The 84,158-nt window shown below is 42.8% G+C and carries 69 protein-coding genes, 3 tRNA genes and 1 pseudogene (1 of these 73 only partly in view); 20 read left to right on the forward strand and 53 right to left on the reverse strand.

Annotated features, from left to right (window positions below; genetic code table 11):
* From BLP85_RS11310 to BLP85_RS11405, 20 genes are all read right to left on the reverse strand, one after another.
* On the reverse strand, positions 1-875 hold the 5' portion of the coding sequence (locus BLP85_RS11310; protein WP_171259707.1) for a glycosyltransferase family 2 protein. 109 nt of this gene lie to the left of the window's left edge; 875 of the gene's 984 nt are visible here — the first part of the coding sequence; the start codon lies at positions 873-875; its stop codon lies beyond the left edge, outside the window.
* 104 nt (positions 876-979) lie between these two features.
* Positions 980-2,185: a glycosyltransferase family 4 protein gene (locus BLP85_RS11315; protein WP_092820190.1), complete on the reverse strand. Its 1,206-nt coding sequence runs from the start codon at positions 2,183-2,185 to the stop codon at positions 980-982.
* A gap of 116 nt (positions 2,186-2,301) precedes the next feature.
* Positions 2,302-4,017: an ABC transporter ATP-binding protein gene (locus BLP85_RS11320; RefSeq protein ID WP_092820191.1), complete on the reverse strand. Its 1,716-nt coding sequence runs from the start codon at positions 4,015-4,017 to the stop codon at positions 2,302-2,304.
* An 8-nt stretch (positions 4,018-4,025) separates the two neighbouring features.
* The gene (locus BLP85_RS11325; protein WP_092820192.1) at positions 4,026-4,874 is read right to left on the reverse strand and encodes a glycosyltransferase family 2 protein; all 849 of its coding nucleotides are present in this window, start codon (positions 4,872-4,874) and stop codon (positions 4,026-4,028) included.
* The gene (locus BLP85_RS11330; protein WP_092820193.1) at positions 4,871-6,793 is read right to left on the reverse strand and encodes a tetratricopeptide repeat protein; all 1,923 of its coding nucleotides are present in this window, start codon (positions 6,791-6,793) and stop codon (positions 4,871-4,873) included. Before BLP85_RS11330 ends, BLP85_RS11325 begins: the two co-directional genes overlap by 4 nt.
* Positions 6,794-6,865: 72 nt before the next feature.
* Complete coding sequence (locus BLP85_RS11335; RefSeq protein WP_409449187.1) at positions 6,866-7,273, reverse strand: pilin; 408 nt, start codon at positions 7,271-7,273, stop codon at positions 6,866-6,868.
* Positions 7,274-7,487: 214 nt separating this feature from the next.
* The gene (locus BLP85_RS11340) at positions 7,488-8,048 is read right to left on the reverse strand and encodes a TPM domain-containing protein (RefSeq protein ID WP_092820195.1); all 561 of its coding nucleotides are present in this window, start codon (positions 8,046-8,048) and stop codon (positions 7,488-7,490) included.
* Positions 8,042-9,094, reverse strand: a complete 1,053-nt coding sequence (locus tag BLP85_RS11345) for a TPM domain-containing protein (protein WP_092820196.1) — start codon at positions 9,092-9,094, stop codon at positions 8,042-8,044. Before BLP85_RS11345 ends, BLP85_RS11340 begins: the two co-directional genes overlap by 7 nt.
* A 30-nt stretch (positions 9,095-9,124) precedes the next feature.
* Positions 9,125-9,715: a LemA family protein gene (locus BLP85_RS11350; protein ID WP_092820197.1), complete on the reverse strand. Its 591-nt coding sequence runs from the start codon at positions 9,713-9,715 to the stop codon at positions 9,125-9,127.
* 166 nt (positions 9,716-9,881) lie between these two features.
* Positions 9,882-10,766 carry a metal-dependent hydrolase gene (locus BLP85_RS11355; protein WP_092820198.1) on the reverse strand — a complete coding sequence of 295 codons (885 nt, stop codon included), beginning with the start codon at positions 10,764-10,766 and terminating at the stop codon, positions 9,882-9,884.
* A 228-nt stretch (positions 10,767-10,994) separates the two neighbouring features.
* Positions 10,995-12,416: an FAD-dependent oxidoreductase gene (locus BLP85_RS11360; RefSeq protein WP_092820199.1), complete on the reverse strand. Its 1,422-nt coding sequence runs from the start codon at positions 12,414-12,416 to the stop codon at positions 10,995-10,997.
* A 72-nt stretch (positions 12,417-12,488) separates the two neighbouring features.
* Entirely contained in the window at positions 12,489-16,964 is a 4,476-nt protein-coding gene (gene gltB, locus BLP85_RS11365; protein ID WP_171259711.1) for a glutamate synthase large subunit, read from the reverse strand.
* 453 nt (positions 16,965-17,417) lie between these two features.
* Positions 17,418-18,269 carry a hypothetical protein gene (locus BLP85_RS11370; RefSeq protein WP_092820200.1) on the reverse strand — a complete coding sequence of 284 codons (852 nt, stop codon included), beginning with the start codon at positions 18,267-18,269 and terminating at the stop codon, positions 17,418-17,420.
* A 3-nt stretch (positions 18,270-18,272) separates the two neighbouring features.
* Positions 18,273-19,358, reverse strand: coding sequence for a 3-dehydroquinate synthase (gene aroB, locus BLP85_RS11375; protein WP_092820201.1), 1,086 nt, complete (start codon positions 19,356-19,358; stop codon positions 18,273-18,275).
* A gap of 17 nt (positions 19,359-19,375) precedes the next feature.
* Complete coding sequence (aroK, locus tag BLP85_RS11380) at positions 19,376-19,924, reverse strand: shikimate kinase AroK (RefSeq protein ID WP_092820202.1); 549 nt, start codon at positions 19,922-19,924, stop codon at positions 19,376-19,378.
* Between the two features lie 36 nt (positions 19,925-19,960).
* Positions 19,961-22,072, reverse strand: coding sequence for a type IV pilus secretin PilQ family protein (gene pilQ, locus BLP85_RS11385; protein ID WP_171259708.1), 2,112 nt, complete (start codon positions 22,070-22,072; stop codon positions 19,961-19,963).
* A 62-nt stretch (positions 22,073-22,134) separates the two neighbouring features.
* Positions 22,135-22,662 carry a pilus assembly protein PilP gene (locus tag BLP85_RS11390; RefSeq protein ID WP_092820204.1) on the reverse strand — a complete coding sequence of 176 codons (528 nt, stop codon included), beginning with the start codon at positions 22,660-22,662 and terminating at the stop codon, positions 22,135-22,137.
* A complete protein-coding gene (locus BLP85_RS11395) occupies positions 22,662-23,399 on the reverse strand; it encodes a type IV pilus inner membrane component PilO (protein ID WP_092820205.1) in 738 nt (245 codons plus the stop codon). The genes BLP85_RS11390 and BLP85_RS11395 overlap by 1 nt, the downstream gene beginning before the upstream one ends.
* A complete protein-coding gene (locus BLP85_RS11400; protein WP_092820206.1) occupies positions 23,396-24,049 on the reverse strand; it encodes a PilN domain-containing protein in 654 nt (217 codons plus the stop codon). The genes BLP85_RS11395 and BLP85_RS11400 overlap by 4 nt, the downstream gene beginning before the upstream one ends.
* On the reverse strand, positions 24,049-25,110 hold the full coding sequence (locus BLP85_RS11405; protein ID WP_092820207.1) for a pilus assembly protein PilM: 1,062 nt from the start codon (positions 25,108-25,110) through the stop codon (positions 24,049-24,051). Before BLP85_RS11405 ends, BLP85_RS11400 begins: the two co-directional genes overlap by 1 nt.
* 165 nt (positions 25,111-25,275) lie before the next feature.
* Between BLP85_RS11405 and ponA the strand changes: the two genes are divergently transcribed.
* Complete coding sequence (gene ponA / locus BLP85_RS11410; protein ID WP_092820208.1) at positions 25,276-27,804, forward strand: penicillin-binding protein PBP1a; 2,529 nt, start codon at positions 25,276-25,278, stop codon at positions 27,802-27,804.
* A 45-nt stretch (positions 27,805-27,849) separates the two neighbouring features.
* On the opposite strand, the gene BLP85_RS11415 is transcribed toward ponA, so the two are convergent.
* The 10 genes from BLP85_RS11415 to BLP85_RS14970 all read right to left on the reverse strand — a co-directional run bounded on the left by BLP85_RS11415 (position 27,850) and on the right by BLP85_RS14970 (position 38,737).
* The gene (locus BLP85_RS11415) at positions 27,850-28,656 is read right to left on the reverse strand and encodes a putative RNA methyltransferase (protein ID WP_092820209.1); all 807 of its coding nucleotides are present in this window, start codon (positions 28,654-28,656) and stop codon (positions 27,850-27,852) included.
* Between the two features lie 83 nt (positions 28,657-28,739).
* Positions 28,740-29,858 (reverse strand): phospho-N-acetylmuramoyl-pentapeptide-transferase, encoded by a 1,119-nt coding sequence (gene mraY / locus BLP85_RS11420; protein WP_092820210.1) that lies wholly within the window; start codon positions 29,856-29,858, stop codon positions 28,740-28,742.
* Complete coding sequence (locus BLP85_RS11425) at positions 29,858-31,267, reverse strand: UDP-N-acetylmuramoyl-tripeptide--D-alanyl-D-alanine ligase (RefSeq protein WP_092820211.1); 1,410 nt, start codon at positions 31,265-31,267, stop codon at positions 29,858-29,860. Before BLP85_RS11425 ends, mraY begins: the two co-directional genes overlap by 1 nt.
* Before the next feature lie 9 nt (positions 31,268-31,276).
* Positions 31,277-32,773: a UDP-N-acetylmuramoyl-L-alanyl-D-glutamate--2,6-diaminopimelate ligase gene (locus BLP85_RS11430; protein ID WP_092820212.1), complete on the reverse strand. Its 1,497-nt coding sequence runs from the start codon at positions 32,771-32,773 to the stop codon at positions 31,277-31,279.
* Between the two features lie 10 nt (positions 32,774-32,783).
* Positions 32,784-34,610, reverse strand: a complete 1,827-nt coding sequence (gene ftsI / locus BLP85_RS11435) for a penicillin-binding protein PBP3 (RefSeq protein WP_092820213.1) — start codon at positions 34,608-34,610, stop codon at positions 32,784-32,786.
* A 14-nt stretch (positions 34,611-34,624) separates the two neighbouring features.
* Positions 34,625-34,957 carry a cell division protein FtsL gene (gene ftsL / locus BLP85_RS11440; RefSeq protein ID WP_092820214.1) on the reverse strand — a complete coding sequence of 111 codons (333 nt, stop codon included), beginning with the start codon at positions 34,955-34,957 and terminating at the stop codon, positions 34,625-34,627.
* Complete coding sequence (gene rsmH / locus BLP85_RS11445) at positions 34,957-35,880, reverse strand: 16S rRNA (cytosine(1402)-N(4))-methyltransferase RsmH (protein ID WP_092820215.1); 924 nt, start codon at positions 35,878-35,880, stop codon at positions 34,957-34,959. Before rsmH ends, ftsL begins: the two co-directional genes overlap by 1 nt.
* A gap of 263 nt (positions 35,881-36,143) precedes the next feature.
* Positions 36,144-37,163: a sulfate ABC transporter substrate-binding protein gene (locus tag BLP85_RS11450; protein WP_092820216.1), complete on the reverse strand. Its 1,020-nt coding sequence runs from the start codon at positions 37,161-37,163 to the stop codon at positions 36,144-36,146.
* Between the two features lie 249 nt (positions 37,164-37,412).
* The gene (locus tag BLP85_RS11455) at positions 37,413-38,414 is read right to left on the reverse strand and encodes a sulfate ABC transporter substrate-binding protein (protein WP_092820217.1); all 1,002 of its coding nucleotides are present in this window, start codon (positions 38,412-38,414) and stop codon (positions 37,413-37,415) included.
* 149 nt (positions 38,415-38,563) lie between these two features.
* A complete protein-coding gene (locus tag BLP85_RS14970; RefSeq protein WP_171259709.1) occupies positions 38,564-38,737 on the reverse strand; it encodes a hypothetical protein in 174 nt (57 codons plus the stop codon).
* A 52-nt stretch (positions 38,738-38,789) separates the two neighbouring features.
* On the opposite strand from BLP85_RS14970, the gene BLP85_RS11460 reads away from it, so the two are divergent.
* The 5 genes from BLP85_RS11460 to BLP85_RS11480 all read left to right on the forward strand — a co-directional run bounded on the left by BLP85_RS11460 (position 38,790) and on the right by BLP85_RS11480 (position 41,477).
* Positions 38,790-39,092, forward strand: coding sequence for a hypothetical protein (locus BLP85_RS11460; RefSeq protein ID WP_092820218.1), 303 nt, complete (start codon positions 38,790-38,792; stop codon positions 39,090-39,092).
* A 130-nt stretch (positions 39,093-39,222) separates the two neighbouring features.
* Positions 39,223-40,731 (forward strand): glutamate--tRNA ligase, encoded by a 1,509-nt coding sequence (gltX, locus tag BLP85_RS11465; protein ID WP_092820219.1) that lies wholly within the window; start codon positions 39,223-39,225, stop codon positions 40,729-40,731.
* A 57-nt stretch (positions 40,732-40,788) separates the two neighbouring features.
* A tRNA-Ala gene (locus BLP85_RS11470) sits at positions 40,789-40,864 on the forward strand.
* Positions 40,865-40,893: 29 nt separating this feature from the next.
* Positions 40,894-40,969: transfer RNA gene (locus BLP85_RS11475), tRNA-Glu, on the forward strand.
* Positions 40,970-41,135: 166 nt separating this feature from the next.
* Complete coding sequence (locus BLP85_RS11480) at positions 41,136-41,477, forward strand: zinc-ribbon domain-containing protein (protein ID WP_086197221.1); 342 nt, start codon at positions 41,136-41,138, stop codon at positions 41,475-41,477.
* A gap of 24 nt (positions 41,478-41,501) precedes the next feature.
* Here BLP85_RS11480 and BLP85_RS11485 read toward each other — a convergent pair whose 3' ends face one another.
* Complete coding sequence (locus BLP85_RS11485; RefSeq protein WP_092820220.1) at positions 41,502-42,458, reverse strand: cation diffusion facilitator family transporter; 957 nt, start codon at positions 42,456-42,458, stop codon at positions 41,502-41,504.
* 333 nt (positions 42,459-42,791) lie between these two features.
* Here BLP85_RS11485 and BLP85_RS11490 point away from each other — a divergent pair, with 333 nt between their 5' ends.
* Entirely contained in the window at positions 42,792-43,211 is a 420-nt protein-coding gene (locus tag BLP85_RS11490) for a tetratricopeptide repeat protein (RefSeq protein ID WP_092820221.1), read from the forward strand.
* Positions 43,212-43,259: 48 nt separating this feature from the next.
* On the opposite strand, the gene ettA is transcribed toward BLP85_RS11490, so the two are convergent.
* Positions 43,260-44,921, reverse strand: a complete 1,662-nt coding sequence (gene ettA / locus BLP85_RS11495; protein WP_092820222.1) for an energy-dependent translational throttle protein EttA — start codon at positions 44,919-44,921, stop codon at positions 43,260-43,262.
* 324 nt (positions 44,922-45,245) lie between these two features.
* On the opposite strand from ettA, the gene BLP85_RS11500 reads away from it, so the two are divergent.
* From BLP85_RS11500 to BLP85_RS11510, 3 genes are all read left to right on the forward strand, one after another.
* Positions 45,246-46,523, forward strand: a complete 1,278-nt coding sequence (locus BLP85_RS11500; protein ID WP_092820223.1) for an O-acetylhomoserine aminocarboxypropyltransferase/cysteine synthase family protein — start codon at positions 45,246-45,248, stop codon at positions 46,521-46,523.
* Between the two features lie 310 nt (positions 46,524-46,833).
* Positions 46,834-47,721: an SDR family NAD(P)-dependent oxidoreductase gene (locus BLP85_RS11505; RefSeq protein ID WP_092820224.1), complete on the forward strand. Its 888-nt coding sequence runs from the start codon at positions 46,834-46,836 to the stop codon at positions 47,719-47,721.
* Between the two features lie 83 nt (positions 47,722-47,804).
* Positions 47,805-48,122, forward strand: a complete 318-nt coding sequence (locus BLP85_RS11510) for a hypothetical protein (RefSeq protein WP_092820225.1) — start codon at positions 47,805-47,807, stop codon at positions 48,120-48,122.
* A 38-nt stretch (positions 48,123-48,160) separates the two neighbouring features.
* Here BLP85_RS11510 and BLP85_RS11515 read toward each other — a convergent pair.
* Positions 48,161-50,131 (reverse strand): annotated as a pseudogene (locus BLP85_RS11515) (DUF2075 domain-containing protein).
* 94 nt (positions 50,132-50,225) lie between these two features.
* Positions 50,226-52,589: a Tex family protein gene (locus BLP85_RS11520; RefSeq protein WP_092820226.1), complete on the reverse strand. Its 2,364-nt coding sequence runs from the start codon at positions 52,587-52,589 to the stop codon at positions 50,226-50,228.
* A gap of 335 nt (positions 52,590-52,924) precedes the next feature.
* Between BLP85_RS11520 and ompR the strand changes: the two genes are divergently transcribed.
* The 3 genes from ompR to BLP85_RS11535 all read left to right on the forward strand — a co-directional run bounded on the left by ompR (position 52,925) and on the right by BLP85_RS11535 (position 57,134).
* On the forward strand, positions 52,925-53,689 hold the full coding sequence (gene ompR / locus BLP85_RS11525; protein WP_092820227.1) for an osmolarity response regulator transcription factor OmpR: 765 nt from the start codon (positions 52,925-52,927) through the stop codon (positions 53,687-53,689).
* A 261-nt stretch (positions 53,690-53,950) separates the two neighbouring features.
* Positions 53,951-55,411 carry an ATP-binding protein gene (locus BLP85_RS11530; protein ID WP_092820228.1) on the forward strand — a complete coding sequence of 487 codons (1,461 nt, stop codon included), beginning with the start codon at positions 53,951-53,953 and terminating at the stop codon, positions 55,409-55,411.
* Between the two features lie 205 nt (positions 55,412-55,616).
* Positions 55,617-57,134 (forward strand): acetyl-CoA hydrolase/transferase family protein, encoded by a 1,518-nt coding sequence (locus BLP85_RS11535; RefSeq protein ID WP_092820229.1) that lies wholly within the window; start codon positions 55,617-55,619, stop codon positions 57,132-57,134.
* A 100-nt stretch (positions 57,135-57,234) separates the two neighbouring features.
* Here BLP85_RS11535 and BLP85_RS11540 read toward each other — a convergent pair whose 3' ends face one another.
* A complete protein-coding gene (locus BLP85_RS11540) occupies positions 57,235-57,984 on the reverse strand; it encodes a hypothetical protein (protein ID WP_092820253.1) in 750 nt (249 codons plus the stop codon).
* A 181-nt stretch (positions 57,985-58,165) separates the two neighbouring features.
* On the opposite strand from BLP85_RS11540, the gene BLP85_RS11545 reads away from it, so the two are divergent.
* Entirely contained in the window at positions 58,166-58,867 is a 702-nt protein-coding gene (locus BLP85_RS11545; protein WP_092820230.1) for a DsbA family oxidoreductase, read from the forward strand.
* Positions 58,868-59,033: 166 nt separating this feature from the next.
* Here the strand turns inward: BLP85_RS11545 and BLP85_RS11550 are convergent, their stop codons facing one another.
* Positions 59,034-59,234 carry a dodecin family protein gene (locus BLP85_RS11550; RefSeq protein ID WP_092820231.1) on the reverse strand — a complete coding sequence of 67 codons (201 nt, stop codon included), beginning with the start codon at positions 59,232-59,234 and terminating at the stop codon, positions 59,034-59,036.
* A gap of 241 nt (positions 59,235-59,475) precedes the next feature.
* Here BLP85_RS11550 and BLP85_RS11555 point away from each other — a divergent pair, with 241 nt between their 5' ends.
* Positions 59,476-59,691: a hypothetical protein gene (locus BLP85_RS11555; RefSeq protein ID WP_165493270.1), complete on the forward strand. Its 216-nt coding sequence runs from the start codon at positions 59,476-59,478 to the stop codon at positions 59,689-59,691.
* Positions 59,692-60,005: 314 nt separating this feature from the next.
* On the opposite strand, the gene BLP85_RS14975 is transcribed toward BLP85_RS11555, so the two are convergent.
* Complete coding sequence (locus tag BLP85_RS14975) at positions 60,006-60,221, reverse strand: hypothetical protein (protein ID WP_165493267.1); 216 nt, start codon at positions 60,219-60,221, stop codon at positions 60,006-60,008.
* 224 nt (positions 60,222-60,445) lie between these two features.
* Here BLP85_RS14975 and BLP85_RS11560 point away from each other — a divergent pair, with 224 nt between their 5' ends.
* The 3 genes from BLP85_RS11560 (at position 60,446) to BLP85_RS11570 (ending at position 63,359) form a co-directional block, all read left to right on the forward strand.
* Positions 60,446-60,625 carry a hypothetical protein gene (locus BLP85_RS11560; protein ID WP_092820233.1) on the forward strand — a complete coding sequence of 60 codons (180 nt, stop codon included), beginning with the start codon at positions 60,446-60,448 and terminating at the stop codon, positions 60,623-60,625.
* A gap of 15 nt (positions 60,626-60,640) precedes the next feature.
* Entirely contained in the window at positions 60,641-62,131 is a 1,491-nt protein-coding gene (locus BLP85_RS11565) for a hypothetical protein (RefSeq protein ID WP_092820234.1), read from the forward strand.
* An 85-nt stretch (positions 62,132-62,216) separates the two neighbouring features.
* Positions 62,217-63,359: a hypothetical protein gene (locus tag BLP85_RS11570; RefSeq protein ID WP_092820235.1), complete on the forward strand. Its 1,143-nt coding sequence runs from the start codon at positions 62,217-62,219 to the stop codon at positions 63,357-63,359.
* Between the two features lie 95 nt (positions 63,360-63,454).
* On the opposite strand, the gene htpG is transcribed toward BLP85_RS11570, so the two are convergent.
* The 5 genes from htpG to BLP85_RS11595 form a co-directional block, all read right to left on the reverse strand.
* Entirely contained in the window at positions 63,455-65,374 is a 1,920-nt protein-coding gene (gene htpG, locus BLP85_RS11575) for a molecular chaperone HtpG (RefSeq protein WP_092820236.1), read from the reverse strand.
* A gap of 94 nt (positions 65,375-65,468) precedes the next feature.
* Positions 65,469-65,813 carry a lysozyme inhibitor LprI family protein gene (locus tag BLP85_RS11580; RefSeq protein ID WP_092820237.1) on the reverse strand — a complete coding sequence of 115 codons (345 nt, stop codon included), beginning with the start codon at positions 65,811-65,813 and terminating at the stop codon, positions 65,469-65,471.
* A gap of 181 nt (positions 65,814-65,994) precedes the next feature.
* Positions 65,995-66,597, reverse strand: a complete 603-nt coding sequence (locus BLP85_RS11585) for an OmpW/AlkL family protein (RefSeq protein WP_092820238.1) — start codon at positions 66,595-66,597, stop codon at positions 65,995-65,997.
* Positions 66,598-66,898: 301 nt separating this feature from the next.
* Positions 66,899-68,311: a Na+/H+ antiporter family protein gene (locus BLP85_RS11590; RefSeq protein WP_092820239.1), complete on the reverse strand. Its 1,413-nt coding sequence runs from the start codon at positions 68,309-68,311 to the stop codon at positions 66,899-66,901.
* A 129-nt stretch (positions 68,312-68,440) separates the two neighbouring features.
* Entirely contained in the window at positions 68,441-69,310 is an 870-nt protein-coding gene (locus BLP85_RS11595) for an alpha/beta fold hydrolase (RefSeq protein ID WP_092820240.1), read from the reverse strand.
* A gap of 119 nt (positions 69,311-69,429) precedes the next feature.
* Here BLP85_RS11595 and BLP85_RS11600 point away from each other — a divergent pair, with 119 nt between their 5' ends.
* Positions 69,430-69,915 (forward strand): PaaI family thioesterase, encoded by a 486-nt coding sequence (locus BLP85_RS11600; RefSeq protein ID WP_092820241.1) that lies wholly within the window; start codon positions 69,430-69,432, stop codon positions 69,913-69,915.
* 51 nt (positions 69,916-69,966) lie between these two features.
* Here BLP85_RS11600 and BLP85_RS11605 read toward each other — a convergent pair whose 3' ends face one another.
* Positions 69,967-70,326, reverse strand: a complete 360-nt coding sequence (locus BLP85_RS11605; RefSeq protein ID WP_092820242.1) for a DNA transfer protein p32 — start codon at positions 70,324-70,326, stop codon at positions 69,967-69,969.
* A 251-nt stretch (positions 70,327-70,577) separates the two neighbouring features.
* Here BLP85_RS11605 and BLP85_RS11610 point away from each other — a divergent pair, with 251 nt between their 5' ends.
* Positions 70,578-71,444: an alpha/beta hydrolase gene (locus tag BLP85_RS11610; RefSeq protein ID WP_092820243.1), complete on the forward strand. Its 867-nt coding sequence runs from the start codon at positions 70,578-70,580 to the stop codon at positions 71,442-71,444.
* Between the two features lie 168 nt (positions 71,445-71,612).
* Here BLP85_RS11610 and rpoC read toward each other — a convergent pair whose 3' ends face one another.
* From rpoC to BLP85_RS11665, 10 genes are all read right to left on the reverse strand, one after another.
* Positions 71,613-75,803: a DNA-directed RNA polymerase subunit beta' gene (rpoC, locus tag BLP85_RS11615; RefSeq protein ID WP_092820244.1), complete on the reverse strand. Its 4,191-nt coding sequence runs from the start codon at positions 75,801-75,803 to the stop codon at positions 71,613-71,615.
* A gap of 157 nt (positions 75,804-75,960) precedes the next feature.
* Positions 75,961-80,049, reverse strand: coding sequence for a DNA-directed RNA polymerase subunit beta (gene rpoB, locus BLP85_RS11620; RefSeq protein ID WP_092820245.1), 4,089 nt, complete (start codon positions 80,047-80,049; stop codon positions 75,961-75,963).
* Between the two features lie 304 nt (positions 80,050-80,353).
* Positions 80,354-80,722 carry a 50S ribosomal protein L7/L12 gene (rplL, locus tag BLP85_RS11630; protein WP_092820247.1) on the reverse strand — a complete coding sequence of 123 codons (369 nt, stop codon included), beginning with the start codon at positions 80,720-80,722 and terminating at the stop codon, positions 80,354-80,356.
* 48 nt (positions 80,723-80,770) lie between these two features.
* Positions 80,771-81,277, reverse strand: coding sequence for a 50S ribosomal protein L10 (rplJ, locus tag BLP85_RS11635; protein ID WP_004813562.1), 507 nt, complete (start codon positions 81,275-81,277; stop codon positions 80,771-80,773).
* A gap of 354 nt (positions 81,278-81,631) precedes the next feature.
* Entirely contained in the window at positions 81,632-82,327 is a 696-nt protein-coding gene (gene rplA, locus BLP85_RS11640; RefSeq protein ID WP_092820248.1) for a 50S ribosomal protein L1, read from the reverse strand.
* A gap of 3 nt (positions 82,328-82,330) precedes the next feature.
* Positions 82,331-82,759 (reverse strand): 50S ribosomal protein L11, encoded by a 429-nt coding sequence (gene rplK, locus BLP85_RS11645; protein WP_034587972.1) that lies wholly within the window; start codon positions 82,757-82,759, stop codon positions 82,331-82,333.
* A gap of 118 nt (positions 82,760-82,877) precedes the next feature.
* The gene (gene nusG, locus BLP85_RS11650) at positions 82,878-83,411 is read right to left on the reverse strand and encodes a transcription termination/antitermination protein NusG (RefSeq protein ID WP_086197255.1); all 534 of its coding nucleotides are present in this window, start codon (positions 83,409-83,411) and stop codon (positions 82,878-82,880) included.
* Between the two features lie 7 nt (positions 83,412-83,418).
* Complete coding sequence (gene secE, locus BLP85_RS11655; RefSeq protein ID WP_092820249.1) at positions 83,419-83,859, reverse strand: preprotein translocase subunit SecE; 441 nt, start codon at positions 83,857-83,859, stop codon at positions 83,419-83,421.
* A gap of 72 nt (positions 83,860-83,931) precedes the next feature.
* A tRNA-Trp gene (locus tag BLP85_RS11660) sits at positions 83,932-84,007 on the reverse strand.
* Between the two features lie 56 nt (positions 84,008-84,063).
* Positions 84,064-84,158, reverse strand: a 95-nt coding sequence (locus BLP85_RS11665; protein WP_005240168.1) for an EF-Tu C-terminal domain-related protein, incomplete at its 5' end; no start/stop codon positions are given.

Here is an 84,158-nt window from a genome sequence, read left to right on the forward strand (position 1 = left end):
TTATCAAATAATAGTTGATAATTTTTACTTGAAAAACAGTTTAATAAGAATTTAGAAGCTGCAATATTTCTTTTATTTCTCATTTTTTTTGAAAGTTTTAAATCAATTTCACAAAAATAATTAGATAAGTCTTCATACATATTTAAATGCATTAATATAATGCTAGCCCTTTTTTCATTTTTATTAGACATTGCAACACAACTTGAATCATGCATTCTAAAAAAATTTAACTTTTCAGCACAAAAATAGATTTCCCCATGTGCCAATATCTTTACCCATACATTCCAATCCCCCACTGTTCTTAATCCAGTCAAAGGCCCTCCCACAGACTGATAAACTGATTTTTTGAAAATTACGCCACTGGCATTTGGAATTGAATTTTGGTCTATCATATATTTTTTAATGAATTCATATCCATTCATTTTAAAATCATACGTATGCTTGTTTTGCCCGTTAATTTCTGTATGATCAAGCCAATCACCATAAATATCCCCAAAACTATTAATTTTATTTGATTGACAATATGCCAGCACGATTTTGTCATGGTTATCAAATATATGAATCATCTTTTCTAAAAAATCTATATTAGCTATATCATCTGACTCGGCCATCCAAATCAATTCTCCTTTTGCTAATTCGATTCCTTTGTTCCACTGTTTAAATACAGATCCAGAATTAATTTCATTTAAAATAAAATGAGTTACCTTTGGATTATATTTATATTTCTCAAGAACACATAGACTATCATCTGTCGAAAAATCATCAAGAATAATAAGCTCATAATCTTGGTATGTTTGATTCAAAATACTATCTATACGTTGTGAAAGATATTTATCGTGATTGTAATTAGGTAATATAATACTGACTTTTACCACAACTCCTCCGAAATAACCGATCCTAATCAATATATTAACAAAAATAAATTAAAAATTTTTTCGAAAAAATTATTGAAATTTCCCTAATTTCATAAAAGATTTTGTTATTCAAAACCTTCAATAATATTTTTCATTCGTTCCACAGAACTTAACCAGTCAAATTTAGTTGACTCTACTAATCCAGTAGAAGCTATATGATTACGTAATTCTCTTTGCTGTACTAGAGCAATAATACCATCAGCGATACTTTGCTCATTATGTGGTTCTACAATATAAGCAGTTTCTAAATGCCGACAATAATCTTCTGTCCCCAATTGAGTAGAAATAACAGCTAATCCGCAAGACATAGCCTCTAGCGGAAAAAGTGGAAAGCTTTCATACCAAGAAGCACTTAACAATATATCTGCATCTCTGTATGCCTCTCCCAATTGAGCCTGTTGTAAAAAGCCTAATGACTCATAGTTAGCGATGTCATTTTTTGAAGGCAGTGAAGCACTCCCGTAAACTCGCCATATAATTTGATAATTTGGACACGCAAGCCTTGCTATAGCAACAGCTCTAGCCATTTCTAAAAAACCTTTCCATTCAACATTACGTCCACCATAACTAATTAATACAACTTCATTATTCTTTCGATGAATAGGAGTGGATAATGGCCAAAAAAATTCTTTATTAATTGCATTACAACATAATTTAGGTTGCAATCCACGATTGACTAATTGCCCACATAACCAACTTGAGTTAGCAATAACTTCAAGTCCTAGATGATAAGAGACTTCTGCATCAACACGTGACAAATCATTATGTGGTAGTTCTTTATAAAACAAGCTCTCTAGATGCTGACAAAAATAAAGCTTTCTCTTAGCGGGATAAAATCGAGCTGCGAGAGCTGTTTCAAAATACGTAGCAATAACTATATCTGCTTCACGTGCCTGTGAACGAATATAAAAAAGTACATTCGCACGATAAAATTCGAATGGTAAAAGATGTGGAACTTTTTTGAGAAACTTCAAAGAAAACGTAGAAACAGCTTCAATAAATTTTCCTCGTCTACGTTTCAACATTGCTTTAGCAATATTGAACAATACAGACCTTCGCCGTATTTTTAATGTATTCTCTTCTTCAGCAATAAAACTTAGCCCTTCTATCTTTGGAATCCACTCTGGATACACACAAGGCAACATTGGTATTACGCGAACATCGTAACCTGCCTTAGCCAATCCAATAGCATATTGTATTACACACCAACTTCCACCTGAAAATTGAATTGGATCTAAAGGAGGAACGAGTATGTCTATTTTTTTTGTCATGAGATATCCATTATCATTGATAAATAACTGATTTATTCTTTGAAATTTAGAATAAAGAATAGAGATTATTTAAAAATAGCTTTCAATCATAAAACTTATTTGAGATGATTGCATGTTTATAAGGACAATATTTGTTCACACTTCTCCACTGCACTTTTTCTATGCGCAATAATTACTAATGTAATTTCCCCATTCAAACATTGAATTGCATCATTTACAGCTTTCTCTGTTTCCACATCTAATGCACTCGTTGCTTCATCCATAAATAATACTTGTGGTTTTTTATACAAAGCCCGTGCAATACCTACACGTTGGCGCTGTCCTCCAGAAAGCATGACACCACGTTCCCCAACAAGAGTATGATAACCTAAAGGTAATTGACTTTTAATAAAATTATCAATTTGCGCTTGTTTGGCAACAAGTTCAACTCGCTTTAAATCTATATCTGCTTTTGCTATACCAAAAGCAATATTTTCAGCTATGCTTTTGTCTGCTAAATAGATACTTTGAGGTACATAACCGACCAAATTTCTCCAGTCGACTATATTGTCAGACTTAAGTTCGATCCCATCAATAAAGAATTTTCCTTGTTGGGGGATAAGTAGACCTAACATGATATCCATGAGGGTGCTTTTGCCACTACCGCTTTTTCCAACAATGCCTAAGCTAGAATTTTTTTTAATTTCCAAGCTAAAGTTGTTCAGAATGGGGGATTCTATTCGATTCGGATAAGCGAAGCTTATATTTTCTAATTTTATTGAATGTTCAAATTTTAGATTCTGAAAGTTAGTTTTTTCTATATTTTGAGGCTCATGTATTTCTAAAGCAAATTCAGATTGAAGCACAGATAAAACTTGTTCAGAAAACTTAATTTGCGAAATAGAGCGATACAAATTTTGTGCGGCGGGTAGCATACGGTAAGCAGCAAAACCGTATAGGCCAAGCACCGGTAAAATATGAGAAGCATCCTTTCCTGAAATCACTAAAAGCATAGCTAAGCCGATTAAACAGCCATAGCCTACAGTTTCAATAATATTCAGTGGCACTTGTCCTAAAGTATCTCGTGTTGCAATATGTCTAGCAAATACTCGTGATGATTGTTCAAATTGTTCAATATAGCCTTGTTTTGCATTATTAATTATCACATCTTTAATACCTGCCAGTGCTTCTTGGCAAGTTTGATAGCGTTCTTTATTAGCTTGGGTAAACTCCTGCCCAATTTGAGTTAGTTTTTTTCGTACCAACATATAAATAATGGTATAAAATAACCCTAACACGAATGCTGTTGCTATCGCCATAACTGGATCATACAGTAGAAGAATCCCAACCATAGATAATAGTACAATGCCATAAGACATGAGAGTTAAAGCAGGTAAGATCATGGTCCAGATGAGTTGATCGACTTCAGACAGAATGTTCTTAACTAAGGTTGCACTATTGCGCTGAATAAAAAATTCATATTTTTGTTGCAGATAAACTTTAAGTAGGCGAGCAGAAAAATAGTGACGCTGTAAGCTGGCAAAACGATTAACCGCATATTGTGTCACAATTTTGAATGCGGTTGAGGATACAACAATAAACAATGAGAGGAAGCCTAAATACAATACAAAATTTTGTTTATTCGCAGCTCCCGTAAAATCATATAGTTGCTTTAAGTAGTAATTCGACTCAACAATATCAGAATTCGATAGCACAGCCAAAAAAGGCATAATGGAAATAACACCTGCCGACTCAATAAAAGCCATACCTATCACTAGAATTAAGACATAAATAACTTTGCGTTTGTCGAGTGGTGAAAGAATTTTCCAGAGCTGTTTTAGACTATTTAACACAGTGGACCCTACTTTTCTTTATACATCAAGGCTGTAATTTGCTCTGATATCAACCCCATTAGAAAAATCATAATACTGCCTGTATAAAGTAAAGCACTCATATTAGTAAAGCGACCAAATTCATATAATGTATAACCGTACCAACTTGTAGCTAATATAAATAATATTACAGCAAACGGTAGAAACATTTTTAGAGGTGAATATAAAGTCGCAATTTTAAAAATAATTAAGAAAAATCGTACACTATCTTTTACTGGATGAATATGACTCTTACCAATTCTTTTAGCTGCATGAATTGGAACATATGTAACGGAATAACCGGCTCTGAAAAAAGCCATCGTACTTGTTGTCGGGTATGAAAAACCATTTGGCAATAAATAGATAAACTCTCTGAATTTATCAGCGCGAACAGCTCTAAAACCTGAAGTTAAATCTTCTACTTTATGATCTGACATATAAGAGGCTAAATTATTATAGAGTTTATTTGCAATTCCACGTCCCATACTAGCTTGCGAACCCTTTTGACGAGCTCCCACTACCAAATCATAGCCATTATGAATTTCTGCTAAAAGTCTTGGTATATCTTCTGGATCATGCTGTCCATCGGCATCCATAAAAACAATAACTTCACCAGTTGCAGAACGTGCACCAGTTTTAATTGCTGCACCATTCCCTTTGGAATAAGGATGAGTAATCACTTTTGCACCAGCATTTTCAGCAACTTGTTTTGTTTGGTCTGTAGAGCCATCATTCACTACTATAATTTCATGAGCAAGTCGCAATTGTTGAATCTGCGCAATTGTTTGGCCAATAGCACCTGATTCATTTTTAGCGGGGAGAACGATACTAATTTTCAATGTTTAATATCCTTTTGTAATTGAGCGAATAGAATTTCTCTTATTCTTTTACTTTCGAAATCATATTCCACTTTACTACGTTTCAAAGTTTTAGGATCTTGTTGATAATATTGTTTTTCCACCTGATCCAATAAAATTAATGCTTCTTTAGTCGCATGGTGTGAACCCAATTCAGCAACCATCATGAGTCCTGCCTCTACATCATTATATATTTTTATCGCCTTTAAATATTCATTTAAAGCTTCTTTTGGCTGATTATTAGCAAGTTCAATTTTAGCAGCCAAATATGGTGCTAATTTTTTGACATTCTCATCATTTTTATAATTGGGATTATCTTGTAAGGCACGTATTAAAAGCAAACTATCATATGTAAAAATACGACTCTTTGCATCTTGAGTCGTATACTCGACCAACGTTCTAAAAGTTAATAAAGCTTGAGCATCATGAGGTTGTGATCTTAATTTATTAGCTGTATGCACAAAATCCTCATGGCTTGCTGTATTTAAATATAACTTATGTAGTAAAGAGCGTAGTGTCAATAAAGTACTATCTGGCATACTTTTAATTGCGCTATTTAAATGTTTATTTGCTTCTACAAACTGTCCATCTGCAAATAAAATTGCAGCCAAAGAATTCTGAGCACGTACAGAATTAGGTGAATTTTTCGCCCAATATATCTGTAATCGATCTGTATTCGACCAAAGTTTCACTCTTTCATAAGTGAAGAAACAGAGAATTACTAAAATAATTAAAACAATTAAATTAAGTAATTTTAAATTCACATACTTTCGTAAACTATATAATCCACTGGCAATTGGTAAGAATAAAAATAATGCTGCTAAATAATTACGATGTTCAAAATACAACTCTAACCCCAGTACTGTAGATTCCATTAAATGAGCAGCAAAAAAGAATAAAATTGCTAAAGCTAATAATGGATATTTTTTTCTTACTACAAATGCCATGAAGAATAATAAGAATAAAAATATAATAGAATATAAAGTGGTTATAGGATGAGTAATCGATCTAGAAACATCATATCCATCTTGATACAAACCTTTTAATTCAATTTGTGGTACAAAAAGATTAAATAAATACTCAACAACAATACGTGCTTCACTATATAATCGCTCAATCATATTAAAATTACGATTTGGCCATGGATTCTCAGCAAAACTTGTATATTTAATCAAGACTGCAATAATAGCTAAGGACGGTAACCATAAAAAAATGGCTCGCCATTGCCAGATTGGTTTATTGATTTGACTTAGATTACAAAATTCAATCACTAAAATAAGCAGAGGTAATAATGCACCATTTTCCTTACTAAACGTTGCTAAAAGTGTACTTACACCAAGAATAAACGTCATAAAAAAATAAGCGAAAATAGGCTTTTCTGTCACATAGCAACGAGCTTTTAAATAACCAATGATCCCAACTAAACTAAATAACGTCGTAAGTTGTGCCATACGTTGCACAACATATAAAGTGGTTGACACAAAATATGGGTGAAATAACCATAAACTAAAAGACACCAAAGCAATCCATGTTGCTTTTTTTTCTTCATATTGATAGTGTTTTAATAAAAGTAAAGTTGCCCAAAATAATAAAGTACCATTGAGTAAATGGATCATTAAATTTGTATATTTAAAAATTGGCGCTTGAGATGGCCATGTATTATCATCAATAAGAAAGCTTGCCAAAGATATTGGGCGACCTGTAGGGCCTGAAAAACCATTAGTTACAAATGCTCTAAACTTATCCCAACTATCTATAGTTCCATAAGTACCCAATTCTTGTAAATTAACAAAATCATCAAAAATAAATCCCCCATTTAGCCCCTGCCAATAAATACTCAGACATACCAACAAAAGAACAAAAAATAAAGAAACTACCAACAATGATTGTTTTTTAAGCATAAAAATTCAACTTTATGTTTTATAATGAAAAAACGCCCACCATTTTGATGAGCGCTTTCTATTTACAAAAAATTAGCGACAGTTAGATGGCACATACTTAGAATCAACAGATCCACCTTTACATTTCCATAGAATTCCAGAAGTACTAGGTGTAGGACTTAATAATAAAGTTGCGCCATTAGTTACTTTATCATTAAAAGTAATAGTAATAAGACCAGTATTCGCTGTTAATGCTACACCCGTAACAGCATTTCCAGTAATGGTAGCAGAGATGCCTGCTGAAGCAGCACTAGGTGGCATTTTTCCATTTGATGAATAGAACTCTGCAACACCAGCCTTAGCCCCGCCAGCCAAGCTTAAACCTTCAGAAACGTGTGAACGCTTCGTGTAGTTTTGGTACGCAGGAATCGCAATTGCAGCCAAAATACCGATAATCGCTACAACGATCATTAATTCAATAAGAGTAAAACCCTTTTGCATAGATTTCATAACATTCTCCACAAATGTTTTTGTTTATTTATAAGCTTTGTAAGCTAATTTAGCTTATTTATAGTTAGCACTAACTGTGCCAAAACTGATTATAATAAAATTGACAGAAAAAACAGCACTTTAAAAAAATAAAATTATTACAACGTAGTTTTAATGTTTTTTTTAGTAAAAAAGTGACACTTTGTGTCACTAATCCACCTGTTTTCTAGCCCAAAATAATGGGATTATTCCCTAATTCATTATTTTGCTCTTGCATGGATTGAGCATAAAATTGACTAAGCACTTCACCGATGTTCATCACCCCTGTTATGACAGCCAACTTAAACTGTTCCTGAGCCAACTGAGCAATCATATTTTTACAGATTTCATCCCAGATTATTTGCTGAGTGGCGGTTTTTAGCCCCCGATCAATTACAATTTCAACTTTTCTTTCACATAAATTGATGTAAAGAAGTACACCACTATTATATTCAGTATCCCACACTCCAAGTTCTGCAAACAACTGACGCGCACGCATGCGTGTATTTTGAAAATAGGCCTGATTTACAGGAAGATGACCTTCTATCACGATCTGGATTTCGCCCACATGATCATGCTCGGCCTCAGCGACCGCCTGGGCAATCGCTACCTGGTCCTGTTTGGAAAAATAGCGTTTGGTTGCAGGCATATATAAAAAATGCTTTAACCAGCGTTTAAAACTGGGTTGATTTACTTCTTCTGTTTTAGGTTGGGTGACAATCTCTGTCGTATCTGTTGTTGTTACCATGATCCTGATGCTCCTCCTCCACCAAAGCCGCCACCGCCGCCACTAAATCCACCGCCACCGAAACCACCTCCTCCTCTGCCCCCTCCACGACCGGCAGATGAAAGTACAAGCTGAAAAATGGTTTGTGCAATTGCAGTGATGAGTAAAAAGAAGATGCCTACTCCAATCAATAAACTGGTAATTAAGCCAGCGCCATTGACCAGTCCAGCCACCGTACCCGCAACTGCTGCTGTAGAAGCACTGAGAGGCTTACCCACAATAAATGAACCAATAATCCCTGCAATTAGAATAAACAAGGCGGTACTCAAGGTTTTCTGTTTTGCTTGCTGTTCATGCAAGGCTTTTTCTTGCCGTTCTTTCAACTCCTGGGCTGCATTTGCGGCAACCTCAGGATCCATATTTAAAATACGTTCAATCTCTGCAAGTCCAGCATCAATGCCTTGGGCATATTGGGCCTGTTTAAAATGAGGAGTGATTTGATTTCGAATGATTCGGCTTACCACAATATCAGGCAGCACGCCTTCCAGACCATAGCCAGTTAAAATATGGATACGCCGATCATTCACCGCAATCGCCATGAGCAGACCATTATCCTGTTTTGCAGAGCCAAGTTGCCATTTTTCAGCCACTCGCATGGCAAAATCAAAAATATCTTCCTGACCGGTGGTCGGGACAATCACCACACCAATTTGCGCCTTGCCCTGTTCATGCAGCTTGAGAATCCGTTGGCTGATCTCCTGCTTTTCGCCCGCACTAAGTAAATTGGCCTGATCCACAACCGGGTCATTTAAAGTCGGCAGTCCACGGATAGACTCGCCTTCTGCCATATCATTGGTAATTTTCGGCTGTTTTACTTCTGCCTGTACTGACGGCTGTTGCTGGGTTTGTTGTTGCTCCTGAATGATCTTCCCTGCAATGACGGCATCTTCATTATCCGTGACTGCTGTCTCTGCACTTAAAGCGAATGAACTAGACAATATTGCACACCACAAAACCAGCAGTTGCAAAACAATCGCAAGAGAGCTTTTCTTTTCTGGAGCAGACATAAGCGCATCCTTTTCTATATAGCCACCCGATTAATCAAATGTCACCTTCGGCGCTGTTTGTGCACCCTGTTCAGCACTGAAATTCGGTTTTGGATTCATGCCAATCACTTTAGCCGTCATGACTTGCGGGAACTGGCGTGAATAGGCATTAAAGTCTTGAACCGAGGCAATATAACGGTTACGTGCCACTGCAATGCGGTTTTCAGTCCCTTCCAACTGTACTTGTAAATCACGGAACTGCTCATTCGCCTTTAAGTCCGGATAATTTTCAGATACCGCAATTAAACGCGACAATGCACTGGTCATCTGTGCCTGTGCTTCCTGATATTTCTGGAATAAAGCAGGATCTTCCAGCACTTGTTTATCCACTTTTAGTCCTGCAACATTGGCGCGTGCCTGAGTGACTTCTGTTAAGACCTGTTCTTCATGTTTGGCATAACCTTTCACCACATTCACCAGATTGGGTACCAAATCTGCACGGCGTTGATACTGGTTCTGCACTTCAGCCCAGGAAGCCGTTACCGCTTCATCCTTCACCTGTAAAGTATTATAGCCACAGCCGGTTAAGCTTAGCGTGCTTGCCAGCACCACTGTCGCTGCGGTTTTTTTGATAAAATTCATTGTGCTATTCCTCTATTATTTATTTGTATTTGTTTAAATATTTTTATTGTAAACATATTTGGCTATAGTTTTGTTTAATTTATTTATTCAAGATAAATTTCAATTTTTCTTGAATAAAATGAAAAAAGCCCGATCATGCGTCGGGCTGAATCAGGCATCATTTCAATCAGCTATAAGCACCTGTTGATCGCTCCTTTTGAAATTCTGGATGGAGATATTCAGTCGCCAATCGCTGCTTCCACATATTGACGATCTCGCTATAGTCAATTTCAGAAGGATGAAAATCGACTTTAAAATAGGATAAATATTCAGGCAATAACTGGACAAACATTTTCCCGATTAAATAAATTCCCAAAAAATTACCCGTGACTTTAGGCAAACTTTTTTTCTTATCCTGCCAAAACAACCGCGTGGCCGAATAGAAAGTCAAGCTGGCAAAGCCTGTGGTCACACTGCGCATAATCTTACGTCGCACTTTATCATCCCCATACACATGCTGATAAACATCAAAGGCGACAGCACGATGTTCAATTTCTTCAATGGCATGCCAGACCCAGAGTTTAATTGTATCTTCATCTGAACTTGCCAAGATTTCAGGATGTCGCAAAATATATCCGCCCAGCAAAGCGGTAAAATGCTCAAAGGCACAGGTAATTGCCAGCTGGATTTTAGGATGCAGCCCTTTGATATAACTATCTTTACGTGCAAGCCAAGCCTGAAAACGATCCAGATTATAATCATCCCGACGCCAGGCATCATTAAACGCTGCATGCGCTTTGGAATGCATGGCCTCCTGTCCAATAAAGGCAGCGATTTGGGCCTGAAGTTTTTCATCTTTTACGCGATCGCGGACATTCCGTACGCTATGTACAAAAAACTGCTCCCCGATGGGAAATGTAGAAGATAACGCTGTCAGCAAATGTGACATGATGGGAGAATTGGCAAAATAATGCCTGCGAATGGCTTGCGGAGTAAATTGCGGTTTACGCACTGTAATTCCGACAGCCTTTGGACGATTTTGATATGATTTTTCTGCCGTCACTTGAGTCATCTGAATATCTCTTCGCTGAAATACAGACACTCAGTATGTGCAGGAATTGCTGCTTCATATATGGCGTAAATGCTTGGCTCATTTGCAAAATCAGCCATTTTTCCAGCTCATTTACTCCTAAAATTCTTTATTTATCAGCAAGTACACAAAACTTATCATTTCAGGCAATACGTCATGACAATAAAAAACCCGCCTAAGCGGGTTTTTTTATCAATGTTTAATGAGAGATTAAACATCCAGATAATCAAGGATACCTTCAGCCGCCTGACGACCTTCCCAGATTGCAGTCACCACCAGGTCAGAACCGCGCACCATATCTCCACCGGCAAAGATTTTCGGATTTGAAGTCTGGAATTTAAACTCTTGCTGTTCTGGCGCAACCACACGGCCTGAACCATCCAGGTTAATTTTCACATCATTAAACCAGTCAGCAGGGCTGGTACGGAAACCGAATGCTAGAAGAACTGCGTCAGCTGGCAAGATTTCTTCAGAACCCGGCACAGGTTCAGGGCTACGACGACCACGGCTATCAGGCTCACCCAATTGTGTAGTCACAAATTTCACGCCTGTCACTTTGCCGTTTTCACCGACAATTTCGATTGGCTGACGGTTAAACTGGAATTCCACACCTTCTTCGCGTGCATTTTTCACTTCACGGCGAGAACCAGGCATGTTTTCTTCATCGCGGCGGTAGGCACAAATCACGGATTCAGCACCTTGACGGATAGAAGTACGGTTACAGTCCATCGCTGTATCCCCACCACCCAGTACAATCACTTTTTGGCCTTCTACACTGATGTATTCAGCAGGATCTTTTTCCCAGCCTTGGCAACGGTTGACATTGGCAATCAGGAAATCCAGCGCATCATAGACGCCTTCCAGATCTTCACCGGCGAAACCGCCTTTCATGTACGTGTATGTGCCCATACCCATAAACACGGCATCGTAGTCTGCAAGTAGCTGATCAATCGTAACATCAGTACCAATTTCAGTATTTAAACGGAATTCAACGCCCATGCCGGTGAAAATTTCACGGCGACGTTTCATCACGTCTTTTTCCATCTTGAATTCAGGAATACCAAAAGTCAACAAGCCGCCAATTTCAGGACGCTTGTCAAAGACAACCGGTTTAACACCGTTACGTACCAGAATGTCCGCACAGCCCAGACCCGCAGGACCTGCACCAATGATGGCAACTTTTTTGTCTGTCCACTTCACGTGTGACATGTCTGGACGCCAGCCCAAAGCAAAAGCGGTATCATTAATGTATTTTTCAGCATTCCCGATGGTCACTGCACCAAAACCGTCATTCAGGGTACATGCTCCTTCACACAAACGGTCTTGCGGACAAACACGACCACACACTTCCGGCAGGGTATTGGTTTGATGGCAAAGTTCTGCTGCCTGGAAAATGCGACCTTCAGCAATTAACTTTAACCAGTTGGGAATGTAGTTATGTACCGGACATTTCCATTCGCAATATGGGTTACCACAACCTAAACAGCGATGCGTCTGGTTTGCCGCAATTTCCGCTGTAAAAGGCTTATAAATTTCCACAAACTCTGCTTTGCGGACAGTTAGATCTTTTTTCTCTGGATCTTGGCGTGGGACATCCAGGAATTGAAAGTCATTGTTTAGGCGCTCTGCCATGTCTCTCTCCGTGGGGAGGCGTGGTCGGTTTATTTATCCGCCACACCTGCCTATCAATCTGCAGTAGTGGAATTATTGTGGATCAGCTTTGGTTGTTTTCAAAAGCGTTTGCAAATTAGCAGCTTTTGGTTTTACAAGCCAGAATTTACGGCTGTAAAAATCAAACTCATTGCGGATCTTGTACGCCCAAGCACTACCTGTCTCAGCAATATGCTCATCCAAGATGCGAAGCAAGAATTCTTGATGCTCTTCCATCGCCTCTGTAGAAATACGGTTTAATTCAATCAACTCATGGTTGTAATGGTCAACGAAGTCGTTATCCAGATCAAGTACATAGGCAAAACCACCGGTCATACCTGCACCGAAGTTGTGACCCACTTTACCCAGTACAGTCACAATACCGCCAGTCATATATTCACAGCAGTGATCGCCTGCACCTTCAATCACGGCAAATGCACCTGAGTTACGTACCGCGAAACGTTCACCGGCTGTACCTGCAGCAAACAGTTTACCGCCAGTCGCGCCATATAAGCAGGTATTACCAATGATTGCGGTTTCCTGAGTCTGGAACGGCGAACCTTTAGGCGGGAAGATAGACACGCGACCGCCCGCCATACCTTTACCTACGTAATCGTTGGCATCACCTTCAAGTTTAATATGTAAACCGCCAGCGTTCCATACACCTAAAGACTGACCCGCAGTACCGGTTAAATTGACTTTAACAGGATGCGCTTCCATGCCGAGGTTGCCATAGCGGCGTGCAATTTCACCAGAGATACGCGCACCGATCGAACGATCACAGTTACCAATCGTGAAGCTATATTCACCGCTGACACCTGCTTCAATTGCTGGCAACATTTCTGCCACCATTTTCTCAGCCAGAATACCTTTGTCAAATGGTGCATTACCTTCAACCTGGCAATATTGCGCCTTGCCTTCAGCTGCAGGATGTGACTCAAGCAATGCGCTCAAGTCCAGGTGCGCATGTTTTTCAGTTTCACCTGGCAACATTTCCAGCAGATCGGTACGGCCGATCAAGTCTTTCAGGCTTGCAACACCAAGCGCTGCCAACCATTCACGGGTTTCTTCCGCAATGAAGTGGAAGAAGTTGATCAGCATTTCAGGTTCACCAATGTAATGTTCCTGACGTAAATGATCCTGTTGAGTTGCTACACCGGTCGCACAGTTGTTCAAGTGACAGATACGCAGGTATTTACAACCCAAGGCAATCATTGGCGTTGAACCAAAACCGAAGCTTTCTGCACCAAGAATTGCCGCTTTCACGACATCCAGACCTGTTTTCAAACCACCGTCAGTTTGTACACGGACTTTACCACGCAGGTCATTCACGCGAAGGGCTTGATGCGCCTCACTTAGACCCAATTCCCATGGCGAACCGGCATGGTGAATTGAAGATAATGGAGAAGCCGCTGTACCACCGTCATAACCGGAAATGGTAATGAAGTCGGCATAAGCTTTCGCAACACCTGCAGCAATAGTTCCTACACCCGGTTCAGATACCAGTTTCACAGACACCATCGCTTGAGGGTTGACCTGTTTCAAGTCAAAGATCAATTGTGACAAATCTTCAATTGAGTAGATGTCATGGTGCGGTGGAGGTGAAATCAGGGTCACACCTGGAACCGAGTAACGTAAACGTGCAATCAAGCCATTTACCTTACCACCCGGTAACTGACCGCCTTCACCCGGTTTTGCACCTTGCGCCACTTTAATCTGCAAGACTTCTGCCGAAGTCAGATACGCAGGGGTTACACCAAAACGGCCTGAGGCAATCTGTTTGATTTTCGAGTTACGGATAGTGCCATAACGCGCTGGATCTTCACCGCCCTCACCCGAGTTGGAACGACCGCCAATGGTATTCATGGCAATGGCGATTGCTTCATGTGCTTCAGGAGACAATGCACCCAAAGACATCCCGGCAGAGTCGAAACGCGGCAGAATGTCTTCTACAGATTCCACCTGATCCAGTGGAATTGAATTATCTGTTTTCAGTTTCAACAAGTCACGAATGGTTGCAACCGGACGTTTGTTCACCAATTCAGCATATTCTTTAAAGTCAGCGTATTCACCTGAACGAACCGATTTATGCAGGGCATTAATCACATCCGGGTTAAAGGCATGATATTCCTTGTCGAATACGAATTTCAGCATACCACCCTGATCGATTGGCTTACGTGATTTCCACGCAGTATCAGCCAGTTTTTTCAGGTCATTTTCAAGGTCGGCAAAAGTAGCACCCTTAATACGGCTTGGTACACCTGTGAAGCATTTATTGACCACTTCGTCAGATAGACCAACGGCTTCGAACAACTGGCCACCACGGTAAGAGGCAACTGTTGAAATACCCATTTTAGACAGGACTTTCAACAAGCCTTTCTCAATCCCTTTACGGAAGTTCGCCTGTGCATGAATCGGGTCACCCAGCAATTCGCCTTTGGCAATCAGGTCATTGATGACGTCATAAGCCAGGTAAGGATAGATTGCAGTAGCACCAAAGCCCAAGATCACTGCAAATTGATGCGGATCACGCGCCAGACCGGTTTCAACGATAATGTTGGCATCGGTACGCAGACCGACATTGATCAGGTGGTGATGCACCGCACCTGTTGCCATAAGTGCATTGGCTGGCAAGAAACCTTGACGGATTTTCTTGTCAGACAGCACCAGTAAGGTTTTGCCGTCACGAATCGCTTGAGCAGACTCTTCACAAATACGTGCAATTGCCGCTTCCAGACCTTCAGTTTCTGCATAGTTCAGGTCGATATCAGCAATTTCATAACCTTTACGACCCAGGGTACGAATCTGATGCATTTTCGAATTTGAAAGCACTGGACTGGAAATGATCAGACGGTCTGCATGTTCAGGACTCTGTTCAAATACGTTTTGCTCGCGACCCAAGCAAGTCTCTAAAGACATGACGATCGATTCACGCAATGGATCGATTGGCGGATTGGTGACCTGAGCAAACTGTTGACGGAAGTAATCTGATACATGGCGTACCTGACGTGATAGAACCGCCATTGGCGTATCATCACCCATTGAACCTACAGCTTCCTGACCGCTTTCTGCGATTGGACGAAGCAACTGGTCACGCTCTTCAAAAGTCACCATGAACATTTTTTGTGAGGCTTTTAGCTCATCGCCTTTCAAGCCCTGATCACATAAATATTCTTCAAGCTCTGGGCTACCTTGAACACGCACAGAGTTTTCACGTAACCATTCACGGTAAGGACGCATTTTTTTCAAATGGTTGCTGACATCTTTGGTGTCCAGCATTTTGCCGGTTAAGGTATCAATCACCAAAATCTGACCCGGGCCTACACGTCCCTTAGAAATGACATCTTCAGGCTCATAACCCCAAACACCAATTTCTGATGCCAGCGTGATATAACCATTTTTAGTGATGACCCAACGTGCAGGACGCAAGCCATTACGATCCAGCATACAGATGGCATGACGACCATCTTGAATCACCAGGCCTGCCGGACCATCCCAAGCTTCCATATGCTTAGAGTTGAATTCATAGAATGCACGCAGGTCAGCATCTAAAGTTTCAACGTTTTGCCAAGCTGGTGGAACCAGCATACGCAGTGCACGGAACAAGTCCATACCACCACCAACAAGAATCTCAAGCATGTTATCCAGGCTTGAAGAGTCTGAACCGGTACGGTTCACAATCGGGTTAAGATCGGTTAAACCTGGCAATAACGGGTTTTCGAATTTTGGTGTCCGCGCCATCGCCCAGTTACGGTTTGCAGTAATGGTGTTGATTTCACCATTATGCGCCAGGTAACGGAACGGCTGTGCCAATGGCCAACGCGGTAAAGTGTTGGTAGAGAAACGTTGATGGAACACCACAATATGAGATTCCAGGCGTTCATCCGCCAAATCGGTATAGAAATCAGCAATCGCTGCAGGCATCATCAGGCCTTTATAGCTGATCACTGTAGAACACAAAGTCGTTACATAAAACGATGGATCATTGCTTAACTGCTGCTCTGCACGACGACGTGCCAGGAACAATTTACGGTTAAACTCAACCTCAGTCACACCCATTGGGCAATTGACAATAATCTGTTCAAATGCAGGCAAAGACTGCATTGCAATTTCACCAAGCGCATCATTATTGGTTGGAACAACACGCCAAGCGAGAACTTTAAGACCTTCAGATTCAATTTCTTTGGTCAGTACTTGTTTAGAATGTGCAGCAATTGCCGGGTCTACATTTAAAAATACGGTACCGACAGCAAAAATTTCACTTAAAGTGATATCACTGAGTTTTTTGGCTTCTTCACGGAAGAATTTTTTCGGCATTGCCAAAAGCAGACCACAACCATCCCCTGTCTTACCATCTGCGGCAATACCACCACGGTGTGTCATGCAGCTAAGGCTGTGCATAGCGGTCTTGACGAGATCATGGCTTGCATCACCCTGCATATGGGCGATTAAACCGAAACCACAGTTATCTTTAAACTCATCCGGTTGGTATAAACCTTGAGCGGGAGCTACAGTATTAGGCGATGGCATGTGCATAGCGTACCCTTCTTTCAACATGGCCCATAAAGCGGGCATCTAACAATCAAATATCTTCTTTGCGATTTAGTCCAATTCACTCACATCAAGATCAATATTGAGCAAAACTTCTTCATCCTGTCTAAGATAGTCTGATTTTAATCTTTGTACATGGATGAATTGCAAAAAATGTTTTGCTTCGTTTACGCACTCTTTTAAAGCAGGTAAATTTGACAATTTCGCACACTCATTGAATCTTTTCGCGCCAAAACAGGGACATTAACTCAATTCATGCACCAATAAAGCAAAAAATATGCCAATTTAAAAATTAGAGTGCTAAATGTTTTAAATATAGAAATATTAAAATTTCATTAACTTTAGAGTAATTTTCAAGAAACATATTTCGCACTATATCTGTGCATATAAATAATTTTATAACTCAAATTGCTCTATTTTAGAACTATATTTTCAATTAAATGGGTCATTAATTTCTTGTTCGGGAATTCTGTTTCCGCTTTGTTTCGGTGCAGCCCCAACACCTGAATGGGATTGCTGGACATCTACAACATTGCCTTGCTCATCACGTCGGGTTACTGTGGTTGTCGTGGTTGCATTTGCAGGATCCGTCTCCGCTACACTTGGCTTAAGCTTAGGCTTAGGCAAAGCCAACATGCTTTCATCCACTTTTGGCAAGGGTACAGATCTGAGATTCACCGCATACAGCTTATTGTTGGTGCCCATTTCATCCGCACCCATGTCATTCACTAAAGAAACATAATTTTCAATATCCTGCACTTTAGGCTGAACAGTCTTGGGCAATGGGAACGCTAATTGTTCTAGCACACGTTTTGCTTCATCTTGATTTCGATATACGCCATAAAGAAGCACATATTGTTCAATCTGATTCTCACCACTCAGGCGTATGTAAAAAAAGTTCTTGCGATCAGATTGTTTTTTTAAAAAACTGCGGATCACGTCATCTTTAGTTGTCCGGAATAATTCGATGCTGCTTGCATTTTTATTATCATTAATAAATTTGCTGCCACGAAATTCCGGCTCATAACTTCCCGTAGTCACCACCCGTGTGGTCATTTCCAAAGGGCGCACCTCTTCCTGAAGTGCACCTAACAGGCTGGTTGCAGCCACCTTTTCCGGTTGAATTTGTAGCTCAGATGCAGTCTCAGCAGACTTTTCCACCTCAACCAAAGCATCACTGTCAGTCATCGCCCAAAAAACAAGTGCTGCAAACAGACACACCAATCCACACACCAGCCAAATATAGTTTTGAATGCGTTGCCATTGTGTACGAAGGGTTGCCATGACTTATGCCTTTTCTTGATTCGCTAAAATCGCCTGTTTCATCAATTCCACATCAAATTCTTTGCTAATCACGGCCTGTCCGAGCGATTTCATCAGGACCAGACGCAACTGTCCGTTCAGCACTTTTTTATCGTGCGCCATATAGGCAAGGAACTCTTGCAGTGGAATAGCTGGGCATTTTACTGGCAAATGAGCCCGTTGAATGATTTTTTTTGTACGTTCCAGATCTTCGAGTGAAATCCAGCCCATCCGTTGTGACAAATCAGCCGCCATCACCATACCGGTGGCCACAGCTTCGCCATGCAGCCAAACCCCATAACCCAGGTAGGATTCAATTGCATGACCAAAAGTATGACCCAAATTCAGCAAGGCACGCTCGCCCTGCTCTTTTTCATCATTAGCAACAATGCGTGCTTTATGGGCACAGGAACGATACACGGCTTCGGCGAGTAGACCTGAATCTCGCGCAACCAGACCTTCCATATTTTGCTCAAGCCACACCAGAAAATCTTGATCGCCTAACAGGGCATATTTAATCACTTCTGCCAGACCTGCAGATAACTCGCGGTCTGGTAAGGTCGAAAGCTGTGACATATCAGCCAGCACCACTTGCGGTTGCTGAAAAGCCCCGATCATGTTTTTACCGAGTGGATGATTGATCCCGGTTTTTCCACCCACACTGGAATCCACTTGCGACAGAAGCGTCGTCGGCACCTGAATAAAATAAACGCCGCGCTGGAAACAGGCTGATGCAAAACCGGCCATATCTCCAATCACCCCACCCCCCAATGCCAATACCGTGGCATCACGGTTAAATCCGGCTTGCAGCAAAGCATCAAAAATCAGGTTCAAGTGTTCAATATTTTTATATTGTTCACCATCAGGCAAAATACATGTCGCGACTGTTTTTCCCAAATGCTCGATTGCCGTCACGTAATGTTCCAGATACAAAGGCGCAACCGTAGTATTGGTGACCACCATGACCTGTTTTCCGCGAATATACGGCTCAAGTAAGGATTGAGGATCTAAATCACTGCCAATAAAAATAGGATAGCGGCGATCACCGAGTTCAACATGTAAAGTTTGCATGAAATTAAAACCGTTAATTAGACTAGCTTTGTTTCTTGAGAAACAATCATATGTAAGATTTTTTGCGCTAAATCCCGAGCAGCACCCTGATTTGTTTCAATAATATAATCTGCAATTTCACGATATAAAGGATCACGAACTGCCAATAAATCACGTAACTTTTGTTCAGGATTTTCAACTTGCAGTAAAGGACGGTTTTTATCCCGATAAGTGCGCTGTAATTGAATTTCGACAGGAGTATAGAGGTAAACAACGATTCCGCGCTGTTTTAAGAATTCGCGATTAGGCAACTGGGTTACTGCCCCACCACCGGTTGCAACAACCAGCTGTGAACGGGCAGTGAGCTCATCAATCACCATTGTTTCACGGTTACGAAATCCCTTTTCACCTTCTTTTTCAAAAATCCAAGGAATTGTCGCACCTGTTTTACGCTCAATTTCTTGATCACTATCAAGAAACTCTCGTCCCAACAGTTCCGCTAAATGACGACCAACAGTTGTTTTCCCAGCCCCCATTGGCCCTACCAAATAGACATTTGGCAGGGTTTCAAACTCATTGCTTGGCAAGGAGTCACCTATTTATTTTGTTAAATTCAAAATATATTAATGATTTCTTGAAACACTGTCATTAACAATTCGCGGTGTAACAAAAATCAATAGCTCTCGCTTATTGTCCGACTTCAAATCTTTACGGAACAAACGGCCTACGTAAGGAATATCACCCAAGAATGGTACTTTGGTTTGGGCATTACGTGTTTCTTGCTCAAAAATACCACCAAGTACCACAGTTTCTCCATTATTAACCAAGACATTGGTATTAATTTGATTTTTATTAATCGTCAATTGACCGGTAGGTGTTGGGTTTCCTGGAGTATCGCTAGTAATGTTGAGTAGCATCTGAACTTTACCGTCAGGCGTAATACTTGGTGTTACATCTAAGCTCAGTACAGCATCAATAAATGAAGTTGTGGAAACTGCATTTGTACCACCACCTTCCGATGATTGATATGGAATCTGTGTACCAGATGAAACTTTAGCCACCTGCTTGTCTGCAGTTAGCACTTTAGGTGTGGAAATCACTTCCCCATAACCATCTGCTTGTAAGGCTGAGAGTTCCAAATCCAGCATAAAATCAGACAAACTTATTAGACCAAAAGCAATACGACTCGCACCTTGACTGGTTACACCTAAATCCACATTTAAGTTCTGTGGACGTTGAATCGTATATTTACCGTCATCATCCGGTTTTTTTAAATCCCATAAAGTGGTGTCACTACCACCGACCAACAAATCATTATTTTGACTAATCCCTTGCGACAATATACCCCACTTCACACCCATTTCTTTACTAAACTCTGTGGAAGCACGCACAATACGGGCTTCAACCATTACTTGCTTGACCGGAATGTCTAGCAAGTCAACCATTTTTCGAACTTTATCAATATTCTGTGCAGCATCATTAATAATCAGTGTATTGGTACGTATATCTGCAGATATCGTTCCACGTGAGCTTAATAAACTTTCACTAGAATTGTTGTTACCATTACTAGAATTAGAATTATTTGAAGATTTAGTTTGTGTAATCAGTTTTTCAATATCAGCAACCTTTGCATAGCTAAGTTGCATATACTCGGTCTGTATTGGCGCCAATTTCACACTTTGCGCCAGTGCCTTGGCTTCTTCCTCTTCCGCCTTAATCAGTTCTGATACCGGCGCAATCCAGATTACATTTCCATTACGGCGTTTATCCAGATTTTTGGTTTTTAAAATGATATCAAGAGCCTGATCCCATGGAACATCTTTTAAACGCAGGGTAATATTGCCTTGAACACTATCTGCAGTCACCATATTGATGCCGGTGAAATCTGCCAGTAATTGCAGTACACGACGTACTTCAATATCCTGAAAATCTAGTGAAATCTTTTTACCTGTATAAGCATTTGCCGCCTTAGGTTTTAATGGATTTTTATCTTCAGGCCGTTTTAAGCTGATGGTCAGCTTGTTATCCGTCTGATAAGCCATATATTCATAGCTACCAGAAGTCTGAATCGTAATCACACCATTGCCACCATCATTGGTAGCATCGACCGTAGATACGGGGGTTGCGAAATCATTCACATTCAAACGACGTGCCAAGTGTGCTGGAACTTTATTGCCTAAAGTTCGCACCACCACTTTACTGCCTTGTTGTTGTACATCTACCGGAGTATTGCTTCCTAATAAATCTACAACAATTTGGCCTTCACCCTGACTGCCGCGCTGGAAACCAATATTGGAAATACCTTGCGCAGTTTTTTGGACAGCAACTTGCTGAGATGCAAATGCATTTGCAGCCGCAGAATTAATTTTTAAAATAAAAGTATTGCCTTCAACACGCGTGGTAAAAGCACCTGCATCAGCCAAATTCACAGTTAAACGTGAGCGTTGGGCATCAGAACTCACATCAACGGAAGTGGCTTCTTTCGTTGCGACAGGAATACTATTTTGTTTTAAATTTTGTTGTGCTTTATCAAAATCAAGAATTAAGCGTGATGGCTGCTCTAGCTGGTAAGCCTGAGGTTGTGGTGGCAAACCATTAAACATGACACGGATTTCTGTACCTTGGCCTGCAATCTGCATTGGCACAATATTGGTCATACTCACTTGTGCATTTGCAACCTGCATGATCGCGATCGCAACAGCACCCATAGAAAATTGACGAAACAAATGGTTCATTGTATTGCCATCCCCAAATATAAAATCTTTAAAACTATTATTCATTTTTATTCCTTTTAAACTTAAGGCGCTGGTCCAAGTAATACTAGACTTCTTGGACGTTCTACGTATCCTTCTCGCCCATCTGGAACAATTTCCACGAGATCAATCTGTGTAGGCGTAATATTGATTACACGACCATGATTCATACCCATATAACTGCCGCGCTGGATTCGCTCAATTTCACCATCCGGGGTCTGAATCAACGCCAGGATCTGCCCAGACTGGTTACGCATACTTCCCTTCATATTCAACGATTCAATTGCATAACTTTCTAAAGGTTGCAATTGACGGGATAAATTAGGATAGACACGTTTTCCTGACATAATTTTTAATTCGGCAGCCAGTGAACTCGGTAAAAAAGGACTTTTAAGCTGGTGTGCCGCATAATCAAATGTCGGTACAGGTGGAAAAACCGGTGCAGGTTCAATCGGTAATGGAGGTTGATTGCGAATATTGGCCATTTGTTCATTCACGGCATCAATACGCGAATCACAACCGACCAGCAACACACCCAGCATCAAACTTAGAGAGATTTTTTGCATTTTCATTACTGTGTCCCTCCAGCCGCAGCAGTTGAGTTAGTCCCTGCAGCCTGCGTTTCTGTCGCTTGAGCATCGGCAGCACCAATATAACGATATGTTTTTGCTTTAACGTTATAATTCACTTGAGGAATATCAGATTTTTTCTCTTTATTTTCTGACGCCGTAATTTCAAAATCATGCAAAGTCACAATACGTGGCAGTGCAGCAATTCCGCTCACAAAAGAACCAAAAGCATGATAGTCACCGGTTGCTTCAATCGCAATTGGCTGTTCAATAAAGAACTCTTGTTTTATTTCATTTTCTAAACGGATATTTTTGAATTTCAAGCCAGAATTTACACCGGTAACGTTGATATCCTCAACCAGTCCTGGAATTTCAGTTTCTTTAGGCAGTTGCTCCAATTGCTGGTTAAAATTCGCTTCCATTTCCTGTAACTGCGCTTGCAACAACTGCAAATTACGAAGCTTGGAATCTTTTTCACGAAATTCATTGAGCAGGTTTTGCTCTTGAGCAGCAGCATTGGAAATATCTTCCAATTTACTTTTAATTGTTAAAAAATAACCAAGAACGCCTATTGCCAGCACAATCGCAATCCAGCAGGTGATTTTGACGGACAACGGCCAACTGCCATAATTATTTGGATCTAAAGTATTGAACTGCTGAAGGAACTTATCCAGCGTCATTTTCTTTTTAGGGACCACAGCTTCATTTGGATTTAATTCATCAAGTTCATCGAGACTCATTTGGCTGCCTCCACAGTTGAATTCGCTGTATTGGATTGTGCTTGTTGTTGTGCTTCTGGTGCAGCAGGCTGGGCGATTTCATCCAAGTCAGCAGTCACCACAAATGAACCATAACCTTCTTCAATACGCGGAATCACTGAACTTGGTGCTTTATCTTTTTGTTCTTCAACCGCTAAAAAAGAATTCATAAAAGCGTTGCGATACCAGGCAGATGCCTCCAAATTACGCAAAAACTCTGCAACGGTATTTGGACTTTCAGCTCTGCCTTCAATGGTGAATTTGTCGCCAGTACGCACAAATTTGGTAATATACAAATTACCTGGCGTAACCCGTACCAGTTCGTCAATCAGACGTACCGCAATCGGACGCTGCCCTTGCAGACCCTGAATCAGCTTCATGCGCTCAACAATGGCATTGCGCTGCGCTTCCAAACCTTCTAAAGATTTTAATTGCACATCAAGATTCTGGTTGGTACTGCTAATCAGCTGATTGGCCTGTTCCTGGTCTTCAAGTTTATGATCATAATAAAACCATGATGATGTAACCGCCAAAGCACCAATGAATGCCGCCCCAATACAAATGGCGATAAATTCTTTTTTTCGTTTTTCTCTTAGCTCATCACGCCAAGGAAGTAAGTTAATTCTTGCCATTAATCAAAACTCCTCAATGCCAAACCACATGCCACCATGAGCGAGGAAGCATCGTTCTCTATTTTTTTAATATCGATTTGTGGAGAAAACCCCATTTGTAAAAATGGGTTGGCAATCGTGACGCGATAACCCAGTTTTTGTTGTAGTAATTTCGCGAGCCCTGGAATATTGGCATTTCCCCCAGCCAATAAAATGTGGTCAATCTCATTAAACTGTGAAGATGAGAAGAAGAACTGCAACGATCTTGCCGCTTGTTGAACCACAGCTTCCAAGAAAGGCTCTAAGACTTCAACATCATAGTCATCCGGTAATGAACGGGTTTTCTTGGCACGGCCCGCTTCTTCAAAAGACAAGCCATAACGATTTTGAATTTCCTGAGTCAGCTGTTTACCCCCAAACACCTGCTCTCGTGTATAAATCACTTTATTATTTTGCATGACAGATAAGGTCGTCATGGTATGACCAATATCTAAAATACCGACCGTATTCACCCCCATAGGCAAAGTATCGGAAAATACTTTATAGGCATTTTCTATCGCAAAACTTTCAACATCGGCAATTTTTGGAGTCAGGTTAGCCAGCTCCAGTACTTCAGCACGGGCTTCTACATTTTCAAGACGCGTTGCAACCAGCAGTACATTCACCCGATTCGGATTGGCTAAACGATCCGGCAATACTTCAAAATCCAGGCTGGCTTCATCCAGAGGAAACGGAATATATTGCTCTGCATCCATACGGATCTGGACTTCACGTTCATCGTCCGTCATATCCGCATCCATTTCAATGGTTTTAGTAATCACCAGTGAAGTTGGAATTGCAAGGGATGCAGCTGTGGATTGGGTATTGGCAAGATTGAGTGCCCGCTCTAGTGCATCACCCACTGCCTCCGGATTTAAAATATTTTTTTCAACAACACTACCTTCAGGTAAAGGCACCAGCGCATAGCTTTCAACCCAATACCTGTTACCGCCCTTAACAGAAAGTTCCAACAATTTAACAGAAGTAGAACTAATATCTACTCCTACTAACCCCTTATTCGGCTTACGATATAACCTGAGCACAATATAATTCCTATTATTTTTTTATCCCCAATAAAAGTAACCTACTAATCAGTGATGGTCCATAATTTTATACAGATACAATAACTCATCTAACAATCTGTATGTGTAAAGGCTATACTGACCGCCAATTAGTTTGCCATTAGCTCTTATTAAAACTTACTTGTTATGAAAAAGCTATCACGTTCGGGCCATGTTCATCCATTTTTTTTGATCATAATTATAGTTTTGGTCTCAATTCCTATGGGATTTTATGGCATGTATCTCTATATTGCCCCATCCCTACCTAAAATGACTACCTTAAAAAAGGCACCGTTATTAAAACCTTTACAAGTATATAGTGCTGATAATGAGCTGATTGCCGAGTATGGCGGGAAATTATCCGTTCCGGTGGAATACAAACAGATTCCCAAACCTTTTATCTCTGCCTTTCTGGCGGCAGAAGATTCATCTTTTTTTGAACATAGCGGCATTAGCTTTAAAGGTTTAGGTCGTGCGGTGAGTGAAACCATCACCGGTTCAAACGTGCAAACCGGTGGGTCCACCATTACCATGCAGGTGGCAAAAAACTATTATTTAACGCCTGAACGTACGCTAAAACGCAAACTGACTGAAATTTTCCTGGCACGTAAAATTGAACAGAACCTGACCAAGGAAGAAATTCTCACCTTATATGTGAATAAAATCTTCTTGGGTAAGAATGCTTACGGGATTGCTGCAGCTGCAAAAATTTACTACAACAAAAATCTGGATCAGCTCAGTATTGCTCAAATGGCCATGATTGCAGGCCTGCCCAAGGCACCTTCAAAATACAACCCAGTGGTTAACCCTACCCGTGCCTTAGAACGCCGCAACTGGATTCTGGGTCGCATGCTGCAGTTGGGTTATATCAATCAGGCTCAGTATAAGCAGGCCATTGCTGAACCGGTTAATCTCGATATGCCAGACCGTGGCATCAATAATAAATATCCCTATGTCGGCGAAATGGTCCGTTCAGAATTGGTGGAAAAGTTTGGTGAACAAGCAATTGATTCTGGCTATAAAGTTTATACCACGATCAATAGCCAACGTCAGGCCTTCGCAGAACAGTCCGTACAGGAAGGCCTGGAAGCCTATGACCGCCGACATGGCTGGAGAGGTGCTGAAGCACATGACAAACCACTGAGCGATTTCACCCCTTATGCAAATACCTATCCTGCCAAGGTGATTAAAGTCGAGAAAAACACTTTTGAAGCCTTGATGCAGGATGGCTCTACCGTGACTGTACCCTGGTCAGGCATGTCCTGGGCATCTCCTTACAGAAATGCCAACAGCGTTGGCCCTGCTCCACGCACTGCTTCACAAATCGTGAAAGTAAAAGATATTATCCGATTACGCCCGAACGACAATAAAACCTCTTGGGCACTGGTACAGATTCCTAAAGTTCAAGGCCAGCTGATTGCATTAAACCCCAACAATGGCGCAATTGAAGCGATTGTCGGTGGATATAATTTTTATCAGTCCAAATTTAACCGTGCTCTACAAGGCTGGCGCCAACCGGGTTCCACCATCAAACCCTTTGTCTATGCCTTGGCACTTGAGCGCGGCATGACCCCCTACAGCATGGTCAATGACAGCCCGATCACGATTGGCAAATGGTCACCGAAAAATTCCGATGGCCGTTATCTGGGCATGATTCCTTTACGTCGTGCCTTGTATTTATCACGAAATACGGTATCGGTTCGCCTGCTGCAAACGGTGGGCATTGAACGTACCCGACAATTACTGATGGATTTCGGTTTGCATGAAAATCAGATCCCGCGAAATTACACGATTGCCTTAGGTACACCTCAAGTTCTTCCGATCCAGATGGCGACAGGCTATGCCACTTTCGCCAATGGCGGTTACCGCATTCAGCCGCATTTTATTGACCGTATTGAAGATGCCTATGGCAAAGTGATTTACCAAAGCAATCCGGACTATGCCTGCATTTCCTGCATCAATCAAAATGATGAAGAAACGGTATCTGCAGAACCGGTTACCCCGGATGATGAAGTGATTCACGTCACCAATCAGATGCTGCCAGAGGAAAAAGAACTGGCTCAGCTTGAACTGGATGAAGCAAAAAGCCAGTACCGCCAGGCACAGCGTGTCTTAAAATCAAGCTCTGCTTATGACATGGCCAATATTTTACGTGATGTGATTCAACATGGTACCGGACGTGCCGCACTCAGAATTGGCCGTGATGATATTGGCGGTAAAACCGGGACCACCAATGATGCTAAGGATGCCTGGTTTGCAGGCTTTAATGGCAAACTGGTGACGGTTGCCTGGGTCGGTTTTGACCAGCCAACCACGCTGGGTCGGCGTGAATATGGGGGTGTTGCCGCACTGCCAATCTGGACCAACTTTATGGGCAATGCCTTAAAAGGTACACCGGCAGCCTGGGTACGTCTCGACAAAAATGCCAAAGCCCCGGCCAATCGTAATCAGACGATTACTGTAGGCGAACCAGTCCAGACAGATCGTTCCTCTCCGCCTTTGGCTCGTCCATTGTATCGTCCGGCACCCGTGGCTCCAGTGCGGGCACCGGAACGCGACTTTGACGATCTTCCGGGAGAAGAAATCCTGGTTCCGGAAAATGCCAACCCGCCAGATATGCAAAAACAAAACAACAAGCCGGATGCCTTGGATAATCTGATTGATGTATTTGAATAACACAATAAAAAGCCCTCAATTGAGGGCTTTTTATTGCACTTACTTTTAAGCTTTCTTTTTAAATAGATAAATCTGGAATTGGGCTTTTAACTCAAACTGGTCTTTCTGTTCCAGAGCCTGACGACGTTCTGGCTTGGCTTTATAAGCATAAGGCGTCATGGCAATCAAATGCTTTAAATCAGCCTGTTGCAAGGTAAATGGCGCATCCACCACTCTCTCTTCTACCAGTTCAAAAGCATCTTCCAGCTGGGCGACAAATTTATACGGTTCATGCGGATTCACCTCTTCAAAAAGTGCCTCACGCATGGCATATAAATGCTCTGTTGCAGGCGTGACCACCATCAAATAGGCATGCGGTTTCAGTACCCGTAATATTTCCTGTTTGGGAATGGGGCTAAACAGACTGGTACATAAATCAATTGACGCATCCAGTACCGGCAAGGTGGCTCCGGTTCCTACTACCCAGGTCATATTTTTATTGAGCTTAGCCGCAACCTGTACGGCATTTTTTGCAATATCCACGCCAACACATTGCAGCACTTCTGCCTGCATGGCATTGGTGTAATAGCCTTCGCCACAGCCAATATCCAGCAAATTTTCAACGCGCAATTCACGAATTTTTTCAACCACTGCATGTTGCAAAGGCGCATAAAAACCGCCACTTAAAAATGCACGGCGCGCCTGTACCGATTCAGGCGTATCGCCCGGATTCTTGCTGTGCTTGTGTTGTACTACATGCAGGTTCACATAGCCCTGTTTGGCCACGTCATAACTGTGGTTATTGACACAGTGCCATGTTTTTCCGGTCAGTTGCAATGCTTCATGACAGACAGGACACATCAGCAGATTCATATTTTTCTCCAGTGCCTGAAATCAGGCGATAAAAAAAGCCGGCAGATGTGGGAGCAAATGCCGGCTTTTTTTCGAATATTTGCTTAACGCAATTTTAAGGTCATTAAGCCTAAAACTACCAGCATAATCGTAATAATCCAGAAACGAATCACCACCTGGGTTTCACGCCAGCCTTTTTTCTCGTAATGATGATGTAGCGGCGCCATAAGGAAGACACGCTTGTTACGCATACGCAGGGAACCAATTTGCAGGAACACTGAAATGGCTTCTACCACAAATACCCCGCCCATAATCGCAAATACGATTTCCTGACGAACCATCACTGCAATGGTACCCAGCATTGCGCCTAAGGATAAAGCCCCGACATCGCCCATGAATACTTGTGCGGGATGCGCGTTATACCAAAGAAAGGCCAAACCGGCACCAATCATGGCGGCACAGATCACCACCAGTTCAGAGGAATATTTGACATAAGGAATATGCAGATAATTGGCAAAACGGACATCTCCGGCCAGATAAGCAAATACGCCCAAACCTGCAGCAACCAGCACAATCGGCATGATTGCCAGACCATCCAGACCATCGGTCAGGTTCACCGCATTGGATGCCCCGTTAATCACCAGATAGGTAAAGATAATAAAACCAATCCCTAAAGGAATAGCGGATAATGGAATGGTCAGGTTTTTAAAGAAGGGAATCAGCAGGTCTAGCATGTTGCTGGTGTGCACAGGATTGGCCTGCTGGGTCGCAATCACATACAGGGCAATACCGGCACCCAAAGAAGCAACCGAAGTCCAGAAGAATTTTTTCCGTGCAGGCAGACCGGCATTGTCTTTATAGCGTACCTTGATCCAGTCATCCGCCCAGCCGACGGCACCAAAAATCACCATCACGCCCAATACAATCCAGACATAAGGATTGGATAAATCGGCCCACAACAGGGTGGAAATACCAATCGACAGCAGGACCAGAATCCCGCCCATGGTCGGGGTTCCCATTTTTTTGGCATGATTTTCAGGAGCAAAAGAACTCACTGCCTGTCCGTATTTTAAAGCCTGGAGCTTACGGATCATCACCGGACCCAAAACCAGTCCAATGGTCAATGCGGTTAAAACACTGAGCAGCGCACGTAATGTTAAATAACGGATCACGCCGAACGAGCTATGATAGCCGGCCAGGTGTTCAAATAACCATAACAGCATTAAAGTTTCTCCATCAAATCAGCCATCAATGTTTCCATGTGGGTATAGCGAGAACCTTTAAACAGGAAACTCATGGATTGAGGTTGATGTGTTTCAATTAAACCAAGTAGAAAAGGAAGGGCTTGTGCCTGGGTCAGGAAGGCCTGCAGTTTTTTGCCATACTGGGTGCTGCGAGCCCCTTCTTGGGTAGCCGGAGCGAATTCCCCCACGGCAACCACAAAATGAACTCCCGGTACCGAAACCAGATCACGGCCCAGCATATAGTGTTGCTGTGCAGCACTTGCACCCAATTCGCCAATATCGCCAATCACCATCACTTTGACGCCTTCCTGCTGTGCCAGCACTTCGGCTGCAGCGCGCATGGACGTCGGATTGGCATTGTAAGTATCGTCAATAAACAGATGTTTCGCGGTATGAATGAAGTTCAGACGGCCTTTGGCACCTTTCGCCTGCTCCAGACCTGTCACAATATCATCCAGCGCAACACCGATCGCGAGCGCAAAAGCAGCTGCCGCCGTGGCATTCTGCACATTGTGTTCACCGGCAAATGGCAGGTTGATCTGGCGCACACCTTGAGGGGTATTTAAAGTAAAGCGGGAAGATTGGGCATGCAACTCGATCTCTGTGGCAAAAACATCTCCGCCCTGTCCGAAACTCAAGACTTTTTCAGTCTGTACGGCCTGACGGATGGATTCGGCAAAATCATCGGCAGCGGGAACGATTGAAGTGCCTGTTTTGGCAATATGACCATAAATTTCCGATTTGGCACGGCAAATACCATCGCGTCCGCCAAACTCACCCAAATGTGCAGTACCAATATTGATAATCCCGGCCACATGCGGTTGAACCAGATTGGAGGTGTAATCAATCTCACCCTGATGGCTTGCGCCAAGCTCCATCACCGCATATTGATGTTCAGCACGCAGCTCGAGCAACATCATCGGTACACCTAAATCGTTATTCAGGTTACCACGGGTAATTAAGGTCGGTGCCAAACGAGATAGAATACTGCCCAGCATTTCCTTGGTAGTGGTTTTACCACTACTGCCGGTTAGCGCAATCACTTTCAATTGTGAATTTTGTGCACGGCGATAAGCCCCAAGATGTCCCAATGCCAGACGGGTATCAGCAACCACAAGCTGGCAGATATCAGCATCTACCGGATGGCTGACAATTGTGATTTCACAGCCCTTACCTGCCACTTGGGCAACAAAGTCATGCGCATCAAAACGTTCACCTTGCAGGGCAAGAAATGCATCGCCTTTTTCCGCAAAGCGTGAATCGGTCAAAATCCGTTTGATTGCGCCTTGAGGCACTTTCTCATTCAACCAGTAACCCTGGGTGGCTTCAGCCAGTTGTGCTGCTGTCCACGGTTCCAAAGGCACTGTACTGGTAGTTGATGTATGCATGATGGTTTCCTATTGTGCAGGATAAGCTGAATCTGGGGTGTGGTGTTGTGCATCAATGGCTGCCTGTACTTCAACCACATCATCAAACCAATGACGTACGCCATCAATTTCCTGATAGTTTTCATGCCCCTTTCCGGCAATAACCACAATGTCACCTGCCTGAGCCTGCTTCACTGCAAATTTAATCGCTTCACGGCGGTCATGAATTTCATGCACTCGATGCGCTGAAAAATCAATGCCGGCTTTCATGTCGGCAAAAATCTGTTCCGGGTCTTCGGTACGCGGATTGTCAGAAGTGATCAGCGCAACATCGGCATGATCCAGAGCAGCTTGGGTCATTAGCGGACGCTTGCCCCGGTCACGGTCGCCACCACAACCAAAGACTGCCCATAAATTTTTCGCTACATGGCGTTTTAAGGTGGTCAGTACCTGAATCAGGGCATCTGGCGTATGGGCATAATCGACCACAAACAGACGCTCGCCATCACGGATTACCTGCATACGACCCGGCGCACCTTGCAGCTTCGGTGCCACAGCAATCAAATCGGTCAGCTTGAAACCTGCCTGCTGTGCAGCAATCAGGCTCGCCACAAGATTTTCCACGTTAAAATGCCCCAGTAACGGGCTATTTACGTCAAATTCACCATCCGCGGTGACCAGTTTAAAGCATGCACCGGTTAAACTATATTGAATATTTTCAACCCGATAGTCAGCTGCTTGGGTGATTGAATAAGTGAAAATTTTCGGTCGGGCCGGATTTGATTGCGCAGCCTCAATCATGACCTGCGCATGCTCATCATCAATATTGATAATGGCCACTTTCAAGCTGGAAAACTTGAATAATCGCGACTTGGCTTCAGCATAGGCTTCAAGCGTGCCGTGATAATCCAGATGATCGCGACTCAAGTTACTATACGCCGCAATTTCAATATCGCAGCCATTCAAACGGCCCTGTTCCAGACCATGCGAGCTGGCTTCAATCGCTGCAAATTCAGCACCGGCCTGCGCATAGCCATGCAAGGCATTTTGCAGCTGCAAGGCATCCAGCGTGGTATGCGTAGAGGCTTCAAGATTCGGCAAAATACCGTTCCCGGTGGTTCCCATCACGGCACATTGCTTACCTTGCAACATCAACAGTTCAGCAATTAAACGCGAGATGGTGGTTTTACCGTTGGTTCCTGTCACGGCAATAATGCGCGCAGCATTTACAGCTTGGGTTGCCTGTAAATATTGCTTTTGCCACTGTCCCATTAAATGACGGACATTCGGTACTACTATACTATTTTCCAGACCCAAATCCGTTTCGCTGACCACAACCAAGGCACCACGCGCCAAAGCTGACTGTGCAAACTGCAAGGTTTTTTCAGGCTGGGAAAAACTAGTCAGGGCAATAAAAATTTGCCCTGGGTCAACTTTACGACTATCTAAACTAAAGCCAGCGAATGGCTTGCTCATCCATCCAGTGGTTTTCTCAGTGCTGTAGAGATCTTGAAATGTAATCGACATTCATCACCTGTTACTGGATTTTGGGAGTATCTAAAGGTTTATCTAAAGGCACGTTCATCAAACGTAAGGATTCCTGCATCACACGTGCAAATACCGGCGCTGCCACCAGACCGCCGTAATATTGTCCTTTCGGATTTTCTACCACAACGACCATCGCCAGGCGCGGATCACTGACCGGTGCCATGCCGGCAAACAGCGCACGGTATTCACTGTCTGAATACCCCTTGCGGTCTGCACGTAACTTATGCGCGGTACCGGTCTTACCTGCGACACGATAACCTGGAATATTCGCCTGCTGTGCCGTACCACCCGGCAATGTCACCGCTTCCATCATCAACAAAACCTGTTCGGCAATTTTTGCATCGACAATTTGCTCACCCTTCGGTGGCTGATCCAGCTTGTACAAGCTTAAAGGCATCTTCACGCCTTTATTGGCAATCATGGCATAAGCATCGGCAATTTGTAGTACGGTCGCATTCAGGCCATAACCATAGGCCATGGTGCCCACTTCCGAGACATTCCATTTGCTTGGCGGCAAAATCAGGCCCGCACTTTCACCCGGGAATTTCACCGCAGAACGCTGCCCCATGCCCACACGTTTATAGAAAGTCGGCAGGGTGGCATAAGGCAGTGACAAGGCAATTTTTGCCACCCCAACGTTGGATGATTTCTGGATGATGCCGCCCAGAGTCAGTGCGCCATAGTTATGCGTATCCCGAATGGTATGATTACCAATGCGCATACTGCCCGGTGATGTATTCACGATAGAGTTTGCGGTATATTTGCCACTTTCCAGCGCCATTGCCACCGTTAGCGGTTTCATGGTCGAACCCGGCTCAAATGAGTCCACTGCACCGCGGTTACGCATAGCGTCTTTATTGGCTAAACTTTTTTTGTCGTTGGGGTTATAAGACGGCCAGCTGGTCATGGCCAGAATCTCACCGGTTTTGACATCCACAGCAATGGCTGTAGCAGAACGCGCATTATTCGCCACACCAGCAGCGGTCAATTCACGGTACAGAATATATTGCAGCCGTGAATCAATACTTAAGGTAATATTTTCCCCGGCTTCAACTTCCTTGATAATTTCAGGGTCTTTAAAACGGTTGCCCTTTTTATCCCGCACAATCTGCTGTTCGCCATCATGACCAGACAAAGCCTTATTCAGCTGCATCTCCAGACCTTCAATCCCTACGCCTTCACTGTTGGTCAAACCAATAATCTGGGCATTCGGCTGCGGCTGCGGATAATAACGCTTATAGTTCTTTTCGGTATAAACGCCCTGGAATTCACGTTTGGCAATCAGCTCCGCTTGCTGGGGTGGAATTTCTTTTTGCAGGACCAGATAACGTGAACGCGGACGCTCATTCATTTTCTTTTTCAGCTCGGCACGATCCATGCCCACCGCATCGGCAAGTTCATCCAGATTCAGGTTTTTATCCGGTAACTGACGTTTCAGTTTGCGGTTATGAGGATCTTTAGCCAGTTCGGCAGTAATCTCGTCAAACAGTTTTTTGGTTTCAAAATAGTCGCGCGGATCAATCACCACCTTCATGACCGGCGTACTAATGGCCAAAGGCACCCCATGACGGTCATAAATGACACCACGCATCGCCTTGATTTTTTCAGTTCGCAAAATATTAGCATTGGCCTTGTTTTGCAAAAAGTCCTTATTGATCACCTGCACATAAAATGCACGACCGACCAAGGCCAGAAAGCACAGTAGAACCACGCCCCACATCAGATAAAAACGCCACATATCTACGCTGAGGGCATTTTTCTCGGTAATCGGCTGCTGCTTTTTGCGTGTTGCCTGACTTGTTCTCTTATCCACCATAATTACAGCTAGCCTTATTTTTTATCGTCTGAAGTCATTGGTAAAGAAATTACAACCGTCTGTGCCGTAGGAGGTGAGTACATGCGCAATTGCGTGACCGCACGTGTGCCAATTTGCGCCGTCGCACCAAAGGTTTGTTGCTCAATCAGCAAACGCCCCCACTCTGCATTCAGATCATCCCTTTCCCGCATAAATGAACTTAATTCGCGATAATCATGACGATATTCAAATACCTGGAATACCACCATGATTGCGCTAAGAAAGACCAGCAGCAGCAAAACGATATAGCTGATGAGTTTTTTCATCGGCTTTTTGTCGGTTTTCTTTTCAACAACTTCAGTTTTCATTATTCGCCTTTTGAAGCTAAGCGCTCTGCAACTCTAAGCCATGCACTGCGAGAACGAGGGTTGGCTTTGACCTCTTCTTCACTGGCACGGACTCGGGAAATCTTCTTTAAACGACGGGTATCTTCCCGTTTTTGTGGCAATCCCCAACCGGTATCTTCCGCTAAAGTCGATTCTTTTTGAATAAATTGTTTAATCAGACGGTCTTCCAGTGAATGGAAACTGATGACCGCCAAACGTCCCTCGGGTTTTAAAACTTCCACAGCCTGTGGCAAGAAAGCTTCAATATCTTCTAATTCTTTATTAATGGCAATACGAATCGCCTGAAAAGTTCGGGTTGCAGCATGTTTATTTTTTTCCCATTTCGGATGGGCAACTTTGACAATTTCAGCCAGTTGAGCCGTGGTTTCAATATAACCGGCTGCCTTAATGGCTTTGGCAATACGGCGGCTATAACGCTCTTCGCCATACTGGAAAATAATATTCGCCAGGGCTTCCTCTTCAATATCTACCAGCCACTCGGCTGCCGTTGGACCTTGCGAGTTATCCATGCGCATATCCAGCGGCCCATCCTTCATAAAACTAAAGCCACGTTCCGCCTGGTCCAGTTGTGGAGATGACACGCCTAAATCTGCCATCACCCCATCCACCTGGTCGATGCCCAGCGCTTCCAGTTCCTGTTTTAAATCGGCAAAGCTGGCATGAATAATCTTAAAGCGTGAATCTTCCTGTTCCAATACCGCCGCTGTTTGCAAAGCTTGCGGATCTTTATCAAAGGCATAAACACGGGCATTTTCATCTAACTTAGACAGTAATAAACGGGTATGACCGCCGCGACCAAAGGTCCCATCGACATAAATTCCTGTATTGCGGTCTGCCAACAAGGCATCAACAGTTTCGTGAAGTAATACAGAAATATGCGACATAAGGGTTCAATCAATACTAGGAAAAATGTAACTGCACATTATTACCTTGTTTTAACAAAGCTCCAAACGACTTTTTGTAGGGAAATATTACTTTTCATAGAGAAAACCGTTTCAAACCGGGTTCACCGCAAATCTATTCTATCTTGCATGTGATTTTTATCTTTTAGTGAGTTTGATATGATTTAAAAATGATGCTTCACTCTTCATCTTGGCTGCCAAAAAAAAGCCAATCCCTCAGGATTGGCTTTTTAGATCAGGCAAAATTAACGCTTGGCATTATAAATCTGGTCAAAAATCGCACCGTTCACAAAGTGAGTCTGTTGTGCTTTGGACCAGCCACCAAATACTTCATCAATGGTAAACGTTTTTATTTTCGGGAATTGAGCAGAATATTTAGCCAGCACTTCCGGATTACGCGGACGATAGTAATACTTGGCTGCCATTTCCTGACCCAATGGTGAGTACAAGTAGTTGATATAACCTTTGGCTAACCACTTGTTGCCATCTTTCTCTACGTTTTTATCTACGATTGCAACCGATGGTTCAGTCAAGATAGACATAGATGGATAAACAATTTCAAATTTGTTTTTACCCAGGCTTTTTTGAGTTACCAGAGCTTCATTTTCCCAGGTCAATAACACATCACCGATACCGCGCTCAGCAAATGTAGTCATTGAAGCACGTGCAGCCGAGTCCATCACCTTGACGTTGCGGTACATTTTGCCCACGAACTCTTTGGCTTTGGCATCGCTACCGCCCGGTTGTTTCAGTGCATAACCCCAAGCAGACAAATATACCCAACGCGGTAAACCACCGGTTTTCGGGTTCGGGGTAATAATCTGTACGCCTGGCTTGGTTAGGTCAGACCAGTCTTTAATATGCTTTGGATTACCTTTACGTACCATAAAAACGATGGTCGAAGTATAAGGTGCAGAGTTATGCGGGAACTCTTTTTGCCAGCCCGGCTGAATCTGACCCGACTTGACGATTTCTTCAATATCATTTGCCAAGGCCAAAGTGACAACATCCGCTTTCAGCCCATCCACCACGGAACGTGCCTGCTTGCCTGAACCACCATGAGACTGTTTAAAATTCACACTCCGCCCAGTACGCTCTTTCCAGTAAGCACCAAAAGACTTGTTGAATTCATCATAAAATTCACGTGTTGCATCATAAGATACATTTAAAAATTCACGGTCTGCCGCCTGAGCAGAAGTGGCAGTAAAAGCAATGCCGCTAGCAAGCAATGCTGCACTGTATAAGGCTTTGAATTGAGTTTTCATGACAATACAGATCAATTATCTTCATTAATGCTAACTATATGAAATAAAGTCATAATTCGCAATTCATCAAATTTAGGCATAACCGATTAAGATGAAAGGTTTTTCTTCTTAATCTACTGTTTTAGATACAAAAATAACGACAACATTATACTTATTCAAGATATATAGATTTTTATGGATTAGATATAAAAAAAACGGATAACAAAGTTAGCCGTTTTCTGATTTTAATGCTTGATCACGATCAAAATATTAACTTTTTTCGCTATAGATCTGGTCAAAAATGGCGCCATTCACGAAGTGAGTTTTTTGTGCTTTCGCCCATCCGCCAAACACATCACCAATGGTAAACAGTTTGATTTTTGGAAATTGTGCCGCATATTTCGCTGCCGCCTGTGAATTACGCGGGCGGAAGAAATATTGTGCTGCCAGCTCTTGCCCCTTTGGCGAATATAGATAGTTGAGATAACCTTTAGCCAGGTTTCGGTTGCCGTCCTTATCCACATTTTTATCGACAATCGCTACCGATGGTTCTGCCAAAATTGAAATGGATGGATAAACAATCTGATATTTGTCTTTGCCCAGGCCTTGGGTCGCCAGCAGAGCCTCATTTTCCCAAGACAGTAGCACATCACCAATCCCACGCTCAGCAAAAGTGGTTAAAGAACCGCGTGCACCAGAATCCAGCACCTTTACATTAGCATAAAGCTTTTTCACCAGCTCACGTGCTTTGGCATCATTGCCACCCGGCTGTTTTAACGCGTAACCCCATGCAGACAGGTAAATCCAGCGTGGTGCACCGCCAGTTTTCGGATTTGGCGTAATAATTTCCACACCCGGCTTGGTTAAATCGTTCCAGCCTTTAATATTTTTGGGATTCCCCTTGCGAACCAGAAAAACCACGGTCGAGGTATAAGGTGCAGAATTGTTCGGAAACTGCTTTTGCCAGTTTTTATGGATCAGGCCCGCCTTCACAATTTCATCGATATCGTTGGCTAGCGCCAGGGTCACGACATCAGCCTGCAAACCATCAATCACGGAACGTGCCTGCTTGCCTGAACCGCCATGAGATTGTTTGAAATTGATCTCCTGTCCGGTACGTTGTTTCCAGTACGCACCAAAGGCCTGATTATAGTCCTGATAAAATTCTCGGGTCGGATCATAAGAGACATTCAGGAAATCTTTCGCGGCGAAACTCTGCGTGCCCATGCTCCCCAGCAAGACCAAAAGAGTAGATGCGAGTATTTTTTTCATGTGTAACCCTTTTATTTAACTTTTATTTAATAATGAGGCCACTATATAAATCATAAATATTTTTAACAATCACACACTTATAATATTTTATTGATTAAAAATCGTTTTTAAAGATATCCATAAAAATGCTTTAAAATGCATTTTTAGCACTAAAAAACTCCGAATAAATTTCCAGCTTGTTGTTTTTCCTCATTCTCCATGTTGTCTCCATATTCTTTTGATACAAAGAGCACAATGTTTATAGGTATTTTATTATTTTGTAAAAAAGTGTGATCCAGTTCTACTTTTGTATTTTTTTGTGTGATTAAATGGTAGTCACTCATCGGATTAAAACAATATATAAAATTCCAGCACCGGAAAAGGGGGGGTGTGAAAATGCGATATGCAGCAGTTATACAAGCGTTTAGCTTAAGTTTAACTTTAGGGTTTATGGCTCAGCTGGGACATTCAGCTGTAATTAAAGGTACTGAAGGCAAAGTGACTTTAGGCGCTGAAAAGTCTTCATTGATTGAAAAAGCCCTGCAACAGCAAAAACAAGGTGGAAACACCTTACGTGCCGATAACGATTTAAAAATGCTGACCGAGATTAAAGTTGCACCAACTCAAAGCTTCTTTGCTGCTCAAAACCAGAAATTTAGCCGTTTTGTGCAAGCACTGTTCCCTCAAAGCAGTTCTTAACTCAACAGCGAACTTCGTACCCCTTTAGAAGTTCCGATTTAGCCTAATCATTTCAATGTTGAATTTAACATTAAGTGATTAGGCTTTTTCGTTATAATAGTCCCCATTCACATTCTGAAAAATATTGGTTATGACTGTCCGTACTCGTATTGCGCCTTCTCCTACTGGCTTTCCACACGTAGGCACTGCTTATATTGCCTTGTTTAACTTATGTTTTGCTAAACAGCATGGCGGTGAATTTATTCTTCGTATTGAAGATACCGACCAACTGCGTTCCACCCCTGAATCTGAAAAAATGATTTTAGATTCATTGCGCTGGTTAGGTTTAAATTGGTCAGAAGGTCCGGATGTGGGTGGTCCACATGCGCCTTACCGCCAGTCTGAACGTATGGGCATCTATAAACAATATGCTTTGGAACTGGTAGAAAAAGGCCATGCTTTCTACTGCTTCGCCACAGCGGAAGAACTGGACCAAATGCGTGCGGAACAGCAAGCGCGTGGCGAAACGCCACGTTATGATGGCCGTGGTTTATTATTGTCTCAGGATGAAGTTGCACGTCGCCTTGCCGCAGGTGAGCCCCACGTGATTCGTATGAAAGTACCTGAAGAAGGCACTTGTAAAGTCAATGACTTACTGCGTGGGGAAGTTGAAATTCCTTGGGCTCAAGTCGACATGCAAGTTTTGCTCAAAACCGATGGTTTACCGACTTACCATCTTGCCAATGTGGTTGATGACCATCTGATGCAAATCACTCACGTTTTCCGTGGTGAGGAATGGTTACCGTCGGCACCGAAACACCAGTTGCTTTACAAATACTTTGGCTGGGAAATGCCAGTACTGGGTCATATGCCATTACTTCGCAACCCGGACAAATCAAAACTGTCTAAGCGTAAAAACCCGACTTCTATCAATTACTACAAAGACATCGGCGTACTTCCAGAAGCGTTATTGAACTATTTGGGCCGTATGGGCTGGTCAATGCCAGATGAACGTGAAAAGTTCACTTTGGCAGAAATGATTGAGCATTTCGACATTAAACGTGTATCCCTTGGCGGTCCGATCTTTGATGTGGAAAAACTGAATTGGCTCAATGGTCAATGGATTAAAGCGCTCTCTCCTGCCGAACTGTTAAATACCTTATTGACCTGGAAATCTGACCGCAACACCCTGGAAAATATTGCCGCTGCCATTCAGCCGCGTATTAACCTGCTTTCTGAAGCCGTGAATTGGGCAGGTTTCTATTTCAACCAGTTCCCGAGCATCAGCAAAGAACAGTTTGAAAGCAAGAAACTGACCGAGGAACAGGTTCGTCAAAGCTTGCAGTTTGCCATTTGGCGTCTGGAAAGCCTGTTCACCTGGAATAATGACACGGTGAGTCAGACCTTAATGGACCTGGCCAACCAGATGGAAATTAAGCTTCGTGACTTTATGCCAACTTTCTTCATTGCCATTGCCGGTTCAACCAGTTCAACCCCGGTAATGCAATCCATGGTAACGATTGGTCCCGATTTAACTTTTGCACGTTTACGCCATGCCCTGGAAATTGTGGGCGGTCCGAGCAAAAAAGAAGCAAAAGCCTGGGAAAAACTCAATGAAAGCTTAAAATTGCCGAAAAATGATGCAGTTGATGAAGCATAATTGATTTTATAGTTGACGTGTGAGCGCAATACCCCTAATATTGCGCTCACACAAGCTGGGGTCATAGCTCAGTTGGTAGAGCGCTACAATGGCATTGTAGAGGTCAGGAGTTCGATCCTCCTTGACTCCACCAAGTTCCACCTTTTTTGTGTTGCCTCAATTGTCCCTATCGTCTAGAGGCCTAGGACATCGCCCTTTCACGGCGGTAACCGGGGTTCGAATCCCCGTAGGGACGCCATATTCAAGATGGCTACAATACACTTGTAGTCATCTGATAAAAAACCCAAGCATTGCGACTTGGGTTTTTTATTGCCGCAATTTTTTCTCAACTTTTATTTGCGCTGTTTTTGCTTTCTGTGTCATTCCGATTAAAATAAGCGATAAATTAAAATGATGGAGTTGTAATGCAATACCGTTGCCCAAAATGCCAAAGCCCTAAAATTATGCCTGTCGCTCAAGCCGGTAGCCCTGCAGTACGCCCTGTAGTTCCTAAAAGCCTCGTCTTTCTTATTCCTGCAGTCTTTATCTTATTGCTGCTGGTTTTAATTAGTATTGCAATGTGGATTTTTGGCGATGGTGCAGGCTCTACCCTACAAGTTGCAACAGTAGTGGCCTTTATCATCTGCGTGATTGCCGGTTTCCTGTTTTACCGCGACCTGCCAGATTTTAAAATTTCCATGCAAGGCTTTATGCAGTCGCAAAAGAAATGGAAATGCCGTGAATGTAATCACGAATGGGAAATCTAAAATAGATTCGATTTCACATCAGTTTCAGTGCTGGTGTGAATCTTCCTGATGAGATAAATGTTCTTCGTGATCATCATGGCGATGACAGGAGGAATGCAGCCCACATTCATAATCTTCAATCTGTAACGTTATTTCCGCAATACCATGTTGATGGCTCAACATTTCCAAAGCCTGCTGATATAACAGATTATGGTCTGCCTCAGGCGCATAGAGATGTACAGTCAGATGGACATTCTTGGAGGTAATAGCCCAAACTTTCAGTTGATGAATACTTTCCACATCTGGTAAGCTCAAAAGATCATTACGCAACTGCTCAATATCAATCTCTTCCGGAACCCCTTCCAGCAAAATATTGATACTTTGCTTAAGCAAAATCCAGGTTCTTGGCAACACCCAGAAACCGATCAGCACCGCAATAAGCGTATCCACCCACATCCAGCCAGTGAAATAGATGATCGCAGCGCCAATAATCACCCCGATCGACCCCACCGCATCACTTAAAACTTCCAGATAAGCACCTTTCACATTCAGGCTTTCAGTGGAACTGGAAAATAAAATCCGCATCGAAATCAGGTTAATCACCAAGCCAATGACCGCCACACCCAGCATGCCCAGACTTTGAATTTCCGGTGGATGGCTAAAACGCTGATAAGCTTCGAACAGGATATAAATGGCGACAACAAACAGCATCGAGGCATTAAACAGCGCGGCCAGAATTTCAAAGCGCTGATAACCAAAAGTTCTTTTATCATCTGCTGGCATTTTGCCAATTTTGATCGCCACCAGGGCAATGGCCAAGGCTGCCGCATCGGTAAACATATGTGCAGCATCGGAAAGCAGGGCCAAACTTTCAGTGACGAAACCCGCAACCACTTCAATAATGAGAAAAGTGCTTGTGAGCGCCAGAGCAAAGGTCAGCTTTTGGGCATTACTTTCCGTCACCACTGCATGACTATGTTCATGTCCGTGATGTCCACTCATTGCAACTCCCAATTATTTTTATTTATAAAAATAATTTATCCCTAAACAAGAGAGATAAATACTATAAATTTATTTTTTTAGCACACTGCGAATATAAAGCAAGTTGTTTGGCAAAATCGAATGTCCGCTACAGTCATTAAAAAGCTCTGTATAAAATATGAAAGCTATTCAGTTTTATATTATATTGATAATCAACATCAAAACCTGGTTCACCTTTTTTAAATTAATAAAAAAATTCATTTACTTACAAATTAATTGCACTTTACTTAAAAAAAATCGTTACATTGAAATAATTAGATTTATGACAATCTAACATGTAGAAAGGAGTTGATTATGATCGTGAATAAGATAAAAAAGATCGTAGATGCCTTACTGAGTCCTTCAGATCAACAGTTGCAAGGAATGCACAATCCAACCATCAATGAAGCAAATTGGGAATTTGCGCAGGGACAATTTTTCGAGCAGCTTGCGATCGAACATCATTCCATGTTTAAAAACCATTCCACCCATTCCATGTCAGATGAAGACCCCTCCATTCATGACAATCGAAATGCAATGTGGAACTTTTTAAGTGCCGCATTAAAAGGACATCGTGACTCTCAGTATAGACTCGGCCTATGTTATTTGAATGGTGACTTAGGTTTAGATAAAAATTACACCCATGCTCAAGAATGGTTGGAAAAAGCAGCCAAGCAAGGTCATCCAGAAGCCCGTAGGACTTTAATGCAGAGTTATTCTCAAATTGCACTGTAATAAAAAAACCAGCCCGAAGGCTGGTTTTTTTCACATCAAAATCGGGAATTAAGCACCGATTTTACGATATTTTTGACGACGCGTTGCCAGGTCATCACCATCGCGCTTACGGCGATATTCCTCAAACTCGGTATAGTTACCGGTGAAGAACTCTGGTGTTTCATTTTCAAATGACAAGATGTGCGTTGCAATACGGTCCAGGAACCAACGGTCATGCGATACCACCATCACAGTACCCGGGAATACAAGAATTGCATCCTCAAGTGCGCGTAAGGTTTCGATATCCAGGTCATTCGATGGTTCATCCAGCAGGATCACGTTTGCGCCCATTTGCAGGATTTTCGCAAGCTGTAAACGGTTACGCTCACCACCCGATAAACTGCCTACACGTTTTTGCTGATCTTGACCCTTAAAGTTGAAACGACCGATATACGCACGTGATGCGATTTCGTAATCACCAATCTTCAAGATATCCAGGCCACCGGATACTTCTTCCCAAACGGTTTTGTTATCGTCCAAGGTGTCACGGATCTGACCCACGTAAGCCACTTTAACCGACTCACCCAAGGTTACCGTACCGGTATCTGGTTGTTGTTCGCCCGTCATCATACGGAACAGTGTGGTTTTACCTGCACCGTTAGGACCGACAATACCCACAATCGCAGCAGGCGGAACTGTGAAAGACAAGTCTTTATACAGCAGTTTGTCACCGAACGATTTGCTGATGCCTTCAACTTCTACCACCTTATTGCCCAGACGTGGACCAGGTGGAATGTAGATTTCAGAGGTTTCATTACGCTGTTGGAATTCGCGTGAGTTAAGCTCTTCAAAACGCTCCATACGCGCTTTGTTTTTCTTTTGCTGACCTTTGGCATTTGAACGAACCCATTCAAGTTCTTTTTTCAAGGCTTTGGCAAAAGATTCTTCTTGCTTGTTCTCTTGCTCTAAACGGGCATTCTTTTGCTCAAGCCAAGAAGAATAGTTGCCTTGGTAAGGAATACCATGTCCACGGTCAAGCTCCAGAATCCATTCCGCAACGTTATCCAGGAAGTAACGGTCATGGGTAATCGCCACGATGGTGCCAGGGAAATCTTTCAGGAAGCGCTCTAGCCAAGATACAGATTCTGCATCCAAATGGTTCGTCGGTTCATCAAGAAGCAACATGTCTGGCTTAGAAAGCAGTAAACGGCAAAGCGCTACACGACGGCGTTCACCACCCGAAAGCTTAGTCACGTCCGCGTCCCAAGCTGGAAGGTTCAATGCCGCAGCAGCTTGATCCATCTGGTTTACAATATTATGTGCATCCCAAGAATGGATAATTGCTTCCAGCTTTTCCTGCTCTTTTGCAAGCGCATCAAAGTCTGCATCTTCTGCTGCATATTCTGCAAATACTTCATCCAGACGCGCTAAAGCATCAAGCGGTTCACGTAAACCATCTTCAACGTTACCACGAACGTCTTTGTTAGGATCAAGGGGTGGCTCTTGCTCGAGGTAACCGATTTTGATACCTGGTTGTGCACGCGCTTCACCAGAGAAATCTTTATCTACGCCAGCCATAATACGAAGCAAGGTAGATTTACCTGCACCGTTTAAACCAAGCACACCAATTTTTGCGCCTGGAAAGAATGATAAAGAGATGTCTTTCAGGATTTCGCGCTTAGGCGGAACCATTTTGGACACACGGTTCATCGTGTAAATATATTGGGCCACGTAGGACTCCTCTATAGAAAAAGCAACATTCGCACTCTACCTACCGCAGTATGCGAACAAATATTTGGCGGGCATTATACGATGAAAGTGCAAAAAAAATAAGGCATAGCATTCATCTTCAATAGAATGTTACAACTAATGGCATGTTGGTTTTTTAAACATAATGGTACACACTCAGTTTTATGTAAATCTGACTGAATAAAACCTGTATATATAAGAAAATTAGATATTCTTTTCTGTAATACGCACTTTTATTCATATTCACAGATGATAGACTGACTTATATAAGCAACCGAAAAATTAACTCACTTAGATGATGTAAACATGACTTACAAAGATGAAACTTTAGCGATTCACGCAGGGTACAGCCCAGAACCAACCACAAAAGCGGTCGCGGTACCCATTTATCAAACGACTTCTTATGCCTTTGACAATACTCAACATGGGGCTGATTTGTTCGATTTAAAGGTTCAGGGCAATATTTATACCCGCATCATGAACCCTACCACAGCTGTGCTTGAGCAACGTCTGGCTGCCCTGGAAGGCGGAATCGGCGCTTTGGCTTTGGCATCAGGAATGGCAGCGATTACCTATGCCATTCAGACCATTGCCGAAGCCGGTGACAATATTGCATCGGTTTCAACGCTGTATGGTGGCACATACAATCTGTTTGCCCATACTTTGCCTAAACAGGGCATTGAAGTTCGATTCTTTGATTATCAAGACCCTGAAGCATTGCGTGGTTTAATTGACGATAAAACCAAACTGGTGTTTGTGGAATCCATCGGTAATCCACTCGGCAATATCATTGACCTGGAAGCCATCTCTAAAATTGCCCATGAATACGGCGTACCGGTGATTGTCGATAATACCGTTGCCACGCCTGCCCTGCTGAAACCTTTTGAATATGGCGCCGACATTGTGGTGCATTCATTGACTAAATATATCGGCGGTCACGGCAACTCGATCGGCGGTGCGATTGTGGATAGCGGTAAATTCCCTTGGGGCAAATATCCTGAACGTTTCAAAGTCCTGAATACGCCTGATCCGAGCTATCATGGGGTCAATTATGTCGAAGCTTTGGGTGAAGCGGCATATATCGCCCGTGCACGTGTAGTGCCGTTACGTAACACCGGTGCCGCCATTAGTCCGCTCAGCGTGTTCCTGATCTTGCAAGGTCTGGAAACACTGAACCTTCGTATGGAACGTCATACTGAAAATGCACAAAAGGTCGCGGAATATTTACAGCAGCACCCGAAAGTGAAATGGGTCAATTATGCCGGCCTTCAAAATCATCCACAGCATGCTTTGGCACAAAAATATGTGAAAGGTAAACCATCTGCCATCCTGTCTTTTGGTGTGCAAGATGGCCGTGAAGGCGGAACCCGTTTTATTGATGCCCTGCAACTCTTTACCCGTCTGGTGAATATTGGCGATGCCAAAAGTCTGGCCTGCCATCCTGCCACCACCACCCATCGTCAGCTCAATGAAGAAGAACTGAAATCTGCAGGGGTGAGTATTGATATGGTTCGCCTATCGGTTGGGATTGAGCATATTGATGATTTAATTGCAGATTTGGAACAGGCACTGGCGCAAGTTTAAAGCTTTTAATTAGAATGCAATGTAGCCTTTTTCCTAAACGGAAGAAGGCTACTTTTATTGGGTTATCATTTTTTGATTATTTCTCTTTGCTTTGGTTTTAATTCATGGTAAAAATTAAATTATTATTAGCATAATAATAGAGCAATTACTCTAATTATATTTGTAAATTCAATAACTTATTCCTAGATTTTTTTCCTATATCCGCTATTATAGTCAACTCGAGAATAGCTTAAATTCCCCAAATTTTGAGCGCTAGAATCAACTAAAAAAATAATCTAAATTTTTATTCTATTGAAACCAGGAAAATATTGTGAATTCTAAACTAGAGAAACTTTTTCAGAATCGAGTCAACGGCAAAGTTGTTTTAATTACTGGTGCATCTAGTGGTATTGGTTTAACCGCTGCACATAAACTTGCCGATGCCGGTGCCCACGTTCTGTTGGTGGCTCGTACCAAAGAAACATTAGATCAAGTTAAACAAGAAATTGAAGCCAAAGGCGGCAAGGCCTCTGTTTTTCCATGTGATTTAAATAACATGGAATCTATTGATGAAGTATCAAAACAAATTTTGGCCTCTGTAGACCATATCGATATCCTCATCAATAATGCAGGACGCTCAATTCGCCGTGCAGTTCATGAATCGACAGACCGATTCCATGATTTTGAACGTACCATGCAGCTGAATTACTTTGGTGCAGTGCGTTTAGTGATGAATATTCTGCCGCAAATGATGATTCGCCGGGATGGTCATATCATCAATATCAGTTCGATTGGTGTCTTGGCCAATGCAACACGTTTTTCCGCTTATGTAGCGTCTAAAGCTGCTCTGGATGCATTTAGCCGCTGTCTGTCTGCCGAAGTTCATTCGCACAAAATTGCCATTACCTCAATTTATATGCCCTTGGTTCGCACTCCAATGATTGCGCCAACCAAAATCTATAAATATGTACCTACCCTGTCTCCTGAACAGGCAGCCGACTTGATTGCCTATGCGATCGTGAAACGTCCGAAAAAAGTAGCGACCCACTTAGGGCGCCTGGCTTCAATCACCTACTCAATTGCGCCAGACATCAACAATAAACTGATGTCAATTGGTTATAACCTGTTCCCAAGCTCTTCTGCTTCGGTAGGTCAACCACAAAAATTAAACTGGGTGCAAAAAGCGTATGCACGCTTGTTCCCAGGTGAGCATTGGTAAGCCCTTGCAATACGAGAGAGCCAGTCTATAGACTGGCTTTTTTATGCTATAAACACCCTTAACTTTTTCAATTTTAGATTTTTATGCGGACTGCTACTCTCATTTTCCAATATGCCTGTTTTGCCTTTGCGCTTTTTCTGACCTATCAGATAGCGACTTCATGGAATCTGCCAGAATATAAATTGATGGATATTGTCAGTGATATTGGTAGTATTTTAATTTGTATCGATTTAGGCGTGTTCCTGCATTTCAATAAGTCTCTGGCAGCATTAAAGAACAAAGAAGCATCTCAGCAGCCTGCTGCTCAGGTTTCTACAGTAGAGAAAATAACGCGTAAGTTGGGTCATTTGGGCATTATGCTGATCTTATGTGGCTGGGTTGTGCCAATCATTAATTCATAAAGATCAAATAAAAAACCTTCCTATTGGGAGGTTTTATTTTAAGATAGGTCTTCCAAGCCACAGCGCTTTAAATATTGATATGTACTGTCATATTTTGATTTGGGCCGTGTCCAGTCAGCGTTATCTACATCTGGAATATAAATCAGCATGCCTTGTCGGGCTCGAGTCAATAACACGCGATAGGCATTCAATAAATATTGTTGTTTTTCCTTCTGCCTGATCTGCTGCCAGCAAGTGCCTTTAAATGCCTGATATTGCCATCCCTGCTCATAATAAAAATTAATATCCCAAGCCAGGCAGCTAAAGTCGATTTCCAAGCCTTGTATATCAAATTCGGTGGCAACATCCTCTAAATAATACGAAGATCGAACATCTGAGGGAGAATTTAAAAACCAGTCTGCCGGAGATATTTTATTTTTTACATCAATGCCTTCTGCTCTTAGACGTCGTGCACCAGCACTGGCAATAATCCCATAACGCTCTGACCCTTTCGCTTTGCTCTTAAGCCATTTTTTGGCTTGTTTTAAATCTCGTGTGAGAAAAATCGGATAATCATTTTTGACATTTTTATACAGCTCTGTCGCCTGTTCTGCTTCATTATCTAAAAGATGATGAACCAATTGAGATACCCGTTCACTACGAAATGATCTTACCGATACAGCCAAATGCAGCGAACTTTCACAGATTCCTTGCTGTTTTAGCCATTTTCTCTGTTCCGTTTCAGGCAAATAGACCGGCTCATCCAGAATCTTGTCTGAATAATAAATTTTCCAATTGGCATAATTTTGTTTTAAAGCTTCAATCCATTCTATGACACCTGCTTCACCGGTATTAATTTCTTGTCCACCGCCAATCAGACACACAATCACGCACCATTCTGGATGTCGGTCCATCACCTGAATCAGAAACTCGGGTTCAGATATATCAAAGTCCTGAATCCCCTTTTTCTGCTTCATAAAATTAGAGACTTGGTCTTTTTGCCAGGCTCGTTGGGCTTCATCAAATACCGCGACTTTTTCAAATGGAATTTCTTGGGATTGTAGGTAGTAATCCCGGAAATGATGAATATTTTGAATAAAGGTTTTTGCATCACGCTCTGCATGTGTTTTCTTAACGGCTTCACCTCGGCTTTTGCCAATTTCAACGGTATTTCGGGCTAAGGCTTGCTGTAGAACCTCAACCAAGGGACCATTTCCAGATAAAAATACCGAATGTTCCGACTCATCTGCCTTTAGTCTTTGATTGGCAATATTTAATCCAGCCAAAGTCTTTCCGGCGCCAGGAACACCGGTTAAAAAACAGATAGCTTTTTGATGATTTCGCTTACTTGTTTCAATAATGGACTCAATCTTTCTTGAGCTTATTTCTAGATTAATCGCACCCGCATCGCTACGAGAAATTTCTTCAACTTGGTGGCCTTGATAAAGGGCTTGTGCCGCTTCAATAATCGTTGGAGTAGGTTTATAAACTGAATTTAACCAGCGTATTGCATCAATAGGGGCTGCATCTGCATATTGATGAATGATTTGCTCTAGGGTTTGTTTTAAATTCAATTCATTACAACAGACTACATCCTCAAGCTGAATGAGCTTAGACCAGTCAATGCTTCTTTCCTCCGCTTGTGTTGCCACCAATACCGGAATAATTTTTTGCTGATTACTTTCTGCATGAAAATTAATTAAATCCAAACAGTAATCGATGGTTTGTGTCTTTGCAGAAGCTGAATATTGTTTTTCACCGACTTTAAATTCAATGACAAAAATTAAATTATTAAAAATGAAAATATTATCGACTCGTTTGCCCATACGAGGAATTGCAAACTCAAAAAATAAATGGCCTTTTTCAAATTTGGCAAAGCTATTTTTTAAAATTTGAATTTGTTTAAGCCATGCATTCTTTTACCGGTCTTCCAAAGCAAATTGATGTGCTTGCGCTAAATTACCTAAAATTCTTTCAGATGAATCAGAAATGAAATTCTGAATTGGATTATGGTAATAGCTACGCAGCATTTTTTACTCTAATTTTCTATTCAATAATTTGAAATATAAAATAAAAAACCTCCCGATTGGGAGGTTTTTTATTTGCGAATAGAGGTGTCTAAAATTATTTCGAACCTTTAATCCCGGCTTGAAGCAATAACGCACCTAAACCACCAATTTTATTTTCCTGCGGTTTAGCCGCTTGAGGCTTTTTATGACCTTGTGGGCGGTCGCCTTGCGGACGGGCATGCTGTGGACGTTTGGCTTGAGGCTTACGCTCAGCACGTTGTTCATTCTGAGCATTGTCACGGCGTGGCTGACGTGGTGCTTTAGCCGGAGCCTCTGAACCTTCAGGACGCATCGACAAGTTCACACGGTTACGTTCAGCATCGACGGTTAATACACGGACTTGCACGATCTGACCCGGTTTCACAACTTTATGCGGATCGGATACAAACTCGTTCGCCAGTTCAGAAATATGCACCAAACCGTCTTGGTGTACGCCGACATCTACAAATGCACCGAAGTTGGTGACATTGGTGATCACGCCTTCCAGCTGCATGCCTTCAGTCAATTGTGACACTTCAGTGATGTCATCACGGAACTTGGCTGTACGGAATTCCGGACGCGGGTCACGACCCGGTTTTTCCAGTTCGCTTAAAACATCCTGAATGGTTGGTAAACCAAACTGCTCATCGGCAAATTCTTCAGCATTCACCTGGCGAATGATTTCAGAATTACCAATAATGTCTTTTACCGTAGTAGCTTTGGCTGCAACAATTTTTTCCACCAGGCCATAAGACTCAGGGTGAACCGCAGATGCATCCAGTGGCTCAGAACCGTCTTGAATGCGCAAGAAACCTGCTGCCTGTTCAAAGGTACGCTCGCCTAAACGAGGTACATTCTTTAATGCCTGACGGTTGTCAAAACGGCCATTTTCCTTACGGAAGTCAACAATCTGTTGGGCAATTGATTTGTTTAAACCCGCGATATATCCCAAGATTGCAGAAGATGCGGTATTGACATCCACACCCACCGAGTTCACACAGTCTTCCACGACCGCTTCCAGCGTTTTTGCCAAACCGGCCTGGTTCACGTCGTGCTGGTACTGGCCCACACCAATCGATTTAGGATCAATCTTCACCAGTTCCGCCAATGGATCCTGTAAACGGCGGGCAATTGACACTGCGCCACGAATTGAAACATCGAGTTCTGGAAGTTCTTGTGAAGCCAGTTCAGAAGCTGAATAAACCGATGCGCCTGCTTCACTGACTGAAACGCGCGTCAATTTCAGGTCGCTATTGGCCGCCATCATTTCAGCCACAACCGCCTCTGTTTCACGGCTGGCAGTTCCGTTACCAATCGCAATTAAATCAACATTGAATTCACGGCACAGACGCGCAAGTTCGGCAATTGAGCCTTCTTTATCTTCTTTCGGTGCAAACGGATAAATGGTGCTATGTGCAACCACATCGCCTGACTGGTTCACCACCGCCAGCTTCACACCGGTACGGATACCCGGGTCTACACCGAGTGTGGTACGCGCACCCGCAGGAGCAGAAAGCAATAAATGACGCAGGTTTTCAGCAAAGACTTCCATCGCCTCGCTTTCAGCAGCCAAGCGTTTTTCAGTCAATAATGAATGTTCGATTTGTGGACGGACTTTACCCAACCAGAACAGTTTTGCTGTCTGTTTTAAGTAATCCTGACGGCTTTGCGGTTGAATCGTGTCGAGGTTGTATTCGGCTTCAATACGGCTCAGTGGAGCATCGTCTTCACCATCCACTTTTAAGCCCAGGACATTTTCCTGACGGCCGCGTAGCATGGCCAATAAACGGTGTGAAGGCACCTTGTTTAAGTTTTCAGAAAAATCGAAATAATCGCGGAATTTTTTACCGACTTCTTTTTTCTCTTCACTTGCCACCAGGCTTTTTAGCACAGCGGTTTTGGCAAATGTCGCTTTCAGTTCAGTCGTCAGTGCAATATTTTGCGCCCAGTCATCAATCAGGATGTGCTGGATCGCATCCAGCTGGCTTTCCACATCCGGATAATCTTCATGGCTAAAGCCAGCCAGCGCTTCGGTTGGATCAACTTGCTCGTTGAAGATTTTTTCGGCAATTGGCCCCAAACCGGCTTCTTTGGCTTTAAAAGATTTGCTGGTACGTTTAGGACGGTACGGCGCATAAATCTCTTCTAAAGCATTCTTGGTTTCAGCAGCATTTACACGTGCCAACAAATCGTCTGACAATTTATTCTGTTCTTTCAGCGATTCAATTACTTTTTCACGGCGTTCAAATAAGTCACGTAGATACGATAAACGGGTGTCGAGTTGACGTAACTGGGTATCGTCCAAGCCTTGGGTTACTTCTTTACGGTAACGTGCGATAAATGGAACGCTGGCACCCTCATCAATCAGCTTGATGGCAGCTTCTACTTGATTTGGACGTACGGCAATTTCTTTTGCCAACTGCTGAACTAAGTCAGTCATCGTGTTTGATCCCACAAGGATAAGTACTAAATGGCATGATTATAAAGACCAAGCCCATAAAATCCACAACTGTTTTGATTAAATTTATAAGTGGTCAGTATTGCCAATTCACAGTTTTTTTAGAATTTGCCACAAAATTAGGTGATAAGTAGATTTTAACTCTACATATTCAGCAAGATAAGCGATAATTTAGATGTATATATTTGGTATCTATGTCTTGATTTTATCTGCAATATTTGTTGCTTTAGAGCATAGTAAACAGATACAAATGAATCGTATACTCAAGACCATCCGAACTTTTGTTTACGATGACAATAAAGATAAAGGAGCACATCATGAGTTTAGTGGTACCTGCTGATAAAACAGATCCTGTACAAACCGAAACTGATCGCGTCGAACGCATTCTCGTTGTAGACGACGATGTGCGTTTACGTACGCTGTTACAGCGTTTTCTAGAAGATAAAGGCTTCGTGGTCAAAACTGCTCACGATGCAACACAAATGGATCGTTTATTACAGCGCGAACTTTTCTCCCTGATCGTGCTCGATTTTATGCTTCCTGTTGAAGATGGTTTAAGTATTTGCCGACGTTTACGCCAATCGAATATTGATACGCCGATTATCATGCTGACTGCCCGTGGCAGCGACTCTGACCGTATTGCCGGGCTGGAAGCTGGCGCTGATGATTACCTGCCTAAACCGTTTAACCCGAATGAACTGCTGGCGCGTATCCGTGCCGTGTTACGCCGTCAGGTACGTGAAGTTCCGGGTGCACCGAGCCAGCAAATGGAAGTGGTCAGCTTTGGTCCATGGTCACTGGATCTGTCTACCCGCACCCTGACCCGTGAAGGCCAGGTGGTGACGCTGACCACAGGTGAATTTGCGGTACTGAAAGCCCTGGTGCAGCATCCACGCGAACCCTTAACCCGTGACAAGTTAATGAATTTGGCGCGCGGTCGTGAATGGGGTGCGATGGAACGTTCGATTGATGTTCAGGTGTCGCGTTTACGTCGTCTGGTGGAAGAAAACCCTGCCCGTGCGCGTTATATTCAAACCGTTTGGGGCGTAGGCTATGTTTTTGTTCCAGATGGTGCGGAATAAAAATGCTCAACGCGGATAATTTTTCGCGATATTAATTGTCCCTAAAAGCTATTCGCTGCTGTTCGAAGCATCCTTCAACAGAATTTATAGATGAATGATGGCGAGCTCAGCGGATGGCAAAAGTTTTCTTGCGTAACAGTGTTACTCATTTTTAAAAAAAGTAACTTAAGCAAATCCTTCAATTGAATGTCAAAGCAGTAAGACTCAGCCAAGAACATCACTGCCGATTTTCAAAAATAAAAATGTCCACAGGAATCCGGTGTGAAACTCGACCCCATCGACCCACAAAAATTTACTGATTACGAAGCTTATTCGGAAAAGAAGCGCACCCGCTCGGAACGCTTTCTGGATAAGATCAAGCCGCGTTCTGCTGCAATGCGTACCACTGTGCTCGTGTTATTCGTGGTATTTTTCAGTTTATTTATGTCGTTGTGGTTCTTCTGGCGTACGCTTTACCTTCCTGAAATTCAGCAGCATGCCCGCTATTTAGGGGTCGAACTGGAAATTCTGAATAATCCTGACTTACGTATTTTTCATAATAATGCCGAAGTAGATGCCGATTTATGGCTCAAAAATCGGGTGGGCATTGAATATATTACCAATCCGGCCGAATATCCTCGGGTTAAGGACAAGGTGATTGCCGAGTTTTTTACCAATCAAATAGAAAAAAAGCTGGCAAAAGAACTGAAAGTTGAAAATGTAACGGTCTATTTCCAGTTTAAACCCAGTCCCCGCATCTGGATTCAAACTCCGGAAATGAACGGACATTGGGTCCGTGAACCCTTAAAAACCTATGCCAACTATAGTCCCGAACTGATCTATGGCTGGTTATTGGGTGTGCCACTGATTGCCGCTGCCATCATTTTAACGCTGGTTCGCCAGTTAAACCGCCCGCTTCGCCGTTTGCAGGATGCAGCTAACAGCTATAGTAAAACCGGCTCTGCACCCTATCTGGAAACCAATCATGGACCGCAAGAGATTCGTGAAGTCAATCAGGCCTTCAATCAGATGATTTATACGCTGGACCAGACTGAACGCGACCGCCGCATTATGTTGGCAGGTATTTCCCATGACTTGCGTACTCCCCTAACCCGCATCCGCTTAAGTGCAGAAATGATGCCTGATGATGACTTTCTGAAAGAAGGCTTCATTTATGATGTCGAAGATATGGATGCCATCCTGAACCAGTTCATCTCCTATATGCGCGATGGCTCTGATGAAGAACCTCAGGACACCGATATCAATATGCTGCTACAGGAACTGGTCATTCAGTTCAAGCCGCTGGATATACGTTTTGAAGCTCAGGAAGTTCCAATTATTCAGGCACGTAGCCAGTCTTTAAAACGCCTGATTGGCAATCTGATTAACAACGCCAAACGCTATGGTGCCGAACCGATCGAATTATCCGCCCAAGTGGAAAACAATCACCTGCTGATTCGTGTTGCCGACCATGGCGAAGGCATTCCTGAAGACCAGATTGAAGATTTGATGCAACCTTTTGTGCGCGGCAATGAAGCCCGCACCATACAAGGAAGCGGTTTAGGTTTGGCTATTGTGAAACGTATTGTTGATCTTCATCAAGGGCAACTCAGCATCCATAATCGCCCCGAGGGTGGTTTAGAAGCGCTGATTTCTTTACCTTTACTGCATGATGAAGTTGAGGAAAATATACCGCAAGGGGCTTTAGAAAAAATTAAGCAAACGATTACTGGACACTTTTAAGCACTGGTTAATTATTCAACAAACGGTTTTGTTTAATGATTAACCCCCTGGTTTTTACATTATTAAAATCAATAGATTAAAAACCATAAAAAATCGTTATACCCACATTTTCTCAAAAAATTAGACCTTAGCCTAACAGGCATGCACAATTTGTTTTTTGGACGGTACAATCCGTCTAGTTTTGAACAAGAATTGAGCGTAAACCATGTCTTTAGATCGTATTCGTTTAGCGTCACTTCATGACAAAGTCATGAGCGCAGAACAAGCTGCTACTTTTATCCAAGATGGTATGACTGTAGGTATGAGTGGATTTACTCGTGCAGGTGAAGCAAAAGCTGTTCCTCTGGCACTGGTAAAACAGGCTCAAACCAACCCTTTAAAAATTACTTTAATTACAGGCGCAAGTCTGGGTAACGATTTAGACAAACAGTTGACTGAAGCTGGTGTACTCGCTCGTCGTTTACCATTCCAAGTAGATAACACGTTACGTAAAGCCATTAACAAAGGCGAAGTAATGTTCATCGATCAGCATTTGTCTGAAACTGTTGAACAAATGCGTAACCAACAACTTAAGAAGCCAGATGTGGCTGTTATTGAAGCTGTTGCCATTACTGAAGATGGCGGCATCATTCCAACCACGTCTGTAGGTAACTCTGCTAGCTTTGCAATTTTTGCTGAAAAAGTGATTGTAGAAATCAACACCAACTTAAGCCCTGCTTTTGAAGGTTTACATGACATCTACATTCCAACGTATCGTCCGACCCGTCAGCCAATTCCTTTGACCAAGGTGGATGAACGTATTGGTACTCAAGCGATCAATATCGATCCATCAAAAATCGTTGGTATTGTATTCAACAGCGAATTGCATGATTCTCCATCTACCGTGACTGCACCGGATGATGAAACTCAAGGTATTGCGAACCACTTGATCGCATTCTTTGAAAAAGAAGTGGCTGAAGGCCGTCTTCCATCTAACCTTGGCCCATTACAGGCAGGTATCGGTTCGATTGCCAACGCTGTATTGACCGGTTTGAAAGATTCAAACTTCGAAGACTTGATCATGTACTCTGAAGTACTTCAAGACTGTACTTTCGAATTGATTGACGCTGGCAAAATGAAATTTGCTTCAGGTTCTTCAATTACCCTTTCTGCTAAATATGGCGAAAAGGTATTTAACAACCTTGAACAATACAAAGACAAACTTGTATTACGTCCGCAAGAAATTTCCAACCACCCTGAATTAGTTCGTCGTCTCGGCATCATCGGTATCAACACTGCATTAGAGTTCGATATTTACGGTAACGTAAACTCAACTCACGTATGCGGTACCAAAATGATGAACGGTATTGGCGGTTCAGGTGACTTCGCACGTAATGCCCACTTGGCAATTTTCGTGACCAAGTCGATTGCTAAAGGTGGCGACATTTCTTCTGTTGTTCCATTTGCCTCTCACGTTGACCATGCTGAACACGACGTAGACATTCTGGTGACTGAACAGGGTCTTGCTGACTTACGTGGTCTGGCACCTCGTGAACGTGCTCGTGCGATTATCGACAACTGTGCACACCCAATGTACCGTGATGCCCTGAACGATTACTTTGCTCGTGCATGTGAAAAAGGCGGTCAAACTCCACACATCTTGCGTGAAGCATTGTCTTGGCACAGCAACTTTGAAGAGACTGGCCATATGCTGACTGCTCAGGCTGAAGCCAAAAGCGCTTAATCGCCCTACAGCTGCATGATATTAAAAAAGCGTACTTCGGTACGCTTTTTTATTTTAAACTGCTGCTTTATCTGATCTCCGCCCCACCAAAACTCAAAATCTACAAACGCTGCTCTACAGCTTGACGATGGTGCTTTTTAATTTTTTCCATTTCCGCATTTAACTGCAACACCTGCTTATACAGGTCATTAAACTGCTTGATCGGCTGATCCTGATAAAACATAAAGGTCTTGTTCTTTTTCTCCCATTGATTGTTTTTAAGAATCTGGAATAAAGCATCTGCCTTATCTAAAACCTGTAGCTCCAAGGCAAATAGCGCATGGGTTTGGTCACTATCCCGGCTTTCACGCAAGCTATCGGTTAACTGATGCCGGAGATGCGATTTAATGGATAACTGTTTAGCCCGCGCCAAGGTATTTTCTTCACGCTGCAAGGTTTGTTGCTGATAGCGCTTCGCGAGTAGATGCGCTTGCTGCAACATCTGCTCGGTTTCGGCATATTTCTGCTTGCGGTCTTGGTCTAAACGGTCGATATTTAAAAACTGATCCCAGTGAATCGCTTTCAGCTCACGTAAATACTGATTCCTTGCTTCGGCATTCTGAATCATTTCACTCAATACAAAATCTGCCATCACTTTATAATCGCCCTGTAAACGATTATCCGAGACATTGATCTCGATTGGCTTAGACCAGTCTTGGGCCTGCTGATAAATCAGTTCAGCTTTTTCATACAATACCGTTTGGTAGCTATGCAGTTGGCTAAGCTCCTTTTGCTGGACCGAATATTGATAAAACATCCAGCCAAATACACTGCATGTTGCCAATGCCAAGATGAGAAAAATTCTGGGCATACCAGACTCCGCCATACCGCCTTTTTTCACATCATAACTTGATTCAGCCTTAAATCGTTCATTTATCAAACAATAACTACATAAAACTGGCGACCTTCGCCCGGTTTTTATTCAGCATGGGTGCTTTAAATTTTAATCTCTATCCCCATCAATAGAAGCAAGAAAAGATAAGAGAACTCTCATGCGCGTAGATATTTGGTCAGATGTGGTTTGCCCATTTTGTTATATTGGTAAAAAACGTCTGGAAGCTGCTGCTGAACAGGCAGGTTTGGAACTTGAAGTCCATTGGCACAGCTATGAACTTGACCCGGAAGCGCCTGTTCGTCAGGAAGTATCCAACTCTGAGCGTCTGGCGCAAAAATACGGCCGTACCCTGGCTGAAGTTGAAGAAATGCAGCGCAATATTGCCGCAATGGCTGCAGAAGAAGGCATTCAATTCAATTGGGAAAATGCCAACTCAGGCAACACCTTTAATGCTCACCGTATTATTCATTTGGCACAAAGCAAAGGCTTGGGTTCCGAGGCCAAAGAAGCCTTTTTCTATAGCTATATGACCCAAGGCTTAGCTATTGGTGAACGCGAGACCCTGGAAGATGTCGCAGCCCGCATAGGCTTAAATCCGGTTGAAGTAGACGATGTGCTCAATTCAGAAGAATTTGCAGATTTTGTTAAATTTGATGAAGAAGTGGCACGTGACCAGTTGAAAGTGACCGGGGTACCCTTCTTTGTGTTTGATCAACGGATCGCCCTCGCGGGTGCACAGCCACGTGAAGTATTTTTACAGGTCATGGAAAAAGCGCTTGAAGCACCTCAACAGGCCAACCCACCCGCTGAAGACACGGCCATCTGTAAAGAAGACAGCTGTGATGTTCCGGAAAAATAAGCTGAAGTCTTAAGTACAACAAATCAATAAAAATCCCCAAAGTTTGGGGATTTTTTTATTTTAAGATTCATTAGACTTTTTTCATAAATTCCCTTTATTTCTCCCTGTGGGAGAAAAATAAACAGGGTGTAAACAATTATGAAAGAAGTCTATTTATCTATTCAATTTAATCCACCAAGAAGCTGATTTTTAAATTCACCCGATATTCTGTAATTTTGTTGTCCTTAATCACCACTTTTTGTTCATTAATCCATGCACCCTGTACATTTTTAACTGTTTCGGTGACTTTCTCTATGCCACTTTGAATAGCATCTTCAAAACTTTTATTACTGCTTGAATTTACTTCAACCACTTTTGCGATAGCCATTGTTTTCACCTCGGGTTTTATTATTTTGAGTTCAGATCATAGGATATTTTCCAGACAAAAAAGTGAGTTTTAACATTACGGCGCAAAAACTTACAGCTGGGTCACAATACCCATACTTGCTTTAAGGTTCTTACAAAAGACAACTTATCTATACAAGGCTTGGACACAATTAAAGGCGCAATTCGCTAGGCTAATATGCGGAATATCCCCGTTCCTAATCATGAAACTTTTAGAGGTAAATATGAATACTGATATACAAGATCCTATGGTTGATACCAGCCATGACCAAAACACATCTACAAAATCTCCTTTTTCACCCACCCTCAAAGGGGTGCTGATTGGCGCAGTGGCGGGTAGTGTGTTGCCGGTTTTCGGTACGTTTAGTGGTGCCATTATTGGAGGAGTCGCCGGAAAGGTTTACGAAAAAAAATACCAGAATAAATGCCATGCAAGATAATTTTTTTATATTTTCAAGGCAGTTAAGACAGACTGTTCATCGACAGTCTGTCTTAGAGCAAAAACTCTAAATAAATGATTTATATAATAATTTAAACTCACCATTCATCTTTTTCCACTCTCCCCTCCTTACTTTGTTCAATCACTTCTTGATATCATTCACATGAAATTTATTTTTTATTTCTCTCCTTGCCTGCTTCATTTTTGAATGAACCAGACATCCTTTCACTAAAGGAAAATGATGATGAACGTGATTAAATCTCTCCTGGCTGTTGCTGTTGTGGCTTGCTCTGCCCATGTTTCTGCTCAATTTGTTTACACTCCCGATTTTCCTGTTAAAAAAGCAGCTAAAATCTTGAATGCTGAACAAAAAGCGCCAGCTGCTGAAGCTGCATCTAAAACAGCTGCCTGACCGGCCCTAAAAGTCCATAAAAAAACCAGAAGCGATTCGTTTCTGGTTTTTTTATGAGTATAAATTCGCAGTTTATTTTTCAGCTTCTGCTCAGGCAGAACATCGTTTTGCTCTGTCATTTCATCCTTTTCTTTTTCGAAACAATAGAACAGCTAAAACCGGATCACAGAATTCTCCCCTCCCTTCTGCCAAAAAAATTGCTTATTTTTTATTTAAAATTTACATTTTTTGCAAATTATGTCTATAAATGCTCAAAAACTGACATTTTTTTTCATGTTTTTTTTTACTAAATACATATAATCAAAGGAATTAAATAAATAATTCACTTTATAAACGTGTGCATATGCAAGAACTTCAAGCGCTGATTCAAGGCAAGATTCCTCCGCAAACGATCAAAATCGATAAATTGATCATGCTTGCCGAGCATTACTCTCAGCCCACGTCGGCAGAATATAAGTTACTTGAACTCGCGATTAATATCGTATTGGCAAGTTATTTAGAAAAAGCTCAAAAGCATCTCTAGAAGTGAGGTCTGCACATGAATGTCCTAGAAAAAGCCAAGCTGATTCAAGAGTTAAATCAACTCATCGAGGGGTTGGAACAACGTTCCCTGTCTTTCTTTGAAATTGCCCGCTCAAAAGCACGGATAAAAGACATTTTTGCTTTATGTGATGAACCGATTTTTAAAAAACAGGTTTTACAATTTAAATCTCACATCCAACCTGAAAAAGCAGCCACAGATTTCGCCGCTAAGACCTTGTTTCAGCTCTCTTTTCGCGGCGTATTTCAGCAAGACAAAGCGCTAGAGCAGGCCCTTTATCAATATCCGGATTATGGTTGGGCTATTTTGTATGATCCCCAACTCGGCTGGCAAATCTGGTTAATCCCCGCAGCAAATCGTACGGCCCTGATCAGTGAATGGGATAATCTGGAGAATGCCTATCACTGGATGTTGCAGCAACAGCAAGACTATGGCTGCCTAAAAACAGACTACGAACTCAAACAGATTGATAATTTGATTGTACCCAAGCTAACAAATGTTTTAACCGAGACCGAAATCACACTAAACACCTCTGCGGATGAGCTTCAAAACATGGCTCAAAATGAACCATCCAATTCAATGGATGTATCCACGGCTGGGGTGTATTCCGCTCAAGAACCAATAGCCACTGATGCATCTGCACAGCAAAACCAGCAGCCAATCTGGACCCAAAAAAAATCTTCTATCGTCACAGAACCCGAGCTGCCGATTGTTGCCTCGCCGCCTGCCGAGACCGATGCAGAGAATACTGCGCTTCTGTCATCTATCACCAAAGATGTTCCAGAAACCCTGCAACTCAATCAATATGTCGCCTCTATTCATGCGCTGCCTAGCGAAGAAGCCTCGTTACAACAGCTATATCGTTTAGAAATTCCCAGCCTGCCGGAACTTGCCCCATATCTAGATATACTGGTGCATGCTGCAAATCTGGAAAACTGGCAGCATCACCCGGTTTACCTGGCAGAGCAGATCAATCAGCACGGTGGTTTTGTTCGATATGTGGCATTACTGGGGGCAGAAAATCAAACCCAGGCCATGCGGTTAATGCAATTATTGAATGCGCCTTACCAACACGCCATGGCTGCAATCAGGCAGATGAGCTGGATAGACTTGGCCGATCGTTTGAGCTCTCTTGAATCCCTGTTTGATGCCTATACACATAAAGCCATTCGCATCTGGAATGATGAAAACTATATGTCCTTTATTCCTGCACAACTGATTCAAACCCAAAAAATTATTCAATTTGATGAAAGTGTCGCCAATATTCAAACACCGCTACTTTTACTGAAAGAACGGCAGAAGATACGGATTATTCATGGGCAAAAACGTTTAGCCCTCTCACCGACCGAATCGGCTTATCCTTATTTTTTATTGGAACGTCATCACGGTATTAGCTGGCAAATGATTCAGATGATTATTGCCCAATTCAGGTCTCCGATTAATTGCCGGGAATTATATAAAGAGATTCAAAAACATATTTCAGATTAAGTTTTTATTTTTTGTAGCAAAAGCTTGCTTTTTGGTCCTGATTTTTACCAGACTACTGATTATCAAATAATATAAGAGCAAGGATATGCGGAAAAAACAATTATCTCTATTTAAACCCCTCTTATGTGTGTTGATCTCTGGACTCATGTCTACTGTCAGCTGGTCTAACGCAGCTGAAACTGGTGCGAATCAACAAAAGCGTATTGCAACAGAAACAGAAACAGAAACAGAAACAGAAACAGATTCTAATTTGCTCTATAAAATTCCAAGCTGGATTGATGCGATGCCGACAGTTTTACCGGAACAGTCGGATGAAGTCATTGTCCCTCCCGTTCAGGCCACTGAAAAACAAAGCTGGCTAGACCGTAAGCAACATGAAATCCGCAACTGGACAGACCGTACCTCCCATAAAATAGATAACTGGTTTGGGCAACCCGATCCCAATGATCCGGCTTCAGCAACCCTACGCCTGATTATCGATAACAGCTGGAATAAACATGATGGTTATGAAGTTAGCCCGCGTCTGCGCGGAAAAATTAAACTTCCAACCCTAGAACGTAAAATCAGTTTGGTCTTCGGTGATGACTCTTTAGATAACGAACTGAACAATAATGTCGCCATTACCGATGAAAATCCGGATAGCACGAGCAGTAAAGCGTTAGACCGTGAACGGACCCGAGAAAGTAACAGTTCCCTAGCCCTGCGTTGGTCTGATTTTTCCAAGCGTCTGCCTTTTGAAACCGACCTGGATTTAGGGGTTCGATCAGGGGATGATATTTATTTACGGCTTAAGGCATCCAGAGACTGGCAACTGGAAAATGATTTCAGATTTTATGCCGAACAAATTTACCGCTATGGCATAGATAGTGAAAACTACCTGAGGACCAATCTGGAACTGACCCATGCACGGCCGAATCAGCCATTTTTATCCAATCAGCTCAGCCTGACCTATGCAGACCAGCAAGATGACGATGTCACCTGGGATAATTACCTGTTTAGACAACACCAGTTTTTCCAGAATAACCGTTTTGCCTATGGCTTATATACGGGCGGTTTCTATAATAATAATGACCTGCGCCTGAACAGTTGGGGGCCTTATATTTCATGGCGACAACCTTTCGTGCGCGAATGGTTTTTTCTACAGGGCGATTTAAACTATCTCAATGACCATCGTGAAGATCGCAGCCATTTCCTGGGGGTATCCGTGCGTATGGAAGCATTGTTCTAAGCTGGGCAATATAAAAATTTGAGCCGCATATACACGTAGTTTTCCGCAATAAAAAAACCTCCCGAGGGAGGTTTTTTGCTTAACGAGAAAAGCGCTTATTTCAGCAATAAACTGTTAATGCGTTTTACATATGCCGCAGGATCATCCGGCAAACCGCCTTCGGCAATTACGGCTTGGTCAAAAATCACATTCGCCAGGTCATCAAACTGGTTCGATCCTTCCAGCTTTTTCACCAAAGGATGTTCAGGGTTAATTTCCAGAATCGGTTTACTTTCTGGAACCGCCTGACCTGCCTGTTTCAGCATGCGAATCAATTGCGGAGATAGCTCACCCTCGCCGGTCACCAAACACGCAGGTGAATCCACCAGACGGGTCGTCACACGAACTTGCTGGGTTTTGGCTTTGAGAGAATCCGAAAGCTTGTCCACGACAGGCTTAAACTGTTCAGCTGCTGCTTCCAGTGCTTTCTTCTCTTCAGCGTCCTGCAAGTCGCCCAAGTCGACTGCACCCTTAGATACGTTCTGCATTGGCGTTCCATCGAATTCATGAATGAACTCCATCGCCCACTCATCCACACGATCCGCCATTAACAGCACTTCAATGCCTTTTTTCTTGAACAGCTCCAGTTGTGGCGAATTCTTCGCAGCACTGAGGCTTTCCGCAGTCACGTAATAAATGGCCTTTTGCCCGTCTTTCATACGTGCCTTGTAATCTGCCAATGAGGTTGAAACTTCATCATTGGTCGAGGTAGAGAAACGCAATAATTTTAAGATACGTTCACGATTACCAAAGTCTTCACCCAAACCTTCCTTAATCACCGAACCGAATTCAGCATAGAAAGTTTTGAATTTCTCCTGGTCTTTTTCATCTTCAGATTTTGCCAGAGCATCCAGCATGGTTAACACACGGCGGGCGTTACCTTCGCGAATGGTTTTCACGTCACGGCTTTCTTGTAGCAATTCACGGCTCACGTTTAACGGCAAGTCGGCACTGTCTACCACCCCCTGCACAAAACGCAAATAGTTTGGAATCAGGTTATCCGCTTCATCCATAATAAATACGCGTTTGACATACAGTTTAATGCCGGCTTTGGCTTCACGGGTAAACAGGTTGCTGGCAGCCTTGCTTGGAATATAAAGCAATTGGGTGTATTCAGTGCTGCCTTCTACACGGTTATGGGTCCAGGCCAAAGGCGCATCAAAATCATGGCTGACATTCTTGTAAAACTCGGTATATTGCTCGTCAGTGATCTCGTTTTTATTGCGGGTCCAAAGTGCGCTGGCCGAGTTAATGGCTTCCCATTCATCCGTTTTCACCATCTGACCTGGCTTCGCTTCTTCACCCTCAGCCGCTTCTTCTTGCTGCCAGATTTCTTTTTGCATTTCAATCGGCAGGCTAATATGGTCCGAATATTTATTGATGATTTGCTTAACTTTATAAGATTCTAAATACTCAAGGGCATTGTCACGCAAATGCAGAATAATGTCTGTTCCACGTGAAGCCTTGTTGATTTGTTCAACTTCGAAATCACCTGTTCCGCTACTGATCCAGCGGACCCCATCAGCCACATCGGCAGCTGCATGACGCGATTCCACGGTAATCTTTTCAGCTACAATAAAGCCGGAATAGAAACCGACACCAAACTGGCCAATTAATTGCGCATCGGCTTTTTGATCGCCCGACAATTTGGACATAAAATCTTTGGTGCCCGATTTGGCAATAGTACCCAGGTTATCAATCGCTTCTTGTTGAGTCAGACCAATACCGTTGTCAGAAATGGTGATGGTTTTATTGTCTTTATCCAGGCTGACACGTACATGCAGATCAGGGTCATTTTCATAATATTCAGGATGGTTAATTCCTTCAAAACGCAGCTTGTCGCAGGCATCCGAAGCGTTCGAGATCAGTTCTCGCAGAAAAATTTCAGGGTTTGAATAGAGAGAATGCGTCACTAGATGTAACAGCTGCGCTACTTCAGCCTGGAAACTATGTTTTTGTGCGCCTTGTTCGCTCATAAATCACTCCTTAAATTCATTACACGGTTTTTATTGGATGCTTTAATGAATGGAGTAAGTTCAAGATTTTTCAATAGGGTCAAATAAATTTTTCTTAGAAAGGCCCGTGTTGATACACACGCTCCATATACAGATTCAGCTTTTGCTGGCGCATTTTATACACTTCGATTAAACAGCGGCTCGAATTGCCGCATTGGTCACGCAACTGTAACCATTTGACCTGCTCATCCTGAATCACACCGCGCGTTCCCATCGGCACCAAACGTTTAAGAATATTGTAGGTGGTGGCCATTTTGACATCCGCATCATTAATGGCACGGTGCTCGCAAATCGCATGTTCAGTTGCAGTTTGTGCTTTGTCACAATTAAAGCTGGCTGCATACACCGAGCCACTCAAAAGACTAAAAAAGACCACTTGGCATATAATGAATAATTTCATGATTCTTCCTGCTTTTTTAGCTTATTGTAGAGTATCAACTTAAATACATTTTTAATGATGAAACAGGATAAAAATGCTCAATTTATGTGATTTATTGTGACTGAACAAATAAATAAATAAAGATCCCCATCAGAGACAGGGATCTTTGCGCTGATTTGTTATTTTTATTTTAATTTTAGTTTTAGAATTTGTAGCTATAGCCAAGGGTATAAACCCAAGGATTTACTTCCAGGTCACCAATAGCATTGCCATTTAATTCAAGCTCAGATTTTACATCCGCATAACGTACATCAGCAAAAACACCCCAGTTTTTAGCATCAGCTGGTTGGAAGTTGAAACCTACTTGACCTGCTACGCCATAGCCGACATCAGCATTTAATTTTGCCCCATCAATCACAATTTCCTCATCCCAAGGAATAACTACAGTTGCACCAACACCTACATAAGGAGTGAAACCAGTTGAGTTTTTGAAATTGTATTTTGCTGTAATTGTTGGTGGTAAGTGCTTAAATGAAGCAATTTTTGTACCGTTTGATGTTACATCGTGCTCAAAAGGAGTTGCCAACAATAATTCAGCCGAAAAATTATCATTAAAGAAATATTCTACCGATGGAGTAAAACCGTATTCTTGGGAAGCTTCTACATTTGTAAATGCACCGTTTGCCAATACATTCTGGTCTTCTGTTGGAGCTAAAGAGCTCGCACCCACTTTAACCTGCCACTGACCTGCCATCGCAGAAGCGGACATCCCCAATAATGCAATAAGAGCAACTTGTTTTAACATTTTTAAACCCCTACGGAAGATTATTAACAGTAATTTTCAAACATTAATTAATAATAAACATGCCTATTATTAATATGCAATAGGCATTAATTATTTAAAATTTTATTTATTTTTAAGTAATTGAAAAAATTAATTATTTATTTTAATCAGACCAACCTGGTCGGTTTTAAATACCAACCAAGTTAATCAGATTAATGATTATATTCCAAGTATATTGCTTGGTTTTATTATATTAATTATTTAATAATATTTATTTTAAATACATGTTTTAAAATAAGCAATAAAATGAATTAAAAATTCATTAAAGTACCATTGCAGCAATCCAGCCAAATACCAATAATGGAATATTAAAATGGATAAATGTTGGAACGACCGTATCCCAAATATGATCATGCTGGCCATCTACCCCCAGACCGGCAGTTGGACCTAAAGTTGAGTCTGAGGCTGGAGAACCGGCATCCCCCAGCGCTGCTGCGGTACCAATCAAGGCTACAGTAGCCAATGGCGAGAAGCCGAACTGTACGCAAAGTGGTACGTAAATTACTGCCAATACCGGTACACTGGAGAATGACGATCCAATCCCAATGGTCACAAATAAGCCAATAAATAGCATTAAGAATGCAGCCAGGGCTTTATTGTTACCAATCAGATGTACTACTCCGTTGACCAGACTATTGATGTCACCGGTATGCGTCATCACGGATGCGAAACCAGCTGCAGAAATCATAATGAAGCCAACCAATGCCATCATACGCATGCCTTGAACGAAGACATCATCTGCCTCTTGCCATTTGAAAATACCCGCAGCAGACAGCACCGCAAAACCAACCAGTCCACCTAAAATCATCGAACCTGAATACAGCTGGGCAACCAAGGTCAAAGCAATTGCAAGCAGTGCCATCAAGATGGTTTTCTTGGCAATGACTGGTGCTTGTTCAGCTTCGTGTTTCAGCTCTTCGGCATCGGCTTGCAGACTCACTTCACCCGCACGAATCGGTTTGTCCAGATCGATGGCGGTGACACGCGCAACCGTACGATCGATATAATGACGGGGTTTACGATAGCTGATAAATACCGCAGTCAAAGTACCAATTAGCATACCAAGCACTGGAATCGCCATGCCCATCGGCATCATCCAGCGATCCACATGCAAGTCATACGCTGCACCAATTTTATTGATGTTACCCATCAAAATTTGTTCCAGAAAAATGGAACCAAAACCGACTGGCAGGAAAATATAGGTTCCGACTAAACCCATGGTCAGCACACATGCAGCAGCACGACGGTCCAAATTCATGTGATTCATCACTTTAAGTAAAGGAGGAACCAATACCGGAATAAAGGCAATATGCACAGGAATCAGGTTTTGAGAAAAAATGGCTGCAATCAGTAAAATACTCAACAGTAAATATTTTACTTTTCTGGTTTTTTGATGTGTGGCTTCCGCACCCAGCAAACCAATTAATTTATGCGCCAAAAGATCAGGCAAGCCTGATTTTGACAGGGCTAAAGCAAAGGCACCCAATACTGCATAAGCCAGGGCAACTTCTGCCCCATCACCCAGACCGGCATTAAATGCGGTTACAGTATCCGACAAACTTAGTCCTGCAACCAGGCCACCAATAATCGCTGAAATGACCAAAGTCAAGACAACAGAAACTCGTGCCAGTGAGAGTATAAACATCACGGCAATCGCAATTACTACTGCATTCATGAAAATTTTAAGGAAGATAAAAAGCCGTTATTTTAACAGATTCACTCCTTTGAAACTGTAAATAAATCGGCCGAGCCATAAAACAATAACTTACTGATTTTAATTAAATTTCATACCATAAAGGTCGTTTCAATTATTTTTTAGAGCAAATGTTTTGATCTCTTCTGCGACCAACTCAGCTTGGCTCAATATTGCCCAATGATTGGCATCTATCTCTACACGCTGAAAATTTTCTGCCCATTTCGGCACTTCATCAATCAGTTCAGGACTGACAAAATTGTCCTGTTTCAGCACAATCGCCTGCACCGGACAAATGGCAAAACGCTGGCGTGGTCGGGTTAAACGTGGCAGGAAATTGGCACGGTACAGTCCAATACCATGTTTTCCATCTGAAGCAATATGACTGTTTAAAGGTAAATCTTTTTGATGCTCTAACTGCTGCAAGACTTTATCCCATTTTTCAGGTGTAAATAGAGTCCAGATAGTCGGGGCCAACACGGGCAATTGAAACGCCGCGATATACCAAGATTTAGCCAGCTGTTTAAAAAACCTGGGCTTATTTTGTCGAAATTGCTGACGCATCCAGAAAGCGGCATGATCCAGACAGGGGCCGGAAATGGTGCTATAAGATAAAATACGGTCTCTAAACTTCGGCTCAGTCACCGATTCCCAAGACTGGATTGAGCCCCAGTCATGTGCTGCCAAATGAAAAGGACGGTTTTCCAAAACGGCATTGACCACGCTTTCCAGATCTAAAGATAACTGTTCCAGCCGGTAGTCACGAATCCGTTTCGGAACGGAGGATTTCCCTGCCCCCCTTACATCATAGGTCAGCACATAGAAGTCTTGCATCAGCTGCTGAATGATAAGCTCCCAAACTTCCTGATTATCAGGATAACCATGAACCAGAACCAAAGCAGGTTTTGCCTCATTGCCCCAGGTTTTGACATAAAGGCGCTGTTGATCTGAGGTAGTCACCCATTGTGTTTGAGCTTGCATATATTCTTATCCTGTTCTTTTATTGACTATTTATTGCAGAGTCTAGGCAATCTGATCAATGCCAGTCCGATCATTCTGTTTTAGTATGTTCCGAAGCCAAATAAAAACAATTGACCCAAATGAGCCTTTTAAAAAAACTACAGACAATTCCTGCCATTTCTAAATTTTTATTAAATCGCTATGCACCTTACCGCGGTGCAGGGATTGAAATTGATAAAGTTGATCTGGCAAATTACCATATCCGCATCAAAATGCCTTTAACCCGTAAAAATCAAAATATCGTCGGTGTACATTTTGGCGGCAGTTTATATTCGATGGTCGATCCTTTTTATATGCTGATTTTGATGCATCATCTGGGTTCAAAATATATTGTTTGGGATAAATCTGCCTCCATACAATTCCTCTCACCCGGTCGTGGCACGGTGTATGCCGATATCCGTCTAGATTCAACAGAAATTGACCGGATCAAACAACTTGCTGAAAATCACGAACCTGTCTATCGAAACTATAATTTAAATATTTTTGACGAATCAGGAGTACGGATTGCCGAGGTACAAAAAATAGTTTATATCCGTCGTAAAAAACCAAAGGCCAGCCGTAATTGACAAAAAAGCGCCTGATCAACAAGCGCTTTTTATTCAAATTCTAAACGTTAATTAACGTCTTTTCTGTTCGATGGCAGCACCTGCACCGCCACCTATGGCACCACCTATGGCAGCCCCGGCATTACCACCAAACACGCTTTTACCGACTGCAGAACCAATCGCACCACCGACGCCACTATAAGTGGCATTACGGTTCGAACCGCCTTGGGTTTTACTGCCAACCGCTGCACCAGCACCACCACCTACAGCTGCACCGATACCGCCACCAACCTGATTACCCACGCCACCGCCAACAGCACCACCGAGTGCAGCTGCGCCAATACGTTGCTCTCTTGGAGACATCGAGTCACAGCCTACCAGCATAAAAGTTGATAGGGTTGCCATTGCCATCACGCTCATTAACTTTTTCATGAGATATGTCCTTTTGGCTATTTGTTACAGCATACGTCATGAGTGTGAAGTTAATATCAGCGTAGTGTTACTTTTCCAAGTTTTAATGTTGAATGTTGTAATATAATTTATTTAAAACTCTAAAAGCCCAAACTGCCCGATTTCAGTCTTCAGAAATCAGTTCAAGTATTGTAATAGATACATAATTTTAATAATAAAAATTTTAAACAGCGGCTTCATTTAAAATTATTTAAATGAGAAGGATCAATAAAATGAAAAAATGCCTTTACCTGATATTTACATTGCTGTGTTGCAATTCACTGGCCTATCCGAATTCGTCTGATACCCGTTTAATGAATACAACCAAGATCATGAAAAATATGGCTTATGGTCCTTCTGCTCAACAAGTCATGGATGTTTATTTACCCACCAAAGCTTTCACAGATAAAACGCCAGTACCGATCATGGTGATGGTCCATGGTGGAGCCTGGAGCATTGGCTATAAAAATAATGCTGCTGTAGTCAAAAACAAAAGGTCTTATTGGAACAAACACAACTGGATATTTATTTCCCTCAACTATCGACTGGTTCCTGAGGTCACCGTACAACAACAAACCCAGGATATTGCAGAAGCACTCATCCATATCCAAAATCAGGCTCAAAATTGGCGTGCCGACCCTAAACGTTTGGTTCTGATGGGACATTCAGCAGGCGCACACTTGGTCAGCTTGCTCAGCACGCGCCCCCTCTGGCTGACATCGCAGCCCCAGCCCTGGCTTGCCACAGTGGCGTTAGACAGTGCTGCCTATAATGTCGAAACCATTATGCAAACCCGACATGCACGGTTTTATGATCAGGCCTTTGGAAATCATCCCTCAAACTGGAAAGCGCTTTCTCCCATCTCTCAACTGCACCAGACTTTACCAGCATTTCTCGCGGTATGCTCCACCATTCGGCCAGACCAGCCCTGTACCCAGGCACAGCAATTTATTCAACAGGCACAAAAATTAGGCACTAAAGCCCAGTTATTGCCTGTCCCACTTTCACACAAGGAAATCAACCAGTCACTTGGACAAAATAACTCCTATACTCAAGCGGTAAATCAGTTTATTCAAAACCATTCCGCTACGGAGAAATGAGCTTATTTCAATCTCATTCAATCTAGAAACGATTTCAGTATTAATTAAGAGAGCTTATCTTTCGATAAACACATTTGATATTCCGCGTAGACCCTAAAATATCTCCCCAAAATAAGTGCATAAAAAAAGACGCCCGAAGGCATCTTTTTTGAGTCATTTAACGTCGAATTAGAATTCTTGGTTAAATGCTTGGCTTAATGCTTGGTCTACATCAGAGAAGTCATTTACAAGCGCATGTTCTGCAGCTTCTGCTTCTTGACGACGACGTTCCAAGTGGTAAGCCAGACCAGTACCAGCTGGAATCAAGCGACCCACGACAACGTTTTCTTTCAAGCCACGTAAATCATCTTCTTTACCTGTTACAGCCGCTTCAGTTAACACACGTGTTGTTTCCTGGAACGATGCAGCAGAGATGAACGAGTCAGTAGAAAGCGATGCTTTGGTAATACCCATCAATTGACGTTCAAACTTCGCAGGGAACTTGTTCTGTGCAAGAACAGCTTGGTTCTCTTGCATCACGCGGATGTAATCCACTTGTTCACCTTTGATGAAGCTGGTATCGCCACCGTCAGTGATGTCAACTTTACGCAACATTTGACGCACGATAACTTCAATGTGTTTATCGTTGATTTTTACACCTTGCAGACGATATACGTCCTGAACTTCGTTCACGATGTAATTGGTCAACGCCACTTCACCTTTCAGACGCAAGATGTCATGCGGGTTCTGCGGACCATCAGAAATGGTTTCACCACGGTTCACATGCTCGCCTTCGAACACGTTGATGGTACGCCATTTCGGAATTAACTCTTCGTAGATCTCAGAGCCATCATCCGGAGTGATCACCAGACGGTTCTTACCTTTAGTCTCTTTACCGAAGCTTACCACACCAGAAATTTCAGCAAGAATTGCATGCTCTTTCGGTTTACGTGCTTCGAACAAGTCAGCTACGCGTGGCAGACCACCGGTAATATCACGGGTACGTGAAGATTCTTGTGGCACACGGCCGATGACATCACCCACACCAATCGTTTCGCCATCACGGACAGAAAGAATCGTGTTTTGTGGCAAGAAGTAGAACTGCTCGCCGCCATCAACTGTGTCAAGCACAACTGCAGGACGTAAATCTTTACCTGACGCAGGACGTGAAGTCACTGGCAAGATTTCGATTGTGGTCATACCTGTTGCGTCATCAGTTTTCGAGGTCACAGTTACGCCATCAGCAATTTGGCTGAAACGTACTTTACCTGCAACTTCTGTCACAAGTGGATGTGTATGTGGATCCCAAGTCGCCACGATACCACCTGCCTCAACAGCTTCACCATCTTTCAACAAGATAGATGCACCGTAAGGAAGTTTATAGCGTTCGCGTTCACGACCTAAGTCATCTGCAATACCGATTTCACCTGAACGTGAAGTTGATACCAGGTGACCTTTGGCATGTTGTACGGTTTTCACGTTGTGGAAACGTACTGTACCCTTGTTACGAACTTGTACGCTGTTGGCAGCAGAAGTTCGGCTCGCAGCACCACCCACGTGGAACGTACGCATGGTCAACTGTGTACCTGGCTCACCAATTGATTGAGCGGCCATTACACCTACAGATTCACCTGGATTCACCAAGTGACCGCGTGCAAGGTCACGACCATAACATTTCGCACATACACCGAAGGTAGATTCACAAGAAACGACTGAACGTACTTTAACTTCATCGACACCTGCCTCTTCAAGGAAGGCAGCAATTTTTTCATCAATCAAGGTATTACGTGGAAGAATCACTTCGTCAGAACCGACTTTCTTCACGTCTTCCGCAACAACACGACCCAATACTCGAGTACCCAAGTTCTCGATTACGTCACCGCCCTGAATGAACGGAGTCATCACAAGACCGCCTAAAGTACCGCAATCAGGCTCGGTAATCACCAAGTCTTGCGCTACGTCTACCAGACGACGGGTCAGGTAACCAGAGTTTGCTGTTTTAAGTGCTGTATCGGCCAAACCTTTACGCGCACCGTGTGTCGAGATGAAGTACTGAAGTACGGTCAAACCTTCACGGAAGTTGGCTTTAATTGGGGTTTCAATGATCGAACCATCCGGTTTCGCCATCAAACCACGCATACCCGCCAACTGACGAATCTGAGCTGCGGAACCACGGGCACCCGAGTCAGACATCATGTAGATACTGTTGAATGATTTCTGTTTCTCGTCTTCGCCCTGTTTGTTCTTAACAGTTGTGAAAGACAAGTTGTCCATCATCGCTTTAGCAACTTGGTCGTTGGTACGCGCCCAGATATCGACTACCTTGTTATAACGTTCACCGGCAGTTACGAAACCTTGTTCGAATTGCTGTTCGATTTCACGAACTTCAACTTCTGCTTTTTCGATGATCGAGTATTTCGCTGGTGGAATTAGCATGTCTTCCATACCAACAGATACACCAGAACGCGTCGCTTGACGGAAGCCCAGGTACATCAACTGGTCAGCAAAGATAACGGTATCTTTCAGACCCAATTTACGGTAGCAAGAGTTGATTAACTTAGAGATGTTTTTCTTGGTCATCTCAAGGTTAATTTGCTGGAAGTCCATACCTTCAGGAACAACTTCCCAAAGCAGGCAGCGACCAGGCGTTGTGTCAACAATAATGGTTTGTTGTTCACGGTTGCCATTGTCGTCAATTACGGTCTGGTGTACACGTGCTTTTACGCGAGCGTGCAAGTCTACCTGACCTGTTGCAAGTGCACGGTTTACTTCATCAGTATCCGCGAACACCATGCCTTCACCTTTGGCATTGATCGCATCACGCGTGATGTAATACAAGCCCAAGACCACGTCCTGAGAAGGTACGATGATTGGCTCACCGTTCGCAGGAGACAAGATGTTGTTGGTTGACATCATTAACGCACGCGCTTCTAACTGAGCTTCAAGCGTTAATGGTACGTGTACCGCCATTTGGTCACCGTCGAAGTCGGCGTTAAACGCAGCACATACGAGTGGGTGTAGACGGATCGCTTTACCTTCAATCAGGGTTGGTTCAAATGCTTGAAGACCCAAACGGTGAAGGGTTGGCGCACGGTTCAACATCACAGGATGTTGACGGATCACAGATGCTAGAACGTCCCAAACTTCTGGAGTTTCGCGCTCAACCATTTTCTTCGCAGCTTTAATGGTGGTTGCTTGACCAGACGCTTGCAATTTCGCAAAGATAAATGGCTTGAACAGTTCAAGCGCCATCTTCTTAGGAAGACCACATTGGTGTAAACGTAAAGATGGACCTACGGTAATTACCGAACGACCAGAGTAGTCAACACGTTTACCAAGCAAGTTTTGACGGAAACGACCTTGTTTACCTTTGATCATGTCGGCCAAAGATTTAAGCGGACGTTTGTTCGAACCGGTAATTGCACGACCACGACGGCCGTTATCCAGCAATGCATCTACAGACTCTTGCAACATACGTTTTTCGTTACGTACGATGATGTCTGGAGCCGCAAGGTCAAGAAGACGTTTCAAACGGTTGTTACGGTTGATTACACGACGGTAAAGATCGTTCAAATCAGAAGTCGCGAAACGACCGCCCTCAAGAGGAACCAACGGACGAAGGTCTGGTGGAAGAACTGGCAATACAGTTAACACCATCCATTCTGGCTTGTTGTTTGACTCTTTGAATGCTTCCATCAACTTCAGACGTTTAGATGCTTTTTTAAGCTTCGTTTCTGAAGTTGTGTTTGGAATTTCTTCACGCAGACGTGAAATTTCAGCTTCAAGATCGATGTCTTTCAACAGGTCCTGAACAGCTTCTGCACCCATTTTCGCGCTGAATTCATCACCGTGTTCTTCTAGCGCCGTGAAGTATTCTTCATCGTTCAGAAGCTGGTATTTCTCAAGCGGAGTCATACCTGGATCAGTTACAACGTAAGATTCGAAATACAATACGCGTTCGATATCACGTAAAGTCATATCTAGAAGCAAACCGATACGGCTTGGTAATGATTTCAGGAACCAGATGTGTGCAACTGGAGAAGCCAATTCGATGTGACCCATACGTTCACGACGAACTTTCGCAGTTGTTACTTCAACGCCACATTTTTCACAAATGACGCCTTTGTATTTCATACGCTTGTATTTACCACACAAGCATTCGTAATCTTTGACTGGACCAAAAATTTTGGCACAGAACAAACCGTCACGTTCAGGTTTGAAGGTACGGTAGTTGATTGTCTCTGGCTTTTTAACTTCACCATGAGACCATGACTTAATCATTTCTGGTGACGCAAGACCAATACGGATGCGATCAAACTCTACTGGAGCATGACCATCAGAATCCGTCTTTTTGCGCATGATATCGAGCAAGTCTTTCAATTTTTTTCTCCGTGTGTTGTGGAGATTTTCACTTCACAACTGGGTCACAAATATTGTTTTTTAACTGAATTGGGAATCCCAAGAATCCCCCTAAATCCCCCTTTGTAAAAGGGGGACTTTCTCCCCTCTTTCTTAAAGAGGGGTCGGGGGAGATTTCTTAGTCACCATTTTTCAGTTCAATGTTGATACCTAAAGAACGGATCTCTTTAGTCAATACGTTGAACGATTCAGGCATGCCCGGATCCATATAATGGTTGCCATCTACAATGTTCTTATAGATGCGGGTACGGCCTTCAACGTCATCCGACTTAACAGTAAGCATTTCTTGAAGCGTATAAGCTGCACCGTATGCTTCCAGTGCCCAGACTTCCATCTCACCGAAACGCTGACCACCGAATTGTGCTTTACCACCAAGCGGCTGTTGCGTTACTAATGAGTAAGAACCTGTAGAACGCGCATGCATCTTGTCATCAACCAAGTGGTTCAGTTTCAGCATGTACATGTAACCTACAGTTACTGGACGGTCAAAACGCTCACCGGTACGACCATCATACAATACCGTTTGACCAGTACGTGAAATGCCGCCAAGTTCTAACAAGTCTTTAATTTGTGATTCTTCAGCACCATCGAATACCGGAGTTGCCAAAGGAACACCAGCACGCAAGTTACCAGACAATGCCAAGATTTCATCATCAGTTAAGCTATCAAGATCTTCTTGCTCGCCACCAACTTTGTTGTAGATCTTGTCCAGGAAGTCACGAAGCTCAAGTACAGTGCGTTGCTCTTTCAGCATCTTGTCGATCTTGTCACCCAGACCCTTCGCTGCCATACCCAAGTGAGTTTCAAGAATCTGACCCACGTTCATACGTGACGGTACGCCTAGCGGGTTAAGAACCACGTCTACAGGTACACCGTTGGCATCGTGTGGCATGTCTTCAACAGGCAGAATGTTTGATACAACACCCTTGTTACCGTGACGACCCGCCATCTTATCACCCGGCTGGATGCGACGTTTAACTGCAAGGTAAACCTTAACCACTTTCAGAACGCCAGTAGTCAGTTCATCGCCCGTAGAAAGTTTGCGTTTTTTCTCTGCAAATTTCTCGTCAATCTCTTGGCTCTTCTCTTTCAAGAACACTTGAATTTGAGTTAAACGTTCAGCGATCGCTTCATCACTTGGCTGGATATCCAGCAAGTCAACCAGCTCTAAACCAGACAATACGTCTTCAGTCAGCTTGTCACCACGTTTAGTGGTACCGCCACCGTTAGATTCCTGACCTTTCAACAAGCGAACAATACGTTCACGCGCTGCTTCTTCGAAGATTTTGAATTCTTCTTTCAAGTCTTTACGGTAAGCATCCAATTGCGCTTTTTCAATTGCTTGAGCACGTTCGTCTTTTTCAAGACCGTCACGTGTAAACACTTGAACGTCAATTACAGTACCTTTCACGCCTGAAGACACGCGTAAAGAAGAGTCTTTCACGTCAGCTGCTTTTTCACCGAAAATTGCACGAAGCAGTTTTTCTTCCGGAGTTAACTGCGTTTCACCTTTAGGCGTTACTTTACCTACAAGAATGTCACCCGCTGTTACTTCAGCACCGATGTAAACAATACCTGATTCGTCCAGTTTAGACAGTGCAGCTTCGCCAACGTTAGGAATATCGGCAGTAATTTCTTCTGCACCTAACTTGGTATCACGCGCCACACATGACAATTCCTGAATGTGAATCGACGTTAAACGGTCTTCTTGAAGAACGCGTTCAGATAACAAGATCGAGTCTTCGTAGTTGTAACCGTTCCAAGTCATGAACGCTACGCGCATGTTTTGACCCAGTGCCAATTCACCGCCATCAGTTGATGGACCATCAGCAAGTACGTCACCACGACCAACTTGATCACCCAGTTTCACCAGAACTTTCTGGTTAATACAGGTGTTCTGGTTTGAACGTGTGTATTTGATCAGGTTGTAGATATCTACACCCGCTTCACCCGCAACCATTTCGTCTTCGTTGACACGAATAACAACACGAGAAGCATCTACAAATTCGATGCGACCACCACGTTTCGCCAGAACACATACACCTGAGTCATGCGCTACGTTTGCTTCCATACCGGTACCAACAAGCGGCTTGTCGGCAATCAACGTAGGAACAGCCTGACGTTGCATGTTTGAACCCATCAATGCACGGTTCGCATCATCGTGTTCAAGGAATGGAATCAGTGATGCTGCAACAGATACAACCTGCTGAGCAGATACGTCCATATGCGTCACTTTTTCAGGAGGCATACGTACGAATTCACCTTGGTGACGTACAGAAACGAATTCTTCAGTCAGGTTGCCATCTTTATCTACACCAGAGTCGGCCTGTGCAATCACAGTACCTACTTCTTCAATTGCAGATAAGTATTCAACTTCGTCCGTTACACGGCCTTCAACCACTTTACGGTAAGGTGTTTCCAGGAAACCGAAATTGTTTGCTTTCGCATATACAGACAATGAGTTGATCAAACCAATGTTTGGACCTTCAGGCGTCTCAATTGGACACACACGGCCGTAGTGAGTTTGATGTACGTCACGTACTTCGAAGCCCGCACGTTCACGTGTCAAACCACCAGGACCGAGTGCTGATACACGACGTTTGTGTGTAATTTCAGACAACGGGTTGTTTTGGTCCATGAACTGAGACAACTGGCTTGAACCAAAGAATTCTTTGATTGCAGCAGCAACAGGTTTCGCGTTGATCAAATCTTGCGGAGACAGGTTGTCAGTTTCAGCTTGGCTTAAACGTTCTTTAACAGCACGTTCTACACGAACCAGACCAACACGGAACTGGTTTTCTGTCATTTCACCAACAGAACGAACACGACGGTTACCTAAATGGTCGATATCGTCGACTTCACCTTTACCGTTACGAATTTCAACCAATGTTTTAAGTACATCAGTGATATCTTCGTTAGACAAGATACCTTCAACTTCACGAGACTTCTGGTCAGTACCGACTTCGTAAGGACGACCCAAACGACGGTTGAACTTCATACGACCGACTGGAGACAAGTCATAACGTTCAGAAGAGAAGAACAGGTTGTTGAACAGGTTCTCAGCAGCTTCTTTTGTTGGTGGCTCGCCTGGACGCATCACTTTGTAGATTTCTACCAGTGCTTCTTCGCGACCAGTGGTTGTATCGGCACGTAAAGAGTCAGCAATGAATGAACCGCGGTCGATGTCATTGGTGAACAATACGTTAAATTGTTTTACGCCGCCTTCAGCCAATTTCACCATGATCTCATGGCTCAATACAGTATTGGCTGGAATCACATCGCCATCACGCAAGGTGATGTCTTCAGCAGTAATACGCTCGTACAGGTACTCATCAGGAACTGAAAGCTTGGTCAAGCCAGCAGCTTCCATTTGACGTACGTGACGCGCATTGATACGTTTACCTTGCTCTACAATCACTTTGCCGTCGTTGTCGGCAATATCGAATTGCGCCATTTCGCCACGCAGGCGTTCTGGAACCAGGTCAATCTGGTAGCTACCCATGTCAAGATACACAGGTACTTTTTCGTAGAACATGTCCAGGATTTGTTCGTTGCTATAACCCAAGGCACGAAGAACCACAGTCGCAAGCAATTTACGACGACGGTCAATACGAACGTAAACAAGGTCTTTGGCATCGAATTCGAAATCCAGCCATGAACCACGGTAAGGAATGATACGTGCAGAATAAAGAACTTTACCGCTAGAATGTGTTTTGCCTTTATCGTGGTCAAAGAACACACCTGGTGAACGGTGTAATTGAGATACGATTACACGCTCAGTACCATTGATAACAAAAGTACCGTTTTCTGTCATGAGCGGCATTTCACCCATGTACACTTCTTGTTCACGTACGTCTTTAATTGATTTGGTTTCGCGATCTTTCAAGATCAAACGAATTTTTACACGCATTGGTGCTGCATAAGTTGAACCGCGTAAAATACATTCACGCACGTCAAACTCAGGCTTACCAAGACTATACTCAACAAATTCTAAAGCAGCATTGCCAGAATAACTTTCAATAGGAAAAACTGAACGAAATGCGGCTTGGAGACCGATATCTTCGCGGTTTTTTGGTGTTTTGCCATCTTGTAAGAATGTTCGGTACGAGTCGACCTGAATCGCGAGCAAGTACGGAGCATCCATGACGCTAGGCAATTTACCAAAATTCTTACGGATCCGTTTCTTTTCGGTATATGAGTATGCCATCTGGAGTCCTCGGAAAGTAAACTAAGCCCGCCTGCAGAACGGACCTAGAAGGAATTACACAGGCCGATATGGCCACCACTTTTTACAAATGCTGCAATTTTTAGTGGTATTAAAACGCTTAGCAATATTTTCAAATATAAAAAATATTGATAAACGTTTGATATTATTGATTATTATAATAATTGATGCTTTTTTACACCAATCAAACAAAAATCGAGCCGATAATTGTAACGCAAAAAGGCTGATGACCCAAGAGCCATCAGCCAATTTTTGGGGTCAATTTAAAATTAGACCCCGATCGAAATTACTTAACAGTAACTGTAGCACCAGTTTCTTCAAGTTTTTTCTTAAGTTCTTCAGCTTCTTCTTTAGAAACGCCTTCTTTAAGAACTGAAGGAGCGCCTTCAACCATGTCTTTAGCTTCTTTCAAGCCAAGACCAGTGATTTCACGAACTGCTTTAATTACAGCTACTTTGTTAGCACCGAAAGAAGTCAACTCAACGTTGAATTCAGTTTGTTCTTCAGCAGCAGCAGCAGCACCAGGAGCAGCAGCAACAGCTACAGCAGCAGCAGATACGTTGAATTTTTCTTCAAAAGCAGAAATAAGTTCAACAAGTTCAAGAACAGTTTTTTCAGCTACTGCGTTTAGGATTTCTTCGTTAGTTAAAGCCATGAGAATAACTCCAAATGGGGATTGAATGGTGTGAAAGTAAATTTAAGCTTATGCAGCTTCTGACTCGTTTTTCTCTTTGAGCGCAGTAATAAGGCGACCCAATTTCGAAATAGGAGCTTGAAGAACGTTTGCAAGCATAGTAAGCGCTTTTTCTTGGTTTGGAAGGTTTGCGATAACGCTAACTTCAGCACCTTGATAAACTTTGCCATCAAAGGCAGCAGCTTTAAGTTCAAATGCTTTGTTCGTTTTAGCAAATTCTTCAAACAAGCGAGCAGCTGCGCCCATGTCGTCTTCAGAAGTTGAGAAAGCTAAGATTGTTGGGCCAACAAGGTTGTCATTCAAGATATTGAATTGAGTATCTTGAAGAGCACGTTTAGCCAAAGTGTTACGCACGATACGTGTGTGAACACCTAGTTTACGAGCTTCAACACGAAGAGCAGTTAATTGCTCAACAGTTAAACCTTGGTAGTCAGCAACAACAGCAGCAAATGCAGTAGAAGCAACTTCAGCTACTTCAGCTACGATCTGTTTTTTGCCTTCGATAAGAAGAGCCATTGTAAAACCTCCTAACGGTGATTTATGCACTTACAAAGAAGTACACTCCCAATTCGTAAGGCCATCACTGGACTTACACGCGGAGGATGAACAAATCACACCACCGCGTCTACTCGGACTGGACTTTTAAGAAGTGAGTTCCAAAGAACTCCCCTCGCCCGAGGTCTTTGACGCTGACAAATTTACATTTATCAATTCAAAGTTTGCCTGAGGGGCGATCAGCAAAGCATCGCTTTGCCGACACGCAAGACAAGAAGCTACGCTTCGAGTGAAGCCTATTTCTTATCTTGCGTAAAAATCAAAGCAGCGCTTTGATTTTTACTCAGGGCTTTAAAATTCTTTTCTAAGTCAAACTTAGTTAGTTACGTTTGCTACATCAATAGTAAGACCAGGACCCATAGTTGAGCTTAAAGTGATCTTTTTAATGTAAACACCTTTAGAAGTAGCAGGTTTTGCTTTCTTAAGGTCAGCTACAAGAGCTTCAACGTTTTGACGAACAGCAGCAGCTTCAAAGCCAACTTGACCGATCGCAGCGTGGATGATACCCGCTTTGTCTACACGGTAACGTGCTTGACCAGCTTTAGCGTTTTTAACCGCGCCAGCTACGTCAGGAGTTACTGTACCCACTTTAGGGTTTGGCATTAAGCCACGTGGACCAAGAATCGTACCAAGTTTACCTACAACGCGCATTGCATCTGGAGCAGCAATTACAACGTCAAAGTCAAGGTTACCCGCTTGGATGCTTTCAGCAAGGTCATCAAAACCAACGATGTCTGCGCCTTCAGCTTTAGCAGCTTCAGCAGCAGCGCCTTGAGCAAACACAGCAACACGTACAGTTTTACCTGTACCTGCAGGAAGTGTAGTCGCGCCACGAACAACCTGGTCAGATTTACGAGGGTCAACACCCAGGTTTACTGATACATCCAAAGATTCTTTGAATTTAGCAGCAGGAAGGCTAGTTAAAACTTGTACCGCTTCTTCCAAAGTGTAAACTTTGTTTGCTTCTACAGCAGCAGCAATGGCTTTTTGACGTTTAGTTAACTTTGCCATGTCTTATAGCTCCACTTCCAAGCCCATAGAACGCGCAGAACCAGCAATGGTACGTACACGTGCGTCTAAATCAGCACCAGTTAAATCTGGTTCTTTAGTAGTCGCAATTTCTTCTAACTGAGCGCGAGTCAACTTACCAACTTTAGTTTTGTTCGGTACAGCTGAACCCTTTTGAATACCAGCAGCTTTCTTAAGAAGAATAGCAGCAGGTGGAGTTTTCATGATGAATGTGAACGACTTGTCGTTGTACACAGTAATCACTACAGGAATTGGAAGACCTGGTTCAACTTTTTGTGTTGCAGCATTGAATTCTTTACAGAATGCCATGATGTTAACACCACGTTGACCTAGTGCAGGACCAATCGGTGGAGATGGATTCGCTTTACCAGCTGGAACTTGCAGCTTGATATAGCCGTCAATCTTCTTAGCCATTTCAAATTACCTCTGGGTACAAACGCCGCTAGGCTCCCCAACATTATTCACGTAACAAAACTGTTACAACAACAATGCCCGATCCATAACAAATCGGGCGTTTTCAATCCAGCTTAAATCAGTTCGCTTTTTCGACTTGACGAAATTCGAGCTCAACCTGAGTTGGACGATTGAATACATTGATTGTCAACGTTAAACGTGACTTCTCGTAAAGAACTTCTTCCACCACACCTTTAAAGTCTGTGAATGGACCATCAATAACAAGTAATTCTTCGCCTGGCTCAAACATCGTCTTAGGACGAGGCGCTTCACCAGTATTGCGTACACGTGCAAGAATCGCATCAGCTTCTTTTTGCGTAATTGGTGCAGGTTTCTCTGCTGTACCACCAATGAAACCCAATACTTTTGGACACTCTTTAACAATGTGCCAGGTATCATCATTCATTTCCATTTCGACCAATACATAGCCAGGAAAGAATTTACGCTCTGATTTACGCTTCTTGCCATCCTTCATCTCTACCACTTCTTCGGTAGGAACCAGGACTTCACCAAAGCTATCGGCTACAGCGCTACGCTGGATTCGATCATTAAGTGAACGCATCACTTGTTTTTCATAACCTGAATAGGCATGAATAATGTACCAACGTTTCATAGCTCTTTTACCCGATAAAAAACTTCATTAACCAGCCCAAGATGTAATCAAAACACCATAAAACAATGGCAGCGATTACAACAACAGCAAGAACATGCCAGGATGTGGACACCGTTTCCTGCTTAGTCGGCCAAGTCACACGACGCAGCTCAATTCGAGAGTCTTTCAACAAACGAACAAAGCCTTTGCCTTGATGGGTGGCGTATAATAAACCTAAAGCCACTACGATACAAGCCAAAATTACTCCAACGCGCACCCAAACATTGTTGGCAGGTGCCCAATACGCTGGCAAATACTGACCCACCATGGCTGCACCGATTAATAAAATCAATGCGATAACCCATAGAACAATATCTAAAGGGGAACCAGAATTAACAACTTCAGCAGAATTATTTCTTTGTGGAATTGGCGCTTCGCTTAATGCGTCACGCGATTTATCATTCGACATTTTTGTACTCGTCGTAGGCTTCGCGACTTATTATATGACAATTTAACCAGCATCAAGCTTTTTTTTAAAAAATGGCAGGCCAGGAGGGACTCGAACCCCCAACATTCGGTTTTGGAGACCGACGCTCTACCAATTGAACTACTGACCTACAGTACAAATCGGGAACTCAAGTCCCCGATCTGTAATTTTAACTTATGGTTGCTATTATGCAGTTACTTTAGCAACAACACCAGCACCAACTGTACGACCACCTTCACGGATCGCAAAACGTAGACCTGGGTCCATTGCGATTGGGTGGA

Source organism: Acinetobacter kookii (assembly GCF_900096895.1).
In the GTDB taxonomy this organism is placed as follows: Bacteria; Pseudomonadota; Gammaproteobacteria; order Pseudomonadales; family Moraxellaceae; genus Acinetobacter; species Acinetobacter kookii.

Excerpts from the sequence above, each read along its gene's own strand:
- BLP85_RS11315 (WP_092820190.1), bottom strand. The coding sequence starts at position 2,185 with ATGACAAAAAAAATAGACATACTCGTTCCTCCTTTAGATCCAATTCAA.
- BLP85_RS11330 (WP_092820193.1), bottom strand. The coding sequence starts at position 6,793 with ATGCTTAAAAAACAATCATTGTTGGTAGTTTCTTTATTTTTTGTTCTT.
- BLP85_RS11335 (WP_409449187.1), bottom strand. The coding sequence starts at position 7,273 with ATGCAAAAGGGTTTTACTCTTATTGAATTAATGATCGTTGTAGCGATT.
- BLP85_RS11340 (WP_092820195.1), bottom strand. The coding sequence starts at position 8,048 with ATGGTAACAACAACAGATACGACAGAGATTGTCACCCAACCTAAAACA.
- BLP85_RS11345 (WP_092820196.1), bottom strand. The coding sequence starts at position 9,094 with ATGTCTGCTCCAGAAAAGAAAAGCTCTCTTGCGATTGTTTTGCAACTG.
- BLP85_RS11350 (WP_092820197.1), bottom strand. The coding sequence starts at position 9,715 with ATGAATTTTATCAAAAAAACCGCAGCGACAGTGGTGCTGGCAAGCACG.
- BLP85_RS11355 (WP_092820198.1), bottom strand. The coding sequence starts at position 10,766 with ATGACTCAAGTGACGGCAGAAAAATCATATCAAAATCGTCCAAAGGCT.
- BLP85_RS11360 (WP_092820199.1), bottom strand. The coding sequence starts at position 12,416 with ATGGCAGAGCGCCTAAACAATGACTTTCAATTCCTGGATGTCCCACGC.
- gltB (WP_171259711.1), bottom strand. The coding sequence starts at position 16,964 with ATGCCATCGCCTAATACTGTAGCTCCCGCTCAAGGTTTATACCAACCG.
- BLP85_RS11370 (WP_092820200.1), bottom strand. The coding sequence starts at position 18,269 with ATGGCAACCCTTCGTACACAATGGCAACGCATTCAAAACTATATTTGG.
- aroB (WP_092820201.1), bottom strand. The coding sequence starts at position 19,358 with ATGCAAACTTTACATGTTGAACTCGGTGATCGCCGCTATCCTATTTTT.
- pilQ (WP_171259708.1), bottom strand. The coding sequence starts at position 22,072 with ATGAACCATTTGTTTCGTCAATTTTCTATGGGTGCTGTTGCGATCGCG.
- BLP85_RS11390 (WP_092820204.1), bottom strand. The coding sequence starts at position 22,662 with ATGAAAATGCAAAAAATCTCTCTAAGTTTGATGCTGGGTGTGTTGCTG.
- BLP85_RS11395 (WP_092820205.1), bottom strand. The coding sequence starts at position 23,399 with ATGAGTCTCGATGAACTTGATGAATTAAATCCAAATGAAGCTGTGGTC.
- BLP85_RS11400 (WP_092820206.1), bottom strand. The coding sequence starts at position 24,049 with ATGGCAAGAATTAACTTACTTCCTTGGCGTGATGAGCTAAGAGAAAAA.
- ponA (WP_092820208.1), top strand. The coding sequence starts at position 25,276 with ATGAAAAAGCTATCACGTTCGGGCCATGTTCATCCATTTTTTTTGATC.
- BLP85_RS11415 (WP_092820209.1), bottom strand. The coding sequence starts at position 28,656 with ATGAATCTGCTGATGTGTCCTGTCTGTCATGAAGCATTGCAACTGACC.
- mraY (WP_092820210.1), bottom strand. The coding sequence starts at position 29,858 with ATGCTGTTATGGTTATTTGAACACCTGGCCGGCTATCATAGCTCGTTC.
- BLP85_RS11425 (WP_092820211.1), bottom strand. The coding sequence starts at position 31,267 with ATGCATACATCAACTACCAGTACAGTGCCTTTGGAACCGTGGACAGCA.
- BLP85_RS11430 (WP_092820212.1), bottom strand. The coding sequence starts at position 32,773 with ATGTCGATTACATTTCAAGATCTCTACAGCACTGAGAAAACCACTGGA.
- ftsI (WP_092820213.1), bottom strand. The coding sequence starts at position 34,610 with ATGGTGGATAAGAGAACAAGTCAGGCAACACGCAAAAAGCAGCAGCCG.
- ftsL (WP_092820214.1), bottom strand. The coding sequence starts at position 34,957 with ATGAAAACTGAAGTTGTTGAAAAGAAAACCGACAAAAAGCCGATGAAA.
- rsmH (WP_092820215.1), bottom strand. The coding sequence starts at position 35,880 with ATGTCGCATATTTCTGTATTACTTCACGAAACTGTTGATGCCTTGTTG.
- BLP85_RS11450 (WP_092820216.1), bottom strand. The coding sequence starts at position 37,163 with ATGAAAACTCAATTCAAAGCCTTATACAGTGCAGCATTGCTTGCTAGC.
- BLP85_RS11455 (WP_092820217.1), bottom strand. The coding sequence starts at position 38,414 with ATGAAAAAAATACTCGCATCTACTCTTTTGGTCTTGCTGGGGAGCATG.
- BLP85_RS14970 (WP_171259709.1), bottom strand. The coding sequence starts at position 38,737 with ATGAGTGACTACCATTTAATCACACAAAAAAATACAAAAGTAGAACTG.
- BLP85_RS11460 (WP_092820218.1), top strand. The coding sequence starts at position 38,790 with ATGCGATATGCAGCAGTTATACAAGCGTTTAGCTTAAGTTTAACTTTA.
- gltX (WP_092820219.1), top strand. The coding sequence starts at position 39,223 with ATGACTGTCCGTACTCGTATTGCGCCTTCTCCTACTGGCTTTCCACAC.
- BLP85_RS11480 (WP_086197221.1), top strand. The coding sequence starts at position 41,136 with ATGCAATACCGTTGCCCAAAATGCCAAAGCCCTAAAATTATGCCTGTC.
- BLP85_RS11485 (WP_092820220.1), bottom strand. The coding sequence starts at position 42,458 with ATGAGTGGACATCACGGACATGAACATAGTCATGCAGTGGTGACGGAA.
- BLP85_RS11490 (WP_092820221.1), top strand. The coding sequence starts at position 42,792 with ATGATCGTGAATAAGATAAAAAAGATCGTAGATGCCTTACTGAGTCCT.
- BLP85_RS11500 (WP_092820223.1), top strand. The coding sequence starts at position 45,246 with ATGACTTACAAAGATGAAACTTTAGCGATTCACGCAGGGTACAGCCCA.
- BLP85_RS11510 (WP_092820225.1), top strand. The coding sequence starts at position 47,805 with ATGCGGACTGCTACTCTCATTTTCCAATATGCCTGTTTTGCCTTTGCG.
- BLP85_RS11520 (WP_092820226.1), bottom strand. The coding sequence starts at position 52,589 with ATGACTGACTTAGTTCAGCAGTTGGCAAAAGAAATTGCCGTACGTCCA.
- ompR (WP_092820227.1), top strand. The coding sequence starts at position 52,925 with ATGAGTTTAGTGGTACCTGCTGATAAAACAGATCCTGTACAAACCGAA.
- BLP85_RS11535 (WP_092820229.1), top strand. The coding sequence starts at position 55,617 with ATGTCTTTAGATCGTATTCGTTTAGCGTCACTTCATGACAAAGTCATG.
- BLP85_RS11540 (WP_092820253.1), bottom strand. The coding sequence starts at position 57,984 with ATGCCCAGAATTTTTCTCATCTTGGCATTGGCAACATGCAGTGTATTT.
- BLP85_RS11545 (WP_092820230.1), top strand. The coding sequence starts at position 58,166 with ATGCGCGTAGATATTTGGTCAGATGTGGTTTGCCCATTTTGTTATATT.
- BLP85_RS11550 (WP_092820231.1), bottom strand. The coding sequence starts at position 59,234 with ATGGCTATCGCAAAAGTGGTTGAAGTAAATTCAAGCAGTAATAAAAGT.
- BLP85_RS11555 (WP_165493270.1), top strand. The coding sequence starts at position 59,476 with ATGAATACTGATATACAAGATCCTATGGTTGATACCAGCCATGACCAA.
- BLP85_RS14975 (WP_165493267.1), bottom strand. The coding sequence starts at position 60,221 with ATGACAGAGCAAAACGATGTTCTGCCTGAGCAGAAGCTGAAAAATAAA.
- BLP85_RS11560 (WP_092820233.1), top strand. The coding sequence starts at position 60,446 with ATGCAAGAACTTCAAGCGCTGATTCAAGGCAAGATTCCTCCGCAAACG.
- BLP85_RS11565 (WP_092820234.1), top strand. The coding sequence starts at position 60,641 with ATGAATGTCCTAGAAAAAGCCAAGCTGATTCAAGAGTTAAATCAACTC.
- BLP85_RS11570 (WP_092820235.1), top strand. The coding sequence starts at position 62,217 with ATGCGGAAAAAACAATTATCTCTATTTAAACCCCTCTTATGTGTGTTG.
- htpG (WP_092820236.1), bottom strand. The coding sequence starts at position 65,374 with ATGAGCGAACAAGGCGCACAAAAACATAGTTTCCAGGCTGAAGTAGCG.
- BLP85_RS11580 (WP_092820237.1), bottom strand. The coding sequence starts at position 65,813 with ATGAAATTATTCATTATATGCCAAGTGGTCTTTTTTAGTCTTTTGAGT.
- BLP85_RS11585 (WP_092820238.1), bottom strand. The coding sequence starts at position 66,597 with ATGTTAAAACAAGTTGCTCTTATTGCATTATTGGGGATGTCCGCTTCT.
- BLP85_RS11590 (WP_092820239.1), bottom strand. The coding sequence starts at position 68,311 with ATGAATGCAGTAGTAATTGCGATTGCCGTGATGTTTATACTCTCACTG.
- BLP85_RS11595 (WP_092820240.1), bottom strand. The coding sequence starts at position 69,310 with ATGCAAGCTCAAACACAATGGGTGACTACCTCAGATCAACAGCGCCTT.
- BLP85_RS11600 (WP_092820241.1), top strand. The coding sequence starts at position 69,430 with ATGAGCCTTTTAAAAAAACTACAGACAATTCCTGCCATTTCTAAATTT.
- BLP85_RS11605 (WP_092820242.1), bottom strand. The coding sequence starts at position 70,326 with ATGAAAAAGTTAATGAGCGTGATGGCAATGGCAACCCTATCAACTTTT.
- BLP85_RS11610 (WP_092820243.1), top strand. The coding sequence starts at position 70,578 with ATGAAAAAATGCCTTTACCTGATATTTACATTGCTGTGTTGCAATTCA.
- rpoB (WP_092820245.1), bottom strand. The coding sequence starts at position 80,049 with ATGGCATACTCATATACCGAAAAGAAACGGATCCGTAAGAATTTTGGT.
- rplL (WP_092820247.1), bottom strand. The coding sequence starts at position 80,722 with ATGGCTTTAACTAACGAAGAAATCCTAAACGCAGTAGCTGAAAAAACT.
- rplJ (WP_004813562.1), bottom strand. The coding sequence starts at position 81,277 with ATGGCTCTTCTTATCGAAGGCAAAAAACAGATCGTAGCTGAAGTAGCT.
- rplA (WP_092820248.1), bottom strand. The coding sequence starts at position 82,327 with ATGGCAAAGTTAACTAAACGTCAAAAAGCCATTGCTGCTGCTGTAGAA.
- rplK (WP_034587972.1), bottom strand. The coding sequence starts at position 82,759 with ATGGCTAAGAAGATTGACGGCTATATCAAGCTGCAAGTTCCAGCTGGT.
- nusG (WP_086197255.1), bottom strand. The coding sequence starts at position 83,411 with ATGAAACGTTGGTACATTATTCATGCCTATTCAGGTTATGAAAAACAA.
- secE (WP_092820249.1), bottom strand. The coding sequence starts at position 83,859 with ATGTCGAATGATAAATCGCGTGACGCATTAAGCGAAGCGCCAATTCCA.